Source organism: Pedobacter sp. R20-19, assembly GCF_000708265.2.
In the GTDB taxonomy this organism is placed as follows: domain Bacteria; phylum Bacteroidota; class Bacteroidia; order Sphingobacteriales; family Sphingobacteriaceae; genus Pedobacter.
On record NZ_JCKI01000008.1, the window covers coordinates 230686 to 346028 of the forward strand.

The window sequence follows — 115343 nt, forward strand, 5'->3', positions numbered from 1 at the left end:
ATAATAACACACCTTTAGTAAATACCTTCTCAAGCAGTGTTGATGAAACCGCACGCTGGCGGATTCAATTTGGTTTGAGATACAGGTTTAATCAATAATTTTAATTTTATCATTAATGGCTGGGTTACAACATTAACCCAGCCATTTTTTATTTAAGAAAAACCGATAATGCTATCCGTATAATTTCTCTTACTAAAAATTTACATCAATTATCTGAAAGCATAGCCAGGTATTAAAAAAATGTTAATATTTTTGAGGTCATGAGATACAAACGCATCCTGCTAAAGCTTAGCGGCGAATCGCTAATGGGCGATAAACAATATGGCATTGATAATGAACGCGTTAAGCAATACGCAGAAGATATCAAAGCGGTTCACGATAAAGGTTTGGAAATCGCAATCGTTATTGGTGGTGGAAATATTTTTAGGGGTTTAAGTGCGGAGAAGAGTGGAATGGACAGGGCACAGGCCGATTATATGGGGATGCTGGCCACAGTGATCAACTCTATGGCTTTGCAAGATGCATTAGAGAAAGTAGGCATTAAAACCCGTTTACTTACAGCGATTAAAATGGAACAGATTTGTGAGCCATTTATCCGCAGAAGGGCAGTACGCCACTTAGAAAAAGGCCGTGTGGTTATTTTTGGAGCAGGCACTGGAAATCCTTATTTTACTACAGATTCTGCTGCTGCGCTACGTGCGATAGAAATTAAGGCAGATGTTGTTTTAAAAGGAACACGTGTAGATGGTATTTATACTGCTGATCCTGAAAAAGATCCTTCTGCTACTAAATACGAAGAAATCTCATTTAGAGAAGTTTATGATAAAGGATTAAACGTAATGGATATGACGGCTTTTACCCTTTGTGAAGAAAACCAAGTGCCCATTATTGTGTTTGACATGAATAAACATGGTAACTTTATGAAAATAGCCAATGGCGAATCTATTGGTACTTTAGTAAAATAAACTATAAAAATTATTACATTTTTAGATATACACACATTATGAACGAACTCATACAGTTACAATTGATGGATGCTGAATCTGCTATGGAGAGAGCAATCGATCATTGTGAGTCAGAATTAACTAAAATCAGAGCAGGTAAAGCATCAGCAGGAATGCTTGATGGTATTTTTGTAGATTATTATGGTGCTTCTACAGCATTATCACAAGTATCCAGCATCAATACACCTGATGCCAGAACCATCGTTATTCAGCCATGGGAAAAATCACTTTTGGTACCGATTGAAAAAGCTATTCAAGTAGCAAATATCGGCATCAATCCTCAAAATGATGGTATTGTAATCCGTTTGGTAGTGCCTCCGCTAACTGAAGAACGCAGAAAAGACTTGGTAAAAAAGGTAAAAGAAGAAGCTGAACGCGGAAGAATTACTGTTCGTAATATCCGTAAAGATGCCAACACCAAAATTCAGAAACTGAAAGGCGATGGTGTTTCAGATGATGAAATTAAAACTGGTGAGGCAGAAGTTCAAAAGTTAACTGATGCTTACATCATTAAAGTTGATAAGCACGCTGAAGCAAAGGAAAAAGATGTAATGACTGTTTAGTCAGCCTTGAAAAAAATCTATAAAGGGGATCGATGAATAATTGATCCCCTTTTTTATGATTGAACCTTGTTACTGGATTCTCTAATATTAAATACAGTTGGCACTACAACTTCTTTATATTTTTTATCTGTAGTATTTACTTTTAGCCTATCCATTAATATTTTCATAATATTTTCGGCAATTGCTTCTAACGGTTGTGCGATAGCCGTTACTGGTGGATCACAAAACTCCAAAATTTCAAAATCATCAAATGATACTACAGCAAGATCCTTTTGAATGCGCAAGCCCATCGCTCTAAATGTTCTTAAACCATCAAGACTGATGTAGTTGGCACCGAAAATAACAGCATCAAGATTTTTATTTGAATTGAAAAATTCCGTAATCTCTTTTATGGTAGTTGCAGATGTATTGTAATTTATTTTCTTAACAAATGAGTTTAATTTGTGCCGGGATATGGTTTCTTCATATCCAGAAAGCCGATCCAGCATTTGCTGCTGATCAGTATCAATGGTAATAAAGGCTATATTTTTAAAGCCATTGGTAATTAAATGTTCAGTTGCCTGAGCAGTGCTATGTTTATTATTTATGATTACATAGTCAGCTTTCACGTCTTGTACGTACCGATCAAACAGTACAACCGGAGCATCTGTTAAAATTAACTTCTTCACTTCATCTTCAAGGCCTTCAGGCAATGCCATGATATAACCATCCACATGTCTGTCTTTGAAAATCTGAAGTAGCTCAATTGCCTTTTTTGTATCATTTCGCGTACTGCTAAATAAAATCTTATAACCCAGCTCTGATGCAATTTCATCAATACGTTTTGCAATCCCAGAAAAAAAAGGCTCTGATATATCATCAACTAAAAACCCAATAATTCGTGTTTTTCCAGTCCTTAAACTGGTTGCAAGAGAGTTGGGCTGATAATTTAGTTCTGCTACAAGATCTAATACTTTTTTTGTTAATGCATCACTGATATTTTTTTCCTTTGCTCGTCCATTAATCACAAAAGATACAGATGTAATTGAAATATTTAATTGTTTGGCTATGTCTTTAATTGAAACTCTTTTCATTACGGGAACTACAAAATATTTGGTACTATTGAGGGGTAATATAGTAATAAGTGATGTAATATTTTAGTGATAGTTCAGAAGTTTATAAAAAGAAAAAAGAGCAACCTATCCAGGATTGCTCAATTAACTAACTTATTATTCATAAAAAATGCTGTTGGGGAAGGAGTCGAACCTTCAAGGGGTAGTTAGCTACAGTTCAAAAAATTAATTGTGGTCAACCCAATAAACTGCGTTTGTCCCATTATTCCCCACCACCGAGACAAGGAGGCGTGTCTGCCAATTTCACCACCCAACATTTTCGTCCTTAGTCCAAAGTCTGCAGTCGTAAGTCTACTAAAGACTATGGACTCTTGACTTAGAAACTAAGCCGCTGTAGGGGAAGGAATCGAACCTCCAAGGAGTGGTTAGCCATTGCTGGTATTCCCATTATTCTCCGCCACCGAGACAAGGAGGTGTGTCTGCCTGTTTCACCACCCTACAGTATGTTTAGCAATTGCTTTAAAGAACGTTCCTTTTTGTTAATTGCTTGATACAAATGTAATGGAACATGCAATACCTTGCAAATTTTTTAAACATTTAATTTTATTTTTATAATATTGATAAATATTTGTAAATTCGCTTATCATAATTCAAAAATATGCTTAAAAAAGACAATTCCAATTTAGAAATTGACAACCTCGATATTGATATATTGAAACAACTGATGCAGGACGCTACCAAGCCTTATACTGAAATTGCAAAGGATTTGATTGTTTCGGGTGGTACAATACACGTTAGAATGAAGAAGCTCCATGAAATGGGGATTATTAAGGGGTCACACCTTATCATCGATCCTCAAAAGGCAGGCTATGATATCTGTGCCTTTTTAGGTATTTACCTCGAAAAAGGTATTCAATATAAAGATGCTGTTGCCCAGCTAAGTAAAATAAAAGAAGTGGTAGAACTTCATTACACCACTGGCGCATACAGTATGTTTGCAAAGATTATATGTAGAGATACTAATCACTTGCGTCATGTACTAAATGAAGAAATTCAAGCTGTAAATGGTATTCAGCGCACGGAAACTTTAATTTCTCTTGAAGAAAGTATTAAAAGGCAAATTGAGTTGGGATAGTTTTTAGTCGGAAGTAGGGGGCTCTGGGCGATTGTTTTAAGTTGAAAAGTTGTAGGTTAAAAGTTCAAATAGCATAAAAAATAACAGGTGGAAATTCTAGCACGAACAAAAACCGCAAGTGTTATTTAGCAATTGTCTTGATACCTGACACTTACTACTTGATACTGCTTCTTACTACCTCAGCAACTGATAGGCAATAAGGGCGGCAAAATAAGCCATGGCTGTCATGTAGGTTAATTGAATTACTGGCCATTTCCAGCCTTTAGTTTCGCGGTAAACAATTGCTACGGTACTCATACATTGCATGGCGAAAGCGTAAAACAACATCAATGAAATACCTGTGGCAAAGGTGTATACTGGCAAACCAGTACGGCTATTTACTGATGAAGACATGCGTGTTCTGATTGTTGAAGTATCTTCATCACCACCATCTACACTATAAATGGTAGCCATGGTACCAACGAAAGCCTCTCGTGCAGCAAATGAAGTGATTAGTCCTATACCAATCTTCCAATCATAACCCAGTGGGCGAATAGCAGGCTCAATCCAATGACCTAAAATACCAACGTAAGAATTTTCAAGCTTTTCTGTCGCAATAAGCGTTTCAATATGAGTTGTATTTTTTGTCGTATCTGCCAACGCCGATGCATATTTCTGATCAATGCGCTCAAAACGGTTACCTGGTCCAAAAGTGGCCATTACCCAAAGAATAATAGAAATGGCAATAATTACTTTACCTGCTTCAAAAACAAAAGTTTTAGATTTTTCGTACATGGTATAAAGCACATTTTTCCACCTTGGCATTCGGTAAATGGGCAATTCCATGATGAAATAGGCTCTTTCTTTGGTTTTAATTAAAAACTTCATTACCCAAGCCACAAACACGGCTGCAATTACACCTACTAAATACATCACCATTAAAGCCAGGCCCTGCAGGTTAAAAACACCTAGTATATTTTTCGATGGAATAATTAATGAAATAATTAAAATATAAACCGGAAGCCTGGCTGAACAACTTACCAATGGCGTTACCATGATGGTAATCATTCTGTCTTTCCAGTTTTCAATATTTCTGGCGGCCATAATGGATGGTACTGCACAAGCCAGACCGCCAATCATCGGCACGACAGATTTACCGTTCAAACCGACTTTACTCATGATTTTATCCATCATAAAAGTAACCCTGGCCATGTAGCCGGTATCTTCTAAAATAGATATGAAAGCAAATAAAATAGCTATTTGAGGGATAAAAACAAAAATTCCGCCTAAACCAGCAACAATACCATCTAATACCAAATTTGTTAGCATACCTGCTGGCAAATATTCGTGACCTGCTTCGGTTATAAAACCAAAGCCAGCCTCAATCCATTGCATCGGGTAGGATGACCAGGCGAAAATGGCATTAAATATGACAAAGAGTATCAATAAAAAAATGGCAAAGCCCCAAATTTTATGGGTTAAGATGGTATCAAGCTTATCACTGAACGAAAATTTCTTAGCGGAATCGTTTTCTGTTACTACATCAGACAGGATCAAACTTAATTTCTTATACCTTAAAATGGTTTCAGCTGCCTGCGTTTTTGATGATTCAAAATGATGTGATTGTTCTATAGCCTCAATTTCATCTTGTTCTCTATCCGTAAAGAATTTAAGATATTCATGTTGATGCAATACCTGTAAGGCATAATAATCATTATCAGAATTTAACTTAGATTTGATGGCGTTAATTGCTGCTGGTGCAAGACTATTTACGTCAACATCCTGAAACTGCGTAGCGATTTTATTGGTATTGGCAATCGCAGATTTTAATTGATCAATTCCAATGTTGTTGCGGGCCGAAATAGATACTACCTGAACACCTAATTTTTCAGCAAGCTTATCCAGATCAATCTGAATCCCCTGTTTTTCAGAAAGATCAATCATATTTAAGGCGAGTACCATCGGAATCCCTAAATCGGCAACCTGCGAATATAAAAGCATATTGCGTTTAAGATTAGAGGCATCAACAATTAATACGATCACATCAGGATAACTATTATTTTTTGAATCCGCTAAAACCTGAAAAACAATACTTTCATCACTGCTTTTGGGATACAAACTATATGTTCCAGGTAAATCAATAATTTCAGCCCCCTTACCATTGGCAAGCTTCATAAAACCTGTTTTCTTATCAACAGTTATCCCCGGAAAATTTCCGATTTTTTGATTTAATCCTGTTAAACGATTAAAAAGAGTAGACTTACCTGTATTGGGATTACCAACTAACGCAACTTTAATATCCAAATCAGCTTATTTATTGATGATAATGACTTCTGCCTCGCTCTTACGTAAGCAAAGCTGATAACCCGCAACACGAATGGCCATTGGATCACCCAGTGGGGCAAAACGTTCTACTTCCACCACCTCTCCTGGCAAACACCCCATTTCCATTAATTTAACAGAAAGATCAAGATCTGTAAATGAAAGGATGGTTCCTTTTTCTCCAACTTTTAAATTCGAAAGTTTCATCTGTATTTGTTTTATGCTCAGATGGGGCCTCCGTGATTAAAATAATATTTAATCGCTTCGGGTTCATGTGCTAAATTGCACGCAAGTTAACCTTTCTTTAGATTTATTCCAAATAGAGATTTTTTATCCTAAACAGGTATGACTCATCAATGATTAATTTATTGCTGTCAACCAGGCTTAATCTATCTTTTCAAAATTCTATAAACACAGAAGACCCGTTTTCTAACGAGCCTTCTGTTTAATATCATTCTATCTTATTACATCCTGAAACGTTGTCCGCCGCCTTGCCCTGGCGTTGGCATTTGCATATCGCCACTCATATTTCTTCCACCCATGCGGGTTAATGAATAGGTAAATGATAACATATAATATCTCTTCAATACATTGTAATTTAAATCGGTAATGGTATTATTTGTTGCCGTTCTGCTAATTCCCTGATTCTGGTTAAAAGCATCATTCACTGCGATTTTAAAAGTACCCCTATTTTTAAAGAACTGACGGCTGATGTAAGAATTTACCAAAGTAAACTCCGTGTTGTAGCCCTCTCCCCTACCTGTATTTTTAATATAATCCAGATCTATAGCTAAACGAATGTTTCCTGGAAACAAGTAGCTGATATCGAAACTTGGATTTAAAGTATAAAAATTAGTGGTCGCATTAGGCTGGGCAGAATACGTTGCCCGGTTATAAGTTCCGGAAATGCCTCCGGTTAAATCAAACTTATCAAAGTTAGTTACAAAATTATACCGATTTGTAATCCCAATAGTATTGGTTATATTTCTGACCAAATCATTTGGATTATCATTGCCTGTTGTGAAGTTCACATTTCGGTTATAGTTGGCATTTAAAGATGCATTTAAGGTAAGCTTCCTTTCCGGCAATAGTGGAATACCCATATTTACACTACCGTTTCCTGAATATACACCATCCACATTAACATATGTTGTTCTTATTTTTCCAAAATCTACATCATTCCGGTCAGTAATTAACTGGCTGCTATTTCCAATGGCGTTAAATGTCTGACTTAAACTTAAAAAAGCGAAAAACATTCTGCCCTTTGCAATATCAAAATTATTATAATTGATATTTAAATTGTTATTAAAAGAGGGTTTTAACGTAGGGTTACCAATAAAAACACTTTGTGTATTAGTGTTATCAGGTATTGGCTGGATTTGACTGATGCTGGGTTGTTGTGTATTTCCTCTGTAGCGAATATTTAATCTTCTTGAATTACTAAAATTATACCTGAAGTTTGCTGATGGGGTAAGGTTGATGAAATTTTGACTGCGGACTAATCCTGTGGTTAGATTAGTATTCACACGATTAGTTTGTTGTGCCGCTAAACCAATATTCCAGTTATATTTCTTTTCATTGGTGGTAAAACTCACTCCTCCAGCATTCGTTAAAGTCTGATTTTCATAGGTATTGGTGTAATCAACATTAACCAAATCATACTGGCCACTTGCTGAATTAAAATCCAATACCTGCCGGCCTTGATTATCATGGCTATAACCATTCTGGTAATTAAATTCCAGGCTTGTGGTTTTAGATAATGGCTCGGTATAAACCAATCTGGAAGTGTTATTAATTGAATTGGTGTTTACCTTATTCAGCTGATCTGTAATGGTTGATGTTACTGTACTATTGATTGTATTATCTTCGGAGATATAATTATAGTTATCTGCATCATTATTATTGATAGAGGTATTTACGTTTAATGACAAAGTTCTGCCCCGTCTTTTAAATTTCTTCCTCACCAATAGGTTATTGGTAATATTTGGAGTTGAGCTATGGCTAATGTATCGTTGCAAACCCGTTGTTTGTGACTGGATTAAATTCCTGTCATAGTTACTCAGGTTTGTGGCATCGCTTTCGGTATATGAAACATTAGGCTGAATTTTAATTGTAGTAGTGGAATCCAACTTGGTATCAATCATGAAATTAAACCTATGGTTGATGCGATCAGTGTTATTATCTGCATTATTCGCAACAGTTGTAACACTGTTACCTAATAAATTTTGCGTAAAACTCTGCTGTTGATTAGATACATCAGATCGGTTAAAAAAGTAACTTCCCTGAATTTGGGTTCCATCTTTATAGGTATCTGAAAAGTTTAAGCCCCCTGCATTGGTATTGGTAATTCCACCGCTTCCAGCACCACTACCACCGCCGCCAAAGTTACCTCTACCGCCACCACCAAAACCATTTCCAACACCATTACCTTGTCCAAAATTTTGCTTATTTACATTATTAAACTGACCGATTACACTGAATTGCTGATCATTATCAAACTTATTTACATTTATACTGGCATCATATCGATCCTGAGTACCGTATCCTACCGTACTGTTTCCAAAATATCCTTTTTTCATTCCAGCTTTAGTAGTGATGTTTAAGATTTTAGTTCTGGTTCCGTCGTCTACACCTGTAAATTGCGATTGCTCAGATAATTCATCAATTACCTGAATTTTATCTACCATATCAGCTGGTAAATTTTTGGTAGCGAGTAAAGGATCCGTACCGAAAAACTCCTTTCCATCCACCTTAACCTTTGTAACCGTTTCTCCCTGCGCCTTTATGCTACCATCTTTTGCAACTTCAACACCGGGAAGTTTTTTTAATACATCTTCTACAACGGCATTTTCACGAACTTTGATCGTTTTCGCATCAAATTCTAACGTATCTGTTTTAACAACCACAGGGATAGTCGCTGTTACATTTACCGTATTTAAATCTACACCATCATCCATCATGGCAATTTCTCCTGCATCAACAGCAGCTTTAGAAACTTCCACATCTTTGGTTGTTGTTTTCAAGCCTAAAAAGGCCGCGTAAACTCTATATTTTCCAGGTGCTATGGCTTTAAAACTGAAGGTTCCATCTGGCGCTGTTTGCCCTGATGCTACTACGACTGAATCTTTTAGATTTCTAATGGCAATAGTAGCAAAATCAACAGGCTTTTTATCTTTAGCATTAATAACCTTTCCGTTTATTGAGCCAGGATTTTGTGCCTGAGCCATGTAACCACAAAATATAAGAACAATGAAGATTGCCCTTTGAACGTTCCTTTTCATTAAAAAAATTTAGATTATATGTACAAAACTAAGCTATCAGACTATCCGTATGCCTAAAGGTTTGTTGCTAAACAGGAAAAGATTGGTAACATTTTAAATACAGCAGATTGCTGGAGCTGTAACATCATTTGGGAATGATGATGTTTAATGGTTGTTTGGTGAGGGATAGCTTTTGTAATAGACCTTCGGACAGTTACAGTCTTTTTTAAAGATACTGCATCCGCTTAAGGATAAAACTGCAATTACAACCAATAAATTAATTATTTTTTTCATCGAAATTCAATTTATGGAGCAATATATAACTGAAAACTGCCATACAGGCACCTAACATATCACAACCGAGATCCCACCATTCTGCAGATCTATAAGTGAAAACTTTCCATTGCAACAATTCGATACTTCCACCAATAATGAAGTTGATTAAAAGAATTTTAAAAATGGTTAGCGTTCTGAAACCGTAACTGTGCTGATATTTTATTTTTCCATAAAACAGAAAAACGGTAAGTACAAAGAAAAATCCAAGATGCGTCATCTTATCAAATCCTGTAAAGAAAAATCCTTCTCCTTCTGTATCAGGTAACTTTATATTACAAAGCACTAAAACGATTAGTGTCCAGAATATGGCCCATTTTTGTTGCTTTAGTGCTTTGTACAAAATACAATAAGATTAAGCGCCAACTAAGGCTTGGTAAGCGTCTGCAGTTAATAAATCTTCAATTTCAGCAACTTCAGATAGGGATACTTTTACCATCCATCCTTCTCCATATGGATCAGAATTTACCAATTCCGGATTGTCATTTAACGCTGAATTGATTTCCAACACGGTACCAGTTACAGGCATAAATAAATCAGAAACTGTTTTTACGGCTTCAACTGTACCAAAAACTTCTTCTTTTGCCACTTCATCACCCACTGAGTTAATATCTACATAAACAATATCACCCAATTCGCGTTGAGCAAAATCTGTAATACCGATGTAAGCTTCATTACCTTCAACCTTTACCCACTCGTGGTCTTTAGTGTATTTTAATTCTGATGGAAAATTCATTTTATTTTAACTTATTGATTATGAATATTATATATTAGTAGTATTCTTGATGTTAAACACGTAATTGCAAACATTATTTGTTTGCCCCTCAAAAATACAATTAAGTTTAATATATAGCAATGTCAAGCGTATTAACTTAGAAAGAAATGCGTTAATCTTATTTCCCAATCGATTTTAATAATTCTGGCTCTTATAAAGTATAACTTGACCATTTCTTTATAGTACGGTATGCTCGCTTGTAAAATTTTCTTAAAATTTCAAGTTTTCTTTCAATTATGTATGTCTCTAATAAATTTAATCTGAAAAAATATAATGACCTCCAGCACAACACTCAAAAGCCACTTATTATCCAATATCCCTTAGATTGAGGAGATATCTAGCGTCATTAGGGAGATTAAAGTAGATGTTAAGAAAATACATGAGCAAAATATGGCAGAAATTTTAGCGCAATTTTATCAAACAAAAAAGATAAGGTCAATAAATTAAAAAAGCCATACATTTCTGCATGGCTTAACATTTTTTCTTCAAAATCTACAAAACATATCCGATAATTCCTTCGTACTGCCAAGTTGAATTACCATTTCCCAACTCGTTAAAATCTTTAGTATAAAGTCTATCAAAATCTCCGCGTTTTTTAAAATATGAATAAAGGGGTTTACTTAAGGGCACGAAAGTAGGCGACATATAACCAACTATACCTTCTGAAACATAGTATAGTGGTGGGTTTGGAGAATTTGAGTAGTAATGATCTCCTGTGTTTCTATAGTACCGATACAATGGTGCGGTAAAACTACCTGTAGCATTTTGTTGCAATCCGCACGCAGTTGCTTCTAATACCCAATTATTCATCGGAAAAGGCCCTCCTGCATTTGTCATCTGGGCCAATAAGATATTAGCTTCCTGACCCAAAGCAAAAAAATGTTTTTGTTCATAGGGCGAAAATAAGCGATAGAAGTTAACTACTCCTGATACAGCACCGACAGGGACAGTCGTAGCTAGTTTATTACTACGTAAACCATTACTGTCAAGAGAAAAACTGGTTAAACTGTCAGGAGAAACTGCAGTCTTTTCTTTTAGTGCAAGTGAATCTGTTTGGGCTGTCTCATCCTTTTTGCAGCTTGCAAGAGCGCCAATTAATAATAGCGCTAAAAATAGATTTTTGATCTTCATAAAAAAATATCGTGTCTTTTAAATATTCACAAAAATACATATAAATAAATAAAAGCACTATGACATATGTAATAAGTTAGATACTAACTCATAATTAAAAATGTACATTCTATATTTTAAAAATACTATTTAAATCAAATTAGATTTAGCATAATACGTCATTTAGAATATCCTTAACGGATTTAAAATTCCTAAGCCTTATAAGGCGATTAAACGCCGCGTTAATATCATTATGAATAAGATTAGAAAAATACAATAGTAATAAGAATCATATTGCACTCATAATTAGCCAAATAAAAGTTACGAGCTAAGTTGTAAAGACTAATAAGTCATACGTTATTTTATCATATAATTTAAATAATCTTATATAAAGAAAAGTCTAAAAACAATGTTGTTTCTAATAGATTTTACTAATTCTTGCTTTTGATATCTTCCACTCCAAAAAATCCATTGTTCTAGATATAGACAAAACAGATGTTGGAATGTTGATGTGATAATTGTGATTCTACCTTTAGAAAAATTAATTCAGCGTAAACCTCAAACTAAAACCAAAATTACTGAATGAGGTATTAAACGTTTGCGAAGTATATGGCTTGGTAATGTTCGAATCATAAAACAGCTTCACATTAAATTTCTGGTTTAATATATAATCAACACTCGGCCTTAAGGTAATATTTTTTGCACCTGATGAAACTTCAGCTTCTTCCACATCTGCTCTGTAAATAACCGTCTTATTATCACGGATCGCAACATCCAGTTTAAAATCCATATTGTTATCCATTTTCAAACTTTTGAACCAGCCAAACGGAAACCGGAACTTATTTGTTCTGTAGCCCATCCCCAGAACAACATTGTTTTCTGATAACTGCGCAAGCTGACTATTAGAAAGACTTAAACCTAGCAATCGAGATCTGTTCAATTCAAATGTAGCACTCAGGTTATTTTTGAACCTGGTATCCACGCCTATTAATGGAGAAAAATATTCTGAGATGGTAACTTGTGCAAACTGAAATTCAGGAAGGAAGTTATTATTCGCATCGCGGTTTACAGAGAACCCATTGCTTTCCTGATACCTCAATAATGAATTAAAGCCATTGATGTTATAAGCCGACCGATAACCATGCCTGATATCAATTGAAGAAAAACGGTCTGCAATGAAAGGAATTTTCGTCAATCCATTATAGGTAAGTGTCCAGTTTGGAAGTGGAATTCGGGGGAAAGCATTCATACTCGTTTTACCCGCATCCTTACCAGAATAAGCAGCCATAAATGCAGAGATAAGTACATCCTGACTTTCTTTACCATAACCATCAGCATAACCACTTGCCTGACCAGATGAATTTGGATTTTGCGCACCTAACCTTCTTGAAATAATAATCCGATTGGCCATAAACTGATTAAACAGCGAAGAGATTACACTTGAGTTTTTCTCTTTAAAGGCGGTACCGAGCGCAATGTATGAGATACTATAATCACCTGTGGTAATTGCACTTAAATTTTCAAAGGAAGAAACACTGGCCACGTATCTGTAATTGGAAGAGAAATTTCTGGTCTGCGACTTATTCGCCCTGATCGTGATTCTTAAATCACGAAATGGCTCTATCTGACCAGTAAACTGTAGATCTTCACGAAGTGTATTCACATACAGTTGGGTTTGCAGGGTATCTGTAGTTAACCAACCATTATTAAGTGCCATATCTCTAATATCTCTCTGACTGCCAAATACAAATCCTAAACCAGGAGCTCCGGTAACATTATCTACCCCGAAATATTTAGTCGTTGGTAAATACCCAGGCAAAAAGATCCCTTTGGTTTGCACATAATTTGCACTTACATTTTTAACACTGGTTAATAAGTTGATAAAAAAGTTTTTTAATTTATCTCCGGTCTCTTCACCGTTGCTGGCATTTCTAATGAAACCAAATTTATTGTATAAAGTGGTCATGTTCAGTGCCGGGTTAACCTGAATATTTCTACTGTTTTGAACGGTATTTCCTAAATTGATGTTTGGATCTTGTAAAGTAGATAGTGGTTCAGTTTGCCAGTTAAAGTTTGTACCATACCTTGTTTTTACAGTTACCCAGTTAAAACCTGGTATTTTATCAATTGGTAAGGTATAGGTAACATTTAAATTATGGTTATAATCTGTTGTACGACCTAAACGCTTAAGATTTTGCCATACAGTATCACGCTTCATACCATCAATCCGGCCATCTGGTTCATCAATAATAGAATAGTTTGTGGCATTGAAATCCAACTGAAGTGAGCGGGTTAAATTCCAGGCTATTCCATAAATTCGGCTCATTCTAAAGTTTTTGTTAAAAGTAGTCCCAAATCCATTCTGATAGATGGGAATGGAATTCGCCGGATCATTATTCCTCAACGTATTTTCAGAATAAAGGCGGTCTACATCTATTCTAAAGTTAATGGCACTCGGAAAAATACTAAAGTTAAAATCCTTCAACAAGGCCAGCATATTTGATTTAATAATCTTCTCAAAAGGGGCAAATGTTTTAGCTTCTTTTGCATAGCTATATTGCAAAGAAGCCCTATAGGTATTTTGAATACTGCTCTGGTTAATAAAATCCCTATGGTTGTATTGGGTAAAAGCATAACTGGCAGCAAAGTTTTCAATATCCCAAAGCTGAACAGGCTTGCTGTTGTTTGTTCTTTCTTTACGCACATTGGTAAAATTAATTCCCCTGCGTACGGTATAATCCTGTGCGAAATTTAAAATAGAATCCTTTTGTTCCTTGGTTGATTGATCGAGCGCATTTTTTAACTCGATATCAGGTGTACGGGGATTATATTGTGGGGTTGAAACTTGTTTTGAATAGTTTACAAACATTGGAATTTTAACACCCGATTTTTGAGGCAAAAATTTGCCCAGCTCAACAGCTGATGAAACATCTAATAAAACATTATCAGCACGGTTACGTTCACTTACCTTTGAATCAATTGATCCAAAACCTATGGTTGATTTACTTCCTGAAATGTTGACATCAGCAAAATCAGCCAGTTTTAAATTTAACCTTCCCGTAGCAGCCCAACCTCCCTTTTCGTCAAATTCAGTTAACCTAAGTTCGTTAAACCAAACCAAAACATTTTTATCCATACCATCATCTATTTCAGTGGTGGTATTATTACGCAAAGGGTTTTTTACGCCAAGCATATACACCCTCACTTTACTCATATCTGGCTGCCCCTTAACAATAATTGTTCTGTTGCCGTCCGTGTAAGTGAAAGGAACATTGATCGGCCACGGCTGCCCGTTAGCCTGCTTAGCCACATTACGGGCAAGTTTGGCATTCTGGAATAAAAGTAAATCAATATCCATCCGGTTTGCTTCAGGCCAAATGGCATCAGCATCTCTCGTACCCGGAGTAGTAATTTTTAAAGGCATTAAATATTCATAGTAGTTATCCTGATTATCGGTTCCGATTCTTAAAAAGGCATCTACATCTCCATCACCTAAAACTTGATTATTAATGGCCTCTGCATGGATAAACATTTCCAAATGTTTATAAGAACGGAAATCACTATATGCTGTTTTAAATGCTGCCCTTCCATAACCATCACGGAGATTTTTAACGGTAACAGATAAAGACTGTTCATTCAAACGGGTATCTCCACGATAATTACTAAAATCACGCTCACGCAAAATTCCAGGGGGAGTAACATAAGGTATTGGTGTTTTTCTACCATTCTCCTCAATATTAACAGTTGATACTTCGATGGTTGAATTATCTGGTGTTAAGGCAGGCAAACTTGGGTCTACAATAACCTGATCTGCCGTATTTTTAGCATTAAATTCCCTCCACTCGCCTCTAATCAATTGTAACTTTGCAAAACGCATAATGGCTGTATCTGCAAAGTTGGTCATAAACATCCTAAAGAATCGGATGGATTTAAAATCCTGAATATTACCTACTTTCTTCTCGTATTGCGTTATTGGAATTCTGAATTGATACCAGGTAACAGCTTGCGTGTTTCCGTTCGCCAATTTTACCTGTGACGTTACTTTATCGGTAATAAATTGGGTTTGGCCAACATCCATTCCCGGCCGCATAGTTACCTTGTATTGATAGTATTCATCGCTTTGCGTCATGTTATTATCGCGATTAATATCTTCGCCATCTGGAAGTGAGGTAGATGCAGAATTTTCCAAACCTAACTCTGCCTGTGATTGCTGAGCGGTTTTAGAGTTTCCCTCCGGACCGTTATATTTTTCATAACGTTTTAAAATGCCCGCATTGATTTGATCTAAAGCCGGACCTCTGAAATAAGAATAATTATCTGATGAAGGATCCTGATCAATTTCTGCTGCAGCTATAGCATTTAACTGAGACTTAATCTGATTTATAGCCGTAGCAAATTTTTGTTTTTCATTCGCATCGGATAAACCATCTAAACCAACATCCTGTGCTCTTCTTGCATCAGGGTCATTATCAAAAGCCTGAATAACGGGTTGTAATTTCGGAACGCGTCCCCATGTGGTTTCATCATATTTACTGGGATCATCTGTAGCGGGTAATCCGTTTTCCAGAGATTTTCGTCCATCTTTTAAAATATCTTCAGAAATATTACCCAGGTTAAAATAGATATCACCTCCCTGAGAATTTCTATTGTAAATAAATGGATCCATTACCCAAAATTCAATAAAGCCAACATTCAAGGCTTCAAAATCATTGGTTTCAATTTTACGTTGGAAACCACCCCAACGCTGCCGCGGGTTAGTTAACTTTCCATCGGCAGAGAAACCGGTAGTGGAATAATTATAAGGCCCACGTACCGTTGGATAATAAGCAACATCTAAGGTGGTGATATTTAAAGCCTGCCCTGTCGCGGTTTCTTTAAATGGAAAAACCTCCTGTTCTATCACCTGCCTTACATAATGGTTAGAAAGTTCATTTCTATTGTTTCTGATATTGGATGGTGTAGTGGTAGCGTTTGAATTGTAAAAAGTCGGATCAATATTATAGTACGCTATCCGGGCCCGGTTATAACCATAAGTAAGATCGTTAACCAATTGCGACTCTGAAAAATCTTGTGGCGTTCCGGATAACTGCCAGGAGATCGCACTTTTTAAATCAATTACAGATCTCGAAGCCTCAAAATCATCCAAATAACTTACTCCATTTTTACTACCTGCAAAGTTTAATGCCCGCGGATGTCCCGGAACCAATTGTGCAAATTCACCATAAAAGTTAACACTTGAAGGTGCCTTGGTGGAAATGAATGGAAGTTTATCAACAAGTTTTGTTAAAAATCTGGATGAAGAACTATAATTAATATCACCACCCCAAATGGTATTTGAAATGGGTTCTTCACCAATATTTACTTTTTGAGTAAGCGGTTTCTCTGTTAGGTTCATAAATGTACCTCCCAGATTTAGCTTGTTATTCACTCGATAATCCAAACGTGTTCCAAATAATGACCGTTGCTGCAAACCAAAGAGTTCATTATTTTCAGTAGTAATACGAATAGGCTGACCAGAGGTTAATAATGCCTGATTGATGATACTCACCCTTCCACCCTGGTAATCTACCGTAAAGTCTACACCTTCTTGTAATGGCATCGTTCCGGCAAAAACTTTTACAGACCCTTCTGGTACATTAATGGCATTCAAGCTAAATTCAGAAGATACTTCTGATTGATAATGACCTTTGATTACATATCTGTTTTTATTTTGAAACAGCTGTTTTGCAATCATTTGGGTCGAGTCATATAGCGCTGTAAAGGTGTATTTATCAATTAAGGCCTGCTCACTCGGTAGGAATTTATTCGCCAGATCCTGTCCAAATGGTTCAATAATTGGAAAGATAATCCTGCCATTAGCAGGGTCTATAGTGATGTAACCTGAATTGGTATTATTAATCAGTGAAGTTAATCCACTAAGTGACAAATTAGACCCGAAAGTGCTGTTAGCAGATGAGCTGTTTGAAAAGTAAGAACCGAAAGCATTATTAGAGGCCACAAAATCAAAAATACCATCAGGCTTCTTTTCATTTTGTTGATTCAACCGGTCAAATTCAGTTAAAGAGATCCATTGCTTATTCGCGGTATTCTGTCCCTCGGTCATAATCGGTTTTTCTACTCCGGTTTCATTATCGATCCTAAAAATATCAAGTTTAAAATTTATCGGACTGATTTGATAACCACCTATAGAATAAATATTTTTCATCATCAAATCCCAGGTTGGGAGATTGATTTTTGTGGTTTCGTTTTTTAAAAGTTTTGCATAAAGTACTTTAGGGTTTGCGGCATCGAAAGTAACATCTGTAGAAAACTCCCCCACCTGATATTCTACACCATTATAGGTATAGCGATAAGCAACAGCTAAAACCTCATCCGCATTAAGTGGATTATTTAAAGAGATATACCCCAACTGCGGTTGAAAGGTAAACTCACGCTCGGTTAGTTTTCTGGCATAGGTAAGTTTGGCATACTGATCCGTTGCTCCATTGGCCTGAAAGAAAGAGATGATAGAATTCGAATTTGTAAATCGGGCATCGGCGGGCAAGCTTGCCAATAAATTATTTGATTGCTGCGGAAATCCTGTTGCCGTTGTACCTGCAGGAAGTACCGAACTGCCACCAGCCACTGCACCAGGATTGAAAGGCTGATTTTCTCCCAGATTCAGGAAACCTAAAACATCTCTGGAATCGGTAGTATTGCCAGCTTTATTGGTAATCCAGACTTCTATCTTGGTAATTTGAATGGGCGAAGTAATAATTGGAGCATTAGCCAAATGCTTATTATAATTATTTCGAAAATATTGAGCCAGGAAATAATGTTTATTGGCTTCATAACTGTCGGCTGTAACCGAAAATTCATTTTGTTGCGCACCATTAGAAATACGGAGTTCTCTGGACTCTGATTTTTGCTGGGTATAAACACTGGTTACATTTAGCTTTCCAAATTGCAATTGGGTTTTAATACCAAACAAAGCCTGCGTACCCGTAATCAAGCTGGTATTTAAAGGTAAACTTACGTTACCAGCCTCAATTTTCTTAATAATATCATCAGCACCGCCCGTATAATCCAGTTTAATCTGGTTTTCAAAATCGAATTGCGCTTCCGTGTTATAATTACTCTTAATTTTAAGTTTTGTACCAATATTTCCAACTAAATCCATTTGAATCCGCTGATTGAAATCAAAATTAGTTTGAACCCTTTGTCGCTCATTGAATAAAGGATTTTCATTTTTATTTCTACGGCCTAAAAAAGTAAGTTCTGCCTCTCCGCGGGGTTGAATATCAATGGTGGTTCCTCCGAAAAGCTTCTCAAAAGCCTTACTATTCACCTGGATTTTTGGAATAACGCCTGTGTTTCTATAATCACCAACTTCAGAATTGGAAATACTTCGCCAGTTGTCACGTTTTACTTCACTGTTAATCAATCGGGTATATTCCTCGATGGTTAAATATTGTGTTTGCGTAACATACCGATCACCAATCAGATCCTTTACAATGTATCTTTTATTTTTTGCATCATACTCCACCACTTGCTTAAGATTATTAGGCAGCGGCGAGAACGGATTTCGCGATGGTCTAATCCCCATGCGCTGTTTTTCCTTTAAACCAAAGTTATTTTTTGACGTAACGGTATCTGTCTTACTCTGAACAACTTGTGAGAAGGTTTTTTGGGATATAAACAAGAAAAGTGGGATGAGAAATAGGAGTGTAAATATTCTCTTCAAGGGCGTTAGTTTTCTATAGTTTCTTTAATGCTTGTTTAATTAATTGTTCTACAGTAAGATTTTCTTCTGTAAGTTTTAATATTTGGTCGATAGTTTTTTCGGCTGTTTGTTTGGCAAATCCGAGCATTACCAATGCTGATAACGCTTCATCTTTAATTGTATTGTGCTGAGGCATAGAAATTAACGAATCTACACCCTCTTTTTTAAGTTTGTCCTGTAATTCCAAAACCAGGCGTTGTGCAGTTTTAGCACCCAAACCTTTTATTCTTTGAATGAGTGGTAAATCTGCTTTCACAATTGCAGTTTGAATTTCCTCCGGTGTGATCGAAGATAAAATCATTCTACCTGTATTTGGTCCTATTCCAGATACAGATATCAAGTGTAAAAATAAACGGCGTTCGCCCTCATCGGCGAACCCGTATAAGGTATGTGCATCTTCCTTAACGTACAGCCAGGTGTATAATTTACACCTTTCTGCATCGCCCAATGCACTATAGGTATTCAATGAAATGTTTATATGGTAGCCTATACCTCCGGCTTCAACCACAACAAACGCTGGGTTTTTGGATGTTAATTTACCATCGATATAGGCGTACATGGAGTATTATTTCTTAGTTGTTTTTGTAAATATACCTTTTCGTTTCGAAGTTTCAGCAATTTCTTCTTTTGCCTGAACATCTACTACTGCAATAGTAACCATATTTACGATCTCTCTCACCGAACTTCCTAATTGAACAATATGAACAGGCTTATTTAATCCTAATAAAATCGGACCAACAGCTTCAGCTCCACCCAACTCCTGTAATAACTTATAAGCAATATTGCCCGATTCCAGATTAGGAAAAATTAAGGTATTTGCCGGTTCATCTGCCAGCGTACTGAACGGGAAATTATCTTTCAACAGTTCATTATTGATGGCAAAGTTTCCTTGCATTTCTCCATCTACAACCACTTCAGGATGATTTTTATGAAGAATTCTAACCGTTTCTCTTACCTTATTTGGTGTGATACCATCATTCGAACCAAAGTTTGAATAAGATAACAATGCAATACGCGGTTTAATGTTAAACTGTTTAACAGACTTATCTAAAAGCAAGGTGATATCAACCAATTCTTCTGCCGTTGGATCAACATTCACCGTGGTATCGCCAAAGAAAACGGGGCCCTTTTTAGTCATCATCATGTACATACCTGCCACACGCTTTACCCCTGGCTCTACACCAATCACCTGTAAGGCTGGTTTAATGGTATCACCATAATTTTTAGTCAAACCTGATATCATGGCATCTGCCTCACCAAATTCTACCATTGATGCACCATAATAATTACGATCTCTCAACAATTTCGTTGCATCATTAATGGATACACCCTTACGTTGGCGTTTTTTATATAGTGCTGCTGCGTATTGTTTGGTTTTTGCCGGATTCTGCATTTGGTCAATAATCTCCACACCATGGAGTTCCAATGCATGCTCATCAATAATGGCCTGAATCTTTTCACGGTTACCTAAAAGAATCGGAATGGCAATATTCTCATCCTTAACAATTTGAGCAGCCTTTAAAATTTTATAATTATCAGCTTCTGCAAAAACAACTCGTTTAGGATCTGTTTTGGCTTTAGTGGTGATGGAACGCATAATGGCATCATCCAAGCCTAAACGCTTTCTTAATTCTTCTGAATAGGCATCCCAATCGGTAATTATCTTACGTGCTACGCCGCTCTCTATAGCGGCCTTCGCTACCGCAATAGAAACTTCAGTAATTAGCCTGAAATCTACTGGTTTAGGAATAATATAATCTCTACCAAATTTAAGGTTACGGGCATTATAAGCCAGGTTCACTGCTTCTGGTACAGATCTTTTTGCCAATTCTGCAATGGCTTTAACGGCAGCAATTTTCATGGCTTCATTGATGGTTGTTGCCCGTACATCTAGCGCACCACGAAATATATAAGGGAAACCCAATACATTATTCACCTGGTTTGGATAATCAGAACGCCCGGTAGCCATAATCAAATCCTTACGGGTTTTGATCGCCAGCTCATAAGCAATTTCAGGATTTGGATTAGCCATGGCGAAAACAATCGGGTTTTTTGCCATACCCATCAGCATCTCTGGTTGAATTACATTTCCTGCCGAAAGACCAATAAATACATCGGCACCTTTCATGGCTTCACCAATAGTACCAATATCTTTTCTGTTGGTGGCAAAATACATCCGCATATCATCCAGATCGGTCCTTTCCATGTTGATCAATCCATTGATGTCAAACATCACCAGATTTTCTTTTTTTACACCTAAGGAAAGGTACATCTTCGAACAGGAAACCGCAGCAGCACCTGCTCCACTAACAACAACCTTAATTTTATCTATTTTCTTTTTCTGAATTTCACAGGCATTTAATAGCGCTGCTCCAGAAATAATGGCTGTACCATGCTGGTCATCATGCATTACAGGAATATTCATTTCCTGTTTCAAGCGGGTTTCTATTTCAAAACACTCTGGCGCTTTAATATCTTCCAGGTTCACCCCGCCAAAAGTTGGCTCCAGGGCTTTAACAATTTTCACAAAATCGTCTATGTTTTTAGTATCTAATTCTAAATCGAAGACATCGATATCAGCAAAGATTTTAAACAATAACCCCTTACCTTCCATTACTGGTTTACTGGCTTCCGGACCAATATTCCCCAAGCCTAAAACAGCCGTTCCATTGCTGATTACTGCAACAAGATTACCTTTTGCGGTATACTTATAAACATCATCAGTATTATCTGCTATTTTTAAACATGGTTCTGCCACACCTGGCGAGTAAGCCATCGTTAAATCACGTTGTGAAGTGGTTGGTTTTGTAGGTACTACCTGTATTTTTCCTGGCCGCCCTTGCGAGTGGTAATCGAGCGCATCTTGCTTTCTATTGATATTACTCATTAAGTAACTTATTAGTGACGGGCAAAGGTACGATTCTTTAAAAGAATTAAAAAACCCCAAAGGCTTTTAAAACCTTTGGGGTGTAATTGTCTTATTGATATTTAAGCGAATAGCCTAACAACCGCCTAGCCTTTACTAATCTTGAGAATCATTCCGGTTCTTAAGCCTGCTTTTGAAAGTTTATTATCCCGTTTTATACTTTGAACCGTAACTCCGTTAAATTTTTCTGCAATTTCTGATAAAGTATCACCTGCTTTAACAGTATAATTGGCATAAGAGACAGGAGCTTTTAAGTGGTTAACATTTTTAGCAAATATTTTAAGCTGTTGGCCTGGTACAATTGTTTTACTCTTTAATCCATTCCAAACCCTTAAATCCTGTACCTCAACACCATATTTATTGGCTACCATAGCAAGTGATTGCCCGGCACTAACTTTATGAAAAACAACGGCGCGGCTGGATACAGATTTCGCTCTTGATTTCCGGAGATCTCTCACATCATCGGTACTGGCCTGTACCACCCTCATATTCATATCTTGCTCACTATTATTTAACACTTCATAAACACTGGCATAATCAATATCCCTGAGTTTGGGCATAATAATACGCTTGGGCTCCTCGTCTGTACCATTTACTATTTTTTTCTTATAAGAAGGATTTAGGGCAAAAAGGGCAGTTTCATCAACATTTAGCGCTTTTGCCAAACTGGCCAATGACACAAACCGATTGGTTTGAACCGTATCTGTTTTTAAAAACAGGCTACAGGCCTGAGGTGAAATCTGGTGTTTACCAGAATAATTCATCACATAAACAGCAGCGATAAAAGCCGGCACATAATTTCTGGTTTCTTTAGGAAGGAATTGCCTGATTGCCCAAAAATCCCGTGATTCAGCTTTTGCCATTGCACGGGTTACAGCACCCTTACCACAATTATAGGCAGCAATAGCCAATAACCAATCGCCCAACTCTTCATAAGCATCCTTAAAATATTGTGCTGCTGCATAACTTGCCTGAATGGGATCTTTCCGCTCATCTACAAAATTATCCATTTTTAATCCGTAAGCTTTTCCGGTTCCAAACATAAACTGCCAGATCCCTGTGGCCCCAACCCTGGAAATAGCATGTGGGTTCATTTGCGATTCTACAATAGTTAAATATTTTATTTCCTGAGGAATATTGAAATCTTTAAGCGCTTTATCAAAAATAGGGAAATAGTAATTTGATAAACCCATCATCTTGCCAAATAGATCTTTCCGTTTGGCATAAATATCGATGTATTGCTGAACGTATTCGTTATAGGGAAGCGGAACGGTTTTAGTGATTGAATCTAAGCGGAGTTTATAAATATAGTTTTGCCCCATTAATAAGGGATTTTCATAAATTAACGGCACTGAAATGGTGTCGGTATTGATAAAAATGTTTTCCTGAAATTTCGGTAGACTATCAGTTTTGACTTTCTGCTGCGCAACGGAAAAAGAAATACATCCGATGAAGGCACATACACTGGTAAAAAGTAGTTTTCTTATCATGGGCAATTCGGTTTGTTCAGCGCTATTTTCCGGTTATCCTTCCGGAATCTTCAAAAGAATGTTTTACCGTTGCAGACGGAAAAACACAATAAACGCTAAGCACATTATTAAAAATATGCTTATTTTAAAAATGCCTGGGAGAAAGCAAGCAGCTTATCTTCCTCAAAATGTTTGGCTGTAAATTGAATACTTAACGGCAAACCCGCTTCATTATTGCCTAAAGGCAAAGCAATAGCCGGATTTCCGCTTAATGATGGCAATACGGTAAAAATATCTGCCATGTACATCATCAATGCATCCTGTACATTATCACCTATTTTAAATGCAGCAGTTGGAGCCACAGGCGATAAAAGCAAATCATAATCCTGGAATAAATGATCCATTTTTTCTCTAATCAAACGGCGTACTTGCTGCGCTTTCTGATAGTAGGCATCATAATAACCTGCACTTAGCACAAAGGTTCCTAAAAGGATGCGTTTCTTAACTTCTTCTCCAAAACCTTCTGCACGAGATTTTTTATAAAGTTCGGTCAAAGATTTTGCGTCGGTGTTCCGGTGTCCATAATGCACGCCATCATACCTGGATAGATTTGAAGAGGCTTCTGCTGTGGTTAAGATATAATAAGTTGGGACAAGATATTCCAAAAGATCGAAAGAAACATAATCAACCTGATGGCCATTTTCTTTCAAATCTTCAATCGATTTTAAAATAGCGGATTTTATTTCCGGATCTAGCGCATCACTTTCAATTGTTTCTTGAAGAACGGCGATCCGTTGTTTTTTTTGTTCATTTAACTGTGCAGGGTAATCAGGAACGGCTACATCAGAAACTGTTGAATCATTTTCATCCGCTCCGGCCAAAACCTGAAGCAATAAGGCTGCGTCTTCAACGGAGGAAGTAATTGGCCCCACTTGATCGAATGAAGATGCATAAGCAATCACACCATACCGTGAAACCCTCCCATAAGTTGGTTTTAAACCTATCTGACCGCAAAAAGCAGCTGGTTGCCTTACTGATCCACCGGTATCAGTACCTAGTGTTGCTAAACACATGTCTGCCTGAACAGCCACTGCAGATCCGCCTGATGATCCACCCGGCACCAGTTCGTGATTAGCTGCATTTTTAACAGGGCCGAAGTGCGAGGTTTCATTAGAGCCACCCATTGCAAATTCATCACAATTTAAACGACCGATGATTACGGCATCTTCTTGTAATAAACGTTTAACCACAGTAGATGAATAAGGCGATACGAAGCCATCAAGCATTTTTGAAGATGCGGTGACTACATGATCTTGATAACAGATATTATCTTTAATACCAATAACCATCCCCGCAAGCTTGCCTGCGGTTCCCTGTATAATTTTTTCTTGTACCGCTTTCGCTTGAACTTCAGCCGAATAAAAAAACACCTCATTAAATGCATTGAGGTGTTCATTATCTGAAATTTGCTTAAAATAATAAGCCAATAAATCGGGTAAAGTTAATTGCTTTTGCGAAATGAGTGCCTGGATCTCTTTTAGAGCGCTGTATTTCTTCAAAACTTAAAATTATAGCAATTAAACGGTTTTGTCTCTGTTGGATGGATCAACCTGTTCTCCATCAACGCCATCTTTACCATCCTTAAATTCTTTAACACCTTTACCCAAACCTCTCATCAGCTCAGGAATTTTTTTACCACCAAATAATAAAAGTACCACTACAGCGATAATGATAATTTCTGGCGTTCCAAGCATTGCTGCTATTGTTGTATTTAACATAATTTTTTGTTTAAACTTTTTGACTGTCAGTTACAATATTGTGATCGATGGGTGTGCTTGACGGATGATTTGCCGCTGGTGCTACTTTTTCATCTACCGGAGCGGTTTCTTCAGTTGAATGTTGAGGCTGATTATTGTTATTGGCCACTTTTTCTTCAGCTTCTTCCTTATCTAAATCCATTGCATTAATATTTCTATGGATCTCACGCTTCACTCCATCAGAGGCATCTTTAAATTCTCTGATTCCTTTTCCTAAGCCTCTTGCTAATTCAGGCAATTTTTTACCTCCGAACAACAAAAGAACCACTACTAATATGAGTACGATCTCCGATCCACCCATATTTAAAAACTCTAATAACGTGCCTTGATACATCACTAATCTATTTTATACAAATATAAACATTTTACAACTCTGTTCGCTCTTATTTACTAATCCACGCTTCCGGATTTAAAGCGCCCTGCCCTCTTCTAATTTGAAATTTTAAAATGGCATCATCACCAGTATTTGCAACGGTACCAATGGTTTGCTTGGTATCTACAGAATTACCTACACTTACACTCACTCCTCTTAAATTCTGGTAAACTGTAAAATATTCGCCATGATTAATTACTACAGCCGTTCTACCCATTATATTTTGAACCATTACAACTTTCCCTGCAAATACAGCTCTTACGGCAGCACCATCTGCGGTGGTAATGTCTACACCATCATTAGAATATGAAGCCTGATCCACCTTATGCAATCCAAACCTTTCAGTAATGGTTCCATTGGCTACCGGCCATGGCAGTCTTCCCCTGTTATTTTCAAATCCTGCAGAAAGCCTTGCTGCTTCAGGTGTTGCGGTTAACAATTCTGAAGTACTTTTCTCCCGTGTTGCAGGTGCAGTACTGGTTGCCGGAGCAGGTTTATTTTCTGCCTTTGCTTTTGCTGCCGCAGCACGTTCTTCAGCCAAACGTTTAGCTGCTGCTATACGGGCCTCTTCTGCTGCCTTCCTTCTGGCTTCTTCAATAGCTCTTTGAATGGCTGCTGCAATTGCCCTGTTAATTTGTGCCTGCTCTTTTTTCTTCGCGTTAATATCCTGCTTAAATTGTCGCTCTTGCTTGGTGAGGTTATTTAAAGCCACCGACTGCTGTTTTTTATCTTGCCCCAAACGGTCTTGCTCTCTTTCCTGTTCTTTTAACAGATTACTTTTCTCTCTCAGGGTTTTATCCAACACCTTGATTTTTCCGTTTAAATCTTGCTGGGTATTTTCAATGTATCCGGCCTGCTTTTTACGATATTGGCTAAATTGCTGTAGATATTTGATTCTTTTATAAGCCTGATTAAAATCTCTTGCCGCAAAAATAAACATCATCTTTTCATAGGCATTTCTATTCCGCTGTGCAAAACGGATCATACCTGCATATTCCTTTTTAAGATCGCCAAGCTGGCCTTGTAATGTATGTACGGTATTTGTGTTCTGAGAGATTTGGTTATCCAGATTTTTTATTTCCGAATTAATGGTTCCAATCTTATCCTGACGAAGACGGATTTGCGCATTAATGGCATTAATTTGCTGCAAGGTTAATTTTTTACCATTGGCAGTTTTATTTAAATTCTTTTGTAGCTGTTCAATTTCACGCTGTATAGCTTCTTTTTTCCTTCTTAACTGACTTTCGGTTTGTGCACTGGCTGAAAAGGCAAAAACGCTTAAAAACAGGATAAATATGATCTTATGTAGCTTCATTAATTCAAAAGTATAAAAATTTTATAGTAAAAGACATTAAAATTTAGATACTAAAGCCTTTACAAATAATCTTCACCTCATCTTCATCAGAGAATTTTTCTTCATTACAAAAACAGTCACCAAATAAGACGCTAAAAATTTAACCTCATAATTTGATGACTGCTTTAAAGGTATATCCTGCCGTGGCAGAAGATATTACTTCACTAACTTATAACTGCCTGGAACTTTAAATGGAAACTCTAGCGGAATATTTCCATCGATTTTCACAAATTGCAAATCAATATTTATTTTTTTCATTCCTGAAAGTGTATTGATTTTAAGGGCACTAGGAAATAATGATTCATTTAATTTCTGGTAATCGGTATAATTTACTTTTAAAGCCTGCCCGGATTTTACATCATTTAAATTGGTTTCCTCTACCTTTAAAAGTGTATTAAAAAGCAATCTATAATCTAATCCCTCTCTAGCTCCCGATACTACCCATACACCATTTTCCTGCTTTAAATCTGATTCAGTTGTTAAGAAATCACCCATTGCATTACCTGTTAATATGGCTTGAAGTGTATTAAAATTAATTTGCTTATTGGTAAAGTTGTAGATGTAACTAAAAGGCTTGCTAAGGTATTCACCTTTTTGCCGATTCATAATTTTAATACTATCTGGTGTTATTAATGCCCTTGCTGGCTCATAAGCTCCTCCCAATGCGGTAATACTCACCCATATCATTTCCTTATCCTTCATCCGGAAATTCATGGTCACATCGTTTGCATTACCCGCAATATCCAATGTTGCTTTTGCCTTAAGAGAGAGGGTAGTAAATTTAAGCTGCTTACTATTTAACAAAGCTAAGGCTTCTGCCTTGGTGTTATCTGTTTTCACTTCTGTAGTTACCGGAGGGGCAATAACAATTGCTTTTTTAGGCTTACAGGCCGATATAGAAATAACAGTTCCTATTAATAGCAAGCTATTTAAAATACTTCTTCTCATTAATTTTTTTGTTTAATACTTCTGATGTGTTTCCAGCTTCTTTTGCTTTTTGCCACTGCTTCAGCGCAGTTTCCTTATCGCCTTTCATAAACAGGATATCACCATAATGCTCTAAATAAACACCATTCTTATTTGTATTGTTTTGCAATGCTTTTTCAATCCAAACCTTAGCCAAATCATATTTATGCTGCTTAAACAAGATATAGGCATAGGTATCTGTAATAGATGAATTAGCAGGCATTGCATTGGCAGCAGTTTCTGAATACTGAGCGGCTTTTACCAGATCATCATTTTTTAGCGCCAGATAATACGCATAGTTGTTCATGATAAAATAGTTATCCGGTTCTATTGCAATAGCCTTTTCGAAGGCTGTTTTTGCCGATGCAAAATTATTCTGATTAATATAAATATCGCCTTGAAGCGCGAAAACCTGTGCCTGCAAACTTTTATTATCTACCTCTAACTGTAATGCCGTTTTCAAATTGCTTTGGGCCTGATCTAGCTTACCGGTTTTAAATAAAGCATATGCAGTATAATAATATAAGCTGGCCTGGTTAGGATAAACGGTTAAAGCCTCATCACCTGTTTTCACGGCATCTGCATAGTGCCCCAATAGCGTTTGAATATTTACAATTTGCTCCCAAACAGCATAAATCTGCTCATTTAATTTTAGAGCAGCCTGGTATTGAACCAATGCTTCATTTAATTTATTCTGCTGGTATAACACATCCCCATAAAGTGCAAGTACTTTGGCATCAGTATTATTTTTTTCTGCCAGTAGCTTACTTAATAGCGTAACATTTTCTGCAACTATCGGTTCTCTTAATTTAGGAAATAGTGCCGCAATGATTTTAATTTTTTCGTTTAAAGGCATTTCTGCACTTTCAAAAGCCAACTTTAATGATTTGAATGCCAAATCATCGTTTTTTTGTTTCCTGTAAAGATCTGCAAGTGCCAGATTAACTTCAAAATGATCAGGCTCTACCTGCTGTGCCTTTAATAGCACTTTCATTGCTTCAGTATCATTTCCTTTCTGAAGAAGCAATCCTGCAGCATACAAGTAGTTTTTAATATCAGCCTGATTACCTTCTAAAAGTTTCACGATATCACTTTCAGTTGCACCTTTATTTCCCTGCAATCGCCTTTTTGCCGCCAGCAATTCGCTTGATTCTCCAAATTTAGCCAAAATCTCATCATAGGTTTGATGAGCAGCTTCGGTTTGATTGGATAAAAACTGGGCATTGGCTTTATCAAAGTAATAAGCATCATTTTCAGGATCTATGCGAATCAGCTGATTAAATACTTCAATCAATTCAGGCATTTTATTGGTTCGTTTATCAACCTCTGCCAACAAACGCAGATACCATTTATTATTAGGTTTAAGTTTTATCGCTTGTCTGATATTTGATTCAGCTTCTGATAAGCGTTCTAACCGCAGGTTTGCATTCGCCAGTTCAAAATAAGCAGCATCGTTATTTACATCTGCACTAATAACCTTATTGAAACTGGTTATGGCTGCAGTATAATTTTCAGTCATTTTATCACGCAGGCCGGCAAAAAACAATTGTTTTACCATATTGCTATCACGAGCAGTAGCCATAACAGGAACCTGGGCGAAAGTTTTTCCGCCAAAGGTTAACAGTGCAAGAAAAATGTACCTTTTTATCATATATCAAAAAATGAAGGATTGAATTAGTGAAGGGTAAAAATATTTAAGGTTTTAAAATTCAAAATTCTTTCATTTAAAACTCAATCACTCTTTCATTCAAAATGCCCTCATTCAAAATTCTATCTATCTCTCATTCAAACTTAACTTTTCCCGGTGTGGCCATACCCGCCTTCGCCCCTGGCCGTCTCTTCAAGCGTTTCTACAGCCAGCCACTGCACGGTTTCATGTTTTGCAACAACCATCTGTGCAATGCGATCTCCATCTACAATTTTAAAATCTGTATCTGATAAGTTTACCAGAAGCACCTTCAATTCTCCACGATAATCTGCATCAATGGTGCCTGGCGCATTTACAATGCTGATACCATGCTTATATGCCAAACCACTTCTTGGTCTGATCTGCGCTTCATAACCAATTGGTAATTCAATAAATAGACCTGTAGAAATCAGTTGACGCTGTAGTGGTTTAAGTATAATTTCTTCGTTGATAGAGGCCCTTAAATCCATTCCCGCAGCATGAGCCGTTTCATATTGTGGTAATGGATGTTCTGATTTATTAATGATTTTGATTTCCATTGATGTGAGAAGAATAATTTTAAAGATTAACTGACAAATAAAACCTTACCGCTTCAAAATTTTCATTAAATCGTTCTTTTCAAAATAAGCAACACCGCAAACAAAAGCTACCAGCATGGCATTTCCGATGTAGATATTTTTATTAAAAATAAAGAACGATGAAAATACGATAATTGTCGAAACAATTAAATAGGCTAAGATCTTTTTCAGGTTATAAGGAATAGGATAATACTTTTGTCCTAAAACATAAGAGATAACCATCATGGTACCATAAGTAGCCATTGAAACCCAGGCAGAGCCCATGTAACTATATTTCGGAATCAGAATTACATTAAAAACAATAGTGATTGCCGCTCCAACTAAAGAAATATACAAGCCAAATCGTGTTTGATCAGACAATCGGTACCAAATGGAAAGGTTCATATAAATCCCTAAACAAACGTATCCTACCAGGAGATAAGGAACAGCAGGTAATCCTACCCAGTATTCTGCCAGATGTGCTTTATCTCTACTGATAAAGTATTTTAAAATTTCAATGTTTGCCGTTAAAGCCACAAAAAGAATTGAAAGTGCAATAACAAAGTACTCCAGTATTTTAGCATAAGTAACCTTTGCATTTTCATTTTTAGCATAGCTAAAGAAAAAAGGTTCTGCACCCAGGCGAAAAGCCATATTGAAAATACTGAGAAAAATAGCCAGTTTGCATACTGCCCCATAAATACCTACCTGCGCTTCGGTTGTATATCGATCCAGCAAGATTTTATCTAAATTCTCATTAACAATGAAAGATAAATTTGCAACAAGAACAGGCCAGCTATACGACAGCATATTTTTAAACAGTACGCCATCAAATTTGAACTGCACTTTTAAAAACTCCGGCACTAATAATAGAAAAGTGACGGCACTGGCAATCAGGTTTGAGATGAATACGTAACCTACCCATTTATCTCTAAACCAACTTTGAAAAAATTCATGCCCGGGTAAGTCATGCTTAATAATTAAGGGAATACCATAGATAAAAAACAAGCTTAGCAGTACGTAACTCAAGATATTTACGAACTTAATAATGCTGTACCTGAAAGGTTTCCCATCGGCCCTGATTCTTGCAAAAGGGATTACGCAAATGGCATCAGAAAACAATAACCAAAGAAAGTATTGCACATATCTTTTTTGATCCTGATAATGTGACATATGATTATTTAAGAGCCATTTGGTAATGGGTTCAGTAAAAACAAGCCCCGTAACTAAAAATAACACAGAAATAAATGCAACAATTAAAAATGAATTATTGTAAACCTGATCCTTCCTGTTTTCATACTTATTTAAATAACGAAAGAAGGTGGTTTCCATACCGAACGCAAGAATAGCATTCGTCATAGAAGCATAGGCATACATTTTTGTGAATACGCCTAAAGCTGCTGCGCCATAACTTCTGGTAAATATTGGCGTTAAAATAAAGTTCAATAATCTTGAAGCTATGGTACTGATACCATAAACCATTGTTTGCCCAAGAAACTTTTTATATACAGACAATTGATTTTAGATTTTAGATTTTAGATTTTAGTTTGAAGGTTATTCAGCATGCTAAAATTAAAATCGATTTAATAATAATGAGATTTTAAGTTTTAATTGTAATTCTTTCAACTAAAATCATCAGGTATTTTTACCAGAGCAAGTTCTTTTTGACCACTTCGAAATTGCGAAAATCTTTAGGAGCTCCATCACTCACCTCAACATTTTCTACAACAGATTTATCTGGCCCTTCCTTACACCAATCTACAAATGCATCCAGAATATACTGTTCAGCTTCGGCCTCAATGTATACTGAACCATCTTTTTCATTCTTTACAAAGCCTTTTATACCCATTTGGTCGGCCACAGCTTTTGTACTGGCCCTGAAAAACACCCCCTGCACTTTACCCGTTACTTTGATATCGATATGTTTCATCATAAGGCAAAGTTAATGCTTTTGAGTCAGGTTAAAATTGTTTTTTAAGTGCTAACCGCCCAAATAAAACCAAAGCAAAAAGCACCGCGAATATAGCATATAGGATAAATGGTATAATGAGGATGGAAGCATCGGTATGTTTTAAAAAATATTTGGCTATCGCTAATCCTCCGACCACAAAATGCAAGGTATTTCCCAATGAAACCGGTTTACTGTAGATCCCGCCAATCAGGTTGGCTTTTGCTGTCCAGTTTAAAAAAGCAAAGGCAATATAAAGTGCGCCAAGCAAGTGGATGATCATAGCCAATAACGCATTGTTTTCAAAAGAAAAATATTTTAAAACATTTTCAGGTGCAAATGAGCAAACTACACCTGCAAGCCCCAGAAAGATACTACTGGCCATCATTAAGTATTTGGTATTCATGATAATTTTAAATGAGATAAGCGATTTTTTTGATTGATGAAATCCTTCCAGATTTCATCCAGAATTTGGGCGGCGGGTTTAATTTCATTGAGCATTGCAGAAACCTGACCAATTTCCAATTCTCCATTTTCCAGATCACCTTCAAACATACCCAGTTTTGCCCTTGCTTTCCCTAAAAGTGTCATTAATTTTGTTCGGTCAGCGCCTTCAGCTTCTGCCTGCGCAACAACATCTGCAAATTCATTTTTGAGCAATCGCACGGGCACCAGCTTCTTCATGGCTAGCCGGGTATCACCTTCAACAGCCGAAATAATTTTATTTTTAAATGCTATATGAGCCGATGATTCTTCGGCAACCGCAAAGGCAGAACCAATTTGTACCGCATCAGCACCCAGCGCAAAAGCAGCAAGCATCGATTTACCACTGGCAATGCCACCCGCAGCTATAACCGGAATCTGTACAGCTTCCTTAATCATAGGAATTAAACACATGGTGGTGGTTTCTTCTCTGCCGTTATGTCCTCCAGCTTCAAAACCTTCGGCTACAATCGCATCTACACCGGCTTCCTGTGCTTTTCTTGCAAACTTAATGTTGGCAATCACATGCACAACCGTAATTCCTTTTTGTTTTAAATGGCTTGTCCAGGTAGCAGGATTACCTGCAGAGGTAAAAACGATTTTTACTTCCTCCTTGATTGTGATATCAATAATTTCCTGAATGTTTGGGTACAATAAAGGAATGTTTACGGCAAAGGGTTGATAGGTAGCCAATTTGCATTTTTGAATATGTGTTCTTAAAACCTCAGGATACATGGAACCTGCACCAATAATGCCTAAGCCTCCGGCATTAGAAACTGCAGCAGCCAGTTTCCATCCGCTGCACCATACCATACCCGCCTGAATAATGGGATATTTGATATGGAAGAGTTTGCAGATAGAGTTCATAAGCGATGCTGATCAATGATAATGTCCACGAAGGGAGTGAAAGATTATCATTTCTGATTGAACTTCACAGATTAAACGGTGTTCTCGATTTATTCTTCTAGACCAGTTTCCTGATTGTTCGTATTTGAGTGCTTCTGGTTTGCCAATTCCATCGAATGGTGTTGCCTGAATATTCTCTAAAAGACTTCGGATTTTTTTTAGAATAGCCTGATTGCCTGATTTTTTAAAATAGTTTAAATCATCAAGAGCAATAAGTGTAAATTCTATTTCCATACCTCATCCAAATTCACCTTAACAGTTTTACCTTCTTTAGCCTGTTGTTTGCTAACTTTCATTTTCGCTGTGAACTCAGCATTGTATGGTTGCTTATTTTCCTCAAACGAAATATTAAAAGCTTTCATAAAAGCTTTAAGCGCTGAAAGTTGCTCTTTGTTTTCAAGATGTACGATCAATGTTCCCATATATTCAAAATTACGTAAAACTTATTGTGGAACAAATAGATCAAATTTTTAGTTTATTAAGCTAATTTTATAATCTGATCACTTTGAATAATAAAATCTTCCGATAACTGGATCAGATTTAATCCGGGTCTTTTACCCGGTTCTACTGTACCTAATTGTGCATTCAATCCAAGAAATTCAGCGCCATTAATCGTTGCCCATTGCAAAAGCTTTTCAAAAGCTACTTTTTTGTGTTCTTGTAAAGTTTTCATTTCGGCTAAAATATTCAGCTGATGATTACTGGCCAAACTATCGGTTCCCAAGGTAATTTTTAAATTTTCCCGAACGAGTAAATCAACATCCGGTAATGAATTTTCGATATATAAATTAGCCTGCGGACATAAACACCAATATAAATTGTGGTGGTTTCGTTTTGCAAAGGTGATGTCGTCCAGATCTGAAACCGTATTATGAACCAATAGTGTTTTTTGTTTTTTAATATAGGGCAACCAGGTTTGCAGGGAAGTTTTCTCTGACGGCATAAAAAAGGAAATATCTAATCCGAGAAACTTATAAAGGTCCAGGAAACCACCTGACTTATTTTCAAAAAACAAATTTTCATCAGTAGTTTCCTGATTATGAATACTCAAAAGGGCATTATCTTGTTCTGCGGCTTCATTAATTAATTTAAAAAGTTCTGGCGATACCGAATAGGGCGCATGTGGCACCACTGAGGCAGACAAAGGCGAAAACTGATTTTTGATCTCATTTGCATCATTCATTGTAGCATTTGCTCGTTCAGGGTTAAAGCTTAAAGCCTCAATAAAAGTATGATAATGAATTTTGCTTTGCTGCTTAACTCCTTTTGATGTGATTTGATTGGAAATATCACCTACTGCTACAATGCCATTATCGAACATCTGCTGATCAGCAGCTTGCATTGACATTTCAATTTGTTCAGCCTCGGCAAACCTGCTTTTAATAATACTTTGAACAAAGTTCACTAAACCAGTTTGCTCCGGAATTTGCCCGATCATATGGGATAATTCCAAATGACAATGGGTATTTATGAAACCTGGAACAATGGCTCCTGTGTATTTCTGATGTGTTACATTAAGTTCACTTATCTGTTCGGCAGTGTAGATGCCGATAACTGTTCCATTTTCATCCATTGAAATGCCACCATTTTTTAAAGGCGGTGAGCTTACAGGAAAGATCCAATCGGCTGAAAAATATCTTAGCATAAAGCGAATTTAGGATTTGTAATTTTAACGAATAGTAAAATGCCGGAAGAAAATTTTGGCTTTTGAAATAATTTAAAATTGTAAAATCTACAATCGTAAATAAAAAAGAGCCTCCTATCGGAATCGAACCAATGACCTACTGATTACAAGTCAGTTGCTCTACCAGCTGAGCTAAGGAGGCTTTTATCGGGCTGCAATGATAGAAAAAAATATTCTTCGGAGGAAATTTATTTTAAATTTTTATAGTGTTTAACTGCTGAAGCTGCTATGCAGAAACGAATATAAGAGGAGCTAATCTAATAAGAAGTCCATACAGTAGACTCTTGTACAGTAATAACAAACTCTCGTCATTGTCCGAAGCAATCTATTTAGCAAAAGAGATTGCTTCACTCCAGCGCTAAATCCCACCTTCAGTTCGCAATGACAATACCTAAGGGATCGTCCTCCTGAACTTGATTTCAGGATCTTATCAAAATAGTTGCTGAACTAAATTTAATCCGTAGCTTTCCGCTGCGCTACAGGTCAGAATGACGAATGGGTTGAGGAATTCCCTCAAAAACCGTCATTGCGAAGCAAATTCTTCATTTGCTGAAGCAATCTACATCGAAGATTGCTTGTAAAGCAGATTGCTTCTTCATGCCACCTTACAATGATGAATCACAAAACCAACTTGTAGTCAATACCCACAACTTGTGGAGAAATTCCACAATAAATATTTTTTGGCATAAACATAAATAACTGACAAACAAATACTTAAATATTAACCCTTACTTTGGCATCATTATGAAACATTAGCAAGTATTGTTACACATATTAAATATTAAAATTTATATACTATGAAAAAGTTCATTTTATCAGCTACATTCTTAGCGTTCGCAGGGTTCTCAGCAGTACAAGCAAGTGAAGTAAATACAATTAAAAATCCTGCAATTGTTGCAGTTCAAGATAGTGCAGTAAAAACTCCAGTTAAAATAGAAGAGCTTCCAGAACCAGTAACTACAGCATTAAAGTCAGATGCTTATAAAGGATGGACAGCTACTGAAGCATGGGCAGTTAAAGAAGGTGCAAAAGAGTATTTCTTAATCAATGTTAAGAAAGAAGCAGAAACCGGATCAGTAAAAATTGACAAAGAAGGTAAACCAGTTCAATAATTAAATTGCCAGAAGGTATAATCAACCATAAGCGTAGCCTGAGGGCTACGCTCAACTAAAACGAATCACGAAACTATTAAATAGTTTCATCAACCTAAAATTTTAAAAAGATGAAAAAGTTAATTTTATCAGCTGCGTTCTTAGCCTTTGCAGGATTCTCAGCAGTACAAGCAAGTGAAGTAAATACAATGAAGAATGCTGCAATTGTTGCAGTTCAAGATAGCGCAGTGAAAACGCCAATTAAATTGGAAGAATTACCAGAGCCAGTAACTACAGCATTAAAATCTGATACTTACAAAGGCTGGACAGCTACAGAAGCTTTCGCAGTTAAAGATGGTACGAAGGAATATTTCGTGATCAATGTAAAAAAAGAAGCTGAAACTGGTTCGATTAAAATCGATAAAGACGGTAAACCAGTTGAATAATCCCTAAATATTACATCTACCTATTATAAGAAAGCCAGTTTTTAACTGGCTTTTCTTATTTTTGTTGTATGGCGAAAATCCTGATTTTAGAAGACGATACAACATTTGCACAATTGCTGGAAGGTTTTTTGACTAAACATGGGCATGAAATCACCCTGGCAACACATATCAAACCTTCTTTCAAATTAATTGAGAATGAAACATTTGATTTATTTTTAACTGATTACCGCCTACCTGATGGAATTGGTTTTGAAGTAATTACGCACACCCGAGATCTGGGTATTTCTACACCCATTATCATCATGACCAGCTTTAATGATGTACGCACAGCAGTAAAATCTATGCAGATGGGTGCTTTTGATTACATTACAAAACCAGTTAACCCGGATGAACTTTTAATGGTAATTAAAAATTCATTGGTAAAAAAAGAATCAAAAGATATTAAAATTGAAACTGCGGATGCAGATCTGATTAAAGGTAAAAGTGCCATTGCCGATAGGTTATATGAACACATTGACCTGGTTGCACCCACAGACATGTCTGTTATTATTCAGGGTGAAAGTGGTACAGGAAAAGAATTTGCAGCCAGAACACTACATCAGCAGAGCAAACGGGCAGGTAAGCCTTTTGTAGCTATTGATTGTGGTGCTTTATCAAAAGATTTAGCGGCAAGCGAATTGTTCGGGCACGTTAAAGGCGCCTTTACAGGTGCATTAAATGATAAAAAGGGCCAGTTTGAAGCAGCAAATGGTGGCACTTTATTTTTAGATGAGGTGGGAAATCTGAGTTATGAAGTACAGATTAAGTTGCTTCGGGCCCTGCAAGAGCGGGTGATTCAACCTCTAGGAAGCACTAAACAAGTTTCCGTTGATGTTCGGATCATTACAGCCACCAATGACGATTTATTAAACAGCATTTCCAGTGGCGAATTTAGAGAAGATTTATACCATCGCCTAAACGAATTTAAAATTCAGTTACCCCCACTGCGCAACAGGGGCAGTGATTTAGAATTATTTATCAATCATTTTGTACAACTATCCAATCGTGACCTGGAAAGAAATGTGAAAAGTATTTCTGCAGAAGCAAAATCTCTATTGCTAAATTATGATTGGCCGGGAAATTTAAGAGAGCTTAGTAATGTAATTAAACGCATGGTATTATTAACGCCTGGCGAAGTAGCCCAGGTTAATGCCTTGCCAGATGAAATGATGATTTCTGTTAACCAGCAAACTATGCCGGGAAATGCTTCAGATTTAAAGGCTGTAAATGAGCAGAATGAAAAAACTTTAATCGCCGAAACCTTAATTAAGGTAAAGCATAACAAATCTAAAGCGGCTAAAATGCTTAATATTGATCGAAAAACGCTTTATTCAAAAATGGAGCGATACGGAATTGAGTAAGCTAACCATCAAATAAGACACGCAAACACTTACGATGTCTCGCCAGCTGTTTCCATTTCCTTTAATACCACAACTAGCGCATCCAGCTTGGTCAGTTGATTCAATACTTCTGCCTTAATTTGCTGGTTCAAACCATTATCTGCAATTTCTATTTCAAGTTGTCGCAATGCCTGCGACAGTGTTTTGGAACCCATTTGTGCAGTTCTCCCAGCAATGCGGTGAACAATTAGCCTGCTTTTATCCTGATCGTTTTCGTCCAGGTGCATTTTTAATTCTGCAGAATCACTGATACAGTCCTGTTTAAATCTTGATAATATTTTTTCAAGCATCTGCTGATCGCCGAAAGTCATTTTTTCTATTGATGAAAAATCAAATTCAGGCGGTTTACTTTCAATCTTTTTCTTATCAAAAATAGACAGTAAATCTACTGCGCGGAAAGGCTTCATAATTAATCCGTCAAACCCTTCACTTAAAACCATTTCCCGCTCCTCTGGCAATACCTGGGCAGTAATGGCATAGAATTTAACCTCATTTGGTAGTTTTTTCTTCAGGATATGACAGAGTTCCAGCCCGGTCATTTCAGGCAATCGCATATCCACTAACACATATTTTAGTTGAGAATCAGCTTCCTCATGAAGGATATCAGCAACTTGGTTAAAACTTTTGAAGGGAATATGATTCTTTTCAAAAATTAATCCGCAGAGGTCAAGAATTAACCTATCATCATCAATCACCCAAACCATTCCCGGATCCACGATAGCATAGTGTTCCAAATCAAGCGGATCAATCATTTTTTCTGAAGTTTCGAGATAGGTAAGGTAAATATTAAAGGTAGTACCTACTCCAGGTTTACTCTTCACATGGATTCTTCCGCCTTGCGCATCAATTAATGCTTTTACGATAGGCAAACCTAGGCCCGTTCCGGTTTGATTAAGCACGTATTGTTCCGGCGATTCAATCTGTTCAAATTCATTAAAAATTTTAGGAATATCCTTTTCATCAAAACCTATTCCCGTATCTTTTATCGTAAAATTAAAGTGAAGATTTCCATTTTGCTTTTTGCAAGATACATTAAGCGTTATTGCTCCCTTCAAGGTAAACTTTACTGCATTTCCAAGTAAATTAAAGAGAATCTGCTTTAGCCGGAAAGCGTCTCCGCTAACAAATTCAACATCACCTAAATCTAAATTGATCACCAATTGCAGTAATTTCTGCTCGGCCAGTGGACGAATTACTGAAGTGACTTCTCCTAAAATTTTCTTGATATCAAAAACCTGGTTATTAAAGCTAAACTCACCAGAAATGATGCGGTTATAATCCAACACTTCGTTTACAATTTGAAGCAAATGAATAGAGGATTGATAGATGGCCTCAACATCTTTTTTCTCTGGATGGTTTTGTTGTGAAATTAACTCAGCATAACCCAAAATAGACTGTAAGGGAGTTCTGATCTCATGACTCATATTCGATAGAAACCGTTGCTTCGCCTTGCCGTGGTATTCAGCCAGGTCTTTAGCTTCTTCTAATGCTTTACGGTATTTATTGCTTTTTGTAATATCTGTAAGAATAAGGTAAAGCAAGATGACGGTGAGGAAAAAGAAAATGATAATAATTACAGTAATCTGGGTGATCCCATCATTTACAACTTCCTTCGCCTGAATGCCGTTCAAATCTACCTGTGCTACCGCTTCACTTTCAACTTCCCTTAAAATCTGGAGCATTTGATTAGTAAGGGCATTACTTGCATTAGACAGATCTGCTTCACGTTTTAAAAATTTCTGGCTCTTCTGACGTTGCTCCAGCTCGATATTTTTTAAAGAGCCAGTCATACTTTTCATAATACTGTCTTCAGCTTTAGCATTCAGCGTATCACGTTTTACTTTAAACTCTTCGTTAATGATTTTATAAACGTCAGCTTTCTTTTTTCCAAAAAGTTTACTCAAAAAACCTCTTGATTTCTCTTCTTCTTCAGGCGCAACAGTAGTGGTTGAGGTAGTGGTTTCTGTAGTTAAAACAGCGCTATCAGTTTGCCGCGAACGTGTAGCCACCAATTCATTAAGTTTCTGCACTTCGTTAGAAAAAGACTTGGTATTCACCAAAGTTTCGCGAACTTTTAAATAAGCAATAAACTGTTTGTCGCGTTCTACCAGCAAGCGCTTAATGGATTTAATCCTGGTGAGCTGTAAGGAATCTCCCGTGTAAAGTTTACGAAGGGTATCTAAACTCGACCTCAGTTTTCTTGATTCGCGCAAAAAGCTATTATTGCCTTGCTTGTTGAAAGCTTCGTCTCTTTGCAATTGGTCAAGCCGGGCAATTTTATGCGACAAGTCATTTACAATTCGGAGCCTGTCATTCGGAGCAGAAATTTCTTCAACTGTATTCAGCATTCTGGTGAAGGCAAACTTGCTGATCCCCCAGGCCAACAGCAAGGCAAAACAAGCGAATAAAAATCCGATGATGACTTTACTTTTTACTGCCCGGAAAAAACGCTTCTGAATTGCGGCTGCCATGAACTGTAGATTTGTGTCTTCATATTTAACGAAATTTTCGTTCAAAAGACATATCGAACAATATAATACAATTGTACCCCCAAAAGGTTTAAATTATTTACTTAGTTTTGTTTTAAGCCTGAAAAACATGAACCGCATTGATCGCCTTTTCGGAATTTTAATCCTACTGCAATCTACAAAACACATTACTGCAGAGAAGATTGCACAGCGTTTTGATATGAGTGTACGCACTGTTTACCGGGATATAAAAGCCTTGGGCGAGCAGGGCATTCCAATTAGTTTTGAGCAAAGCAAAGGCTATTTTCTGGTGCAGGGCTATTTTCTACCACCTGTATCTTTTAATATGGATGAAGCAAGTGCCTTGCTTTTAGTAGAAAGCCTGGTTAATGGTTTTACAGATCATTCCATCCGTTCTCATTATTCTGCAGCACTTACAAAAGTAAAAGCGGTTTTAAAATCTGCACAAAAAGAGAAGTTAGAATCACTGAATCAACACATCAAACTACAGATTCCAGAACGCTTAACTTTCAACTACACTTACCTTTCCCTTATTCAGCATGCCATTTCTGAAAAAAATTTAATTGAGCTCGATTATAAAAATGCAAAGGAAATAGCAAGCAAAAGAACTGTTGAACCCATTGGACTAATTTTTTATGCGTTCGGCTGGCACTTAATCGCCTGGTGCCATTTCAGAAATGAATACCGTGATTTTAATTTACTGCGCATTGCTTGTTTAAAAAATCTGGGAACACCTTTTATCAAACGAGATCACATGCCACTTAGCGATTACATGAGCCTGTTACCGGTTAATTTTTGATTCTTCATTGGAATAAGGCACTTGTCTTATCATCGCAATTCCAGTTTTCCTGCCTTTAGTTTCCTAACAATAACACATCTGTTAAAATTATTTTTTTGGCACTGCCATAGGGTTGTCAGTAGCCCTTATTTTCTTTGTACAAACAAAAGAAAAAACGATGAGCTTCGCAGACTTATTACTAATCGAATTACAATCAATTGAAAAATCAAAACAAAAAAATATGGACACTATTAAAGCATTATTATTAAAAGAATTAGCATCAGAATTTAACACCACCAAAAAATTTCTGGCATTGGTACCAACAGATAAATTTGACTGGGCACCACATGCAAAAAGCATGAAATTGAAATCGCTGGCCAGCCACATTGCAGAGCTACCAGAATGGATTAGCCTGGCTATCCATACCGATGGATTGAATTTTGCTACCACCCCTTATGAGGAAAAGCAAATAGAAAATAATGATGATTTACTGAAACTGCTGGAAGATAGTTATGAAAAAGGCACATCAGAATTGATGCAGGCGAATGTAGAAAATTTCGACAAGCCATGGGTGTTGCGCAATGGTGAAATGATTTTAGGCGAATGGACCAAATATGAAACGATTCGCGTTTCGATAAGCCAAACCATTCATCACAGGGCACAGTTGGGTGTCTATCTGCGCCTTTTAAACATTCCCATTCCAGGAAGTTACGGTCCAAGCGCAGATGAGCAGTGGTTTTAATCAACAGGAAAAATTAGAAAAAATAAAACCCTGGCCATCCGGCTCAGGGTTTTTCAATTGTCCCCAGTGACACACTATAAAAAAGTGTTTCTTTATTATACTGGATGAGCCATCCATATAAACCGCTCAGTGTTTACGATACACAAAGCGCTTCATTACGAACAGCCATTTTAGAAGCGTTTATTTGTTGTAAATAATCCCGATAGGCCAAAAGCACGCCTTCATCTAAACCTACTTTAGGTTGCCAACCGGTATTTTTAATCTTTGAAACATCAAGCAGTTTTCGAGGTGTTCCATCAGGTTTAGACACATCAAAAATTAAATTTCCATCATACTCCAAAGCCTTTGAAATAGAGGTAGCAAGTTCTTTAATAGTAAGGTCTTCGCCAGTACCAATATTTACAATATCACTGCTGTTATATACTTTCATCAGATGAATGCAGGCTTCTGCCAAATCATCTGCATAAAGAAATTCTCTTTTAGGCGTTCCGGTACCCCAAACGGTTACTTCAGCTGCTCCGGAGTCCTTTGCCTCATGTATTTTACGAATTAAGGCTGGTAAAACATGTGAATTTTCAAGATGATAATTATCATTTTTACCGTATAAATTAGTCGGCATTGCATTAATAAAGTTCACCCCATATTGCTTTGTATAGGCCTGGCACATTTTAATGCCACAGATTTTAGCAATCGCATAAGCATCGTTGGTAGCTTCTAATTCGCCAGTTAATAAGTACTCTTCTTTTATGGGCTGCGGTGCATGTTTTGGATAAATGCATGATGAACCCAGAAATAAAAGTTTCTTTACCTTATTTACAAATGATGCGTGGATTACATTATTCTGAATGTTAATATTCTGGAATAAAAAATCAGCAGGATAGGTATTGTTCGCCAATATCCCACCTACTTTGGCCGCAGCTAAGAAAACGTATTCAGGCTTTTCTGTAGCAAAGAAATGATCTACCTCTAACTTATCTGTAAGATCCAGTTGCTTTGATGTTCTTTTAACAATATTTGTATAACCCTGCTGGGTTAAGGCTCTTTCTATAGCAGAGCCCACCATTCCCTTATGGCCTGCGACATAAATCTTAGCCTCTAAATTTTTTAAATCCGTCTGTTCTATCTTATTCATATTGATTTTTTATGGTGTAACCCGATTCTTTAAGCAATTGATCTTTTCTAAAAAGCTGAATATCGGCTTCAACCATTTCGCTTACCAACATTTGCAAATTGTATTTGGGTGTCCAGTTAAGCAATTCATTTGATTTTTTTGGATCGCCAACCAAAAGGTCTACCTCCGTAGGTCTGAAATATTTTGGATCAACAGCCACCACTTCTCTTCCAATTTCCAATTGATAATCTGGATGATTACAATACACCACAAATCCTTTTTCCTCTACACCTGTTCCAGAGAAACCGATTTCTATACCAATTTCGGCAAAAGCCAACTTTACAAATTCACGTACCGGCGTGGTGATCCCAGTAGCAATCACAAAATCTGAAGGAGATTCTTGCTGAAGAATTAAATACATGGCTTCAACATAATCTTTCGCATGGCCCCAATCTCTTCTGGCATCAAGATTTCCTAAATAAAGCATATCCTGAAGACCCAAACCAATTTTAGCTACACCTCTTGTAATCTTTCTGGTTACAAAAGTTTCTCCTCTAAGCGGGCTTTCATGATTAAATAAAATACCGTTACAAGCATACATGCCATATGCTTCTCTATAATTTACAGTAATCCAGTAAGCATACATTTTAGCTACTGCATATGGCGATCTAGGGTAAAAAGGAGTGGTTTCACTTTGTGGAACGGCCTGTACCAAGCCATAAAGTTCTGAAGTAGAAGCCTGGTAAATTCTGGTTTTCTTTTGTAAGCCTAAAATTCTGATGGCTTCTAAGATTCTCAATGTTCCAATCCCATCTGCATTAGCCGTATATTCCGGAACATCAAAACTTACCTGTACATGAGACATTGCGCCAAGGTTATAAATCTCATCAGGTTGAACTTGCTGAATGATCCTGATTAAATTGGTAGAATCTGTTAAATCGCCATAATGAAGAACCAAACTTCTGTTTTCTACTTCCGGCCCTTGATACAAGTGATCAATCCTGTCAGTATTAAACTGTGAACTCCTTCTTTTTATGCCGTGTACTTCATAACCCTTTTCCAATAAAAGTTCAGTTAGGTATGCACCATCCTGTCCGGTTATGCCTGTAATTAATGCCTTTTTTTTCATTGCCTTTTTTATTTATAAAATGTTTTTATGTTCCTTTTAAAATGCGTTTTCATGCCCCCTCAAAACCTGCCTGGCGGTGAGCATAATAATTTTTAGATCGAGTTTATTTGACCAGTTTTCTAAATACCAGATATCATGTTTTACCCGGTTCTCCATCATTTCATTTCCTGTAGTATTTCCTCTAAAGCCTTTTACCTGTGCCCAACCTGTAATACCCGGTTTAATACTGTGGCGTACCATAAAATTATCAATGGTTGCACGGTACTCTTCAGTATGCTTTAACATATGTGGCCGTGGTCCAACTACACTCATGGTACCCATCAGCACATTAAAAAATTGTGGCAGTTCATCTAAACTGGATTTTCTTAAAAAGCGACCAATGGCAGTAATTCTGACATCATTTTTCTGTGCATGATTGGTGTGTGCATCATCATTAACCACCATGGTTCGAAATTTATAGCACCAAAATGCCTGATCATCTTTGCCTGTACGTTTTTGCTTAAATATAACTTTACCCCGGCTATCTGATCGGATCAGAATGGCGATAAGCACATAAACCCAGCTAAAGGCAAATAACACCGTTAAACTAAACAGAATATCAAAAACCCTTTTCAATTGTTGCTGATATACATATGAGCTGTCTGTCATTTCCAATAACGGATTCGATATCAGCTGATCATTTAAATTCCCTGTCAATTCTGTTTGGTAAGAATTTATAATCGAGTCGTCTTGTAGATTTATATTATTCATTTTCAGTTATTGTAAAGACTTAATTATGATTACTAAAAACCAACTCTGTTTTAATTTCTTTAGCCTTTGGCACCAGTGTTTTTAATGCTACTCCGGTTTCTAATTCAGAAAATAAGCGTTTTAGAATCACCTCCCGGTTAAGCTCCCGCATGGCATATGCCCTGGCATTGAGGGTTCTCGCCTGATGATCGCCAGAACAACAGGCCAGAATGGTGCTGGCAAGAAGACTTTCATCCTCACAATTAATTACCACACCCATATTATGTTCTCTGATGATTTTATGAAGCGTGCTTCCTCTTTCTGCCGTAACCAATGCCAAACCTCCTGAAGAAAGTATCCCTGCCAATTTAGAAGGCATCATTAAATCGCAGGCGTTTTTCTTTTGTAACACCAGGTGAACGTCACTCATATTTAAGAATTCATTAAAAATATGGAGCGGTTGTAGGGGTAAAAAGCTAATGTTAAAAAGCTTTTTATCACTGGCCATTTGCTGTAATTTGTTACGGTATGGTCCGTTTCCACAAATGATAAACTGAATGGAAGTATGATGCTGAAAATCATTGGCAATTGAAATCAAACTTTCTAAACCTTGTTTTTCTCCAATACTTCCAGAGTACAACACAATTTTATCAGCAGGCGTAAAACCCCATTGTTTTTTTAATTCATCTCTTTTGTTAATAGGATGAAATTCTTCTACATCTACCCAGTTCGGAAACATTAAAATTTTCTTATCCGTTTTTAAGGCTACCTTTTCTAACATTCCTTCCGAAATCGTCGAAACGTATGAAGCTCTTTTCATAATGAACTTCTCCATTTTGAGCATAACTGCGAATAACGACTGGTTTTTAATTACCCCAAGATCACGGGCAGCCTCTATCTGCAAATCCTGAATATGGTAAACCATTTTACTACCTTTTAAAAAGCAGTATAATGCACTTAAAAAACCAAGGTGAAAGGGTGGTGCCACACAAAAAACGTAATCACTTTTTGGTTTAAAAAGCAAATAGATCATCATTAGTAATGAAGTGAAGAAAAAGCTGATGTCATGTAAAATCCTCTTCTTCCCAGTTGGTACAGACGGCACATAGAGCGGACATCGGTATACCCTTAAGTCTCCGGTCTCGTTTACTTCTTTTTTATAAAATAGACCTCTGTAAGGCTTTTGAACACTCCAGTTTGGGTAATACGGAAATGAGGTGACCACTGTACAGTCATACCCATTCTTAATTAACCAGTCAACCATCTCTCCAGAATATTTTCCAATGCCCGTAAGTTCAGGCGAAAAATTGATGCCAAGCAATAAGATGCGCTTTTTTGCGATGTTGATTTGTTCCATAAAATTATTTTTGAGCGAGCACATCCAAACATCAATGTGTATTGACATGCTTACGGGTGATGAAAGAGGCAAAGTTTAGTGGGATCAGCAACTGAAAACATCAGCAACGGGTGATGTCTACAACTGAAACAATATGTAGTTAAGCTGATGGTTTATCCTGGTAAAAACCAGGATGGATTAGTTGATGATTTTTCTATCACGGATATAGACAGCTGGATTGCCCGAATAAATTTTTCGTGCTTCCAGGTTTTTAGTGGCTACCGAATTTACAGTAAGGATAGCGTGTGATAAACAAGTTATCCCCGGGCACACAACTGATTTTGCACCAATCCAAACACCATCTTCCAATATGATGGTGCCTAAACGGTAAGGAAAATCAAACTTATTGTAATCATGATTTCCGGTAAGCAACATCGCCCCCTGTGAAATACAAACGTTATTGCCAAGTGCAACATCATCCAGGTTATCAATCCATACAGCTTCACCAATCCAGCAATTATCCCCAATGGTTAACTTCTGGGGGTTTTTAATAATAACTCTTGGTTTGATAATTAAGCCTGCTCCGATGTTGGCACCAAATAGTCGAAGTAGCCATGATTTAAATGAATTAGGCCAGGGTATACTGCTGTTAAAAATAAAGTAGTTGATAGGATACCACAGCACAATTTTCCATTTGGTACCACCATTATAATCTCCGATGCTAAACTTCGAAAGATCAGAAGCTATCAAGTTTGAGGTTTCCATGCTGGTTTAGTTCTGGTTAGAAATTGCATCTACAAACCGGGTTGTTGCTGGCGTAGTAGAAAAGTTTTTAGTAAAAGAATAAAAGGCATTTTTCGACATCATTTTCTTTGTTTTATAAGAACTTTGCCCCCATGATTCCAATAGCTTACGGGTACCATCAATGGTATTGTTAAAAACATAACAACCACCATCTTCGTTAATTTCCCGCCAGATATTTACCTGATTGGAAATTAAAACGGGTTTTGCACATCCTAAGGCTTCCACAACTGCAATTCCAAAATTTTCCTGATGGCTGGGAAGGATAAATGCTTCACAGCCATAAAATGCCCCCCATTTAGAAAGCCCTGAAAGCATGCCTGTAAAAATGACCGATTTTCTAAGCAAGTGATTACTGTTAACCTGGCTTTGAATCTTCTTGCCAAATTCGCTTTCCAGATCCGGCCCGGCAATAACCAGTTTTGGTAACAAGCCTGCAAGCCCTGAACGGGGATTTTCCTCCATAGATTCTACAATCGACTGGTAGGCATCTAACAACAAATCAACACCCTTTTTTTCATTTATCCTGCTCAGAAAAAGAAGATAAGGTGCATGATCCAACTGAGGGCAACGGCTTTCAAATTCAACCTTCATTTCCGCTACAAATGCCGGCGGATGCTCTACACCCAAACCAGTGATATATGTTTTCTTCGGATGGTAAGGCTTAAAGGGCAATTTTGCCAATGCCGCCTCCTCCTCGCAGGTAAATAATATTCCGTCGGCGCGGTTAATCAGTTTATGTTCAATAAATTTCCAGTAAAAAACATTTCTTAAAGCTTTTAGTTTTCTGCCCGCAGCACGCTGAAAATAAGGATCAAGCATCCCATGGGGCATTATAAAAACCTTTGGAATTTTTTCTTCTTTTGTTGATGATAAAGCTTTGATTGCTTTCTGCAGTGAAAAACCCATGTAAGTCCAAAGTCCGTGTACAATTACCTTATCGAAATAAGATAAATTGGTTACAAACCATGAGGTAAGTCTTTTATTATATCTCCACGGTCCTTTTCCACGCCCAAGGGCATGTACCGTAAACTGATCAGCTTTAAAAAAAAATGATTCTGCATTATCTAAACTCACCACCTCACTGTAAATATTGCGGGTAGTTAAACCCTTAATAATTGTTCTTACAGCCTGACATACACCGCCCTCTTTAGGGTCCATAGATGATACGATATGAAGAATCTTTTGCACTGGCTCTTGGCTCATTAGTATTATAAATTTATATTTTAGGTTAAATTGTCTTTAACCAGTTCATTAATTTGGTTTATCGCCTGCTGATGGTGGAAATGCTGATGAACCATTTGGTAATTTTTTTCTACAATCGTGCTGTATTCTTCCGGATAATCAAGGATATGCCTAATCTGTTCAACAGGTTTTCCCCAGTCTATTTCAATTACAGGATTATAATCAAACAATTGAGTAATCTCTTTCGGAGCCGCACCAATAATCACACATTTCGAAGCCATGGCCTGCAAATAGCGGATTGTTAGCGTAGAAACATCTCCAGCCAATGCCGGATGCGTAACACAACGTGGAAAACAGATGCAGATTTTGGAATCGGCAAGGCCCGCTGTAAAATCCGCAGTAGTTGGAAACTGAAGTTTCTTCTTTAAACCATGAACGGCAACATCATGTGTTGCAGAACGCTCCTGGTACTGGTAATTAATATGATGTTCATTACAACCCTCTACAATTACTTCATGGTACTGTTGCCATGAACGACCAAAAGAAAGTATATCAATTGATTTTTCTGACCATTCTTTATACTGATAGGCGTGTACATCAATGGTCTCTGGTACCCAATGAACCTTACAGTTTGTTAAATTCAGTTTTTTAAAGTGTGCTGTAGCCTGATAAGAAGAAAGCAATAAAAGATTTATTTTACTCTTTTTAACAAGTTGTTCCACTCGATCAAAATCAGGTGCCCAAACATCATAAGTCCATAGTACCCTCAAATCGCAATCGCTCCCAAAGTATGGGAATGTTTTTGCAGTGAGGTAATGGTAATAAGGAAGGCCCAATGAAAGTACGGCACCTTTAATTTTAATGCGTTTTAAAAGGGGCTTTAAAAGGGTTTGAATACCGGAAAAAAACCGGAGTGAAAATGATCGGGGGTTAAAAAGTTTCGGACCTTGTTTAATCGTCCAGCTGCTATTATCCTGACAATAATCTTCAAATGCAATTAAATGTGAAATATCCGGACTTGATTTCGGAATTTGCGATGTAATTAAAGTAACCATAACAATATTTAAGCAGGTTCTAATGTGTTTAACCTTACAATGCGATCATAAACCTGTTCAAAGTCATCCATTGCTTTTTGTTTATTAAACCGCTTGGCATTTTCTAAAGATTTTAAAATTACCGCTTCCTGATTGGGCATATTTAAAACTTCTTCCACCACAAACGCTGCATCAGTAGCCCATTGGCGTGGATTTTCTTCATTTCTTAAAGGGATCAGAAAACCAGCATCACTCACCACCTCAGTCATCGGGGGCTCATTACTGGTAATTACCGGGCATCCACAGGCCATGGCTTCGGCACTTGGCCAGCCAAAGCCTTCCGCAAATGAGGGAAAAAGAAATAGTGATGCACCTGCATAAATCTGGCTGACTACTTCATCAGTTTGACCAATAAGAAAATGAATATCATTACGGTATGATGAATCCTTCTGGCATTTGGCTATAAAATCATCAGGAGGCGGCCCCACCAATAACAATGGCATCCTTTTTTTAGTCATAGATCGCCATGCATTGTAAATTTCAATTACACCTTTTCTGTTTTTATACCAGTGGTTACCACCAACATGAAGGATATAACCGTTATTCAGGTTAACACCCAGCGCTGGCGATAAAGTCTCTCTCACTTTATTTTTATCCAATGGTTTATAGAATGCCTCCAATCCATTATAGATCATATAAGTATTCATTTTTGCTTCTGGCAAAAGCTTCTTTAAATCAGTATCCGTTTTATAAGAACTCGTAATGAAGTTTTTACCCTTTTTAAAGCCATCACGAATAAATTTCTGATACATTTTACCAGTCATCCCTACTTCCTGCCCTTTAATTTTGCCCAGGGCAGACCACTGTGCCAGAAAATCATGGCAATGCATCACATGGTTTCGGTTTTGAACCAACGGCATCCATGGCCCCTGTGCCTGATCCGTAAAAACAAAAATGGTTTCCTGACTAACTTTTTTAAGCCGTCTTTTTACCTGAATCGGGAACAATAAATACTGGTCAATATAACCCATCCACTTTCTCATTTTTGAAGGAAAAGGCAGATCAAAGCAGGTAGAATTTGGTGTCCATACGCTCACTTCATGTGATTTATCCCTCATGCCTTCAACAAGCATATTGGTAAAACGTGGCATACTCGAAAACGCTGGCCTTTTCTCTGATCCAAAGAAATCAGGATTTGAAAAAAATATTATTTGCATAGTAATTTAGGTTGAGAAAGTTTAAAGGCTTAGCTGGCTAAGGCGCAATCAAATTTTCTTCTTTGTGTAGCAAGCGCCACAATATGATTTGAAAGTTGTAAGGCACATTGTTTATCAATTATGCGTAAACGATCTTTAATATTGAGGTTGACTTTGTTGGCTATTTTACTTTTTGTAATAACTGAGCAACCTGCTGATAAGGCAGATTTTATTGCAATTAAGCCTGTTTCATTATCTTCTAAAACAATAAGCACATCAATTGCATCATAATGGCTGGATAAATCATGTTGATTATCAACACCAACATAATGTAAAGGCACGCCATGATTGGTGAACGACTTAAATCCGAGATCGGTAAACTGATTGGCAGAATCTCCGGAATCAATTCCATATAAATGAATTTTAGACCGGATATGATCTGGCAACTCCCCCAGCATTGAATAAATTAAACTAAACAATTCTGGCCTGATGCAATAATCATTAATCGCAATCACAATCGCCGAAGCATCTATCCGTGCTTCAAACCGCTTGCGGTGCCGCCTTTGTCTTTGTTTATCCCTTTCATTGAGCATATAATTTTAACAGTTAAATAGTGTTTGATAATCCTTTTTCAAGAATGAGTTTACAGATATCTTCATTACCCAGTTTCAGCCCACGCACTTTCTTCATTCCAGCTTTCTTAATGCTTTCGAGTTGATCTCCTGCCAGAAGCGCTTTACAAATTGTAGCACATTCATGCGCATCATTCCAAAAAACCGCTTCAGTACCATCATGATAAAGTGCTATATGTTCGCTGGTACGTTCGGCACAAAGTAAACCGCCCGCATACGGTACTTCCATAGATCGGGTAGTATGTAAATCCCGGTTCCCTTTAGAAAGAAGGCCAAGACAAATCTTTGCCCCTTGTATAGCTGCGATATAATCTTTACCTCCAAGATTAGGTCCGCGATAATATGGTTTGAGCAATTCAAAATATCGGCTCTTTATCCATCGATCACCCCAAATGGAAACGGAGATCCCAGCTTCGATCAAAACTTTAATAAATTCATCACGATTTTCATTCCGCATCCATGTACCAATAAATGCTACATCAGATTTAAATGCTGCAGGTATCTCATCGTCATGAAGATAAGGTGCATGTGCAATTTCATCGTAACCCATCATTACCCTGATTACTTTTTTAACACCCATCGCTTTAAAATCTTCAGCAGCCTGGCTTCTCACTACCACAATAACATCGTATAATTTTACCGTACCCAGCAAACGATCAAAGCGATGCCCGTCTCTTTTTCCGGTCGGATCATCAATGCTGTATAGTATCACCGGACAATTAAATTGCTTCAAAAGCTGAAGACATTTCTTGCCAAAAAATTCACCATTATCTACCCAAATCACATCAGGCTTAATCCCTGAACGCAGAATTTCTTTTAATTGACGTTGAACAGCGGGTTGAACAAGGCGATAACCGCTCCGGAAATTTATGGCCTTCATTAAGGTAGACCTGAAAAATTTTGAAAGATTTTCTTCAATATGATAATGTATTACCCGATGCCCAATTCTTTCTAAAGCCTTTGCACGGTGAAAAGCTGTTGAGAAATTCCAGTTATCACCAAAATATAATATGTTAAGCATGAAATTATCCAAAATGAGTTTGAAAAATTGTTAGCCTTTAAATGGTTTTAACCTTTTAAAAGCTGATGCAATAAGCATCAGGTAAGTGCAAGCAGATCGCAAATATTGAATTAGATCTCGATGGACATTCCTTTTTCAAGAATCAGTTTACAAATATCTTCATTACCCAGTTTCAAGTCACGCACTTTCTTCATTCCGGCTTTCTTAATATGTTCGAGTTGATCTCCCGCTAAAAGTTTTTTACAAAGCGCAGCACATTCATGCGCATCACTCCAAAAAACAGCTTCCTCACCGTCAATATAAAGTTCTGTATGTTCGCTGGTACGTTCGGCGCAAAGCATTCCGCCTGCATAGGGTACTTCCATAGATCGGGTGGTATGTAAATCCCGGTTCCCTTTAGAAAGAAGGCCAAGACAAATCTTTGCACCTTGTATAGCTGCAATGTAATCTTTACCACCCAGGTTTGATCCGCGATAATGTGGTTTCAGTAATTCAAAATGTTGACTCTTTGGCCATCGATCACCCCAAATGGAAACCGAAATCCCAGCTTCAATCAAAACCTTTATAAATTCATCACGATTTTCATTGCGCATCCATGTACCAATAAATGCTACATCCGATTTAAAATTTAGCGGTATTTCAGCTGCGTTTTTATAAGGCGCATGTGCCACCTCATCATAGCTTCTCATTACCCTAAGCACTTGTTTAGCACCAAGTAATTTGCACTCTTCTTCTGTTTCTTTTCTAACTACAGCAATTAAGTCGTATAATTTTATTGCGGATAAGAAACTGTCAAACCTTCGCCCATCTCTTTTTCCGGTAGGATCATCAATGCTGTACAAGATGATTGGGCAATTAAATTGTCTCAAAATCTGAAGGCATTTCTTCCCGAAAAACTCTCCGTTATCTACCCAAATTACATCTGGTCTGATACCCGATTGAACAATTTTTTCCAGGTCTTGCTGCACATGTCGCTGCAATAAACGGTAGCCACTGCGAAAATTAATGGCACTCATTACAGCAGATTTAAAATAGCCTGGTAAAGTTTGTTCCGGATTATGATAGCGCAAAATCTTGTGACCAATTCTTTCCAGCGCTTTCGCACGATGAAAAGCAGTTGAAAAATGGCGGTGATCGCCGAAATATAATATGTTAAGCATTACCTGCGATTAAAATTTAAGATGATTTTAGAAATCAATCCTGTCATCTGCTGGATTTAACGAATAAACCAGAAAACTTAAATAGGATAAAATATAGAAACAGGCTTTGAATGTATCCCCTGATTAAAAAAGTAAATGGCCCGGCAACACTTTCTGTAGGTAAATACTGAAAAATAGAAGTAAGTGCCAGTAAACCACATACACTAAAAATAATATTATGCTCCACTTTACCATGAAGCCTGTATTTTAAAGATCCCCTGATGATAAATTTATCAAATAACATAAACACCGGAATCATCACTAAACCCAGAATGACCAGGTACCAATATCCAAATGCAGCCATACCAGTGCCAGACATGTTGCCTAACCGGTAACCACCGAAGGTAGAATTACCTGCACCAGCCAGATTATAAATATAATCTCCGAAAGATTGGGCATACAAACTCTCCTTATCAATTTCCGGTTTAATTATCCGAAGTACAGGATCAGGAAGTGCCCCCCAAACATAGTTTATAGTATGCGATCGCATTTGCGGATTATTTTCACCCACTTTTTCTGCCTGTACCAGGCTGGCATCGCTGTATTTGATGGTGGCAAAACGAGATGCAAATGCATTGTCGAGATAACGTTCATCCCAGTCGCTTTCAAGCTGCCTGTCTTCTAACCGGCGCAAAGCAATGGCCCGGTCGTCTTTCATCGCCATCCAGGTTTTTTCAATCAGTTCTTTCTTACTGATGTCTGAACGTTCAGAGCGAACCAGCAACATGGCTGTTCCTAAATTTCCAAGCGGGCCGTTAACAAACCAAATTCCAAAAATCGCCAGCACAACTATTTTATAATTCACTTTAGGAATGCGGAAAATACCGATGAGCAAGCCTAAAAAGTAAGCGAAACCAATAGACGCGAAACCAATCATGAACACACCACGGCTATTTCTCGCAATACTAACGATGAACAACATAATCGTAAAGGCAACTAAAAGATAAATGGTAGATTTTTTAACCTTGCCCACACCACCAAACAGCCCTTTAAAAGGAATAAAGTATGGTGCATAGGCGAAAGGAAATAATGCCTGAATGGCCTTTCCAGAAGCATCACCACTAATTTCTGTAGCTAAAGATTGATTAAATACCAATACATAAATATTGGCCAAAAACCCGATTAATCCCATAATCCATAACTGCAAATTCTCAGGAGTTTCAAAGAAACCAAGTCGCTTCAGAATAGAAGATTCACGATCCCTTTGTAAGGGTAACCAGCGGTAAATATAATGTGAAATAAACAGCACAATTAATACCAGGCTTGCATGAAAAAAAACATCCTGTGGTTTCTCTAAATTATAAACCACTGGCTTAAACTCCAGTGAAGTAAACAGAAGCGGAAAATAAAACTGGGTGGAAGCAAAGCCAATCACAATAAATAACGACAATGGATATTTCCTGATCATATCATCCGTAATAATAAACTCTGTTACAATTAACCAAACAATCGCAATATTTGCAATGGCAATGATGTTATCAGTGGTCCAGAAAAAATAGCACTGAAAAAATAACGCGATAAGCAGGATTACCCTCGAATAAAATTTGGCCTGCCCCAAAAATGTAGAGCCCACCATCACTTTAACCAATGGTATGGTTTTCCTATTTGGATATGATTTATCTTTTTGATATGCCGAAATATTCATGATATAATTTAGTTTTTATGTCCGAAAACATTTAAAATGGCTTTTGCTTTGATGACCGCTAATTGTGGTAGTGTTAGCCAGTAACGATAGAGGTTAACAGCCAGAAGCAATAAAGCTATAGTGAGAATTAAATGTTCATAATCTGGTAAAACGATCATTAAAACTACCCCAACACTGGTAAATGCTACTGATAACATGGCTACATTAAAACCTTGATGAGGCCATTCCAAACCCGCACTTCGCAACCACTTCTCTGCAATTTTTGTAAAAGCCACTGATGCTGCAATTTCTGATAGCAATAAAGCCATACCAGCACCTTTAATACCCAATACCGGAACAAGGATTAATATACCTACCACGGCGATAACCGCACTCATCATTGAAATTAACAATTGTGGCCTCAACAAATTGTTCCCTTTTACCACCGCAATACTGGGTTGAGATAGTGCATAAACCAATACACCAAGCGATAGCAAGGCAAATAACCAGGGATCAAAACTTAGTTTACCCCGTGTCCAGGCATTATAAATAACCGGGATAAAGGTTTGAACTACGAGTAAGCACGGTGCAATAATGGCAATGGTTACGAGCCAAAGTGTACTAAATGCAACCTCAGTTTTTTCCTGATCACGTTTGTGCAAGAAATTCATCAGTTCAGGCATAAGTGGATTAATAATGGTTCTTAAACCTTGCAATGCTACGTTAGATCCGGTTCTAATGGTCGAAAACACAGCAATTCCAGCAGCACCCATAATAGGCGACATAATTAACCTTGCACCCTGCTGGCGAACATTTTCCAAAAATCCTGTTACAGAAAGATTGGTAGATTTACGAAAACTGGTCCACCCCAATGCAAAAGATGGCTTAATCACTTTCACATGATGTTTCTTCAACAGCCTTAACATATCAACCCAAACCGGTATGTCAAAAGCAACTTTAGCAATGGCCATTACCATTCCAGCAGTTAAAAGGTTTGCCCCAAAAACAACTGAGATAGCTGGCGATAGAAGTAAAACAGTATTGGTTAAAACACTCCACCATGCCATCCGGGGGAAGTAACCAAACGTGGCCATAATCCGGTTTAATAAACCACCAACCGTATTGCAAAGCAGCCAGATGATGGACTGAATGAACAGGATATAAAATGCCTGGATGGCTTTGGCCTGGAGTGCCGACCCTAGATCTTTAAAAATCATAGGCAGAATATCCAGCCAATAAATCAGCAAGACCACAATGATCTGAATCAAGCCTAAAATTAAGGCTACCATCATGCCTGAAGAAAGTAATTTACTTATCTGCTTTGGTACACGACTGCCCAGTTTTAAAAACTCATAAGCCATATATTCCTGAAAGCCCAAATCGAAGGCACTGAGTAAGCTCGAAAAAGACAATACAGCAAGCCATAACCCATAGGTAGACGCATCCCAGTAACTTAAATATAAGGGCACCAATAATATTTGCGCCAGCATCGCCACTGCGATTTGTACCCAGGAGGCAATGGTACCCGAAAGGATTCTTTTTGAAGCCGACATGAAATTGCTTATAATTAAATTCGAATGGTGAAAAATTAGAATCTTAATGCAAGATCTGTAAAAGCACCTGAAACCAGATTCTTATTGCTCTTTTCACTATAGTAACCGTAATCCAGCGCATAACCATATCTGCTATCCATATAGATGCCGTTAAAAACGATAAACATATTTCTCACCTTTTCTTCCTGATACAATTTTTCAATAAAATTAAGTTCCGATTTGGCCGTGTGATTATGCCTTACCATGTATAAACAAACATCTGCAAACTGCGATAGTATTAATCCATCCGTTACCAGATGCATAGGCGGTGAATCGATGATAATATGATCGTACTCCGCTCTTAACTGTAAAATTAAATCAGCCATCCGGTCATCCTCCAATAATTCAGACGGATGCATGGGAATTGGCCCGGCGCCAATAATAGATAGATTTTCATTAAAAACTGAAGGCTCAATAATGGCATTCAAATCCGTTTTACCTTCTAAAAAGCTACTTAATCCAAGAGATGAATTTTTAGCCCTGAATATTTTTGCAATCCGTGGCTTACGCAAATCCAATTCAAGAATAATGGTTTTCTTACCAGTGGCCGCTAATGACAAGGCAAAATTGCTGGCTACAAAACTTTTTCCTTCACCTGCTACACTCGAACCAAATAGGATTACCTGGTTATTGGAAGCACTGGTTTGTTGTAATATATTGGTTCTCAGGTTGCGGATTTGCTCAGTGATGGCAAAAGCACCCTTTTTTAACATTACCAATTCATTTTTACCACTTTCATGAATCAATTCGGCAATAACAGGTACTGATGTACCCAGCTGAATATCATTAACCGTTAAAACCCTGTTTCTCAAGTTTTTCCTAAAAGACAATAACCCTACAGGGAAAATCATGCCCAGTAAAATGGCTACCGTTAAAGGTCCCTTTTTCTTCGATTCTGGTTTTCCGGCATAGGCATTTTCTACAATCCGTGCATCCTTAAGCGTTGAGGCATAACTCAATGCTACTTCTTCTCTTTTTTGTAAGAGGTAAATATAAAGACCTTGCTTTATATCCATCTGGCGTTTAAAACTCACATATTGTCTTTCCTGTACCGGAATATCCTTAATGGAACTTTCAAAACCAGAGCTAATTTTCCGCAACTCCCGATTGGTCGATACAAGAGAGGATTTGATATTACTAATTGAACTTTTGATTGCCGCTTTGGTGCTTTTAATCTGAGAATTAAGCGGATAAAATATCGGGTTACTTTCAGGCGCAGTAGCCAATAGCTGGTCTTTCTCCAATAGTAAGGCACTTAATTTACCTACCAGGGCCACTAATCCCGGATCTTCTATCCCAATTGTTGCCGGTGGGCTCGAAGCATTCTTTTCAGAATTTACATAACGCTCAATGCCATTGATGATATTTAACTGAACACTTACGGCACCAAGTTTTCCATCATTCGATTGTGCATTATCTAAATAATACTGACTTTTAGAAGAAATATCAGTTAGCCCTACGCTGCTTTTATAACCTTCAACTGTTTTTTCTGCCTGTGATAATTCGCCACGTAAAGATGCCAGCCGATCATCAATAAACTTTAATGTAGTAAGCGTTTCCTTATTCTTGTTTTGAATATTGGAACTTTTATATACACTGATTAAAGTATTCAAAGTTCTGATTCCCCTCAATGGCACCTGATCTTCGATATTAAGCTCAACCATTGGAGCGGTTTTATTAAAGCTGGTTGATATTTTTTCCTGATAGGCCGTAACAGCTGTTTCCAACGGCACTATATTTACCTTAACCGTTTCACCCTGATAATTTTTTAACTTATCAGTTGCCAGTAAAGTAAAGTTTCCAAAACTGGTTTTCACGGGTACACCGAAATAACCATTAATTTCTTCATCATTATGCGTAATCTGAAACTGTTTACCATCAATAATTTTCACTTCGAAATTCTGCGTAAACAGTGATGTTTTTGGCTTAATTAATTTCAGCCGAAAAGGTGAAGAAGTATAAATATCAACAGTTTTAAGCCTTTGCTCAATGCTGTAATTTACCCAAAGTTGCAAAGAGTCAACCACGTTTCTAATTAAAGGTCGTGATTTAATAATTTCCACTTCACTTTCTACCAGTTTACTGCCGGTAGATAATGATAGCTGTTCCATAGCCGCTTCCTTTACATTCGTTTCCTTATTTTTATTATCATTAATGGAAATTTTAGCTTTTACATTATAAACCGCATTGGTTGAACTGATGTAAACAAAGGCAAGTATGATAGCAATAACCAAACTCAGTATTACCAATGGCCAGTGGTAAAGTAAATTATTCACCACGCCCGATATTTTATTTTGCTTTACCTCCGCCTGTTCTACAAATGGAGTGTAAATAAATTGTTCATTATTATTTTTCATGACTTATCTTAATGAATTCGAAAGAACGATTGCAACAATAGACAGCGCCGAAAGTACCAGACTAACTGTCCGGTAACCTCCGTCTACTGATGCATATTTGGTTTTGTCTGGTTGTACATAAAGAACATCGTTATTCTTTAGATAATAATATGGAGAAGTAAAAAGCTTGGCCGAAGTAATGTCTATCGGAATAAATTCCCTTTTACCATCAACTTCCCTAATGAGCAAAATATTTTTTCTTTTAGCCGTGATATTTAAATCACCAGCCATTGTTAATGCTTCCGTAACCGTTACCCGTTCACTCACAATCTTATATACATCCGGTTTTAAAACATCTCCCATTACCGATACTTTAAAATTGAGCATTCTTACCGTTACAGCAGGTTCCCTTAAATAGGTTTTCAATTTTTCTTGTATCTGATCAGCCAGAACACCAGTAGTTAACCCTTCTGCAGGAATTTTACCGATGAGCGGTAGTCTGATTTCACCATGCTGATCTACCAGGTAACCCGAAAGCCTGGCACTAGAATCGCTGTAGGCTTTTGGATTAAGGCTGCTAACAGTAATCGATAGAATATCAGATTTTTGAATAGTCAGCGGACTAAAGTTTTTAATCTCTTCCGAACTTTGCTTGCTCTTATCCAAATCCTGGAAATAAGGTACATTCTTGTAAGCATTACATGCCGAAAGCAATAGCACAGCCGTTATGGCATAAAGCAATAAAATTTTGTTTTTCATAATATAGTAAATTACACTGGGGGGTATAGCTTCGCCATTTCACTTACAGTGATCCTTTTCGACGAAATTGAATGCTCAGAAAATTTGTGAATCGCATTCAAAAAGCTTCTGCGAAAGTATGGTGTATTTAATTCTATAAAAACATTTCTGATTGGATGGTTAGCAGAATGTGGTGTTTTGGGAACATTACACGATCAAAATATTGCACAAAAGAGAAATTGTGTTTACTTCTGGAAACTTACATTGAGCAAAACCACTTCTAAACATCCATTTAAACATAAAAAGAGTATAAAGAACTAATTATCAAAGAAATGAGTTTACATAAGTTCACATTATGATATACATATGTAATCTTTATACGACGTTAACCACAGATTTTCGGTTATTTTACATTGTCATTCCTAATAATTATGAATTTAGCTACCATCTCGCTTCACCAGGCGAGAAAAAGAAAATGGAAAGTGGTATATACACGATCCAATTATGAGAAAAAAGCACATGAGTTACTCAATCAGTGTGGCTTGCACAGTTTATGTCCGGTTATCACCACCAGAAGCAAATGGGCAGATCGATTTAAGATTATTGAAAAACCACTTTTCCCTTCTTACTTATTTGTTTATGTAAACCCTACAGAAGAGCAAAAGGTACTTACCATAACAGGTATTTTAAATTATGTGAATTTTGGTGGTAAACCGGCTATAATGCCAGATGAAGATATCACCAGGATTAATGATATCCTATCCAGGTATCAAGATATAGAAACGATTAGCAGCAGGCAACTCGCAATCGGAGATCAGGTAATGATTAATAAAGGTTTTAAGGCTGGTACAAAGGCAGAGATTTTGGAAGTTCAAGAAAAAACGGTATTGCTAATCCTCAATCAACTTGATTGTGCCTTAGTGGCAAAGGTTCGCGTAGATATTTCCAATATCATCATGCCTTCCGCCAAAACAATTTTATCTAATCCTTAAATCGAACACTAATCCCAGTTTATTACCCAATATGGAACTTCATCACGGCCAAACAGTAGAAAGAATTATCAGAAGAAACGGATATAGCATAGCAGAATTAGCTAGAATTATTAAGGTTAACCGCCGATCTGTATACAATTGGTTTAATCAAAGACACCTTAAGCCCGAAATTATTTTCCGAATAGGATCTGTTTTAAATCACGATTTCTCATCAGAATTTCCTTCATTATTTGTAAAAGGAGAAACAATTGGCAAAAGCACACTGCACTATGCAGAATCTGCAGAAAACTCTTCTGGTATAGAGGATTCCAACTGGAAAGATAAATACATTGATCTGCTTGAGAAATATAATGAGCTTCTACAATTTTGCATCAAGAATAAAGGTATTGTACTATTTACTCTGTCGCTGCAATACTTACTATATTTTTAAGGAAAAAACCAAGTTCTTTAAGCAGCTTGATTTGAGGCCTGATTTCACCTATTGGTGTATTGGCATCTGCACAATTGATTAATCTTTCTGAAATGGAATCGAGTACCATTTCAAAGTTTTCTTTATCTACAGACATAAAGTCTTCACAATGATTTAAGAAACTCACGTATTCTTGTGCATTGAAAGTATATGTAATTTCTTTTACCTTAAATAAGGGTGATGTAACAGGTACTTCAGCGGGCATAGAATTTAAAATTATGGATTTGATGTAATTTATATTCTTAGAATTTGTAATGAATATGCTTTCTAACTTAAGTTACGCTTTTTCATTATATCATACTTCGAACCAATTAAAATGAATAGTTTGAATGCTCGTATTTAATTCATATTTGATTAAATGAATGAATCTGATTACCGTAATTGATTGATCAAAAATAAAACAATTATCTGTATTTATAGTCCACATTGTTGGATTCTTTTATACGAATAAACACCATAATGTGTGAAAATTTGAGCATCTAACCCTAATCTCTTGTCAGGCTAATCCTATAATCACTCTAAAGCCCACTCTATGGAAATAAACTTTTCACCATACATGGAACAGACATGGTTTAGAAAAGGGATTATTTCCGTAAAATTGCAGTATGATTAATAACCCAGCCACCCGATTAAATAAATTCATCAGTGAAAGTGGATTGTGCTCCCGCCGGGAGGCAGATCGGTTTATTGAAAAGGGCAATGTTTTCATCAATGGCAAACGGGCTAAAATAGGCGACCAGGTTTTTGCCGGAGATAGGGTAATGGTAAATGGACACAATATTGAGCCTAAAGAAGATAGCAGTTTTATTCTTTTGGCCTTCAATAAACCAACCGGAGTTACCAGCACTACAGAATCAAACGTTCGCGATAACATTGTGGATTATATCAATCATAGTGAACGTATTTTTCCCATTGGCCGTTTAGACAAAGATTCATCAGGGTTGATTTTCTTAACCAATAACGGCGACCTGGTTAACAAGATTTTGAGGGCCGGCAATAAACATGAAAAAGAATATGTAGTCACCGTTAATAAACCAATTACCGACGATTTCATTTTTGAAATGAGTAACGGTGTTCCCATTCTGGGTGTTAATACCCGTAAGTGTAAGGTTAGGCAGGTGAGTACATTCGTCTTCAATATTATTTTAATTCAGGGATTAAACCGGCAGATCAGAAGAATGTGTGAACATTTTGGATATGAAGTAACCAAATTAGAACGCACACGGATTATGAACATTAATCTTAAGGGCATTCCTACGGGAGAATTCAGAGAACTAACTGAAGAGGAAATGGCTGGAATCATGAAAAGCGTCGAAAAATCATCGTCAGAAGCTGGCCCAAAAACAAAAAGTTCAATTAAAAAGAAATTGAATGCTTATGAAGAGATTTCTGAGTCAAAACAGGATCAATCTAAAAAATTCAAATCAACAAAGCCTTTCGCAAAATCAGGAGGAGCAAAAAAGACAGGCTCAAATTCATCATCAAAACCCACCAATAAAAACAGTTCATCTGGTAAAAATTCCAGACCAGCAAAAGGTAAGCCTGCAGGAAAATCAAATACCAGAACAAGAGGAAGATAGCTTGTTAATTGTAAAATTCTGAATCACAACAATTTGCTTTCTGCTTTCGCCTTTCAGCTTAAGTGCTTTTTAAGTACCTTTGCAGCAAATGGTAACAGCAAAAAAGATAGATATCCGCTCACTTGATTTAGCACAATTGCAACAGCACTTAGTGGCTATGCAACAACCTGCCTTTAGAGCAAAGCAGATTTATCAGTGGCTATGGGAGAAATCGGCCATCAACTTCGATGAAATGAGTAATCTTTCTAAAGATTTACGCAAATCTTTGGATGAAAACTTCGCCATAAACGCTGTTAAGGTTAACAATTCACAATTTAGTAGCGATCATACCATTAAAAATACCTTCCGCTTAGCTGATGGTAATATTGTGGAAGGAGTTCTAATTCCCTTAGAAGATCGTATGACAGCTTGTGTAAGTTCTCAGGTAGGTTGCAGCTTAACCTGTAAATTCTGCGCAACAGGTTATATGGACCGGAAAAGGAATTTAAATGCTGATGAAATTTATGATCAGGTCGTATTAATTGATAAACAGGCCAAACAAAATTACAATAACCCTTTAACCAATATTGTATATATGGGCATGGGCGAACCATTGCTAAATTACGCCAATGTATTAAAATCTATCGAACGCATTACCGCACCCGATGGCTTAAATATGAGTTACAAGCGCATTACAGTTTCAACTGCCGGCATTGCTAAAATGATTAAAAAATTAGGTGATGATGGCGTTAAATTTAACCTGGCACTTTCACTTCATGCAGCCGATGATAAAAAGCGAAATGAGATCATGCCGATTAACGAGGCAAACTCATTAAAGTCACTATCCGAAGCACTTAAATATTATTTTGCAAAAACCAAAAATCCGGTAACTTACGAATACATTGTTTTCAATCACTTTAATGATGAAATTACTGATGCAATGGATTTGGCTAAATTTTGCAAGCACATTCCATGTAAGGTAAATTTGATTGAATACAATCCTATTTCCTTCGCTGATTTTACCAATGCCGAAGGCGATAAAATTGATGCCTTTGCCAGTTATCTAAAATCACAAGGTATCACCACTAACATTCGCCGAAGCCGCGGAAAAGATATTGATGCAGCCTGCGGTCAGTTAGCGGTAAAAGAAAGTTAAATTAAATTTTGACTTTTTATTTCGGCTAAAATAGATTCAATCTCTTCAAAACCTGGTCTATCTCCCACATCTGGCAAATGGCAAGATTCTTCTAATGCACGCAATGCAGAATAAAAAGTATCTTGCTCTGCTGATGCATATAATGATAATAGATCGTCGACTAAATACCCAAAAGCACTTACTTCTATTCGCTCCATTGCATTTGAGAAAGTCGAATGATCCCGCTCATACCGGGTTGCTGCACCAAAATCGCCGAATAACGTCTTCCCATCCTCATCAATCAACATATTGTGAGCATATAAATCACCATGCATAATACCCTTTTGGTGCAAATGATTGGCAACCGAAGAAATAGAAGTTAAAATGTTGATCACCTGCAATGCAGAAAGTTGGGTATCAGGTTCAAATACGTCCCTCGTACATGTTTTTAGCGATGGTGGATTTCCAAGATTTATATAATGCTGCGGAATGAGTTCCATTACCAGCCCTGTTTTAGATTCAGACGAATCATTAGTTTTACCAATGATTTTCACTAACGCCTCATGGTCACCAGCTTCAATGCTGGAATGCATTTCATCCTCCGGAAAACCATCACTGGTAACATCGCCTTTAAATACCTTCACTGCCACATCCTGCAACATTTCTTCACTCAATGCACGGTAAATTGTACCAGAGGCTCCCTCACCAAGCTTATTCCGAATTTTTAAACGATCATAAGAAATCAATGGTGCCTCTATTTCTGAATTGGGTGTTCTACTGCAAGGATTTCCAGAAAATGCTAGCCAAGATAGTTTAGGTAAGGATAGTAACCAGTCAGGTAAAATTTCAATTTTATTTGCAGAAAGTCTCAAAAGTGCTAATGATCTACAATGCTGCAATTCTTCGGGTAACGCTGTTAATCTATTACCTGCAAGCATCAGCTTCTCCAGCCGATAACAATCACCAATGGAAGCAGGTAATGCAGAGATCATATTATTAGTTAAAATTAACCACCTCAAATTTTTGCCTATGGCCCGGTCACCAACATGGCCAATATGATTTGCTTTAAAGCCTACAATATCTAATAACGGACAATCACTTAAAACTTCAGGATAAATAGTAAATTCATTATTAGAGCAGAAGAAAACCTTAAGCTTTTGGAGTTTACTAAAATCTGCAGGTAATTCAGATAAGCGGTTGGCAGATAAATCAAGATATTCAAGTGTATCAGCTAGATCTAAAATCTCCATAGGAAAAGTCTCTATTTCAGCTGAAAGTTTTAACGAAGTACAACCATTCAGTTCACCACGTTTCAATTGCTCTAATGTTTGCACAATATTTAGGTTTTTGCAAAGATAAATTTATAGTATAACATAATAGAACGATACCCCTATATGTTGACTCATTTGAGCATCGTTGGATTATAATTTACTATTCAATTACGAATACATTAAGGTTGCATTAGCATTCTTATAACAGTAGATATTTATCTGTCATTTTTTATTTATTAATTCGATGAATAAGAAATTTAGCCAGGTTGCTATCATGCTGAGGTACGAAGCATCTCCAGTCGATAGAAACCTGTCCGTTAATAACGAATAAACTGATACCATATTTAACTATTCTTTGAGCCTTCCTGGTATTGATCCAATACTACTAAAAAAATATCCTGGATCAAGCTGAGGAAGACGATCGAAGAGTGTTCGATGAATAATAAACCTAACCTGATTGCTGTCATGCTGAGGCACGAAGCATCTACAGGCGATGGAAACCTGTCCATTAGTACCGTACAAACTGATATCCAGTATTTAGCTATTCTTTTAGCCTTGCTGGTATTAATCCAATACTACTAAAAAAATATCCTGGATCAAGTTCAGGAAGACGATCGAGGGGTGTTCGATGAATAATAAACCTAACCTGATTGCTGTCATGCTGAGGCACGAAGCATCTCCAGGCGATGGAAACCTGTCCATCAATAACCGGATAAACTGCTATTACGGTATCTCTGCCTGTTAACCACCCCTCCACGGGAGGGAATGGCATTACGCCTAAAAGGTTATACGCCATGCAGGCGCTTTGGTCTTTCAGCTTTAGCCTTTACGCTTTTTTATTATAAACGCAGAAACCCCTGCAGTTGTTACTGCAAGGGTCCTGGTTAAACGCCGCTTAAGGCTTTTAAGATTTGGCACCGACCTACTCTCCCACGTGTTACCGCAGTACCATCGGCTCTGGTGGGCTTAACTTCTCTGTTCGGAATGGGAAGAGGTGGACACCACCGATATAGGCACCTAAATATTTTTATTTGAACTGAAAGGATAAAGATCAAAGCTTAAAGCTACTAAAAAATATTTCGCTTTACTCTTTTGTCTTTTAGCTTTCCGCTTAAATGACATATTATTGAAAGAAGTTAAGTTTTGAAGAACAAACAACAGTTCTGTTTGCTTTGAAAGCTTCGGATGATTAGTACTACTCGACTGTGCTGTCGCCAGCTTTACATCTGTAGCCTATCAACGTAGTAGTCTGCTACGGTCCTATATGGAATTCTCATCTCGTGGCTAGTTTCGCACTTAGATGCTTTCAGCGCTTATCTATTCCCAGCGTAGCTACTCTGCAATGCCCCTGGCGGAACAACAGATTCACTAGAGGCTAGTCCAACCCGGTCCTCTCGTACTAAGGTCAGCCCCACTCAAAATTCCTACGCCCACAACAGATAGGGACCGAACTGTCTCGCGACGTTCTGAACCCAGCTCGCGTGCCACTTTAATCGGCGAACAGCCGAACCCTTGGGACCTTCTCCAGCCCCAGGATGTGACGAGCCGACATCGAGGTGCCAAACCTCCCCGTCGATATGAGCTCTTGGGGGAGATCAGCCTGTTATCCCCAGCGTACCTTTTATCCTTTGAGCGATGGCCCTTCCATGCAGAACCACCGGATCACTATATCCGTCTTTCGACCCTGATCGACCTGTATGTCTCACAGTCAAGCAAGCTTATGCTATTGCACTCCGCGTACGGTTACCAAGCGTACTGAGCTTACCTTTGAAAGCCTCCGTTACCTTTTTGGAGGCGACCACCCCAGTCAAACTACCCATCAAACAATGTCTCCCGCTTAGCGGGATTAGACACCGAATACAGAAAGGGTGGTATTTCAACGTTGGCTCCACGACGCCTAGCGACGCCGCTTCAAAGCCTCCCACCTATCCTACACATCCTGTATCCAATGTCAATGTTAAATTGTAGTGAAGGTGCATGGGGTCTTTCCGTCCCGTTGCGGGTACCCGGCGTCTTCACCGGGACCACAATTTCACCGAGCTCATGGCTGAGACAGCGCCCAGATCGTTACACCATTCGTGCAGGTCGGAACTTACCCGACAAGGAATTTCGCTACCTTAGGACCGTTATAGTTACGGCCGCCGTTTACTGGGGCTTCGATTCAATGCTTCTCCTTACAGATGACATCCCCTCTTAACCTTCCAGCACCGGGCAGGTGTCAGGCCTTATACTTCATCTTTCGATTTTGCAAAGCCATGTGTTTTTGTTAAACAGTCGCCTGGGCCTTTTCACTGCGGCTGACATTGCTGCCAGCGCCCCTTCTCCCGAAGTTACAGGGCCATTTTGCCGAGTTCCTTAGCCATGATTCACTCGAGCACCTTAGAATCCTCTTCCCGGATACCTGTGTCGGTTTGCGGTACGGGTTTTTATAACCTGAAGCTTAGCGGTTTTTCTTGGAAGTCTGATTACCTGCGCTATCAATTCACCCGAAGGTTTATTGTACTATCAGCTTTCAGCAAGACTGGCGGATTTGCCTACCAGTCCTATACCTACGGCCTTTAACGATCTATTCCGTCAGATCGCGGCAGTGTCACTACTCCGTCCCCACATCGCAGTTATAAAAAGTACTGGAATATTAACCAGTTGTCCATCGAATTTCCCCTTCGGGTTCTCCTTAGGTCCCGACTAACCCTGATCCGATTAGCGTTGATCAGGAAACCTTATCCTTTCGGTGGGCGGGTTTCTCTCCCGCCTTATCGTTACTTATGCCTACATTTGCTTTTCTATACGCTCCAGCACCCATTACCAGATACCTTCACCGCATATAGAATGCTCCCCTACCGATATATTTCAATCCCATAGCTTCGGTGTACAATTTAATGCCCGTTTATTATCCATGCCCGATCGCTCGACTAGTGAGCTGTTACGCACTCTTTAAATGAATGGCTGCTTCCAAGCCAACATCCTAGCTGTCTGTGCAATCGGACCTCGTTAGTTCAACTTAACTGTAACTTGGGGACCTTAGCTGATGGTCTGGGTTCTTTCCCTCTCGGCGCGTGACCTTAGCACCCCGCGCCTCACTGCAGATCATATTTAATAGCATTCGGAGTTTGTCTGGATTTGGTAGGATTTGACTCCCCCGCACCCAATCAGTAGCTCTACCTCTATTAAACTTAATATCCACGCTGTTCCTAAAAACATTTCGGGGAGTACGAGCTATTTCCCAGTTTGATTAGCCTTTCACCCCTACCCACAGATCATCCGGAAACTTTTCAACGTTTATCGGTTCGGTCCTCCAGTACGTGTTACCGCACCTTCAACCTGTCCATGGGTAGATCACAAGGTTTCGCGTCTACCTCCTCTGACTATACGCCCTATTCAGACTCGCTTTCGCTTCGGATCCGTGCCTGAAGCACTTAACCTTGCCAGAGAAGAGTAACTCGTAGGCTCATTATGCAAAAGGCACGCCGTCACGCCACCTGGACGCTCCGACCGCTTGTAAGTACACGGTTTCAGGTTCTATTTCACTCCCCTGTTCGGGGTTCTTTTCACCTTTCCCTCACGGTACTGGTTCACTATCGGTCTCTCAGGAGTATTTAGCCTTACCGGATGGTGCCGGCAGATTCCCACAAGGCGTCTCCGACCTCGCGGTACTCAGGATACTACTAGACTGGTATTCTATACGTGTACTGGGCTATCACCATGTATCGCCGGGCTTCCCATCCCGTTCCACTTCTGTTTACCAATGCCACATCGTAGTCCTACAACCCCACTAATGCCGTAACATTAATGGTTTGGGCTCTTTCCCTTTCGCTCGCCACTACTTAGGAAATCATTGTTATTTTCTCTTCCTCTGCTTACTTAGATGTTTCAGTTCGGCAGGTTTGCTCATTATATGTGACTAGTCTTCAACTAGCCGGGTTGCCCCATTCGGAAATCTTCGGATCTATTCCTATTTGCAAATACCCGAAGCTTATCGCAGCTTATCACGTCCTTCATCGCCTCTGAGAGCCAAGGCATCCCCCGTGTACTCTTTATTACTTTCTTCTACTCATATGCCTTTTGCGCCATATGGTATGCTTTTTTTGCTCTTGTCATGATGTCTCATTCCCGACGTAAAGCCGGGAGAGCACAAACACAACAGTCGCCTATTGTTGTTTGCTCTTCTTTTTTAACTTCTTCCAATATGTCAAAGAACTTTACTGAAGCTGATGGCCGAAGGTATAAAGGTATAGGGTGTCATGTGCCCCAACCTAAGCCTCGTTTCAGCTTCGTTAGTTAAAAACCGCGGTCTCGAACCGTTCCATACTTTTTTTGTATGTGCCCCAATGGCGTTTTCTTCTTGTCTTAATCTTTATGTCAATGTAGTTTACCAATCCTGGTAACGCTTTCTTTATTATTCCGTTTTTTAAAAGCTTTCTGCTTTGGCCTTTAAGCTTTTCAGCTTAAATAGTGGAGAATAACGGTCCCGATAGCTATCGGGACGAACCGTTGACCGGTTGCCACTCTTCATGGTGGAGAATAACGGAGTCGAACCGTTGACCTCCTGCGTGCAAGGCAGGCGCTCTAGCCAGCTGAGCTAATCCCCCAGATTTATAGTCTTGAGTTTGGAGTCATTAGTTTGGAGTATTCATAACTCCCAACCCTATTCTCTTTACTCCCAACTTTAATGGTAGTCCCGTCCAGATTTGAACTGGAGACCCCTACATTATCAGTGTAGTGCTCTAACCAGGCTGAGCTACGGGACTTCTTGATTTAAGGTCAGCTATACGTATGCAGTATATAGTATCTTACCGCTACTGCTTATCCTTTGGCTTTCCCCATCTTATTGTTCCGTGGCGCTATACCTTTATAGTATGCCCACCGTTTCCTCTGGGTGTTTCTTTTGTGTTTTCTCTTTTTTAAAGTAGTATAGTGTAAAGTATCAAGATGTTTGCCTTTCAGCTTTAGTCTTTATGCTTTAACCTATATAACTTATTATGAAATATCATGTTGCGAAAGCTGAGTAGGTGATGCTACTCCAGAAAGGAGGTATTCCAGCCGCACCTTCCGGTACGGCTACCTTGTTACGACTTAGCCCCAGTTATCGGTTTTACCCTAGGACGCTCCTTGCGGTTACATACTTTAGGTACCCCCAACTTCCATGGCTTGACGGGCGGTGTGTACAAGGCCCGGGAACGTATTCACCGCGTCATTGCTGATACGCGATTACTAGCGAATCCAACTTCATGGGGTCGAGTTGCAGACCCCAATCCGAACTGTGAATGGCTTTGTGAGATTCGCATCATATTGCTATGTAGCTGCCCTCTGTACCATCCATTGTAGCACGTGTGTAGCCCCGGACGTAAGGGCCATGATGACTTGACGTCGTCCCCTCCTTCCTCTCTGTTTGCACAGGCAGTCTGTTTAGAGTCCCCACCTTAACGTGCTGGCAACTAAACATAGGGGTTGCGCTCGTTGCGGGACTTAACCCAACACCTCACGGCACGAGCTGACGACAGCCATGCAGCACCTAGTTTCGTGTGATTGCTCACTCATTTATCTCTAAATGATTCACTAACTTTCAAGCCCGGGTAAGGTTCCTCGCGTATCATCGAATTAAACCACATGCTCCTCCGCTTGTGCGGGCCCCCGTCAATTCCTTTGAGTTTCAATCTTGCGACCGTACTCCCCAGGTGGAACACTTAACGCTTTCGCTTAGCCGCTGACTGTGTATCGCCAACAGCGAGTGTTCATCGTTTAGGGCGTGGACTACCAGGGTATCTAATCCTGTTTGATCCCCACGCTTTCGTGCCTCAGCGTCAATTAAACCATAGTAAGCTGCCTTCGCAATCGGTGTTCTGAGACATATCTATGCATTTCACCGCTACTTGTCTCATTCCGCCTACCTCTAGTTCATTCAAGCCCATCAGTATCAAAGGCACTGCGATAGTTGAGCTACCGTCTTTCACCCCTGACTTAACAGGCCGCCTACGCACCCTTTAAACCCAATAAATCCGGATAACGCTTGGATCCTCCGTATTACCGCGGCTGCTGGCACGGAGTTAGCCGATCCTTATTCTTCCGGTACATTCAGCACAATACACGTATTGTGGTTTATTCCCGGATAAAAGCAGTTTACAACCCATAGGGCAGTCTTCCTGCACGCGGCATGGCTGGTTCAGAGTTGCCTCCATTGACCAATATTCCTTACTGCTGCCTCCCGTAGGAGTCTGGTCCGTGTCTCAGTACCAGTGTGGGGGGTCATCCTCTCAGATCCCCTAGTCATCGTCGCCTTGGTGGGCCGTTACCCCGCCAACTAGCTAATGACACGCATGCCCATCTCTATCCCATTAATGTTTGATCATTGAATAATGCCATTCTGTGATTTTATGCGGTATTAATCCGGATTTCTCCGGGCTATCCCCCAGATAAAGGTAGGTTGCATACGCGTTACGCACCCGTGCGCCGGTCTCAAGTAAGCAAGCCTACTCTACCCCTCGACTTGCATGTATTAGGCCTGCCGCTAGCGTTCATCCTGAGCCAGGATCAAACTCTCCATTGTAAAATGTTGTTGTTTAATTCTGACCAGTTTTAACTATTGTTAAAAATAGTCTTCTTTTGTTTTGTCTGTTAGACATCACCTTTAAAATAAAGCTACTTAATCATGTACTTCGATCAGTACTCCATTAAACCCGCTTTCGCTACATTGACATCTCTTTTAAGAACTTTCTCGGCTTATTACCTCACGGTCGCCTTTATATATCTTCAGGTATTTGGTTTCGGCTCGTCTTATTCATCCAGCCTGTGTTTTCTTCCTGTTTCAATCTTGTTTTCTAATCGCCATGACATCCGCCACTTGATTCTTTTTTTCCTTCCCTCTCGGTTGGGAGTGCAAAGGTAGAAATCTTTTCTGAACTTCCAAATAAAATAATTTTATTTTTTCCGTCCTTCTTTTCTTTCCAACACTTCAATCTGCCAGTCTTTAAAACCAACTTCCCGTTCCTTCCAAACCGGGCTGCAAAGGTAATGATCTTTTTCGCTTCAGCAAATTTTATTTGAAATAAATTTTGCCGCCTTTCTAACCTCAACACATCATTAACACGCTTTTCAGCACCAGCCCTTTCCTCCGAAGCGGGTTGCAAAGGTAGCAAAAATTAATACCCCTGCAAACGCATCGGCCCTCTTTTATTCCCAAAAATCATAAGACCCTGTAAATCATCACAAAAAAATTCAAATAAATAAAACATTTTCTAATAATAGGTGTTTGCAAGAATTTTTAATAAGGTAAAGGGGGAAGATTTGCTCAAATAATTTTAAACCATATAGGCATAGAGAACATATAGGCGATAGGAATAATTTACCATTATTAGTTTAAAAGAGGGCTATCATCAATTAAAATATCTTTCTAGATAATTTTAACCACTAAGTAAATAAGTGTTGTATATAAATAAGAGGTATACTATCTATATATGAGTAGAACCCAGATTAAAATAATTTAATTGAGCATTTATTGAGATAGCAGCGCGATAATGCTTATTAGGCTAAAAAAGCAAATACTTTCTAAAATCCTATTCAATATTATAAGAACTATATGTAATGTTAAAATTTGTTAACTATATATAGGTACTGATTTGCTTTGCATAGCTTAGCGGCGAATTGTTTTTATTGATGTTATCGTATTATTAATTATCTTTGCAGAATGTTTAAAGTTAAACACTTAATTATTTTAGTATTTGTTGCCGCATTAGGCTTTGCGGGCTGTAAAAGTCGTTTTGAGAAATTGAGGGCAAGTAATGATGTGGCCAAAAAGTATCAAGAGGCTCTTCGTTTATATAATAAGAGGGATTATAGCAAGGCATTGGTGCTTTTTGAAGATCTTTCTCAAAAATATCGAGGTCGTGCAGAAGCTGAAGATCTAAACTATTATTATGCTTATACTTTATATAGATTGAGTGATTATACTACTGCAAGATACCAATTTAAAAGTTTTGCAGATACCTATCCAGCAAGTAAAAACGCAGAAGAGGCCAGGTATATGGGTGCTTATTGCTACTATCTGGAATCGCCAAGTTTTTCTCTAGATCAGGAAAACACTTATAAGGCGATTGATGCACTACAATTATTTATTAACTTATACCCTTCCAGCGACAGAGCGGCAGCTGCAGGAAAATACATTACTGATTTAAGAGGAAAACTTGAAGACAAAGCTTTTGAAAATGCAAAGATGTATTTAACTACAGGACCAAGTAATGTTGACAATTACAGGGCAGCAGTTATTGCTTTGAGAAATGCTCAACGAGATTATCCAGACATTAAGTACGCTGAAGAAATGGATTACTTAATGATCAAAGCGCAATATCTATATGCTAAAAACAGTTATGTTATTCGCCAGGAAGATCGTTACAATGAAGCTTTAGCTTTATATACTGAATTTACAGAGAATCATCCGGATAGTAAATTTACTAAAGATGCTAAACTTGTTAAATCAGATGTGGAAGCAGGAATTGTAGCTACTAAACAGGAACTTGCCTTATACGCTGCCGATCAGGAAAAATACAAGCAGATGCTGATTAAAACAGGTAAATTAAAAGATACCGTTTCTACAAAACCAACTAACGCAGATAATACAGATATTAAAAATTAAGCAATACATGAATACTAACAAACCTGCTGTACCAAATACTACAGTTACCAGAAACGTACACGATTTAGATAAAACTACAGATAACTTATACGAATCTTTAGTGGTGATTGCAAAAAGAGCCAATCAAATTTCGAACAACGTTAAAGAAGAGCTACATGGTAAATTAGCAGAATTTGCTTCGAGCAATGATAACCTGGAAGAGATTTTTGAAAATCGTGAGCAAATTGAAATCAGCAAGCATTATGAACGCATGCCTAAACCTGTTTTAGTTGCGATAGATGAATTTTTAAACGATAAAATTTATCATAGAAATCCTGCTAAAGAACAAAAGTAATATTGGCATAATGCATAGCGTTTTGTGCATATTGTACTTTGCTTATGCTTTAAACGCTTTGCATAATGCTTAAAAATAGAAATATAATCCTTGGCGTTTGCGGAAGTATTGCTGCTTATAAATCGGCTTTTTTAGTTCGGTTATTGGTTAAAGCTGGTGCAAACGTTAAGGTTATCCTTACTCCTGATGGCGCAAATTTTATTACGCCCCTTACCCTTGCTACGCTTTCTAAAAATCCAGTTTACACACAGTATTTTGAAAAAGAAACTGGTGTTTGGAGCAACCACGTAGAATTAGGTCTTTGGGCAGATCTCATTATCATTGCCCCCATCAGCGCAAATACACTGGCCAAACTCGCGAACGGAATTTGTGATAACCTGCTTACCGCCGTATATCTCTCTGCAAAATGTACTGTTTATGTAGCTCCAGCAATGGATTTAGACATGTGGAAGCATGAAACTGCACAAAACAATATTCAAAAGATTAAAAGTTTTGGAAATATTGTAATTGAGCCTGGTAATGGAGAATTGGCTAGCGGACTTTATGGTGCTGGAAGGATGGCAGAACCTGAAGAAATTATTGCTTTCCTGCATGATTCTATTAAACAGACCATGCCTTTTTTTGGTAAAAAAGTAATGGTTACTGCTGGTCCGACTTATGAGGCTATTGATCCGGTACGTTTCATTGGAAATCACTCTTCTGGTAAAATGGGCTTTGCCCTGGCTAACGAACTTGCTCAATTGGGTGCAGATGTAACCTTAATTACAGGTCCTACAGCACAAAAGGAAAATCAAGATTTATTGCGAATTGATGTTGTAAGCGCACAACAAATGCTAGATGCCTGTACGTCCAGATTCTCTGAAATGGATATTACAATCATGTGTGCAGCTGTTGCGGATTATCGTCCGAAAGAGATTGCCAATCAGAAAATCAAAAAGCAAGCGGATAGCTTGGTTCTGGAATTAGAAAAAACCGTTGATATTTTAGCAACACTGGGAAGAGATAAAAAAGAGAATCAAATTTTGGTTGGTTTTGCTTTGGAAACCCATGATGAAGAAAATTATGCCAAAGGAAAGTTAGAGAAAAAAAACCTTGATTTAGTGGTGTTAAATTCACTTAACGATAATGGTGCTGGTTTTAAATCAGATACCAATAAAATTACTATTTTTAACAAAGCATTAGAACGTACCATTTTTGAAATGAAGTCTAAAACGGAAGTGGCTAAAGATATTTGTATGGCTATTTTAAAAATCTGAAAATAATGAAGAAAATTCTATGGATATTGTTATTGGCTGGCTTTGGTAAATTACAGGCCCAGGAATTAAATGCCAGAGTGACTATTTTAGCTCCACAGGTTTCTAATATCAGCAAACCAACCATAGATGTACTCCAACGAACCATCCGTGATTTTCTAAATAATAATAAGTTCAGCACGGAGAACTATAAACCAACCGAACGGATCGACTGTAGTTTTGTGATCACTATAAATTCATGGGATGGTGGATCTGGATATACCGCTGAAGCACAAATCCAAAGTAGCCGACCTGTTTTTAATAGCTCATATAATAGTACTCTATTAAATATGAGCGATAAAAACTTCGATTTTAGCTACAATGATGGTGCTACCATTGATTTTTCAGACCAAAATTATATCTCCAACATCAGTGCACTCCTATCCTATTATGCTTATACCATTATTGGTTTGGATAAAGATAGTTTCGCCCGTATGGGTGGGACCACTTATTTTAAGAAAGCTCAGAATATTATTAACCTGGCGCAAGCTTCGGGTAATGCTGGATGGAAAGCAGCAGATGGTTTAAGAAATAGATTCTGGTTTAATGAAAATGTACTTAATCCCGTTTTCAGTGAACTTCGTGCGTTTATCTACAGTTATCACCTGAATGGTTTGGACCAATTAACCGATAATGATAAGGGCCTCACCGCAATTGTTGCCGCCCTGCCTGCTTTGCAGCAAATGGATAAACAAAAGTTAGGTTCAATTTTCCCTAATGTATACTTTGCTTCCAAAGCAGAGGAAGTTACAAATGTACTTGCCAAATTAAATATGCAAGAACGCTTAAAAGCCTATAATATGCTAGCAGAAATAGATCCGGCTAATATTGGAAAATATGAAGGTTTAAAACAATAAGCTATAATAGCTATCTTGAGTTGAGGCAAGATATAACCACTGTATAAAAGTTAAATAAAACTGTACCCAATTCAAAAAACATCTCCATCCCCATCTTCTATAATTCGTTTCATCATTACAACCAAAATAGCGGATTTAAGCTTGATCATAATACTGTTGACCTCTAGCACAAAAGCGCTCAGCATTAACTTAATTCGTTTTTTTACTAAACTTCACAAATAATTAAAAAATATTTTTTTAATACGAATATATTCGTAGATTTGAATACGAAATAATTCGTATATCTTGTAACATATGATTAATAATAATATCAAACCAACTGAAGGCGAAATGGAAATTCTTCAAGTGTTGTGGCAAAATGGCCGGGCAACAGTAAGAGAAGTGCATGAAGCGCTAAATAAAAAAGATTCTGGTTATACTACCACATTAAAGTTGATGCAGATCATGCATGAAAAAGGCCTGGTAGAAAGGGATACGAACCAGAAGACACATATTTATAAAGCTTTGGTTAACCAGGATAAAACAGAAAAGCATTTGGTAAGCAAAATGATTAACAACGTTTTTAATGGATCAGCCGCACGCTTGGTTATGCAAGCATTGGGTAATCATAAAGCAAGTGCCGATGAAATTGATGAGATTAAAAAATATCTGGACAGTATGAAGTAGTCATTAGTCATTAGTCATTAGTCATTAGTCATTAGTCATTAGTCATTAGTGACAACAACTGAATTATAATCAAGATTATTATTTGTTTAAATAAACCATTCATATGGAACCATTAGTACAACAATTTATCAAAGCATTTGGCTGGAGCATTTTAAATTCACTTTGGCAAAGTGCCATCATTTATGGTATACTATTAGTTGTGATGTTAACTTTACCGAAGTTGCCATCGAAACACAGACATAACATTGCTTTCTTTTCTGTGATTTTAATGTTTATTTCCTTTAGTTATAATTTGGGTGAACAACTCATGCTCAATAAACCAAACCACCATACAGTTGGCCAGGTTCAGCCAATACAATTCAATCAATATTTAAATGATTTGCCTCAAAGCTTCACCAGTAAAGTAGAGCATTACTTTCCAATAATCGTTGTTCTTTACATCATCGGCATCCTATTTCAATTATTCATTATCGCAAAAGGATATTATCAGCTTTCTATACTAAAAAAAGAAAGTTTAAGCGCTATTCCGGAAGATTGGAAGTTAATATTTCAACATATAAAATCTTCTTTAGGGATTCAAAAAGATATCCGATTTGATTTATCCTCCATAGTGAATGTTCCTTTAGTGATTGGCTATTTAAAACCAGTAGTGTTATTTCCGGTTGCATTGGTAAATCAATTGGATCATGATCAGGTGGAAGCGATCTTAATTCACGAACTCTCTCATATCAGGAGGAATGATTTTTTGCTAAATCTGATTAAAACAGCCATTGAAACCCTCCTATTTTATAATCCTTTTGTATGGGTGGCTGGAAGGTTTATTCATATTGAACGTGAACATGCCTGCGATGATCTAGTGGTAAAAATAACAGGTAAGCCTTTAAATTATGCGCATGCCTTACTTAAACTTGAATTACTTAAAGATAATAAAAGTCCGGCTTATGCCTTGGCAGCCACCGGTCAAAATCAAAATTTGTATCAACGCATCAAAAGAATCACCAATATGAAAACAAATTATTTAAATGCCAAACAACAAATGGCAGCATTAACACTGGGTATAGCCTGCCTATTCTCTATTGCCTGGATTAACCCAAGCGAAAAAAAGAAAGAGATCAACAAAGTAATAAAAACACAAATGGCTAGCTTAAGTAAGGCTATAGAAAGCATTACAATGCCTCAGGATACGACCAAAAAGCGTAAAATTAAAATTGTAACTGTTGATGCGAATGGGAAAAGAACTGAATACAATTCAATAAAGGAGGTACCTGATAGTCTGAAAAAAAGCATCTATGCTGATGAATTTGCAGGTGTTAGAAATTTAATCAGCTTAAACAGGGATAGCACATTTACTTACGGTGATTCTACTTTTAAAGCGAAATTATATAAAGAATTTCAATCACCCGAAGCGCAGAAAAAGTGGAAAAAATTTGGAGATGATATCGCCCGTGAATACAATTCTCCACAGGCAAAAGCTAAATGGAAAAAGATGAGTGATGAAATGCAAAAGAAAATGAATTCTCCTGAAGAACAGGCAAAATGGAGAAAATTTGCAGAAGATGTACGAAAAGAATACGGATCGCCTGAAGCGCAGGAAAAGTGGAAAAAAATGGGTGAAGAAATGTCCCATAAAATGAACTCTCCGGAGGAGCAGGCAAAGTGGAAAAAATTTGGTGAAGATATTGCGAAAGAATATGGATCACCTGAAGCACAAGAAAAGTGGAAAAAAATGGGTGAAGATATGGCGGCTAAAATGAGTACCAGTATATTCAGCCTAGGAACTGATCTGGACCAAACAAAGTATCCGGATGCCAAAAGATTCCCCAAGTTACCAGGCATCAATGCTGATTCATTAACCAAAGGCCGGAGCATGGTGATTACAAATGGTTCAGTATATTACTTAGATGATCAAACCAATAATAAAGTAAAACAGACTGAAGAATATAAAAAGTTGAAAGAAAAATTTGATAAAGATTTTAAGGAATTGAAAGCGAAAATAGAAAAGGAAAAAACAGAAAAACCTAAAACCAACTAACTAAACAAACAATGGCAAAACAGCGAAGAATAATCTTCGCTGTTTTTGTTTGGAATGGCTTGCTTGAAATAACTTTTTAGTATTTTCGCTGTAGTTATGCTACAAAAAATTTCTATACGTAATTACGCATTAATTGATAGTCTCGACATTGAATTTGATAAAGGCTTAAACATTATCACAGGAGAAACAGGTGCCGGAAAATCAATTATTTTAGGTGCAGTTTCACTCATTTTAGGGCAAAGGGCAGAAAGTAAGTACTTTTTCAGTCAGGATAAAAAATGTGTAATAGAAGGTAATTTTATTTTAGCAGATCAAAAATTACTGGAAATTTTCGAAGAAAATGATCTTGATTTTTCAAATGACACAATTCTTCGCCGGGAAATATCAATTGACGGAAAAACACGGTCGTTTATTAACGATACGCCTGTTAATCTTTCTATATTAAAACAAATTGGAGAAAGGCTGATTGATATTCATTCTCAGCATGCCACACAGGAAATTAATGATGTAGATTTTCAGCTCCTTATTGTAGATGCGCTTGCCAACCACCAAACACTTTTATTTGAATATCGAAATGGCTTCAAGCGATTAAAACAGGAAAGTAATCGATTAAAAAACCTGATTAATGACGCTGCTGAAGCTCGAAGCAGACAAGATTATGAACAATTCTTATTTAACGAACTGGAGCAGGCAAACTTAAAAGAAGGGGAACAGGAAGAACTCGAAATAGAGTTAGAGCGCCTCACGCATGCAGAAACGATTAAAAGGGCTTTACTTACAGCTGCCGGACTATTAAATGAGGGAGAGCCTTCAGGTTTGCAGATGCTGAAAGAAGCTTCTTTGCAATTACAGAGTATTGAGAAATTTGACCCCAATATTAACATCCTGTTCGAGCGCCTGCGTTCTTCCATTATTGAAATTAAAGATATTGCAGATGAGCTTTCTGCTATGGAAGAAAATACCTTGCATAGTGTAGATCGTTTAGAAATCATTAATCAGCGTTTAGACTTATTTTATTCTTTACAGCAGAAACACCGGGTAGCCAGCAATACCGAATTATTAGAAATGCAAATGCAGCTGGAAAACAACCTTAATCAGCTTCTATCATCAGATGAAAATATTGAAGGGCTACAAAAACAGATTGAAGGGCTAAAAAAAGAGCTGAACAAAAAAGCCGATCAATTAAGTGCTAACCGTAAAAAAGCAATTAAAGTAGTAGAACTGGAAACAGGTAGCACTTTAAGAAAAGTGGGGATGCCTAATGCAAAATTAGTACTTAATCAAGAGAAACTGACTGAATTAAATAAGGATGGTCTCGATGAAATTAACTTATTATTTAGTGCTAACGCCGGACAGTTACCTGCACCTGTTAACAAAGTAGCATCTGGTGGAGAACTTTCTCGTCTTATGCTTGCCATAAAAGCTTTACTAGCCAAACATACCTCATTACCGACGATCATTTTTGATGAGATTGATACCGGAATTTCGGGTGAAACAGCCTTAAAAGTAGGTGAAGTAATATCAGCATTGGGTGAGAATATGCAGGTGATTTCCATCACCCATTTACCTCAAATTGCAGCAAAAGGCCAGTCTCATTATTTTGTTTATAAAAATGATGAGAAAGGAAAAACCACTACCGGAATTAGAAAACTGAAGCAAGAAGAAAGAGTAGGTATTATTGCCGAAATGTTAAGTGGAAAAAACCCTGGATCTTCGGCAATAGAAAACGCAAAAGAATTGTTGGGATAAATTAAGGACGCATAGATTTGTTATTTTAAAACTAAAAGATTAGTTTTAAAACATGAAATTGACTTATCTTTTCCTTTTCTTACTTTTTATATCCTTAACTAGCTTTAGTCAACAGTTTACCTTATCGGGAACTATCACAGATGGACAAGGTGAAGCACTTCCTGGTGCAGGAATTTACGTAAGTGGTTATCAGATGGCGACCGTTTCTGGTAACGATGGTAAGTTCAGTTTAAGATTAAAGCCAGGCAATTATGATCTGCTGGTCCAATTAATTGGCTTTACAACATTGAACAAAAACATAGTAATTGCAGATAAATCGATCAGCATTAATTTAACATTAAAGGAAAGTTTTACACAATTAGCTGAAGTAACCATCAAGCCAGACCCAAACCGTGAACATTATATCAACATGTTTAAGGATTTCTTTATTGGTACAACGCCCAATGCTAAACAATGTAAATTAATTAATCCCAATGTATTACTTGTTGATTATGACAAGGATGAATCCGTATTAACGGTTAAAACCAATCAATTCTTAATCATTGAGAATAGAGCGTTGGGTTATAATATAAAATATTTATTAAATCTCTTTCAGTTTGACAGTAAATCACACATCATTTACTATGAAGGCTTTCCATATTATGAAGATTTAAAAGGTACTTCACGTCAGAAAAAGAGTTGGGGAAAGAAACGTTTAACTGCTTATCTAGGTTCTCCACAACATTTTTTTAAATCACTATATCAAGGCAGCGCTACGGAACAAGGATTTGTAATTAATAAGATGATCCTGCAACCTAATATGAACAGACCACCAGATAGTTTGATCCAGGCCAATATAAAACGCCTGACGAAAAAGAAACTTAATATGGAAAAATCATTTTACTTTGCCAAAGATGATTCACTTACGTATTGGATGAGGAAAAAAAATCTACCAGCTGAGATTGCAATTTTAAACAGGGCAAATATCTTACAGGATACATTGGTTAAAACCGTAAATTCAAGCATCAAGAAAATAAATTTCACCGACAAACTATTTATTGCTTATACTAAAGAGAAGGAAAATCCACTGTTTAGCAACAGTATTGGCTTATCGATACCTAGACCGATGGACATGGGAGATGACCAGATTTCTACAGTTACTTTACAAATTAGCCCTGTTTATTTTTATGAAAATGGAGGCATTTACAATACCAGAAGTATGTTATTTGCAGGATATTGGGCATGGGAGAAGATTGCAGATAGTGTACCGATGGATTATCTTCCACCTTTACCATAAATAGTTAAAAATGTTAAAATAGTTTTCTGATATAGGCAATATTATCGCTTTTGTTTACATTCGCTTCTATGATCAAAAGCTTGTTGACAACGCTTATATTCTTTTTTGCTTGTACCCACGTCATCGCTCAAACCACATTTTCGATTAGTGGAATTGTTAGAGATCATAAAGATGGCTTACCTGGTGCCAGCATCTATTTAAGTGGCTATAAAATTGCAACGGTGGCAGATAATGACGGGCGATTTAAACTCACAAATTTAAAACCTGGAAGTTATGATTTATTGGTTCAGATTGTAGGTTACCTTCCCTACTCTAAAAGCGTGATTATCTCTGATCAATCGGTTCAGGTAGACCTGGTTTTGAAAGAAAATGTTGCACAACTTGATGAGGTAACCGTTCGGGCTGATCCTAACCGTCAAAAATACATTAACCAATTTAAAGAATTTTTTATCGGGAAAACGCCAAATGCTTTACAATGTAAAATATTAAACCCTCAAGTTTTAAACGTTGATTTCGACATCACCAAAAGTACGCTTACCGTATCAACAACCGAATTTTTGGTCGTAGAAAATAAAGCTTTGGGTTATCGTTTAAAATATATGCTTGATCACTTCGAATTTAATTCCAGAACACATATTATTTATTATTCTGGCCATCCTTTTTTTGAAGAACTTAAAGCTTCTGCAGCAAAAAGAAAAAAATACATTGCTGCCAGAGAAATTGCTTATTATGGATCATCGCAACATTTCTTTAGATCACTCTATGCAAACAAAACTAAAGAAGAAGGTTTTATCATTAACAAAATGATAAAAATACCAAACCCGAACCGCTACCCCGAATACGTTATTAATACCAACCTGGAAAAGATAAAAACGATTGCTGAAAAAACAGGCATTAGAAAAAATGCTGGTAAAATAGATACGGCTCTTTTATCCTTCTGGACCAAGCAAAGGGATATGCCTAAAACTATTGATAAATTTTCAAGAGCAGAAGTGTTAACAGATACTTTAGTACATCCTTTTAATGAAAACCTAAAATACATCAGTTACACAGATGCCCTGCTCATTCAATACACCAAAGAAAAAGAATCACTAGCCTATTCCAAAACCGGTTTTTGGATTTTCAGACCGCTTGACGTTCCTGAAAATGAAATTTCTGTAGCGAACTTGATGGGAGAAGGAGTACGTTTTTACGAGAATGGTGGCATTTACGATTCCAGATCTTTGCTATTTGAAGGTTATTGGGCCTATGAGAAAGTAGCGGATATGGTACCAATGGATTATATTCCACTGCAAAAGTAGCTTCTTTAAATCACTAACATTTTATCCACATAAGGGCTGAATTACTAATATTTTTAGTAATTTTAAATTATGGCTGATGAAGAAGAAAAACAATATTTTAAGGGTAGAGGTGCTCAGCTTAATCCACATAACAAATTTTTAAAGGATGTTTATGTGAAAGAGCATGATGAAGGAATTGATGATTGGGAGGAAACTGATCGTAAAACTTCATTCATATTTGAAAATTCTAAAACGATTGTCAATAAGGTGGATAGTCCTGATGTTGGAATGGCTTATTCTCTAAACCCCTATCAAGGCTGTGAGCATGGCTGCACTTATTGCTATGCTCGTAATTCTCATCAATATTGGGGTTACAGTGCAGGATTAGAGTTTGAAAGGAAGATTATCGTGAAAAAGGATGCTCCTGCCCTCTTCAAAAAATTTCTGGAAAAGAAAGGATGGGATGCATCTACTATTTCATTATCTGGCAATACAGATTGTTATCAACCGGCTGAACGAAAGTTTAAACTAACCAGACAACTGCTCGAAATTGCTTTGGAATATAAGCAACCCATCGGCATGATTACCAAAAATTCGTTAATTTTAAGAGATCAGGACATTTTGCAAGAAATGGCTCGGCAAAATTTATGCATGGTGTATGTATCCATTAACAGTTTGAATGAAGAGCTGCGACAAGTGATGGAACCGAGAACCACTACAGCGAAACAGCGTTTTAAAGTAGTAGAACAGTTAAGCAAAGTCGGCATACCTGTAGGTGTAATGGTTGCGCCTCTTATTCCTGGATTGAGTGATCATGAAATTCCGAAAATATTAAAATCTGTAGCAGATGCTGGGGCGATTAAAGCTGGTTATACTATTGTAAGATTGAATGGTGCCATTGCCCAAATATTTGAAGACTGGCTGCATAAAAATTTTCCAGATCGTTTTGAGAAAGTCTGGCACATGATCCAAAGTTGCCACGGCGGTAATGTAAATGATAGTAGATTTGGCGATCGGATGCGCGGAGATGGAAATATTGCAAAAATGATCAAAGACAGTTTCAAACTACATTGCAGGTTAAACGGTCTCAACACCAATGAAATTATTCTTGATCATTCGCTATTTAAAGTACCCAGCGATCAAATGTCTTTATTTTAATTTTTTGCCGTTTAAGGATATAAGTTTAGTTTTGAAAATGAATATTGCATTGGTAACCTATCAGGATAAAGGGGCTTACGATAGTCAAACCGTTGAGACCGAAGATGAACGCCTTTTAATTTTTCTTCAGGCTAAAGGTTTAAATATTGAACTGGTAATCTGGAATGATCGTCAAATAAATTGGGAAAATTACCAATTGGCTATATTAAAATCTCCTTGGGATTATTTTGATTTAATTAATGATTTCCATACCTGGCTCAATCATCTGGAAGAGAAAAAAGTAAAATTGCTCAATCCGATAGATATTGTTAGATGGAATACCGATAAACAATATTTAAAAGAAGTAGAAAATGCGGAGCTAGCGATTACACCCTGCGTATTTGTGAGTAAGGATACACAAATAAATCTAAAAGATTTTTTCAGCATTTTTAATACGGATAGGTTAATCGTAAAACCTTGTGTTAGCGGCGGGGCAAAAAATACATTTAGTATTACAGCAAACAATGTGGAGGTGATAAATAAGGAACTCCATCGTTTAATTCAAAAGGAAAACTTTATTGTTCAGCCCTTTTTAAAAGAAATCATTGAAAATGGGGAGTGGTCATTCATTTTCTTTAATGGCGTTTATAGCCATAGCTTGATAAAAAAAGCAAAAGCAGGTGACTTTAGGGTCCAACCTGCACATGGGGGTTCCATTCATGCACAAAATCCCAATGAAGAAATGATTGCTACAGTGTCAGAATACGTAAAAGTTTTCGCAAAAAATTGTCTTTATGCACGTGTAGACGGAACTTTTGTAAACAATAAGTTTTTGCTAATGGAGCTGGAATTGATTGAACCGTTTCTGTTTTTAAATACCGATCCTCAAAACTACGATAGATATTACAACGCTTTGAAAGAATTAATTTAAGTAAGGTGTTAGAAAATTACTGTTAGCAACATGCATTAGAAAGATGCTATGGCGCTATCTAGCTTCTGTACTGGAATTATTTACTTAACTGAGTTTTCGTCTCCTTTTCTAGAATCTGGCAGTAGAAATCCCAGTCTATTTTCGGTTGCTTCCACTTTGTTAAGCTTAATTCAATTGATGCTGCATTTTGGTCATCCTTTGAAAATTTATTAATCTCGCTAATGGTATTTTTTATGTTTTTCAATACGGAGAAAAACTGACGGTCGTTATTAAACGCTAAAGAAGTGTTCTTTTCGCCAGCTAAATACTCTTGATTAGAACGCTCACAGTAAGCAAATTGCATCTTATCTAATACCATCAAACGCTCATTAATCATGTTTAGCGCTGCTTTTGATAAAATTACTTCTTGTATACCTACAATAGTTTTATCCTGTACAATAAAATTTAAACCTTCTATATTAATCATATGCGAACCTTTTTGATTAAAAATATATTTCGGCTGAGGTAAAATCGCTGTTTTAATTGTACGTGATTTAATCAGGGATTTATTAAAGTTTATTCGTGTATCTGCAAGTTTCTGAATAGAAACGTAGCTGTTGCTGCTGGCAACGGAAAGATTACTTTGTGCTTTTAAATTTATTGACGTTGTGAATAAAAATATGAGCAAAAGAGCATATGTGGTTCTCATGTCACAAATATAAATTTAAAAATCAACAAAACAATTAATTTTGTATGATAAATAATACACATTGTTTATAAGTTTGATCAATTCATATTGATATAGATCAATAAGTACCTCATATCACCTCTTATTACATTTAATATTACTACAAATATAAAAATGAATAGACATTATAATTCTACAATATTATCCATGTTATATAATTAAAATAGAGCTTGCGATAGGAGATTGAGGTATCCAGATAGAAATTATTCTTCTGTTAATAGTAGGATATTTAGCTTAATTATTTAATAAGATGATTTTTAATCAAATCACTAATCATATTAGCACATATAGAAATAAAAAAACTCCTGATTTTCATCAGGAGTTTTAAAATTATTTGCTTGAAGAATCTTCTTCTTTTTTAGGCTCTTCTTTTTTCTTTTCGCCTTTTTTATGATTGACTGAAATTAATTCTGTGGTTTTATCATAATCAATTTCCAATGTATCACCTTCCGTTAATTCACCTTTAAGAATTTCTTCCGCAATTGGATCTTCCAGGTATTTTTGAATGGCACGTTTTAAAGGACGGGCACCAAAATTACTATCAAAACCTTTATCAGCAATGTAATCTTTTGCATTTTCTGTTAATGCAATTTCATAACCTAAAGTGTGAACTCTACCGAATAAAGCTTTTAGTTCAATATCAATAATTCTGAAAATTTCATCCTTACCTAAACTATTAAACACCACTACATCATCTACACGGTTTAAAAATTCTGGCGCAAAAGCACGTTTTAAAGCACTTTCAATTACACCACGACTATGAGATTCTGCCTGATTTGTTTTTGCTGACGTTGAGAAACCAACACCCTGACCGAAATCTTTTAACTGACGGGCACCAATGTTTGAAGTCATGATGATGATGGTATTTCTAAAATCAACTTTGCGACCTAAACTATCTGTTAACTGGCCTTCATCTAAAACCTGTAATAAGATGTTAAATACATCGGGATGTGCTTTTTCAATCTCATCTAGTAAAATTACTGCATAAGGTTTTCTTCTAACTTTCTCGGTTAATTGTCCACCTTCTTCATAACCCACATAGCCCGGAGGCGCTCCCACTAAGCGTGATACAGCAAATTTCTCCATGTATTCACTCATATCAATTTGAATTAGTGAATCATCACTATCAAACATAAAACGAGCAAGTTCTTTAGCCAATTCTGTTTTACCTACTCCGGTTGGACCTAAGAAAATAAAGGAACCAATTGGCTTTTTAGGATCTTTTAACCCAGCCCTTGTGCGTTGAATGGCTTTGGTTAATTTTTTAATGGCATCATCCTGACCTATAATTTTCTCAGCAACTTTATCGTACATGTTTAAGAGCTTTTGGCTATCAGTCTGTCCAACACGTTGTACCGGAATACCAGTCATCATAGCTACAACCTCAGCTACATTATCTTCTGAAACCTCGTAACGTTTAGTTTTAGTTTCAGCTTCCCATTCCGCTTTGGCTTTATCTAATTCTTCAATCAGATTTTTCTCTGTATCACGAAGTTTTGCAGCTTCTTCATACTTCTGACTGCGAACAACTTTGTTTTTCTCTAATTTGATATCTTCAATTTTAGCTTCGATATCAATAATGTTCTGAGGTACATGAATATTGGTTAAATGCACTCTCGAACCTGCTTCGTCTAAAGCATCGATTGCTTTATCAGGTAAAAAACGATCAGAAATATAACGGCTCGTTAAAGTAACGCAAGCTAAAATCGCTTCGTCTGTATAAGTAACACCATGGTGTTCTTCATATTTGTCTTTAATTCTGGTTAAAATTTCAACAGTTTCATCAGGAGTAGCTGGCTCAACCATTACTTTCTGGAAACGACGATCTAATGCACCATCTTTCTCAATATACTGGCGATATTCATCTAAAGTGGTAGCACCAATACATTGAATTTCCCCTCTTGCTAAAGCAGGTTTAAACATATTTGAAGCATCAAGTGAACCAGATGCACCGCCAGCCCCTACAATCGTATGGATCTCATCAATAAAAAGGATGACATCTGTAGACTTTTCCAGCTCATTCATAACGGCCTTCATCCGTTCTTCAAACTGACCACGATATTTTGTACCAGCCACTAAAGATGCCAAATCAAGTGTAACTACCCGTTTACCAAAAAGTACACGCGATACTTTACGTTGAACAATACGTAAGGCTAAACCTTCTGCAATAGCTGATTTACCCACACCCGGTTCTCCAATTAAAATTGGGTTGTTCTTTTTTCTACGGGATAGAATTTGTGATACCCTTTCGATTTCTTTCTCACGGCCAACAATTGGATCTAAACGACCTTCTTCTGCAGCCTTGGTTAAATCACGACCGAAGTTATCCAGAACCGGCGTTTTAGATTTGATATCTGAAACTTTTTTAGGTGTACTAAAACTTTCTTCTTCACGATAATCATCATCTCCTCCGGTAGAGGCACTGTTTGAGATGTCATCTCTGAAACCATTTTTATTCACTTCAACCTCCTGTTTAAAAACATCATAGGTAACACCATATTGTAGTAAGATTTGTGAGGCAATATTATCATCATCTCTCAAAACCGACAATAACAAATGTTCGGTACCAATTAAATCGCTTTTGAATATTTTAGCTTCTAAATAAGTAATTTTTAAAACTTTTTCTGCCTGTTTTGTTAAAGGAATGTTACCTAAATTTACGGTAACACTCGAAGTACCGCGAACAGCATCTTCAATTGAGCGGCGCAATTTACCTGTATCAACTCCTAACGACCTTAAAATTTTAATAGCCATACCATCGCCTTCGCGGATGAGGCCCAATAATAAATGCTCGGTTCCAATGTAATCGTGCCCTAAACGGAGCGCTTCCTCCCTACTAAAAGAGATTACATCTTTAACCTGCGGTGAAAATTTTGCTTCCATAATACCTTTCTTAACAGCTACGTCCCTAAACTATAAAATTAATTATAAAAGAGATGGTGCCGTTTTCTTTATTTTATCAACAATTGCGCCATGTGGGTAGATAAACAGCGTTTTAAACTAATGCGAAACCTAAAATTTATGTAAGAATATTGTTGCCTCCAGGAGGCTTATTTGATATGTATCTACGTAATATCTGTTTAAAAGGTTTTAAAAGTACTTTTAAATGGAGTACTTCCTTACCATAAAATCTTTGTCGGTTTAGTGTAAGGATTTTTTCGATAGGCAAAACTGACAAATTGTTTCATTTAACTCATGCAATTTACAAGTTTTGACAGAAAAACAAAGCGTTATGACATCCTTTTACAAATAATCGCCAAAATTATTTTTTGAATTTAAAATCCCTCTAAAACTATATATCTATGTAGAATAACCTTATTTAAAATGAATTTGTTTTGCAAAAGCAATTTCATTTGACCGATTACTTATTAACCTGTTTTCAATCATTTTCAAAGATCTGCCAAAATAATTTAAAACTGATTCTATGGTATTTACGTAAATGCTTTCAAATCGGAAAAAATTGCTGTTTATATGACTTTACTTTACCAAAGGTTTTTCATTATATTGATTTTGCTTACTGTTTTTACAGGCAGAATTTTTATAAGTGCTATGCCTTTGGTGAAAATTTCTAAAGAGATTTATAAAAGTGATGCAAATGATGATTCTGAAAAATCTGAGTCTTCTGAAAAGCAAAATCAACTGGAGGAGAAGGATAAACCTGCTGACTTATTATTTACAGGCATTAATAACTTTGACTTTGGTTATTTTCATAACTCAGAGAAAGGCCAATTCTCTGGCAGATTTAATTTAGTTCATTGCCATGTTCAGATTCCTGAACAACCTCCTAAATAGCAGTACCTGCTTCCATCTTTTAAAAAAATTATTCCTTTATTAAACATTAAAAAACATGATTAAAATTAAACATTTAATCGTTGTAGCCCTATGTGCTATAATGACGCCTATTGTATTCACAGCTTGTAAGAAAGACAGAAATGTGAATGAAGAAGTATTTACTCCCGGACCAGATGTTAACTTTTATGCGCTAACCGCAGATAGTAAATTACACTTCATTAATACTAAAAATTCTGCCACTATTATTTCTACCTTTAATATTTCAGGCTTGCAAAACGGTGAAAGCCTTTTAGGGATTGATTTTCGCCCGGCTACCGGACAACTTTATGGCTTAGGAAGTACCAGTCGTTTATACGTTATTGATCAAAAAACGGGCGTAGCGAGATCCATCTCTTCAGCGCCATTTTCTCCAGCATTGACCGGAACTATGGCTGGTTTTGATTTTAATCCAACAGTAGACCGCATAAGGGTAGTGACCAATTCGGGGCAAAATCTTCGTTTAAATCCTGAAACAGGTACGGTTGCCGCAGCAGATGGCGCTATCAATGGTGTTACCAATGCAAAAGTTTCTTCTGTAGCTTATACACAAAATAAGGCTGGTGCCACCACAACCGTACTTTTCGATATTGATGCCGCAACAGATAAATTATATAAACAAGATCCACCTAATGATGGGAAATTAGTGGAAGTGGGTAGCCTTGGATTTGATGTTGATGAAATGGGTGGTTTCGACATCAATCCAGATGGTACTGCAGCAATCGCTGCATTAAGTGTAGGTGGTGTTTCAGGATTGTATACTATAGATACCAATTCTGGTAAAGCAGCCAAAGTAGGCAATTTACCACTTAACATCACAGGTTTGGCCATTCCCACAGAAACGGTAGCTTATGCAGTATCAAATAATAATGAATTATTAATTTTCAACCCATTGGCTACAACTCCTGCCATCAGCGTTAAAAACATAAGTGGGATTCAGGCTGGTGAAAGTATTTTAGGTGTTGATTTTCGTCCGCTGAACGGACAGCTTTATGCATTGGGAAGCAGTAGCCGTATTTATACGCTAAATACATCCAACGGTGCTGCAACAATAGTGGGCACTACTCCCCTTTCTACTTTACTGGCTGGAACACAGTTTGGATTTGATTTTAATCCTACTGTAGACAGAATCAGGATTGTAAGTAATACGGGCCAGAATTTAAGGTTTAATCCACTTGACGGTAGTGTTATTCCTGATGGAAATCTTAACCCTGCATCTACGGGCATCACTGGTGCAGCTTATACCAATAATTTTGCTGGAGCAACCAGTACCGTGCTATTTGATATTGATTCAAATACGGATAAACTGGTTCGGCAAGATAACCCCAATTTGGGCACTTTAGTTGAGATTGGCGCTTTAGGCATTAATGTAGAATCTAATAATGGTTTTGATATTGGCGGAACCAGCGGCATGGCTTATGGCTTATTTACCGTTGGTGGCGTACAGAAAATCTATAACATAAACTTAACAACCGGTGTTGCTACAGCTGGCGCTACAATTGCCAACTCAGCAAGGAGTTTTGCCTTGGGTTTAGGTTTTTAAATCAAGCACAATAAGTTGAAGTAAAATGGCCACGGTTAAATATCGTGGCCATTTTCAATTTTATGGTTTAATGATGACTGTGCTATTATCTGCATGAAGAGTATGGATTAAAAGTATCTTTTCTTGCTTTTGAAATTCCTATAAAGGCTTTATCACTATTTTTATCTGGCGCAACAGTTATATTGGTATTAAATAATTTCATTAATTTGCAAGTGTCATGATTTGCTTCTCTAAATTAAACCTCAACATTAACGTTCATTTGCTACAGAATGAATTGAACGATCTATTAACGGGCAATAAATGGATGCCTCACTACAACACTGCCGATTATACTGGCAATTGGCATGTTTTGCCTTTGCGTACCCCCGGTGGAAATAGTGATAACCCCTTTGCTGACCTTCTTAGCCACAAGCATTTTGAAAATACCGCATTATTAAATACGCTTCCGCAAACTTGCATATTATTAGAAAAGCTTAAATGCGAAATATTTTCTGTTCGGCTGCTCAACCTACAGGCGGGATCAATCATAAAAGCACACCGAGACATAGAACTTGCCTTTGAACAGGGCGAGGCCCGCTTACATATCCCCATATTTACCAATCCGGATGTTGAGTTTTATGTAGATGAAGACCGTGTTGTGATGAACGAAGGTGACTGCTGGTACATCAATGCCAATATAAAACATCGTGTAACTAACAAAGGCAAGACTGACAGAATACACCTGGTGATTGACTGTAAGGTGAATGACTGGTTAACGAAAGTGATTATTGAAGGCGAGAAGAAAACAATTTTTATAAAAAAGGATCCGGATGCTACAAACCAGATCGTTACAAGCCTTAGAATGGCAAATACAACTTCTTCAAATGAATTGGCAAATCAGATGGAAAAGGAATTAAACAATAATCTGTTGATTGCGAAACTTCTTGATTTTATTTCTGAGATAGGTTTGCATTACCAATTAGAAAAAATAACTGAAGAGACCTTTTTGCCTGGTATTAAACTCAGAAATGGGGTATTAATTGTTGACACTGAAAAACTGCTATACCCAGGTGATATTTTACATGAAGCGGGACATCTTGCTTGCATGCCATCAGAAATACGCATGAATATGAGTGATGCTTTACCGAATGATAATTTGAATGAAGGTGGTGAACTAATGGCTATTGCATGGTCATATGCTGCAACCGTACATCTTGACATTGATCCTAACCTTGTGTTTCATGATAACGGATACAAAGGAGGCGGCCAAAGCCTTACTGAGAACTTTGCCCAAGGTAGGTTTTTCGGTGTTCCCCTGCTGCAATGGAATGGGATGACCTATCCACCAGATCATCATACAAATTTATCATTTCCTAAAATGGTGAACTGGACTTGTAGACAAAATAGGTATACCAGTGATACAATAGAAGAATAAAGATGACTACAGACTTTACATTATCACCATCAATACAAACCAGCTCTTTAGGCCTGATGCATTTGAAGCGTTTTTGGAGCAAGGTAATGCTGAAGAGAACAAACCAGCTTAATGAAGGGATATGGGAACAAGAGTGGCAACTGGATAAGACTTTATTAAGTGTGTTGGGCCTTGGCCTTGAACAAACGCTAACCTATGTATTTCAGTATGCTCCCGCATTTGAAGAATTTGAAAAATGGATCCTTGCTACTTCTGGCATCCCGCCATTAGAGCAAGTTCATCAGTTTAATAGTTTACTGAATAATATCCCTGCAATTAACCAATCCATACCAACCGTACTTAGCAATGAGGAGATTGCCTTTTGGGAAGAAAATGGTTATTTAGTTCTTAAAAATGCTGTTCCTGAAGCAGACTGCGAAGCCACTGTTGATGTGATTTGTGATTTTCTGAATATTAAACTCAATGATGCTAATACCTGGTATGGGCCTCATACTTCACGCCAAGGTATTATGGTACAGTTATTTCAGCATCCACTATTACAAAAGAACAGGCAGTCAGCATTTATTAGAATGGCTTATGAACAATTATGGCAACGCTCTGATCTTTGGGTAAGTACAGACCGGGTGGGTTTTAACCCTCCGGAAACCGATACCTGGAAATTTCCTGGCCCCGACTTACATTGGGATTGTAATCTGGATCAGCCTATTCCCTTTAATCTACAGGGTATACTTTATCTGGTTGACACTGCACCAGACCAAGGCGCTTTTACATTAGTTCCAGGTTTTCATAACCGTATTACGGAGTGGCTTCTCTCCCTTCCTGAAGGCACCAACCCAAGAACAGAAAACCTGCATGCCCTCGGCAGTTTGCCTATTGCTGCAAATGCAGGAGATTTTATTATCTGGCATCAGGCTTTGCCTCATGGAAGCCGCCCAAATACGTCATTAAAGCCCCGCTTTGTTCAGTACATTAACTATCAACCGGCTGATTTAAAATATTAGAATATTTTTCGTTTTGTTGTTATCAATTAAAACATCAAAATTAACTTTCATTATTGATAAGTTACCAAAGGTTTCACTCATAAAATTTTTCTTACCCTTTTATTTTTTACTAAAAATGAAAGGTTATATTTGAATCACCTGGCATAAATGAAAATTTATTGAATAGGGATTTTCAAATCCTCATTTTTAAAAACAGGTCGTTAACGCTCTCAACAATCTTTAATTTTTGATTATAGTCATCATTTGGTGATGTATCAGGAGCATTGACGTATGGATAATAAAAGTTAAACTTAATGATATCTACATATGGCAATTTTCAATTCAGCATTTCAAATTACAATGGGTAACGAAGGTGGTTATGCAAATAACCCCGCTGATAGTGGCGGTGAAACCTACAAAGGCATTGCAAAAAACTACTGGCCAAACTGGGAGGGTTGGACTGCGGTAGATCAAGCTATTTCAACCCATCCACAAAACATCAATACTACGCTTGCAGCGAATAATGAATTACAAGCTCAGGTACAAGCTTTTTACAAACAGAATTTCTGGGATACCATTAGCCTGGATCATTTAAACGGGCAACAGTTGGCTAACCAGCTATTTGATACGGCTGTAAATATGGGCGTTGGTATCGCTACACGTACTTTACAGCAGGCAGTAAATAATATCATTCCAGATAAACTTACAGTTGATGGCAGAATTGGTCCGGAAACCCTCGCTGCGGTAAATGGCCTCCCGCAAGAAGAAGTTTATAATCAGGTTATATCACTGAGAAAACAACGTTATATCAATATCATCAAACAACACCCTACTCAGGAACAGTTTCGAAATTCTTGGTTTAGCCGTTTAACCCCATTCAACCCGCAATTGCCATAATTAGTGTAATATTTATTGCAAAAGAATTTCGAGCCTGTTATTCCCTAATCATTATAAGGCTTGTAACAGGCTTAAAGGAAATGATCAAATCGAAAGTTTTGTTTGCCTCTTCATTGTGCCTATGCATATTACCGTAACAACAATAATAAGCTGATATTTCTTTTGGCCAAAAGGATAACCACAAGCCACTATTATCAAAATGTATGTTTTTCGAAAGCACATAAGAGCTATAATAATGCATGCTAGAAGTAGTCAAGCACCATTAACCAATAGGTAACAATAGATATACTTAACAAACCATTTTGTTATGGTCTCGTTGTTTCTATCTTTGTACCCGGTTTCAGCACCCGTTTTCGTTTCAGAATGATGATCAAACTTATTGGTTAAAATTTCCTGAAAAAAACAAATTAGCTTTTAAACACTCTAATACAAGAATATATATGTCTGACGAAAAAATAATCTTTTCTATGGCGGGAGTAAATAAAATTTACCCTCCACAAAAACAGGTTTTAAAAAATATCTATCTCTCCTTCTTCTACGGTGCAAAAATCGGAGTAATCGGTTTAAACGGTTCCGGTAAATCATCCTTACTAAAAATTATTGCAGGCCTTGATAAATCATACCAAGGTGAAGTGGTTTTCTCTCCGGGTTATTCGGTTGGTTATTTGGCTCAGGAGCCGATACTAGATCCAGAAAAAACCGTTCGTGAAATAGTTGAAGAAGGTGTTGCGAACGTAATTGCCACTTTAAAAGAATACGAAGAGGTTAATGAGGCTTTCGGATTGGAAGAAAACTATTCTGATCCTGATGCGATGGATAAACTCATGGCCAGACAAGGTGAACTACAGGATAAAATTGACGCAATGGGTGCGTGGGAGCTTGATTCTAAATTGGAAAGAGCAATGGATGCATTACGTTGTCCAGATCCTGAAACTAAAATTGGTGTACTTTCTGGCGGTGAACGCCGCCGGGTGGCCATGTGCCGTTTATTGTTACAAAAACCTGATGTACTCTTATTGGATGAGCCAACCAATCACCTGGATGCTGAAAGTATCGACTGGTTAGAACAGTTCTTGCAAAACTACGAAGGAACTGTTATTGCGGTAACCCACGATAGGTATTTCTTAGATAACGTAGCAGGTTGGATTCTGGAATTAGATCGTGGTGAAGGTATACCATGGAAAGGAAATTACAGCAGCTGGTTAGATCAAAAGGCCAAACGTTTATCTCAGGAAGAAAAAACCGAAAGCAAGCGTCAGAAAACACTAGAACGTGAGTTGGAATGGGTACGTATGGCACCAAAAGCACGCCATGCGAAATCTAAAGCCCGTTTAGCAAACTATGATAAATTAGCTTCTGAGGATGGCAAAGAAAGAGAAGACAAACTCGAACTGTTTATTCCAGCTGGCCCACGTTTAGGGAACGTTGTAATTGAAGCGACTAATGTAACCAAAGCCTACGGCGATAAAATCTTATTTGATAACCTCAACTTCTCGCTACCTCCAGCAGGAATTGTAGGAATCATTGGCCCGAATGGTGCTGGTAAAACCACACTGTTTCGTTTAATTACAGGTCAGGAAGAAGCTGATGCCGGAACTTTCCGTGTAGGAGAAACTGTAGAACTGGGTTATGTAGATCAGATGCACAATGATTTAAATGCAGACAAGACAGTTTACGAAAATATTACCGATGGGTTGGATAATATTCAGTTGGGTACAAAGGCCGTAAATGGCCGTGCTTATGTTTCAAAATTCAACTTTAATGGTGGCGATCAACAGAAAAAGGTTGGGGTATTATCTGGTGGTGAACGAAATCGTGTTCACTTAGCCATTACCTTAAAAAAAGGTGCAAACGTACTTTTACTGGATGAGCCAACTAATGATATTGATGTGAATACACTACGTGCTTTAGAAGAAGCTTTAGAAAATTTTGGTGGTTGCGCCGTGGTGATTAGTCACGACAGATGGTTTCTGGATAGAATTTGTACGCACATCCTTGCCTTCGAAGGTAACTCAGAAGTATATTTCTTTGAAGGAAACTATTCTGATTATGAAGAAAACCGTAAAAAACGCTTGGGTGATGTTACGCCAAAACGAATCAGATATAAAAAATTAGATTAATTGAGGTAATAAGTATAAGCCCTATTTCATATTAACGTTAAGCTTTGACAACTTTCTTTAGCATTTAGCCAGGAAGCTGTCAAAGCTTTTTTTGTTTACTGCCCTACAAAAGTTGGAGGGAATGACTCAGGTTTTAAAGGTTGATTCGATTTTCTTTTACCCCTAAAAAAGAGATAAAGATTAAGAAATAACATGATGCCCAAATAAATAGAAAATCCACCTATTTTGGTTCCTAAAGCCTCTACCAAGTGCTGGTAACTGTTTAAACTAGCAGTAATTTTCATAATTAACAAGGCAAACCCAATATTCAACAAGTAAAAACCGGTTTCAAAAAGTTTGTTTGTCGCGTTAGCGATTTCTTGCCGTCCTTTAAAAATATCAAGCATATATATTTTACTATTTTTAAATAATGTTCTTGAAACATAAAGGGTTAAAGAAAGCACTATTGGAAGATAAATAGCATAGCCGATTAAAATTTTTGAAGTTTCCATGATTAAATTTTTAGATTGTTATTTAATTAATTTATGAATGGCATTAGTAAGCAAGAAAATATTGATATAGTGAAGACCTGATAATAAGCATATAATAATAGCCAACTTCATCACCAATATTTCAATCAACTGCAAAGGCGAAGTAATTATCTCCCAGTTGGCAAGTGTCATCACGCAGTAGCCTATATTTACCAGGTAATAGCAAATTAAAAGTGTCTTATTGATTTGCGCACACAAATCTAAATGGTGAGGAATGAGTGCTCCGACAAATATATTCCCATTTCTATAGCAGATCTTCCCTACGATAACGATGATCAAAACAATAACCGTTATAAAAATGCCGTATCCTATTAAATTATAACTCATTTCGAGAAGATTTAATCAATTGAATTTTATAGCATAAGATCAAATTGATGAACTGCCAATGAGTTTACACCTTACTTAATCTCTTTCACGAAGTAAAGATAAACACAACTTATTGTATTTTCAAATATTATTGAAAGTTTTGTTTAAAAAATAACCCATAATTCAATTTGTGGGTATTAAGGCTATCATTTTCTTTTCAAAGCCTCATTAATGGCTTTTTCTGTTACGGCTTCCATGATCTTATATCCTGCTAAATTTGGATGTACGCCATCAACTGTTAATTCTGCCCGCTGCCCTTTTTTATCATCAACTAATGGTGTCCAATAATCTAAAATGGCAAATTTATTTTCTTTGGCATAAATTTCAATGAGTTGATTCAGTGCTACAATTTTCTCTGCGGGCTGAATGTCTTTGTTCCACGGATAGGCATAAATAGGTAAGTATTTACATAGGATTACTTTAATATGATGAAGCTTTGCCAACTCTGCCATTGATTTAATATGATCCATAATTTTATCGTTGGTCACATGGCCAGTATTTCCTGCGATATCATTGCTACCTGCCAAGATAATTACTGCTGCTGGTTTCAGATTAATGACATCCTGCCTGAAGCGCACAAGCAACTGCGGAGAAATCTGTCCACTTATTCCCCTGCAGATATAAGGATTACTGCTAAAATATTCAGGGCTTTTTTGTTTCCAGAATTCAAATATTGAACTACCTATAAACACAACACTATTTTCTTTTATACCTTGAGCCAGCAAAAGTTCATTTTCTTTTTGATACTTATTCAGTGCAGCCCAGTCATCGGCAAAATTTTCCTTTTTAGATGTTTCTTTTACATCTTTAATTTTTGAGTCCTCTGTAAGAAAACGACAGGTAGAAATGAATAAAATAAAGAATAGTATGGTACTTTTCATAAGTGTAAATTAAACCCTCAAATAAATGCCAAAATAACAATTATATAATTAATAGGATTCTTCTCTGTCATCAACATTAAACGTTCCTGATCTGCTTTTTTTATTTCCAAACTGGCTCAGGTTATAAATCAACGTAGCCTGTACAAAACGACTGATGAAACGTGTTCTATTTTCTGATATGGAATTATTGGTAATACTCGTGCTGAAAAGTGCACCCTGATTAAACAAGTCATTAGCCTGAACAGAAAAGACCAGCTTATTACTTTTAAGGAATGACGTGTTAACACCCATATTAACCAGCAAAGGATTTCCGGCATATAAACTATAGCCAAAATTCAAGCTTTTAGAAGCTGATGCATTTACTCTGAAACGTTTAGTTGGAATCCAGCTGGCGCTGCCATTTAAAGCCAGTACCTGAATATTTTTAATATTCTGATTCATAACGGAATACGTATTGGAACTAAAACTATAAGATACACTGGTATTAAAAGCATATTTTTTCTCATTTAAGTTAAATCTGAATGCGTTTGAAATATTGATTCCACTGCTGCGGTTTAATACATTATCTGTGTAAAAAACATTGCGGTTGTAGGCCACATTCCCGTTAACAGATAAAGAAAGTTTATTAGTGAGTAATCTTTTATTAAATGAGTAATTTCCGCCCAGGTTATACACACCGTTAACGTTCTCATAGGTAGTTTGCTGTTTTAAACTGCTTAATGTATCTCTGAGAAAAACCGTATTACTCACCACACTGTTAATGGCAAAAGTTCCGGTTAAACCAACCATAATACTCAGACCAGATTTAACTCCGAATTTATTGTAGCTTAAATCTGCAGTGTGGTTGGAAGTGGCCTTTAAATCCGGATTACCAATGATGAGGTTTTGAACATCATTATTGTTTCTGATGGGCTGCAGCTTATTAAAATCAGGAGCATTGGTTGCACCACTATATCCGAAACTCAGGTTACCCTCATTCTTCAGTTGGTAACTGAGATTAGCAGACGGAGCATAATTAAACTGATACTTTCTTAATTCCAGTCCGGTATTGCGATACCTGCCCAGAATGATACTTGGTGTAAAATTAAGGCCAAAATTATAACTGATTAGTTTGTTATTCATGTTATAGCTCACACCAAAGTTTTGATTAATAAAGCTAGATACATAATCCTGTCCAAGTGAATCTACTACAAAATTATTTCCAGGCAGATTGGTAACAGTGGTGGCCTGTGCATGCTGGCTTCTGTTAACAGAGAAACGATAAGTGAGATTCAAATAACCTGCTCCTGTACTATCTGTTGCTTTTTTAAGTACATCAGAAAACTGGATGTTACCACCTAAATCAGCGTTTGAAGTATTGTTATTAACCAACCTGTTTAGAAGTGAATCTTTAACCAAAATATTAGTGGTTTCATTATAATAACGGATGATATCTTTAATGGTACTACTGGAATTACCCTTTCCAGTTCCAAAATTAAACCCAATAGATAAAGATTGCTTAGGGTTGGCCAGGCGCCTGGACCAATTTACATTACCACTTAAGTTTGCATTGTTATTTTTTGAAGCAGCATCCGAGATCAGATCTTGCCTGATGTAACCGGTTTTATTGGAATTAATAATGGCCTCGTTCCGCGTATCTGTTATGGTACCGGTAAGTGAAGCATTAAAATAATTTTTCTTTGTAGTGCCATTTAAGCCAAGATTGATATTATTATTAAGAGAATTAGCATGATTATCACTTTGTCTTAAATCATAAATAGTGCCTTGCGGGTTATAGGTTTCCAGGTAATTACTTTGAAGAGATTGATTGCTTCCCCTACTCAGGCTATATCCGCCATTGTAACTGAGGGCTTTGGAAACTTTTTCCCTGATATTACCGTTTAGTGCCCCATTATCCGTTTTGGTAAATTCATTATCTGTGATCCCATAGCGACTGCCAAAACCTATCTGTTTTGTCTTATTCCACACATTGCCATTTACACCGATATTATTGGCATTATTGGTGGCAGAGCTGGCATTAGCATTCCCAAAAATGCCTTTATCCTTCCCTGGCTTAGTTACCAGATTTAACATTTTGATAGGTGTTCCGGTCTTGATTCCCGTAAAATTAGCCTGATCGCCATAATCATCAATAACCTGAAGTTTGGCTATGATGTCAGCAGGCAACTGCCTGATATAATCTTCCACATTATTGGTAAAAAAATCCTCACCGTTAACCCGGAGTTTAGTCATTTTTTTGCCCATAGCAGTTACGCTACCTTTATCATCAACCTCAATCCCTTGCAACTGCTTCAGCAAATCTTCCACCTTATCATTTTCTCTAATGGTGTAAGCACCAGCATTGTATTCAATCGTATCTTTTTTGATTTTGATGGGATCTACTTTTACTTTTACCTCTACATCTTCCAGATGGATGGTTTCTGTTTTAAGCAAAATAGGCTCCAGAATTAAACCCTTTTTTGATTGTTGAGCTTCGTAAACAGATGCAAAGGATTTATAACCCAATGCTGTAATGGAGAGATAAAATTTAGAAGGTATAACTTTTGAAAAAGCAAAATTCCCTTTGGCATCAGAGTTTGTACGAAGGGTATCTTCATCCATAATTAAGCGGATAGCAGCACCTTCAATAGGATTTTTTAGGGAATCAATTATTTGTCCGCTGATTTTTATCGGCGACTGAGCGAAAGCGTTAAGAGAGAAAGTAAGAAATAAAAAAAATATTAAAAAGCATAAATTATTGCTTTTTCTCATCCCTCGGACCTCTTTTGTAAATTACCAAACCATTTAAAAAATTACGCAGAATCTGGTCGCCACAAGGTTTAAAATTCTCGTGATCTTCATTTCTAAAAATATCACCCAACTCTGCCTTGGTCACTTTAAAACCAACCAGGTCACAGATGGTGATGATATCATCTGTTTTTAATGATAATGCTACTCTAAGTTTTTTTAATATATCGTTGTTACTCATGTTTTTTATTGTTGAAGGATTTAATTAATGAATGTTTGAATGATAAAAAGATTGAATGTTTAAAGGCAGTAAAATTACAATGAACTATTGAAAAAAGTATCAATTTTAACTTTTAGCTTTTAGCTTTTAGCTTTTAGCTTTTAGCTTTTAAAAAAACCTCAACTCGCTATTTCCAGTTTAAGTTTTTTCCCTTTAATTTTCTCATTACTCAAAACCTTTAGCAAGTTTTCAACTTTGTTACGCTTTACGGCGATATAACTGGCAGAATCTTTCACCTCTATTAATCCTAAATCATCTTTCTCTAATTCTCCTTTTTTAAGAAAAACACCTACAATGTCGATCTTATTAATTTTATCCTTTTTACCATTTGGTATATATAGCGTAACCCAATCACTGGCTTCAGGCAATTTATAATGCTGTGATAAGTCTTCTTCTTCAACATTTTCTGGCAGGTATTTATAATTTTCTTCAGGTGTAAGCACTAAATATGCTGTACCTTTTGCATTCATCCGTGCCGTTCTTCCATTTCTATGAATGTAAGAATCTTCGGTGTATGGCAATTGATAATGTACAATATATTCTACCTCTGGAATATCTAATCCTCTTGCCGCCAAATCTGTGGTGATTAAAATTTTATGACTGCCATTTCTGAATTTAAGCAATGCTTTTTCCCGATCAAATTGTTCCATCCCACCATGGAAAACATCGTGTCCTAAACCATTATTAAAAAGCAAATCACTAATCCGGTCAACCGTTTCCCGGTGATTACAAAACACAAGTGTATTCTTACTTCCTATTTTACTTAGAAGTTTAAATAAAGCATCCAGTTTATCTGGTGCCGGCACTGTTATTTTTTTTAGCTTTAAATCTGGCTTAACCTGAATATTCTTTGAAAAATCAATTTCAACGGGTTTGTTCAACTTCACAAAGGCCGGAATTTCTTCCATTTTGGTAGCTGAAGTCAGCACCCGTTGTTTTAAGGAGTATAATGATCCGATGATGTACGACATATCCTTTTCAAAACCAAATTCTAAAGACTTGTCGAATTCATCTAAAATAAGTGTTTCTATAAATGATTCATCAAAATTATGATGTTCAAGGTGGTAAGCAATTCGCCCAGGTGTTCCTATTAAAACGGCTGGTGGATGAGCCAGGTTATTTTTTTCAACCCGCACCGCATGCCCACCGTAACAGCAATTTACCTTAAAGGGCGTACCCATTTGCTTAAAAACTTGTTCTATTTGCAAAGCAAGTTCTCTGGAAGGCACCAGAATCAGCGATTGTACGCCCTTTACATCGGCTTTTAAACTGGCAATCAATGGAAGTAGAAATGCCAGGGTTTTGCCAGAGCCGGTTGGTGCGATTAATAAAATATCACTACCTAATTTTCCTTGCTTAAGGGCTATTTCCTGCATTTCATTAAGTGCAGCAATGTTTAATCTTTTTAAGGCATTGTCTATCATTAAGCCAAAGATAAACATTTCTCTGCCTCCCGGAAGTTACAAGGCCTTAGAACTTGAAAAACTTATTTTTAAATCTTTTTAAAAGAGAAAAATTTAACCTCTTTTCCAACAGCAGTAACATATTCCCCCTCATGGAAATAGACGAATTTACTTTTTCTGTAACCAGATCTACAGATGACTTAAATCTATCAGTTAATTCATCTGCAAATTTGTTAGCTCTACTATTTTGCAACATTTGAAATTCTTGAATGAGTTCAGCTTTCATAATATTAAATTTTTAGTGAGATATTATAATATTAACGACGCGTTGAAATATTTGTTTCAAAATCCTGCAACGATTCTAAACAAAACTAACTAACCTGTTGATAACTAATATTTTGTTAGCAAATAAACAACCTAACTTTAACACACATTTAATTTAAAGCAGTTAAATTTATAAAAAGCTGATTACCATTTATTAACCTTAATAAAACTGTGTATGACCTGGAAAAAATTTAGTGGTGAAATTATTCAATCCTCTATCCATGAGGAAATAGAAAAATCTATTATCAGAGAAACCGAAAAAGGTTTTAAGCTTAAAGTTTGTATCGGAACCGATTCACAGGTTAAAGGCGCCATCACCGATTTTGCAACAGTAATTGTGTTGCTGCGAGAGCACCATGGAGGTTTTATGTATATCCACCAGGAAAAGAGTACGCAACAGATTAGCATTAAGGAAAGAATGCTGGTAGAGGTTCAAAAATCTATTGAAACAGCCTACTCCATCTGTGATTTACTGGATGTTTATGATGTAGCGCTGGAAGTACATGCAGACATTAATACCAACCCGCTTTTCAAATCTAACAAAGCCTTGAATGATGCCATGGGATATATTATGAGTATGGGTTTTATTTTTAAAGCTAAACCTGAAGCTTTTGCCAGTTCTACCTGTGCCGATAAAATGGTGCATTAGAGATCTAGACATTAATAGCTTTCACAAACTTTAATGACCTAATTGCATTTGCAACTTTACTTAGCAAACTTTGTGGTTAGTGAAATAATATAAATATCAACGGCTTCTCCTTCCATCATTTCCTAGGCCGGATAGCAGGATGGCAATAGCACGATTGTCATCCTGAGGCACGAAGGATATCTGCGCTTCTACCTACCAATTTCGTTCAATACCGAACCTTTTTTTCATTTGAATGAACGGTGGATTAAAGCAGTCGTCATCTTAGTAACTTGATTTAGTACCTAACGAAAAAACCTTCATTGTAGGGGCTTCATCCATTGAAGCAATCTCATCGAAGAATCTTCAAAATAGATTACTTCCCCGAAAGATCGGGGCAGGCTGTCGTGCCTCCTCGCAATGACAATCCCCCTATAATAAATTAATTGTCCATACAACCAGCTTTGCGTTCTTTGCAACTTTACTTAGCGAACTTTGCGGTTAAAGCCCATAAATAATCTAGATTATCCTCAACAAAATGTCTTCTCTGCTGTTATGTTCTAAAATAAAAACTTGAAAACATACCGATTAGAATTTGAACAAAAATTGCCGGTTGATTTAGATACCGCCTGGGATTTCTTTTCTTCTCCCTTAAATCTGGCAGAGATTACGCCAAAAGATATGACTTTTGATGTGACTTCCCCCAATATGGAAAAAACAAAGATGTATCCTGGGATGATCATCACCTATAAAGTTTCGCCACTGCTTGGCATTAAACTAGATTGGATGACTGAGATTACCCATGTGGTTGACAAGAAATACTTTGTTGATGAGCAGCGCTTTGGTCCCTTTGCATTCTGGCATCACCAACATCATTTTAGCCAGATTGAGAATGGAATTTTAATGCAAGATATTTTGCATTACGCTATAGGTTATGGTCCAATTGGTAAAATCGCTAACGCAGTTACCGTGCATAAAAAGATTAATTCTATTTTCGATTTTAGATTTAAAAAGGTAGAGGAACTCTTTGGTAAGCTTTCTTAATTGAAATTGTTTACCACTTTTTAGTAGAAATGGTTTCTGCAGGTTTTGATGTTTTTTTAACTGTTGCATCAGTAGCTAAAAACTTCTTTAGGCTTTCTACCAGCTTTGCAACTTTAAGGTAAGCTGCAGCTTGAATATCCTTCCATTCGCCTGCAGTAAGTTTATCCACTTTTTTCTCTAAAGGTGAGCCTATATTGGTTACAGCAACAAAATTACCATAGCGATCTCTTTGGTATGGAATAAATTTAAAGTCTGTAAGCCAAAATCTGTATTTATTATCTCTGGCCTCAAAAGTTAGGTTATACATGATTTCTCCACTAGGATGCCCCACTACTAAAACTGTTTTATCAATAATTAATTTTCCTTTTGCAACTATAGATGAATCGGTTTGACTTTCAGTTTGAATTGTCTTTTTCTGTGTGGCGACGAAATCCTGAGCACGTTTTAACAGTACATCCTTACTTATCTTTTGAGAATCAATCACCTTATAATAGATAAACTTACCATCATCAGCTGTGGCAAACTGTTTCTGCTGTGCAAATAAGGTAATGGAAAATAAAGTGATAATCAGAAGTAAGCCGTATTTCATTGAGTTAAATTAATAAACAGTGTAATATTTAAAGGTAACAAAAAGCCGCCAGTTTGATGCTGGCGGCTAATATTAAAAACAACTAAATTCTAAAAAGCATATACTGCGGCTAGAGAAAACTGACCAGCATTTGGTGCCGCCATTCCATTTTCTTTTACAAAAGGCTTATTGCCGCTGTGGTCTAATCTAACCTCCGGGATAAAAGTTAATCCTCCAGATTTGATATTAGCAGTAAAGGTTACCGCTGTGTATTTATCACCAGCTACTCCAGCCACTTCTTTGTATTTAAAATACTCCCCTCTTAATCCTAATGTTACAGCGTCTGCAACAGCCAATTGCGGATAAAGTGCTGCTCCTGCATAACCACCACCATCATTATCGATATCATAATTAGCAGCATTTAAACCTAATTTAAATTTGCTGGTAATCTGATATGATGTGGTCAGGTCTTCTATCGTTCCATAGCCACCACCACCAGCACCAGATAATACATTCAGATAAGCCGTCCAGCCTTCAACCGGAGCAATCATTAACTGCCCGCCAACGCTTGAAACACCACGCGTAGCCGTGTAAACATTCCAATCGTTAAATAAACCAGCCATTAAACTTACTTTATCAGAGAATTTATAAGTTGCCTTGATTCCTGCGTTCTGGAATGGGCCATTGGTGAATAAATAAGAAGTAGAATAGTTAAAGTTACCTACCGGCGAAATCACTTCATAACCGATAAATGTACCCATATAACCTGCTGTCATTGAAAATTTATCCGTAAAATCATAATTCACATAAAGGTTTTGAATATGGAAGGAAGAAACATCTTCAGCAGCATTAGGAATAGACTGCGCTTGCCCACGGGGACCAAAAGAAAGCTCTCCCACAAATGAAGCTTTACCTGTTTTCTTTTTAAGTACCAAATCAATCATTCCTAATGAGACCGAATTATGATCTGAAGCAAATGAAGTTTTAATATTTGGTTTCTTGGCAAAATCATATTTAAAATAGGTATCAACTGACCCTGAAATTTCAAGAGGTGATGTTGGTGTCTCTTGAGCAAAGGCACACGTAGTGCTGGCCATAGTAAATACAGCAGTTAAAAATTTCTTCATGTTTGAGCTTTTGGGGTTTAGATATAAGTTTTCTGGTTAAGAAATGGATTCGGTTAACGGACTGTTTCTTTCGATATAAATCGCTCTTTCCTCAACCAATAAGGTTCCTTGAGAGTATTTCTCATTATGTTGTGATTCATCAAGGCCCATTTCTTCTTCCTCTTCAGATACACGAATAGGCTGAATCAGGTTGATAAATTTGAAAATTACGAATGATACCACAAAACTAAACACAATAACAATGGCCGCACCCTTCAACTGTGTAAAGAAGAATTCTGGATTGCCGTAAAACAAACCGTCATTACCAAGGCTATTAACTGTTTTTGTCGCAAATACTCCTGTTAAAATCATACCTACAATACCACCTACTCCATGACAAGGAAATACATCTAAAGTATCATCTAAACTTGTTTTTTGTTTCCATGAAACAACCAGATTAGAAATCACCGCAGCAATAACCCCTATAAATATACTGGATGGAATACTGACGAAACCTGCACCTGGCGTAATGGCAACTAAACCAACTACTGCACCAATACAGAAACCTAAAACTGAAGGTTTTTTACCTCTTGCTACATCAAAAAACATCCATGATAAACCAGCAGCACCAGCAGCAGTATTGGTGGTTAAGAAAGCAGAAACGGCTAAACTACTTGCCCCCAATGCAGAACCTGCATTAAAACCGAACCAACCAAACCATAGTAAACCTGTACCAATTAATACATATGGAATATTTGCAGGTGGAACTTCTTTATGCTCCATGTGCGATTTTCTACGTTTCAAAACCAAGGCTCCGGCCAAAGCCGCCATACCCGCAGAGATATGCACTACCGTTCCACCAGCAAAGTCTAACACACCCATTTTTAATAAGAAACCTTCTGGGTGCCATGTCCAATGTGCCAATGGCGAATAAACAAATACGGCGAATAATACAATGAATAAGATATATGATGTAAAACGAATCCGCTCGGCTACTGCGCCAACTACCAAACCAGGTGTAATGATGGCAAACATTAATTGAAATACCGCAAATAAGGAAAGCGGAATAGTTAAGTCTGATCCCCCTTGTAAATGTGGTGCACCAGAATTTACATTTTTAAAGAATAAAAAGGTTGATGGATTTCCAATAAAACCACCAATGGTATCGCCAAATGCCAAGCTGAAACCTACAACAATCCATAGTACAGTAATTACACCTGCAGCTACTACACTTTTAATCATAGTAGATAGTACATTTTTTCTATGTACCATACCGCCGTAGAAAAATGCCAGACCTGGTGTCATTAAAAAAACCAATGCCGCAGCGATTAGAATAAACGCCATATCCGGACCACTGTATTTTCCTTCATCAAAATTTGGAAGAAGCGGAATAAATAAGGCTAGAATTGCGACAATCATCAAGATCACGAATGGCGCATACTGTTTTAGAGAAAGTTTAGTCATCTTTTTTAGTTTGTTTTGCTTGTTTATATAAATAGTTCAATTATTTGATAATTATTTTCATAAAAATACAACATATCACATCTTCTACACCATAAAATGATATTTTTCTAACAAAAAAATAAAATTTTTGTAAAACAATGAGAATTACACAACATTAAATACGAATTCATAAAAAATGGACTCATTTTAATAGTACTTTTTAATAAAATTAAAACGTCATTTTTCACACAATTCACTCGCATCTTGATATATATTCCAAATCTCAATAAAAAAAATATCCTATAAACGAAAAAACCCATGAAAAATCACAGGTTTTTTATAAAAACTATTAAGAATTTTAGATATTAAGGTAAATATAGAGATCCCTGCACAATACCTCTTCTTTCTAATTCTTTGTCCATATATGTTTGAATTGCAGATTTATTTAAACCCCAGTTTGGTGCAATTAATAAATCCCAATCAGATATTCCAAATAATCTTTGAATAACAATATCCGGACGCAACATGGGAATTAACTCACAAAGTAAATCAGTATATTCTTCTAACGTAAATAGTTTAAAAGGCTCCTTTTTATATTTAGCACCCATAATAGAACCTTCTACTACATGCAAATGATGAAATTTAACAAACTTAATCTGCGGAAAACGGTTGATTTCATGAATATAGCCATACATCTGTTCCTTGGTTTCCCAGGGAAAACCAAAAATGGTATGCACGCATAGATCTAATTTACTGTCTTTCAATAATTCTACCGCAGCTACAAATTCACCATGGCTACAACCTCTATTAATCTGATTGAGTGTTTCATCGTAAATAGATTCCATTCCCATTTCCAAATCAACATCAAAACGATCGGCATAACTTTCCAGTAATGCCACCTTTTCAGCATCAATACAATCTGGTCGGGTACCCACAGAAAAACCAACAATATCTTCGGTATTTACAGATAAAGCCTCATCATACATCATCTTTAAATAATGTACTGGCGCATAGGTATTGGTATTAGGTTGAAAGTACACTATATACTTATCTGCACGGTAAGATGTTTTGGCCCTTGTCATGCCCTCAATCAGCTGATCTTTGATCTTGGGGTTTTGCCTGGAAGGCTCTGGTGTAAAAGAATCAACATTACAATAGGTACAACCACCAAAACCTTTGCTTCCATCTCGGTTGGGGCAAGTGAAACCTCCATCTACAATTACTTTAAATACACGCTGCCCTTTATATTTCTCACGTAAATATGTACCGTAATTCCTATATCCCTTTATGCCTAAATCTACCAGTGTTCCCATTGGCTGCAAAAATACGCTTTTTGAACGAAACCTGGAATTAGACTGAGAGGTGAGAAATGAGATGTGAGATTAGGCATACATTTAGCTGGTGGTAACGAACAACCGTATATGAATCGTTGAGGAAGCAGCCTTTAGAATTAAAGTAATCCCCAAAACAATTACTCCGAAGGTAATCGTCACGAAAGACAGCTTAAAGTTTATTCCCATCAAAAAATAATATAACCAAAAGGAAACAGCTACAACCGATAATACGACTGTATTTATGGCTAATGGCTTTAATGTAATAAGTTCTTTAAATTCAAAGTCTTTATTGTTTTCCTGTTTCATAGTATAGATGATCGATCTTAGCTATATTAATAAAAAAATCATTCTAACTTGGAATACCAGCATGCTCCCAGTTTTTGAATTGACCTCAGACTATTTTTAGTTACTAAAGAAAAGTTTAACTCCTTTTTTGCCGTAATTAAAAATCTTCTTAAGAGCTCTGCTTTTTCTTTATCTATAGTTTGCGATGTACTCGTATCTGTTAAATTGATATTTTTCCCATTACTTAAATTGATTTGGATAGAGATAAACGACTTTTCTACCCGTTCATAATCGTAACTGTAAAAGCCTGAAATATCCGTTTTCTTATACTTTTTCAGTTCTTTTTTCTTTTCTTCTATATATAAAAAAACTTGATCAAAATAAACTATTATAGTTTTTGTCATAAAAAAATTTATAAGTAAAAGCATGATTATACCAAAAACAAAGAACGTAAAAATTAACCCATACGTCCCGAAATAACGGAAACCTGTTTCTCCATATATAACAAACAAGGGTACCCCAACTACAAACCCTAAGATATAATTTACATAATGTGGAAGCGTGGTCACTGGCCTTAAAATAAATTTTTCATATTTATGATTTTGCATACTTTCCAGCTATTTTAATTTGCATACCAACTTGAAGGGGCATTACTGAAGGCACGAAATTTACTCTTTCTCATTAGCTTAAAATTTAATTTGGTTAATAAGGCTTTAAGAAAAGCCCTGAACATCACATTTTTTTCCTTATCATACTTTTCCGCCATAAAAAGCGCTGAATACTCACTTGCCTCGAATACCTTTCCATTTCTATAGTATATTGTTATAGACGAAGCGAGGCCTTTTTTAGTTAAATCTGAATGGTTAATAGCTGCCTCATCATGAAAGTAAAATCCATTAATTTCATTTAGTTTAATCAAAGTTGTTTTTTTTCTATCGCTGATAATTAAATTATCACCTACAATATTTAATTCTAGATTCTTGCTAATTAAAAAACTTCCCCAAATATAAACTAAGAGAACAATAGCTAAGCAGATCATAAGCCCTGAAGGTTTAACATAAAAGAACTCACTATAGAAAAAGAATATAGATGCAGCCAGGATTAAAATAAAAAAATAGGAAAAATATGGTTTATGAGTAATAACATTCTTTAAATTAATTTTGCTTTTCATAATCAATTCTTTTAATCTATTTTTTTCAAATCAAATTGGGTTATGAATTGATAGTTATATTTAACTTCTTCCTTTAAATTCGCTTTTGCACTTAGGATTAAGGCCTTTTTTTTTCGATTACTCTCCTTACAATATATTCATAATTATATTCAGTAAAGTCATACTCTATCATTGGTTTATAGAATTTATTATATTGTTCTTCTAAAATCTGATTATTTAATCTATCCTTTAAAAGTTTACCAACAGTCATTATCTCCACTGTTTCACCATTATCGTCGATGATTCCATGTGTCAATTCAATTTCAATTGGAACATCGACAAATATCTGAGAATTGAATTTTAACTCAGACGTATGGTATCACAATTTTTTGAATACGTTTGTATGTAGGGCTTTCCATTGTTTATCCGAGTATCAGGATTGTCTATCATGTTTACAATCCATCTTCCCAAATATTTATCGAAAAATAAACCTATACCCAATGCGCCTATTGCAACATACTTTAAAATATTTTTCATTTATATTATTTCTACAAACTATTTAGAATGGGTTATTTGTAGAATGTAAGCTCCATCTACTCTACTTTTGCTCAAACCGCTTTTTAAACTCTTCTTTCGGCATAATGTAGGTTAAGTACTGTTCAACATTATATTTAAATTGATTTTCAGTAACATCAACATTCCATCCGTCCTCTGGATCCCTTGTTTTACTGATTGAATCAGGAAGGTCTTCTCTTACTTTAAAAATAGGTATTGGATTTTTGGGGGAACCATAATTATTACTATTTAGTTCATCTTTATTGACTGTTATTATTATTTTCTTGCCCCGTAAAGAAGTTGGAAAAGCAAGTCCTTTATCATCTGGGTAATTAAAAAAAGTAATCTCTAGATACTTGTTTATCGATTTTTCCCTGAAAAAAATTTTGTAAATACTTTCTTCTGGAGATAATAAAGATGTTTTATATTGAGTATCTCTAAAATCAAGCTGATTAGGAAATAAAATACTTAGTTCTACACAATTATCAATATATATAGGAATCGCACTTTTTGAATTATTATCTTTTTTTTTGAAAAGATAGTTAATCCCATAAATTATTAAAGGGAATATAATTAATACACCTACTGCCCAGCTAAGGGCTTGTGAGATTTGCTTATTCATCTACAGACTGAGAAACTATTATTTCTTTTCAAACCTCTCATTAAACTCGTCTTTTGACATAATGTAAATAAAATACCATTTGTTTTACACCCCAGAGTTTAACATTTACTTAAGATTAGCTTTTGCATCCTTACTTCCCAATATGGCTGCTTTTTGCCAGAATATTTTAGCACCATTTATATTATTTCGTTTTGCCAGAACAATACCAAGTTCATTATAAATTATCCTTTGATTTTTTTGATTATATAAATGAATTGAATCTACTGCCTTTTGTAGGTATTTCTCTGCGTTGTTTAGCTCTCCTTTCTTTAGATAATAACTACCAAGTGGTGCCACCGCCTTGTAAAAACCTAAACCATAAGAAGTTTCTAATTCTCTTTTAGCGCTTTCTAAGTCAGAGTCAAGTAACTTAATACCTCTATCATATTGTATCTTCCCATTTACAATTTGATATTCTTCCATATTTGTACTAAGGCTTTTTCTGGATATAACCATTATGATAAATACTGCTAAAACAATACATAAAGAGCCAATAATTACTTTGATTTTCATAGATGTCATATGATTAGAACTTCAATTGTTAGTCTGAGGATTAGGAAAAAATAAAACTCTTTAGGGAGATAAATCGCATAAGGGGTAAATTTTAAAACGATAAATAAACATAAAAATAGTATTGTAAAAAATATGATCGTTCTTGTTGAGGTATGATATGCAAATAAATCCCAGCGTAGTTTTCCTACATTTGGTTTATGATTTGTTACGTTAAATGCCACAATATTCTTGTCGTCATTATCCTTTGTGTAAGGCTTTTCCATTATGTGGAAGTAAATAATATCTCCTGGTTTAGGTATGTTTTGCATCCACCATCGCAGATTTGGCTTAAAGGAAGAAGTTGTTTCAATAACTTTATTTTCTGAACATTGAACCTTTAAATGAAGTGTGGATTTATGATATCCAGTATTTTTTTTTATACATATTATTCTACCAAATAATAATTGAGTTTTTAAACTTTTGGTTACTGTAAAAAGTGAGAACAAATCTATTAATACCCAAAGCAAAATTATCAATATAATAAGTATCTTTATCATAATCAAATATCAGTTTCAATAACGTTTATTGAATTTCTTGCAGCTGCCTCACCTTCTAAAGAAGCTTCAAAATCCTTAATAGGTATTGTAAGTAACATATTAGTTAATATATTGTATGCTTCTATACCAAGTTCTAAAGGTGACGGTAAGGCGTTTTTCAATGATGTTAATCCTTTACTTCTGGCTTGAGATAAATTGGTTCTATCCAACTGGCTACCTTCTTCTAAATCATATCTTTCTGTGTTATAGTAACTACCCGAAGCATCACCTTGATGCTGTACATTGGAAGTTGAAGTGCGAGCTGGATTTCTTTCTTGTATTGAATTAGGATTACGATTTGTTGATCTATCCAATTCTGTTTCTTCTATAACACTACCATCTGGGTTTGTATGTATTCCAGTTCTTCTTTCATATTCCAAATCATAATAATTTGAAATATTTGGATCATGATCTTTTATGAGAATATCCGAAGCATCTGCAACGTAGTCCGTCTCTCCTGCTGCATTCGGAACATCAAAAAAAGGCTCGTCAGATTGAGTAAGCTTATCGGCATTTTCTAACGTCTTACCATCGGCATAATCTGCCATAGGATATGAACTATTATCCTGTACGCCTTGATAAACTTCCCCTTTTACCCAATCAAATCCCTGACTGGCTCCATAGCCTGACAATAGCCAAGCTGCGCCCTCGCCAGCATAGATAAATGCTCCCTTCGTACCGAATGTTCCATTTATCATTTTTATATTAGCAAAGAACGACGAACCGGCGGTAAATACTGTTGCTACACCTGCACTTAATAATGCTGAGCCAAGTATTATGCCACCAACATGGGTTAAAGTTGAAGCTACCTTTAAGTCCGTAAATTCATCAGCTGCTGCTTCGGAATAAAAAATCATAACATTACCGCCTAATAAACACGTGATTTTCGATTGCTCAATTAAAGCCTTTTGATTTTCTAATTTAACTTTCGGATGAACCGGCATCCAATCACTTCCACTAGTTAACAAGGAACAAATACTAGGTGTCAACGCTGCTCCGGCACCTGCAACAGCTCCGCCAGCAGCAGCACCAGCACCAATAGCCATGGCTAATCCGACTCCAACTGCCCCACCACTTAAAATTGTAGCAGCAATAACAACTGCTGCTATTATTGCTCCAATAATTGCACCAGCAATAACCATTTTAGCACAAAAGAAATTACCGCTAAAACGATCATTAATTGTCGCTGCAAGTTTCCCATTGGCTATTTTTATCGTACTCTGACTTTTTACGAGCATCTGAGATTTTTTCATCCCATCCGTACATACTAAAAAAACTTCATTTGGAACATATCTTTGAGCCATAATAATCCTATTTAATTAATTCAATTTGATATTGTAAAATATGAAACAAAGCATTATTAGCTTTTTCCTCCATTCTTGCGGTAGTCTTTTCTAAATATCCCTCTTTAGCTTCATAAATAGATGTTGCATTACAACCATAACTATAAGAAAAATTGTCGCCAGTAATTACCTTATAGTCTTTTTCATATAGTTTTTTAAGATTTGAAAAGTCAGTCATTTTTTGCAGAAAACTATCATTTACATTTATTTTATCATCATTCTTATTTATTGATTGAGAATGATTAAAATCTATAAAATTACCTTGAAAAAGTTTTGAGTTAGTTTTAAATGTATGTTTATTGGAAATATTATTTTCTATTTCTTTGTTATAAACATCATTAAAGAAGAGTGTATAAAGAATATTTTGCTGTAATACTTTTAATGAGGAGGAAAATTCTAAAT

Annotated in this window: 96 protein-coding genes, 4 tRNA genes and 3 rRNA genes (2 of these 103 only partly in view); 32 read left to right on the forward strand and 71 right to left on the reverse strand. The window is 36.9% G+C overall.

Going from position 1 to position 115343, the window contains the following annotated elements:
* The 3 genes from AN34_RS17895 to frr form a co-directional block, all read left to right on the forward strand.
* A protein-coding gene (locus AN34_RS17895) for a TonB-dependent receptor (protein ID WP_029287683.1) crosses the window boundary here: on the forward strand, window positions 1-98 show its 3' portion. 3172 nt of this gene lie to the left of the window's left edge; the window shows 98 of its 3270 coding nt (coding positions 3173-3270); its start codon lies off the left edge, out of view; its stop codon occupies window positions 96-98.
* 162 nt (window positions 99-260) lie between these two features.
* The gene (pyrH, locus tag AN34_RS17900) at window positions 261-965 is read left to right on the forward strand and encodes a UMP kinase (RefSeq protein WP_029287684.1); all 705 of its coding nucleotides are present in this window, start codon (window positions 261-263) and stop codon (window positions 963-965) included.
* Window positions 966-1003: 38 nt separating this feature from the next.
* On the forward strand, window positions 1004-1567 hold the full coding sequence (frr, locus tag AN34_RS17905) for a ribosome recycling factor (RefSeq protein ID WP_029287685.1): 564 nt from the start codon (window positions 1004-1006) through the stop codon (window positions 1565-1567).
* 53 nt (window positions 1568-1620) lie between these two features.
* Here frr and AN34_RS17910 read toward each other — a convergent pair whose 3' ends face one another.
* Window positions 1621-2640 carry a LacI family DNA-binding transcriptional regulator gene (locus AN34_RS17910; protein WP_029287687.1) on the reverse strand — a complete coding sequence of 340 codons (1020 nt, stop codon included), beginning with the start codon at window positions 2638-2640 and terminating at the stop codon, window positions 1621-1623.
* Window positions 2641-2791: 151 nt separating this feature from the next.
* Window positions 2792-2935: transfer RNA gene (locus AN34_RS21730), tRNA-Asp, on the reverse strand.
* Window positions 2936-3277: 342 nt separating this feature from the next.
* On the opposite strand from AN34_RS21730, the gene AN34_RS17915 reads away from it, so the two are divergent.
* Complete coding sequence (locus AN34_RS17915; protein ID WP_029287690.1) at window positions 3278-3754, forward strand: Lrp/AsnC ligand binding domain-containing protein; 477 nt, start codon at window positions 3278-3280, stop codon at window positions 3752-3754.
* Window positions 3755-3928: 174 nt separating this feature from the next.
* Here AN34_RS17915 and feoB read toward each other — a convergent pair whose 3' ends face one another.
* The 25 genes from feoB to AN34_RS18040 all read right to left on the reverse strand — a co-directional run bounded on the left by feoB (window position 3929) and on the right by AN34_RS18040 (window position 35607).
* The gene (feoB, locus tag AN34_RS17920; protein ID WP_029287693.1) at window positions 3929-6037 is read right to left on the reverse strand and encodes a ferrous iron transport protein B; all 2109 of its coding nucleotides are present in this window, start codon (window positions 6035-6037) and stop codon (window positions 3929-3931) included.
* Window positions 6038-6043: 6 nt separating this feature from the next.
* Window positions 6044-6262 (reverse strand): FeoA family protein, encoded by a 219-nt coding sequence (locus AN34_RS17925; RefSeq protein ID WP_029287695.1) that lies wholly within the window; start codon window positions 6260-6262, stop codon window positions 6044-6046.
* A 257-nt stretch (window positions 6263-6519) separates the two neighbouring features.
* Window positions 6520-9336 (reverse strand): outer membrane beta-barrel family protein, encoded by a 2817-nt coding sequence (locus tag AN34_RS17930; RefSeq protein ID WP_036677490.1) that lies wholly within the window; start codon window positions 9334-9336, stop codon window positions 6520-6522.
* Between the two features lie 256 nt (window positions 9337-9592).
* Window positions 9593-9991, reverse strand: coding sequence for a VanZ family protein (locus tag AN34_RS17935; protein WP_029287701.1), 399 nt, complete (start codon window positions 9989-9991; stop codon window positions 9593-9595).
* Window positions 9992-10003: 12 nt separating this feature from the next.
* Window positions 10004-10384 carry a glycine cleavage system protein GcvH gene (gcvH, locus tag AN34_RS17940; RefSeq protein WP_029287702.1) on the reverse strand — a complete coding sequence of 127 codons (381 nt, stop codon included), beginning with the start codon at window positions 10382-10384 and terminating at the stop codon, window positions 10004-10006.
* Between the two features lie 531 nt (window positions 10385-10915).
* Window positions 10916-11554: a hypothetical protein gene (locus AN34_RS17945; protein WP_051666706.1), complete on the reverse strand. Its 639-nt coding sequence runs from the start codon at window positions 11552-11554 to the stop codon at window positions 10916-10918.
* A 520-nt stretch (window positions 11555-12074) separates the two neighbouring features.
* A complete protein-coding gene (gene sprA / locus AN34_RS17950) occupies window positions 12075-19256 on the reverse strand; it encodes a cell surface protein SprA (RefSeq protein WP_029287707.1) in 7182 nt (2393 codons plus the stop codon).
* A gap of 13 nt (window positions 19257-19269) precedes the next feature.
* Window positions 19270-19854 (reverse strand): Holliday junction branch migration protein RuvA, encoded by a 585-nt coding sequence (ruvA, locus tag AN34_RS17955; protein WP_029287709.1) that lies wholly within the window; start codon window positions 19852-19854, stop codon window positions 19270-19272.
* A gap of 6 nt (window positions 19855-19860) precedes the next feature.
* On the reverse strand, window positions 19861-22182 hold the full coding sequence (locus AN34_RS17960) for an NADP-dependent malic enzyme (protein WP_029287712.1): 2322 nt from the start codon (window positions 22180-22182) through the stop codon (window positions 19861-19863).
* A 125-nt stretch (window positions 22183-22307) separates the two neighbouring features.
* Entirely contained in the window at window positions 22308-23711 is a 1404-nt protein-coding gene (locus AN34_RS17965) for a lytic transglycosylase domain-containing protein (protein ID WP_029287714.1), read from the reverse strand.
* A gap of 119 nt (window positions 23712-23830) precedes the next feature.
* The gene (gene gatA, locus AN34_RS17970) at window positions 23831-25249 is read right to left on the reverse strand and encodes an Asp-tRNA(Asn)/Glu-tRNA(Gln) amidotransferase subunit GatA (RefSeq protein WP_029287717.1); all 1419 of its coding nucleotides are present in this window, start codon (window positions 25247-25249) and stop codon (window positions 23831-23833) included.
* Between the two features lie 18 nt (window positions 25250-25267).
* Window positions 25268-25468, reverse strand: coding sequence for a twin-arginine translocase TatA/TatE family subunit (locus AN34_RS17975; protein WP_029287719.1), 201 nt, complete (start codon window positions 25466-25468; stop codon window positions 25268-25270).
* 10 nt (window positions 25469-25478) lie between these two features.
* Entirely contained in the window at window positions 25479-25841 is a 363-nt protein-coding gene (locus tag AN34_RS22025) for a twin-arginine translocase TatA/TatE family subunit (protein WP_029287721.1), read from the reverse strand.
* Window positions 25842-25890: 49 nt separating this feature from the next.
* Window positions 25891-27195, reverse strand: a complete 1305-nt coding sequence (locus AN34_RS17985; protein WP_029287723.1) for a murein hydrolase activator EnvC — start codon at window positions 27193-27195, stop codon at window positions 25891-25893.
* Between the two features lie 195 nt (window positions 27196-27390).
* Window positions 27391-28182: a DUF4292 domain-containing protein gene (locus AN34_RS17990; RefSeq protein ID WP_029287725.1), complete on the reverse strand. Its 792-nt coding sequence runs from the start codon at window positions 28180-28182 to the stop codon at window positions 27391-27393.
* Window positions 28160-29851, reverse strand: a complete 1692-nt coding sequence (locus tag AN34_RS17995) for a lipopolysaccharide assembly protein LapB (RefSeq protein ID WP_029287727.1) — start codon at window positions 29849-29851, stop codon at window positions 28160-28162. Before AN34_RS17995 ends, AN34_RS17990 begins: the two co-directional genes overlap by 23 nt.
* Before the next feature lie 140 nt (window positions 29852-29991).
* Window positions 29992-30426 carry a dUTP diphosphatase gene (gene dut / locus AN34_RS18000; protein ID WP_029287729.1) on the reverse strand — a complete coding sequence of 145 codons (435 nt, stop codon included), beginning with the start codon at window positions 30424-30426 and terminating at the stop codon, window positions 29992-29994.
* 45 nt (window positions 30427-30471) lie between these two features.
* A complete protein-coding gene (locus AN34_RS18005; protein ID WP_029287731.1) occupies window positions 30472-31959 on the reverse strand; it encodes an oligosaccharide flippase family protein in 1488 nt (495 codons plus the stop codon).
* A gap of 130 nt (window positions 31960-32089) precedes the next feature.
* Entirely contained in the window at window positions 32090-32374 is a 285-nt protein-coding gene (locus tag AN34_RS18010) for an acylphosphatase (protein ID WP_029287734.1), read from the reverse strand.
* Between the two features lie 31 nt (window positions 32375-32405).
* The gene (locus AN34_RS18015; protein WP_029287736.1) at window positions 32406-32798 is read right to left on the reverse strand and encodes a hypothetical protein; all 393 of its coding nucleotides are present in this window, start codon (window positions 32796-32798) and stop codon (window positions 32406-32408) included.
* Entirely contained in the window at window positions 32795-33742 is a 948-nt protein-coding gene (locus AN34_RS18020) for a nitronate monooxygenase family protein (protein WP_029287738.1), read from the reverse strand. The genes AN34_RS18015 and AN34_RS18020 overlap by 4 nt, the downstream gene beginning before the upstream one ends.
* A 12-nt stretch (window positions 33743-33754) precedes the next feature.
* Window positions 33755-34015, reverse strand: coding sequence for a Txe/YoeB family addiction module toxin (locus AN34_RS18025; RefSeq protein ID WP_029287740.1), 261 nt, complete (start codon window positions 34013-34015; stop codon window positions 33755-33757).
* Window positions 34006-34203, reverse strand: a complete 198-nt coding sequence (locus AN34_RS18030; RefSeq protein WP_029287742.1) for a DUF2683 family protein — start codon at window positions 34201-34203, stop codon at window positions 34006-34008. Before AN34_RS18030 ends, AN34_RS18025 begins: the two co-directional genes overlap by 10 nt.
* A gap of 56 nt (window positions 34204-34259) precedes the next feature.
* On the reverse strand, window positions 34260-35426 hold the full coding sequence (locus tag AN34_RS18035; protein ID WP_029287744.1) for an amidohydrolase family protein: 1167 nt from the start codon (window positions 35424-35426) through the stop codon (window positions 34260-34262).
* A 108-nt stretch (window positions 35427-35534) separates the two neighbouring features.
* Window positions 35535-35607, reverse strand: a tRNA-Thr gene (locus AN34_RS18040).
* A 655-nt stretch (window positions 35608-36262) separates the two neighbouring features.
* On the opposite strand from AN34_RS18040, the gene AN34_RS18045 reads away from it, so the two are divergent.
* From AN34_RS18045 to AN34_RS18055, 3 genes are all read left to right on the forward strand, one after another.
* On the forward strand, window positions 36263-36577 hold the full coding sequence (locus tag AN34_RS18045; RefSeq protein WP_029287747.1) for a hypothetical protein: 315 nt from the start codon (window positions 36263-36265) through the stop codon (window positions 36575-36577).
* Window positions 36578-36687: 110 nt separating this feature from the next.
* A complete protein-coding gene (locus AN34_RS18050; protein ID WP_029287749.1) occupies window positions 36688-37002 on the forward strand; it encodes a hypothetical protein in 315 nt (104 codons plus the stop codon).
* A 68-nt stretch (window positions 37003-37070) separates the two neighbouring features.
* On the forward strand, window positions 37071-38402 hold the full coding sequence (locus AN34_RS18055) for a sigma-54 dependent transcriptional regulator (protein WP_029287752.1): 1332 nt from the start codon (window positions 37071-37073) through the stop codon (window positions 38400-38402).
* Between the two features lie 29 nt (window positions 38403-38431).
* On the opposite strand, the gene AN34_RS18060 is transcribed toward AN34_RS18055, so the two are convergent.
* Entirely contained in the window at window positions 38432-40912 is a 2481-nt protein-coding gene (locus AN34_RS18060) for a hybrid sensor histidine kinase/response regulator (RefSeq protein ID WP_029287754.1), read from the reverse strand.
* 127 nt (window positions 40913-41039) lie between these two features.
* On the opposite strand from AN34_RS18060, the gene AN34_RS18065 reads away from it, so the two are divergent.
* Both AN34_RS18065 and AN34_RS18070 read left to right on the forward strand, forming a co-directional pair.
* Window positions 41040-41729, forward strand: coding sequence for a YafY family protein (locus AN34_RS18065; RefSeq protein ID WP_029287756.1), 690 nt, complete (start codon window positions 41040-41042; stop codon window positions 41727-41729).
* A 220-nt stretch (window positions 41730-41949) separates the two neighbouring features.
* Window positions 41950-42450: a DinB family protein gene (locus AN34_RS18070; RefSeq protein ID WP_029287758.1), complete on the forward strand. Its 501-nt coding sequence runs from the start codon at window positions 41950-41952 to the stop codon at window positions 42448-42450.
* A gap of 133 nt (window positions 42451-42583) precedes the next feature.
* Here AN34_RS18070 and AN34_RS18075 read toward each other — a convergent pair whose 3' ends face one another.
* From AN34_RS18075 to AN34_RS18145, 15 genes are all read right to left on the reverse strand, one after another.
* A complete protein-coding gene (locus AN34_RS18075; protein ID WP_051666708.1) occupies window positions 42584-43582 on the reverse strand; it encodes a GDP-L-fucose synthase in 999 nt (332 codons plus the stop codon).
* On the reverse strand, window positions 43575-44690 hold the full coding sequence (gene gmd, locus AN34_RS18080) for a GDP-mannose 4,6-dehydratase (RefSeq protein ID WP_029287762.1): 1116 nt from the start codon (window positions 44688-44690) through the stop codon (window positions 43575-43577). Before gmd ends, AN34_RS18075 begins: the two co-directional genes overlap by 8 nt.
* Window positions 44691-44726: 36 nt before the next feature.
* Window positions 44727-45440, reverse strand: a complete 714-nt coding sequence (locus AN34_RS18085) for an exopolysaccharide biosynthesis polyprenyl glycosylphosphotransferase (RefSeq protein ID WP_082468463.1) — start codon at window positions 45438-45440, stop codon at window positions 44727-44729.
* A gap of 19 nt (window positions 45441-45459) precedes the next feature.
* Window positions 45460-46776 (reverse strand): WcaI family glycosyltransferase, encoded by a 1317-nt coding sequence (locus AN34_RS18090; protein ID WP_029287766.1) that lies wholly within the window; start codon window positions 46774-46776, stop codon window positions 45460-45462.
* Window positions 46777-46953: 177 nt separating this feature from the next.
* Window positions 46954-47520 (reverse strand): WcaF family extracellular polysaccharide biosynthesis acetyltransferase, encoded by a 567-nt coding sequence (locus AN34_RS18095; protein WP_029287768.1) that lies wholly within the window; start codon window positions 47518-47520, stop codon window positions 46954-46956.
* A gap of 6 nt (window positions 47521-47526) precedes the next feature.
* A complete protein-coding gene (locus AN34_RS18100; RefSeq protein ID WP_157263353.1) occupies window positions 47527-48762 on the reverse strand; it encodes a glycosyltransferase in 1236 nt (411 codons plus the stop codon).
* A 20-nt stretch (window positions 48763-48782) separates the two neighbouring features.
* Window positions 48783-49796 carry a glycosyltransferase gene (locus AN34_RS18105; RefSeq protein WP_029287772.1) on the reverse strand — a complete coding sequence of 338 codons (1014 nt, stop codon included), beginning with the start codon at window positions 49794-49796 and terminating at the stop codon, window positions 48783-48785.
* An 8-nt stretch (window positions 49797-49804) separates the two neighbouring features.
* Entirely contained in the window at window positions 49805-50992 is a 1188-nt protein-coding gene (locus AN34_RS18110) for a glycosyltransferase family 1 protein (RefSeq protein WP_029287774.1), read from the reverse strand.
* 29 nt (window positions 50993-51021) lie between these two features.
* The gene (locus AN34_RS18115; RefSeq protein WP_029287775.1) at window positions 51022-51564 is read right to left on the reverse strand and encodes a hypothetical protein; all 543 of its coding nucleotides are present in this window, start codon (window positions 51562-51564) and stop codon (window positions 51022-51024) included.
* A 13-nt stretch (window positions 51565-51577) separates the two neighbouring features.
* Window positions 51578-52624, reverse strand: a complete 1047-nt coding sequence (locus AN34_RS18120) for a glycosyltransferase (protein WP_036677496.1) — start codon at window positions 52622-52624, stop codon at window positions 51578-51580.
* A gap of 110 nt (window positions 52625-52734) precedes the next feature.
* Complete coding sequence (locus AN34_RS18125) at window positions 52735-53784, reverse strand: glycosyltransferase (RefSeq protein WP_029287780.1); 1050 nt, start codon at window positions 53782-53784, stop codon at window positions 52735-52737.
* A gap of 43 nt (window positions 53785-53827) precedes the next feature.
* A complete protein-coding gene (locus AN34_RS18130) occupies window positions 53828-55468 on the reverse strand; it encodes a hypothetical protein (protein ID WP_029287782.1) in 1641 nt (546 codons plus the stop codon).
* Between the two features lie 8 nt (window positions 55469-55476).
* Complete coding sequence (locus AN34_RS18135) at window positions 55477-57000, reverse strand: lipopolysaccharide biosynthesis protein (protein ID WP_029287784.1); 1524 nt, start codon at window positions 56998-57000, stop codon at window positions 55477-55479.
* 35 nt (window positions 57001-57035) lie between these two features.
* A complete protein-coding gene (locus AN34_RS18140; protein WP_029287786.1) occupies window positions 57036-59396 on the reverse strand; it encodes a polysaccharide biosynthesis tyrosine autokinase in 2361 nt (786 codons plus the stop codon).
* 3 nt (window positions 59397-59399) lie between these two features.
* On the reverse strand, window positions 59400-60134 hold the full coding sequence (locus AN34_RS18145) for a polysaccharide biosynthesis/export family protein (RefSeq protein WP_029287788.1): 735 nt from the start codon (window positions 60132-60134) through the stop codon (window positions 59400-59402).
* Between the two features lie 410 nt (window positions 60135-60544).
* Between AN34_RS18145 and AN34_RS18150 the strand changes: the two genes are divergently transcribed.
* Both AN34_RS18150 and AN34_RS18155 read left to right on the forward strand, forming a co-directional pair.
* Entirely contained in the window at window positions 60545-61105 is a 561-nt protein-coding gene (locus tag AN34_RS18150) for a UpxY family transcription antiterminator (protein ID WP_051666710.1), read from the forward strand.
* A 31-nt stretch (window positions 61106-61136) separates the two neighbouring features.
* Window positions 61137-61535 (forward strand): helix-turn-helix transcriptional regulator, encoded by a 399-nt coding sequence (locus tag AN34_RS18155; protein WP_036677499.1) that lies wholly within the window; start codon window positions 61137-61139, stop codon window positions 61533-61535.
* Here AN34_RS18155 and AN34_RS18160 read toward each other — a convergent pair.
* Window positions 61501-61779 (reverse strand): hypothetical protein, encoded by a 279-nt coding sequence (locus tag AN34_RS18160; protein WP_029287795.1) that lies wholly within the window; start codon window positions 61777-61779, stop codon window positions 61501-61503. The two genes, AN34_RS18155 and AN34_RS18160, sit on opposite strands and share 35 nt — an antisense overlap.
* A 400-nt stretch (window positions 61780-62179) precedes the next feature.
* Here AN34_RS18160 and rluF point away from each other — a divergent pair, with 400 nt between their 5' ends.
* On the forward strand, window positions 62180-63154 hold the full coding sequence (gene rluF, locus AN34_RS18165) for a 23S rRNA pseudouridine(2604) synthase RluF (RefSeq protein WP_029287797.1): 975 nt from the start codon (window positions 62180-62182) through the stop codon (window positions 63152-63154).
* Window positions 63155-63242: 88 nt separating this feature from the next.
* Window positions 63243-64289: a 23S rRNA (adenine(2503)-C(2))-methyltransferase RlmN gene (gene rlmN / locus AN34_RS18170; RefSeq protein ID WP_029287799.1), complete on the forward strand. Its 1047-nt coding sequence runs from the start codon at window positions 63243-63245 to the stop codon at window positions 64287-64289.
* Here rlmN and AN34_RS18175 read toward each other — a convergent pair.
* The 8 genes from AN34_RS18175 to AN34_RS18210 form a co-directional block, all read right to left on the reverse strand.
* Window positions 64286-65602, reverse strand: coding sequence for a leucine-rich repeat-containing protein kinase family protein (locus tag AN34_RS18175; RefSeq protein WP_029287802.1), 1317 nt, complete (start codon window positions 65600-65602; stop codon window positions 64286-64288). The genes rlmN and AN34_RS18175 overlap by 4 nt on opposite strands.
* Before the next feature lie 478 nt (window positions 65603-66080).
* Window positions 66081-66335: a hypothetical protein gene (locus AN34_RS18180; protein ID WP_157263354.1), complete on the reverse strand. Its 255-nt coding sequence runs from the start codon at window positions 66333-66335 to the stop codon at window positions 66081-66083.
* Window positions 66336-66448: 113 nt separating this feature from the next.
* Window positions 66449-66560: ribosomal RNA gene (gene rrf / locus AN34_RS18185) — 5S ribosomal RNA — on the reverse strand.
* A gap of 149 nt (window positions 66561-66709) precedes the next feature.
* A 23S ribosomal RNA gene (locus tag AN34_RS18190) occupies window positions 66710-69586 on the reverse strand.
* A gap of 465 nt (window positions 69587-70051) precedes the next feature.
* Window positions 70052-70128 (reverse strand) — tRNA-Ala (locus AN34_RS18195).
* An 81-nt stretch (window positions 70129-70209) separates the two neighbouring features.
* Window positions 70210-70287 (reverse strand) — tRNA-Ile (locus tag AN34_RS18200).
* A gap of 276 nt (window positions 70288-70563) precedes the next feature.
* Window positions 70564-72083 (reverse strand): 16S ribosomal RNA (locus AN34_RS18205).
* The 16S, 23S and 5S rRNA genes sit together here with 2 tRNA genes alongside, the layout of an rRNA operon.
* A 271-nt stretch (window positions 72084-72354) precedes the next feature.
* The gene (locus tag AN34_RS18210; protein WP_029287806.1) at window positions 72355-72663 is read right to left on the reverse strand and encodes a hypothetical protein; all 309 of its coding nucleotides are present in this window, start codon (window positions 72661-72663) and stop codon (window positions 72355-72357) included.
* A gap of 557 nt (window positions 72664-73220) precedes the next feature.
* Here AN34_RS18210 and AN34_RS18215 point away from each other — a divergent pair.
* The 11 genes from AN34_RS18215 (at window position 73221) to AN34_RS18265 (ending at window position 85719) form a co-directional block, all read left to right on the forward strand.
* Complete coding sequence (locus AN34_RS18215) at window positions 73221-74165, forward strand: outer membrane protein assembly factor BamD (protein WP_029287809.1); 945 nt, start codon at window positions 73221-73223, stop codon at window positions 74163-74165.
* A gap of 7 nt (window positions 74166-74172) precedes the next feature.
* Window positions 74173-74499 (forward strand): DNA-directed RNA polymerase subunit omega, encoded by a 327-nt coding sequence (locus tag AN34_RS18220; protein WP_029287811.1) that lies wholly within the window; start codon window positions 74173-74175, stop codon window positions 74497-74499.
* Between the two features lie 65 nt (window positions 74500-74564).
* Window positions 74565-75755, forward strand: coding sequence for a bifunctional phosphopantothenoylcysteine decarboxylase/phosphopantothenate--cysteine ligase CoaBC (gene coaBC, locus AN34_RS18225; RefSeq protein ID WP_029287813.1), 1191 nt, complete (start codon window positions 74565-74567; stop codon window positions 75753-75755).
* A gap of 5 nt (window positions 75756-75760) precedes the next feature.
* Window positions 75761-76648, forward strand: a complete 888-nt coding sequence (locus AN34_RS18230) for a DUF4835 family protein (RefSeq protein ID WP_029287815.1) — start codon at window positions 75761-75763, stop codon at window positions 76646-76648.
* A gap of 294 nt (window positions 76649-76942) precedes the next feature.
* Complete coding sequence (locus tag AN34_RS18235; RefSeq protein ID WP_029287818.1) at window positions 76943-77314, forward strand: BlaI/MecI/CopY family transcriptional regulator; 372 nt, start codon at window positions 76943-76945, stop codon at window positions 77312-77314.
* A gap of 103 nt (window positions 77315-77417) precedes the next feature.
* Window positions 77418-79346 carry a M56 family metallopeptidase gene (locus AN34_RS18240; protein ID WP_051666711.1) on the forward strand — a complete coding sequence of 643 codons (1929 nt, stop codon included), beginning with the start codon at window positions 77418-77420 and terminating at the stop codon, window positions 79344-79346.
* A 96-nt stretch (window positions 79347-79442) separates the two neighbouring features.
* Window positions 79443-81095 carry a DNA repair protein RecN gene (gene recN / locus AN34_RS18245; protein ID WP_029287822.1) on the forward strand — a complete coding sequence of 551 codons (1653 nt, stop codon included), beginning with the start codon at window positions 79443-79445 and terminating at the stop codon, window positions 81093-81095.
* 52 nt (window positions 81096-81147) lie between these two features.
* On the forward strand, window positions 81148-82371 hold the full coding sequence (locus tag AN34_RS18250) for a carboxypeptidase-like regulatory domain-containing protein (RefSeq protein ID WP_029287824.1): 1224 nt from the start codon (window positions 81148-81150) through the stop codon (window positions 82369-82371).
* A gap of 68 nt (window positions 82372-82439) precedes the next feature.
* Complete coding sequence (locus AN34_RS18255; protein ID WP_029287826.1) at window positions 82440-83672, forward strand: carboxypeptidase-like regulatory domain-containing protein; 1233 nt, start codon at window positions 82440-82442, stop codon at window positions 83670-83672.
* A 69-nt stretch (window positions 83673-83741) separates the two neighbouring features.
* The gene (locus AN34_RS18260) at window positions 83742-84809 is read left to right on the forward strand and encodes a PA0069 family radical SAM protein (protein WP_029287828.1); all 1068 of its coding nucleotides are present in this window, start codon (window positions 83742-83744) and stop codon (window positions 84807-84809) included.
* A 37-nt stretch (window positions 84810-84846) separates the two neighbouring features.
* A complete protein-coding gene (locus tag AN34_RS18265) occupies window positions 84847-85719 on the forward strand; it encodes a RimK family alpha-L-glutamate ligase (RefSeq protein WP_029287831.1) in 873 nt (290 codons plus the stop codon).
* A gap of 76 nt (window positions 85720-85795) precedes the next feature.
* Here the strand turns inward: AN34_RS18265 and AN34_RS21735 are convergent, their stop codons facing one another.
* Window positions 85796-86185, reverse strand: a complete 390-nt coding sequence (locus AN34_RS21735) for a hypothetical protein (RefSeq protein WP_157263355.1) — start codon at window positions 86183-86185, stop codon at window positions 85796-85798.
* A 591-nt stretch (window positions 86186-86776) separates the two neighbouring features.
* Window positions 86777-89329 (reverse strand): ATP-dependent Clp protease ATP-binding subunit, encoded by a 2553-nt coding sequence (locus AN34_RS18275; protein WP_029287836.1) that lies wholly within the window; start codon window positions 89327-89329, stop codon window positions 86777-86779.
* Window positions 89330-89917: 588 nt separating this feature from the next.
* On the opposite strand from AN34_RS18275, the gene AN34_RS18280 reads away from it, so the two are divergent.
* The 6 genes from AN34_RS18280 to ettA all read left to right on the forward strand — a co-directional run bounded on the left by AN34_RS18280 (window position 89918) and on the right by ettA (window position 97228).
* Window positions 89918-90238, forward strand: a complete 321-nt coding sequence (locus AN34_RS18280; protein ID WP_029287838.1) for a hypothetical protein — start codon at window positions 89918-89920, stop codon at window positions 90236-90238.
* Between the two features lie 55 nt (window positions 90239-90293).
* Complete coding sequence (locus AN34_RS18285) at window positions 90294-91817, forward strand: DUF4394 domain-containing protein (protein WP_029287841.1); 1524 nt, start codon at window positions 90294-90296, stop codon at window positions 91815-91817.
* 217 nt (window positions 91818-92034) lie between these two features.
* Window positions 92035-93231 (forward strand): aspartyl/asparaginyl beta-hydroxylase domain-containing protein, encoded by a 1197-nt coding sequence (locus AN34_RS18290; RefSeq protein ID WP_051666712.1) that lies wholly within the window; start codon window positions 92035-92037, stop codon window positions 93229-93231.
* A gap of 2 nt (window positions 93232-93233) precedes the next feature.
* Window positions 93234-94232 carry a phytanoyl-CoA dioxygenase family protein gene (locus AN34_RS18295; RefSeq protein ID WP_029287843.1) on the forward strand — a complete coding sequence of 333 codons (999 nt, stop codon included), beginning with the start codon at window positions 93234-93236 and terminating at the stop codon, window positions 94230-94232.
* Between the two features lie 306 nt (window positions 94233-94538).
* Complete coding sequence (locus AN34_RS18300; protein ID WP_029287845.1) at window positions 94539-95108, forward strand: glycoside hydrolase family 108 protein; 570 nt, start codon at window positions 94539-94541, stop codon at window positions 95106-95108.
* A 440-nt stretch (window positions 95109-95548) separates the two neighbouring features.
* A complete protein-coding gene (gene ettA, locus AN34_RS18305) occupies window positions 95549-97228 on the forward strand; it encodes an energy-dependent translational throttle protein EttA (RefSeq protein ID WP_029287847.1) in 1680 nt (559 codons plus the stop codon).
* 95 nt (window positions 97229-97323) lie between these two features.
* Here the strand turns inward: ettA and AN34_RS18310 are convergent, their stop codons facing one another.
* From AN34_RS18310 to AN34_RS18340, 7 genes are all read right to left on the reverse strand, one after another.
* Window positions 97324-97719, reverse strand: a complete 396-nt coding sequence (locus AN34_RS18310; RefSeq protein WP_029287849.1) for a hypothetical protein — start codon at window positions 97717-97719, stop codon at window positions 97324-97326.
* An 18-nt stretch (window positions 97720-97737) separates the two neighbouring features.
* Window positions 97738-98085, reverse strand: coding sequence for a hypothetical protein (locus AN34_RS18315; protein WP_029287851.1), 348 nt, complete (start codon window positions 98083-98085; stop codon window positions 97738-97740).
* Between the two features lie 185 nt (window positions 98086-98270).
* Complete coding sequence (locus tag AN34_RS18320; RefSeq protein ID WP_082468464.1) at window positions 98271-99005, reverse strand: GDSL-type esterase/lipase family protein; 735 nt, start codon at window positions 99003-99005, stop codon at window positions 98271-98273.
* Between the two features lie 48 nt (window positions 99006-99053).
* Window positions 99054-101756 carry a TonB-dependent receptor gene (locus tag AN34_RS18325; protein WP_029287855.1) on the reverse strand — a complete coding sequence of 901 codons (2703 nt, stop codon included), beginning with the start codon at window positions 101754-101756 and terminating at the stop codon, window positions 99054-99056.
* Complete coding sequence (locus AN34_RS18330) at window positions 101740-101973, reverse strand: DUF1456 family protein (protein WP_029287857.1); 234 nt, start codon at window positions 101971-101973, stop codon at window positions 101740-101742. The genes AN34_RS18325 and AN34_RS18330 overlap by 17 nt, the downstream gene beginning before the upstream one ends.
* A gap of 158 nt (window positions 101974-102131) precedes the next feature.
* Complete coding sequence (locus AN34_RS18335; protein WP_029287859.1) at window positions 102132-103436, reverse strand: DEAD/DEAH box helicase; 1305 nt, start codon at window positions 103434-103436, stop codon at window positions 102132-102134.
* Window positions 103437-103482: 46 nt separating this feature from the next.
* Complete coding sequence (locus AN34_RS18340; RefSeq protein ID WP_029287862.1) at window positions 103483-103701, reverse strand: hypothetical protein; 219 nt, start codon at window positions 103699-103701, stop codon at window positions 103483-103485.
* A 213-nt stretch (window positions 103702-103914) separates the two neighbouring features.
* On the opposite strand from AN34_RS18340, the gene AN34_RS18345 reads away from it, so the two are divergent.
* Both AN34_RS18345 and AN34_RS18350 read left to right on the forward strand, forming a co-directional pair.
* Window positions 103915-104388 carry a ribonuclease H-like YkuK family protein gene (locus AN34_RS18345; protein ID WP_029287864.1) on the forward strand — a complete coding sequence of 158 codons (474 nt, stop codon included), beginning with the start codon at window positions 103915-103917 and terminating at the stop codon, window positions 104386-104388.
* A 549-nt stretch (window positions 104389-104937) separates the two neighbouring features.
* Window positions 104938-105408: an SRPBCC family protein gene (locus AN34_RS18350; RefSeq protein WP_029287866.1), complete on the forward strand. Its 471-nt coding sequence runs from the start codon at window positions 104938-104940 to the stop codon at window positions 105406-105408.
* Between the two features lie 10 nt (window positions 105409-105418).
* On the opposite strand, the gene AN34_RS18355 is transcribed toward AN34_RS18350, so the two are convergent.
* The 10 genes from AN34_RS18355 to AN34_RS18415 form a co-directional block, all read right to left on the reverse strand.
* The gene (locus AN34_RS18355; protein ID WP_051666714.1) at window positions 105419-105997 is read right to left on the reverse strand and encodes a DUF4468 domain-containing protein; all 579 of its coding nucleotides are present in this window, start codon (window positions 105995-105997) and stop codon (window positions 105419-105421) included.
* 89 nt (window positions 105998-106086) lie between these two features.
* A complete protein-coding gene (locus AN34_RS18360) occupies window positions 106087-107103 on the reverse strand; it encodes a porin (protein ID WP_029287870.1) in 1017 nt (338 codons plus the stop codon).
* Window positions 107104-107139: 36 nt separating this feature from the next.
* A complete protein-coding gene (locus AN34_RS18365) occupies window positions 107140-108546 on the reverse strand; it encodes an ammonium transporter (RefSeq protein ID WP_029287872.1) in 1407 nt (468 codons plus the stop codon).
* 344 nt (window positions 108547-108890) lie between these two features.
* Window positions 108891-109838, reverse strand: coding sequence for a TIGR01212 family radical SAM protein (locus tag AN34_RS18370; protein ID WP_029287874.1), 948 nt, complete (start codon window positions 109836-109838; stop codon window positions 108891-108893).
* 365 nt (window positions 109839-110203) lie between these two features.
* Complete coding sequence (locus AN34_RS18380) at window positions 110204-110752, reverse strand: hypothetical protein (protein ID WP_029287878.1); 549 nt, start codon at window positions 110750-110752, stop codon at window positions 110204-110206.
* Window positions 110753-110766: 14 nt separating this feature from the next.
* On the reverse strand, window positions 110767-111315 hold the full coding sequence (locus AN34_RS18385) for a hypothetical protein (RefSeq protein ID WP_029287880.1): 549 nt from the start codon (window positions 111313-111315) through the stop codon (window positions 110767-110769).
* Between the two features lie 577 nt (window positions 111316-111892).
* Window positions 111893-112471, reverse strand: coding sequence for a hypothetical protein (locus AN34_RS18395; protein ID WP_051666715.1), 579 nt, complete (start codon window positions 112469-112471; stop codon window positions 111893-111895).
* A 105-nt stretch (window positions 112472-112576) separates the two neighbouring features.
* Window positions 112577-113023, reverse strand: coding sequence for a M48 family metallopeptidase (locus AN34_RS18400; protein ID WP_157263356.1), 447 nt, complete (start codon window positions 113021-113023; stop codon window positions 112577-112579).
* A 538-nt stretch (window positions 113024-113561) separates the two neighbouring features.
* Window positions 113562-114902 (reverse strand): PAAR-like protein, encoded by a 1341-nt coding sequence (locus tag AN34_RS18410; protein ID WP_036677508.1) that lies wholly within the window; start codon window positions 114900-114902, stop codon window positions 113562-113564.
* A 7-nt stretch (window positions 114903-114909) separates the two neighbouring features.
* Window positions 114910-115343: the final stretch of a hypothetical protein gene (locus tag AN34_RS18415; RefSeq protein WP_029287892.1), read on the reverse strand. Its footprint extends 454 nt past the window's final position; the window shows 434 of its 888 coding nt (coding positions 455-888); the start codon falls outside the window, past its right edge; it ends in the stop codon at window positions 114910-114912.

What these genes read in the sequence shown, in the direction of transcription:
- pyrH (WP_029287684.1), top strand. Translation starts at nt 261, where the DNA reads ATGAGATACAAACGCATCCTGCTAAAGCTTAGCGGCGAATCGCTAATG.
- frr (WP_029287685.1), top strand. Translation starts at nt 1,004, where the DNA reads ATGAACGAACTCATACAGTTACAATTGATGGATGCTGAATCTGCTATG.
- AN34_RS17910 (WP_029287687.1), bottom strand. Translation starts at nt 2,640, where the DNA reads ATGAAAAGAGTTTCAATTAAAGACATAGCCAAACAATTAAATATTTCA.
- AN34_RS17915 (WP_029287690.1), top strand. Translation starts at nt 3,278, where the DNA reads ATGCTTAAAAAAGACAATTCCAATTTAGAAATTGACAACCTCGATATT.
- AN34_RS17925 (WP_029287695.1), bottom strand. Translation starts at nt 6,262, where the DNA reads ATGAAACTTTCGAATTTAAAAGTTGGAGAAAAAGGAACCATCCTTTCA.
- AN34_RS17930 (WP_036677490.1), bottom strand. Translation starts at nt 9,336, where the DNA reads ATGAAAAGGAACGTTCAAAGGGCAATCTTCATTGTTCTTATATTTTGT.
- gcvH (WP_029287702.1), bottom strand. Translation starts at nt 10,384, where the DNA reads ATGAATTTTCCATCAGAATTAAAATACACTAAAGACCACGAGTGGGTA.
- AN34_RS17945 (WP_051666706.1), bottom strand. Translation starts at nt 11,554, where the DNA reads ATGAAGATCAAAAATCTATTTTTAGCGCTATTATTAATTGGCGCTCTT.
- ruvA (WP_029287709.1), bottom strand. Translation starts at nt 19,854, where the DNA reads ATGTACGCCTATATCGATGGTAAATTAACATCCAAAAACCCAGCGTTT.
- AN34_RS17960 (WP_029287712.1), bottom strand. Translation starts at nt 22,182, where the DNA reads ATGAGTAATATCAATAGAAAGCAAGATGCGCTCGATTACCACTCGCAA.
- AN34_RS17965 (WP_029287714.1), bottom strand. Translation starts at nt 23,711, where the DNA reads ATGATAAGAAAACTACTTTTTACCAGTGTATGTGCCTTCATCGGATGT.
- AN34_RS17975 (WP_029287719.1), bottom strand. Translation starts at nt 25,468, where the DNA reads ATGTTAAATACAACAATAGCAGCAATGCTTGGAACGCCAGAAATTATC.
- AN34_RS22025 (WP_029287721.1), bottom strand. Translation starts at nt 25,841, where the DNA reads ATGTATCAAGGCACGTTATTAGAGTTTTTAAATATGGGTGGATCGGAG.
- AN34_RS17985 (WP_029287723.1), bottom strand. Translation starts at nt 27,195, where the DNA reads ATGAAGCTACATAAGATCATATTTATCCTGTTTTTAAGCGTTTTTGCC.
- AN34_RS17990 (WP_029287725.1), bottom strand. Translation starts at nt 28,182, where the DNA reads ATGAGAAGAAGTATTTTAAATAGCTTGCTATTAATAGGAACTGTTATT.
- AN34_RS17995 (WP_029287727.1), bottom strand. Translation starts at nt 29,851, where the DNA reads ATGATAAAAAGGTACATTTTTCTTGCACTGTTAACCTTTGGCGGAAAA.
- dut (WP_029287729.1), bottom strand. Translation starts at nt 30,426, where the DNA reads ATGGAAATCAAAATCATTAATAAATCAGAACATCCATTACCACAATAT.
- AN34_RS18010 (WP_029287734.1), bottom strand. Translation starts at nt 32,374, where the DNA reads ATGAAACATATCGATATCAAAGTAACGGGTAAAGTGCAGGGGGTGTTT.
- AN34_RS18015 (WP_029287736.1), bottom strand. Translation starts at nt 32,798, where the DNA reads ATGAATACCAAATACTTAATGATGGCCAGTAGTATCTTTCTGGGGCTT.
- AN34_RS18020 (WP_029287738.1), bottom strand. Translation starts at nt 33,742, where the DNA reads ATGAACTCTATCTGCAAACTCTTCCATATCAAATATCCCATTATTCAG.
- AN34_RS18025 (WP_029287740.1), bottom strand. Translation starts at nt 34,015, where the DNA reads ATGGAAATAGAATTTACACTTATTGCTCTTGATGATTTAAACTATTTT.
- AN34_RS18030 (WP_029287742.1), bottom strand. Translation starts at nt 34,203, where the DNA reads ATGGGAACATTGATCGTACATCTTGAAAACAAAGAGCAACTTTCAGCG.
- AN34_RS18035 (WP_029287744.1), bottom strand. Translation starts at nt 35,426, where the DNA reads ATGCTAAGATATTTTTCAGCCGATTGGATCTTTCCTGTAAGCTCACCG.
- AN34_RS18045 (WP_029287747.1), top strand. Translation starts at nt 36,263, where the DNA reads ATGAAAAAGTTCATTTTATCAGCTACATTCTTAGCGTTCGCAGGGTTC.
- AN34_RS18050 (WP_029287749.1), top strand. Translation starts at nt 36,688, where the DNA reads ATGAAAAAGTTAATTTTATCAGCTGCGTTCTTAGCCTTTGCAGGATTC.
- AN34_RS18055 (WP_029287752.1), top strand. Translation starts at nt 37,071, where the DNA reads ATGGCGAAAATCCTGATTTTAGAAGACGATACAACATTTGCACAATTG.
- AN34_RS18060 (WP_029287754.1), bottom strand. Translation starts at nt 40,912, where the DNA reads ATGGCAGCCGCAATTCAGAAGCGTTTTTTCCGGGCAGTAAAAAGTAAA.
- AN34_RS18065 (WP_029287756.1), top strand. Translation starts at nt 41,040, where the DNA reads ATGAACCGCATTGATCGCCTTTTCGGAATTTTAATCCTACTGCAATCT.
- AN34_RS18070 (WP_029287758.1), top strand. Translation starts at nt 41,950, where the DNA reads ATGGACACTATTAAAGCATTATTATTAAAAGAATTAGCATCAGAATTT.
- AN34_RS18075 (WP_051666708.1), bottom strand. Translation starts at nt 43,582, where the DNA reads ATGAATAAGATAGAACAGACGGATTTAAAAAATTTAGAGGCTAAGATT.
- gmd (WP_029287762.1), bottom strand. Translation starts at nt 44,690, where the DNA reads ATGAAAAAAAAGGCATTAATTACAGGCATAACCGGACAGGATGGTGCA.
- AN34_RS18085 (WP_082468463.1), bottom strand. Translation starts at nt 45,440, where the DNA reads ATGAATAATATAAATCTACAAGACGACTCGATTATAAATTCTTACCAA.
- AN34_RS18090 (WP_029287766.1), bottom strand. Translation starts at nt 46,776, where the DNA reads ATGGAACAAATCAACATCGCAAAAAAGCGCATCTTATTGCTTGGCATC.
- AN34_RS18095 (WP_029287768.1), bottom strand. Translation starts at nt 47,520, where the DNA reads ATGGAAACCTCAAACTTGATAGCTTCTGATCTTTCGAAGTTTAGCATC.
- AN34_RS18100 (WP_157263353.1), bottom strand. Translation starts at nt 48,762, where the DNA reads ATGAGCCAAGAGCCAGTGCAAAAGATTCTTCATATCGTATCATCTATG.
- AN34_RS18105 (WP_029287772.1), bottom strand. Translation starts at nt 49,796, where the DNA reads ATGGTTACTTTAATTACATCGCAAATTCCGAAATCAAGTCCGGATATT.
- AN34_RS18110 (WP_029287774.1), bottom strand. Translation starts at nt 50,992, where the DNA reads ATGCAAATAATATTTTTTTCAAATCCTGATTTCTTTGGATCAGAGAAA.
- AN34_RS18115 (WP_029287775.1), bottom strand. Translation starts at nt 51,564, where the DNA reads ATGCTCAATGAAAGGGATAAACAAAGACAAAGGCGGCACCGCAAGCGG.
- AN34_RS18120 (WP_036677496.1), bottom strand. Translation starts at nt 52,624, where the DNA reads ATGCTTAACATATTATATTTTGGTGATAACTGGAATTTCTCAACAGCT.
- AN34_RS18125 (WP_029287780.1), bottom strand. Translation starts at nt 53,784, where the DNA reads ATGCTTAACATATTATATTTCGGCGATCACCGCCATTTTTCAACTGCT.
- AN34_RS18130 (WP_029287782.1), bottom strand. Translation starts at nt 55,468, where the DNA reads ATGAATATTTCGGCATATCAAAAAGATAAATCATATCCAAATAGGAAA.
- AN34_RS18135 (WP_029287784.1), bottom strand. Translation starts at nt 57,000, where the DNA reads ATGTCGGCTTCAAAAAGAATCCTTTCGGGTACCATTGCCTCCTGGGTA.
- AN34_RS18140 (WP_029287786.1), bottom strand. Translation starts at nt 59,396, where the DNA reads ATGAAAAATAATAATGAACAATTTATTTACACTCCATTTGTAGAACAG.
- AN34_RS18145 (WP_029287788.1), bottom strand. Translation starts at nt 60,134, where the DNA reads ATGAAAAACAAAATTTTATTGCTTTATGCCATAACGGCTGTGCTATTG.
- AN34_RS18150 (WP_051666710.1), top strand. Translation starts at nt 60,545, where the DNA reads ATGAATTTAGCTACCATCTCGCTTCACCAGGCGAGAAAAAGAAAATGG.
- AN34_RS18155 (WP_036677499.1), top strand. Translation starts at nt 61,137, where the DNA reads ATGGAACTTCATCACGGCCAAACAGTAGAAAGAATTATCAGAAGAAAC.
- AN34_RS18160 (WP_029287795.1), bottom strand. Translation starts at nt 61,779, where the DNA reads ATGCCCGCTGAAGTACCTGTTACATCACCCTTATTTAAGGTAAAAGAA.
- rluF (WP_029287797.1), top strand. Translation starts at nt 62,180, where the DNA reads ATGATTAATAACCCAGCCACCCGATTAAATAAATTCATCAGTGAAAGT.
- rlmN (WP_029287799.1), top strand. Translation starts at nt 63,243, where the DNA reads ATGGTAACAGCAAAAAAGATAGATATCCGCTCACTTGATTTAGCACAA.
- AN34_RS18180 (WP_157263354.1), bottom strand. Translation starts at nt 66,335, where the DNA reads ATGGCGTATAACCTTTTAGGCGTAATGCCATTCCCTCCCGTGGAGGGG.
- AN34_RS18215 (WP_029287809.1), top strand. Translation starts at nt 73,221, where the DNA reads ATGTTTAAAGTTAAACACTTAATTATTTTAGTATTTGTTGCCGCATTA.
- AN34_RS18220 (WP_029287811.1), top strand. Translation starts at nt 74,173, where the DNA reads ATGAATACTAACAAACCTGCTGTACCAAATACTACAGTTACCAGAAAC.
- coaBC (WP_029287813.1), top strand. Translation starts at nt 74,565, where the DNA reads ATGCTTAAAAATAGAAATATAATCCTTGGCGTTTGCGGAAGTATTGCT.
- AN34_RS18230 (WP_029287815.1), top strand. Translation starts at nt 75,761, where the DNA reads ATGAAGAAAATTCTATGGATATTGTTATTGGCTGGCTTTGGTAAATTA.
- AN34_RS18235 (WP_029287818.1), top strand. Translation starts at nt 76,943, where the DNA reads ATGATTAATAATAATATCAAACCAACTGAAGGCGAAATGGAAATTCTT.
- AN34_RS18240 (WP_051666711.1), top strand. Translation starts at nt 77,418, where the DNA reads ATGGAACCATTAGTACAACAATTTATCAAAGCATTTGGCTGGAGCATT.
- recN (WP_029287822.1), top strand. Translation starts at nt 79,443, where the DNA reads ATGCTACAAAAAATTTCTATACGTAATTACGCATTAATTGATAGTCTC.
- AN34_RS18250 (WP_029287824.1), top strand. Translation starts at nt 81,148, where the DNA reads ATGAAATTGACTTATCTTTTCCTTTTCTTACTTTTTATATCCTTAACT.
- AN34_RS18255 (WP_029287826.1), top strand. Translation starts at nt 82,440, where the DNA reads ATGATCAAAAGCTTGTTGACAACGCTTATATTCTTTTTTGCTTGTACC.
- AN34_RS18260 (WP_029287828.1), top strand. Translation starts at nt 83,742, where the DNA reads ATGGCTGATGAAGAAGAAAAACAATATTTTAAGGGTAGAGGTGCTCAG.
- AN34_RS18265 (WP_029287831.1), top strand. Translation starts at nt 84,847, where the DNA reads ATGAATATTGCATTGGTAACCTATCAGGATAAAGGGGCTTACGATAGT.
- AN34_RS21735 (WP_157263355.1), bottom strand. Translation starts at nt 86,185, where the DNA reads ATGATTAATATAGAAGGTTTAAATTTTATTGTACAGGATAAAACTATT.
- AN34_RS18275 (WP_029287836.1), bottom strand. Translation starts at nt 89,329, where the DNA reads ATGGAAGCAAAATTTTCACCGCAGGTTAAAGATGTAATCTCTTTTAGT.
- AN34_RS18280 (WP_029287838.1), top strand. Translation starts at nt 89,918, where the DNA reads ATGACTTTACTTTACCAAAGGTTTTTCATTATATTGATTTTGCTTACT.
- AN34_RS18285 (WP_029287841.1), top strand. Translation starts at nt 90,294, where the DNA reads ATGATTAAAATTAAACATTTAATCGTTGTAGCCCTATGTGCTATAATG.
- AN34_RS18290 (WP_051666712.1), top strand. Translation starts at nt 92,035, where the DNA reads ATGATTTGCTTCTCTAAATTAAACCTCAACATTAACGTTCATTTGCTA.
- AN34_RS18295 (WP_029287843.1), top strand. Translation starts at nt 93,234, where the DNA reads ATGACTACAGACTTTACATTATCACCATCAATACAAACCAGCTCTTTA.
- AN34_RS18300 (WP_029287845.1), top strand. Translation starts at nt 94,539, where the DNA reads ATGGCAATTTTCAATTCAGCATTTCAAATTACAATGGGTAACGAAGGT.
- ettA (WP_029287847.1), top strand. Translation starts at nt 95,549, where the DNA reads ATGTCTGACGAAAAAATAATCTTTTCTATGGCGGGAGTAAATAAAATT.
- AN34_RS18310 (WP_029287849.1), bottom strand. Translation starts at nt 97,719, where the DNA reads ATGGAAACTTCAAAAATTTTAATCGGCTATGCTATTTATCTTCCAATA.
- AN34_RS18315 (WP_029287851.1), bottom strand. Translation starts at nt 98,085, where the DNA reads ATGAGTTATAATTTAATAGGATACGGCATTTTTATAACGGTTATTGTT.
- AN34_RS18320 (WP_082468464.1), bottom strand. Translation starts at nt 99,005, where the DNA reads ATGAAAAGTACCATACTATTCTTTATTTTATTCATTTCTACCTGTCGT.
- AN34_RS18325 (WP_029287855.1), bottom strand. Translation starts at nt 101,756, where the DNA reads ATGAGAAAAAGCAATAATTTATGCTTTTTAATATTTTTTTTATTTCTT.
- AN34_RS18330 (WP_029287857.1), bottom strand. Translation starts at nt 101,973, where the DNA reads ATGAGTAACAACGATATATTAAAAAAACTTAGAGTAGCATTATCATTA.
- AN34_RS18335 (WP_029287859.1), bottom strand. Translation starts at nt 103,436, where the DNA reads ATGATAGACAATGCCTTAAAAAGATTAAACATTGCTGCACTTAATGAA.
- AN34_RS18340 (WP_029287862.1), bottom strand. Translation starts at nt 103,701, where the DNA reads ATGAAAGCTGAACTCATTCAAGAATTTCAAATGTTGCAAAATAGTAGA.
- AN34_RS18345 (WP_029287864.1), top strand. Translation starts at nt 103,915, where the DNA reads ATGACCTGGAAAAAATTTAGTGGTGAAATTATTCAATCCTCTATCCAT.
- AN34_RS18355 (WP_051666714.1), bottom strand. Translation starts at nt 105,997, where the DNA reads ATGAAATACGGCTTACTTCTGATTATCACTTTATTTTCCATTACCTTA.
- AN34_RS18360 (WP_029287870.1), bottom strand. Translation starts at nt 107,103, where the DNA reads ATGAAGAAATTTTTAACTGCTGTATTTACTATGGCCAGCACTACGTGT.
- AN34_RS18365 (WP_029287872.1), bottom strand. Translation starts at nt 108,546, where the DNA reads ATGACTAAACTTTCTCTAAAACAGTATGCGCCATTCGTGATCTTGATG.
- AN34_RS18370 (WP_029287874.1), bottom strand. Translation starts at nt 109,838, where the DNA reads ATGGGAACACTGGTAGATTTAGGCATAAAGGGATATAGGAATTACGGT.
- AN34_RS18380 (WP_029287878.1), bottom strand. Translation starts at nt 110,752, where the DNA reads ATGCAAAATCATAAATATGAAAAATTTATTTTAAGGCCAGTGACCACG.
- AN34_RS18385 (WP_029287880.1), bottom strand. Translation starts at nt 111,315, where the DNA reads ATGAAAAGCAAAATTAATTTAAAGAATGTTATTACTCATAAACCATAT.
- AN34_RS18395 (WP_051666715.1), bottom strand. Translation starts at nt 112,471, where the DNA reads ATGAATAAGCAAATCTCACAAGCCCTTAGCTGGGCAGTAGGTGTATTA.
- AN34_RS18400 (WP_157263356.1), bottom strand. Translation starts at nt 113,023, where the DNA reads ATGAAAATCAAAGTAATTATTGGCTCTTTATGTATTGTTTTAGCAGTA.
- AN34_RS18410 (WP_036677508.1), bottom strand. Translation starts at nt 114,902, where the DNA reads ATGGCTCAAAGATATGTTCCAAATGAAGTTTTTTTAGTATGTACGGAT.